Annotated in this window: 100 protein-coding genes and 2 tRNA genes (2 of these 102 only partly in view); 63 read left to right on the forward strand and 39 right to left on the reverse strand. The window is 59.5% G+C overall.

All coding sequences use genetic code 11. The features are described 5' to 3' along the window. From E1573_RS17885 to E1573_RS17945, 14 genes are all read left to right on the forward strand, one after another. Positions 1–624, forward strand: the 3' portion of a protein-coding gene (locus E1573_RS17885; RefSeq protein WP_133215911.1) for a cobyrinate a,c-diamide synthase. It extends 672 nt beyond the left edge of the window; only the last 624 of its 1,296 coding nucleotides appear in the window; its start codon lies beyond the left edge, outside the window; its stop codon occupies positions 622–624. Then, complete coding sequence (gene bluB, locus E1573_RS17890) at positions 621–1,268, forward strand: 5,6-dimethylbenzimidazole synthase (RefSeq protein ID WP_133215912.1); 648 nt, start codon at positions 621–623, stop codon at positions 1,266–1,268. Before E1573_RS17885 ends, bluB begins: the two co-directional genes overlap by 4 nt. Continuing rightward, positions 1,268–2,176 carry an adenosylcobinamide-phosphate synthase CbiB gene (gene cbiB, locus E1573_RS17895; RefSeq protein WP_133215913.1) on the forward strand — a complete coding sequence of 303 codons (909 nt, stop codon included), beginning with the start codon at positions 1,268–1,270 and terminating at the stop codon, positions 2,174–2,176. Before bluB ends, cbiB begins: the two co-directional genes overlap by 1 nt. Continuing rightward, positions 2,169–3,161, forward strand: coding sequence for a threonine-phosphate decarboxylase CobD (gene cobD, locus E1573_RS17900; RefSeq protein ID WP_133215914.1), 993 nt, complete (start codon positions 2,169–2,171; stop codon positions 3,159–3,161). The genes cbiB and cobD overlap by 8 nt, the downstream gene beginning before the upstream one ends. Next, the gene (locus E1573_RS17905; protein ID WP_133215915.1) at positions 3,158–4,621 is read left to right on the forward strand and encodes a cobyric acid synthase; all 1,464 of its coding nucleotides are present in this window, start codon (positions 3,158–3,160) and stop codon (positions 4,619–4,621) included. The genes cobD and E1573_RS17905 overlap by 4 nt, the downstream gene beginning before the upstream one ends. Beyond that, a complete protein-coding gene (gene cobU / locus E1573_RS17910; RefSeq protein WP_133215916.1) occupies positions 4,614–5,135 on the forward strand; it encodes a bifunctional adenosylcobinamide kinase/adenosylcobinamide-phosphate guanylyltransferase in 522 nt (173 codons plus the stop codon). The genes E1573_RS17905 and cobU overlap by 8 nt, the downstream gene beginning before the upstream one ends. Beyond that, positions 5,132–6,187 carry a nicotinate-nucleotide--dimethylbenzimidazole phosphoribosyltransferase gene (gene cobT, locus E1573_RS17915; RefSeq protein ID WP_133215917.1) on the forward strand — a complete coding sequence of 352 codons (1,056 nt, stop codon included), beginning with the start codon at positions 5,132–5,134 and terminating at the stop codon, positions 6,185–6,187. The genes cobU and cobT overlap by 4 nt, the downstream gene beginning before the upstream one ends. Beyond that, positions 6,184–6,753 (forward strand): alpha-ribazole phosphatase family protein, encoded by a 570-nt coding sequence (gene cobC, locus E1573_RS17920; protein ID WP_133215918.1) that lies wholly within the window; start codon positions 6,184–6,186, stop codon positions 6,751–6,753. Before cobT ends, cobC begins: the two co-directional genes overlap by 4 nt. A gap of 1 nt (position 6,754) precedes the next feature. Continuing rightward, positions 6,755–7,483, forward strand: a complete 729-nt coding sequence (locus E1573_RS17925) for an adenosylcobinamide-GDP ribazoletransferase (RefSeq protein ID WP_133215919.1) — start codon at positions 6,755–6,757, stop codon at positions 7,481–7,483. Between the two features lie 151 nt (positions 7,484–7,634). Then, complete coding sequence (locus tag E1573_RS17930) at positions 7,635–8,747, forward strand: glycoside hydrolase family 5 protein (protein WP_256659572.1); 1,113 nt, start codon at positions 7,635–7,637, stop codon at positions 8,745–8,747. 52 nt (positions 8,748–8,799) lie between these two features. After that, a complete protein-coding gene (locus E1573_RS17935) occupies positions 8,800–9,204 on the forward strand; it encodes a MarR family winged helix-turn-helix transcriptional regulator (RefSeq protein ID WP_133215921.1) in 405 nt (134 codons plus the stop codon). Between the two features lie 64 nt (positions 9,205–9,268). Beyond that, on the forward strand, positions 9,269–10,471 hold the full coding sequence (locus E1573_RS17940) for an MFS transporter (protein WP_133215922.1): 1,203 nt from the start codon (positions 9,269–9,271) through the stop codon (positions 10,469–10,471). Then, positions 10,468–10,590: a hypothetical protein gene (locus E1573_RS27010; RefSeq protein ID WP_256659565.1), complete on the forward strand. Its 123-nt coding sequence runs from the start codon at positions 10,468–10,470 to the stop codon at positions 10,588–10,590. The genes E1573_RS17940 and E1573_RS27010 overlap by 4 nt, the downstream gene beginning before the upstream one ends. A gap of 43 nt (positions 10,591–10,633) precedes the next feature. After that, positions 10,634–11,191 carry a glutathione peroxidase gene (locus E1573_RS17945; protein WP_133216021.1) on the forward strand — a complete coding sequence of 186 codons (558 nt, stop codon included), beginning with the start codon at positions 10,634–10,636 and terminating at the stop codon, positions 11,189–11,191. A 58-nt stretch (positions 11,192–11,249) separates the two neighbouring features. Here E1573_RS17945 and E1573_RS17950 read toward each other — a convergent pair whose 3' ends face one another. The 3 genes from E1573_RS17950 to E1573_RS17960 form a co-directional block, all read right to left on the reverse strand. Then, positions 11,250–12,509 carry an OmpP1/FadL family transporter gene (locus E1573_RS17950; protein ID WP_133215923.1) on the reverse strand — a complete coding sequence of 420 codons (1,260 nt, stop codon included), beginning with the start codon at positions 12,507–12,509 and terminating at the stop codon, positions 11,250–11,252. Positions 12,510–12,655: 146 nt separating this feature from the next. Continuing rightward, complete coding sequence (locus E1573_RS17955; RefSeq protein ID WP_133215924.1) at positions 12,656–13,138, reverse strand: hypothetical protein; 483 nt, start codon at positions 13,136–13,138, stop codon at positions 12,656–12,658. A gap of 351 nt (positions 13,139–13,489) precedes the next feature. Further along, the gene (locus tag E1573_RS17960; RefSeq protein WP_133215925.1) at positions 13,490–13,714 is read right to left on the reverse strand and encodes a hypothetical protein; all 225 of its coding nucleotides are present in this window, start codon (positions 13,712–13,714) and stop codon (positions 13,490–13,492) included. Positions 13,715–14,668: 954 nt separating this feature from the next. Here E1573_RS17960 and E1573_RS17965 point away from each other — a divergent pair. After that, positions 14,669–15,097: a tetratricopeptide repeat protein gene (locus tag E1573_RS17965; RefSeq protein ID WP_133215926.1), complete on the forward strand. Its 429-nt coding sequence runs from the start codon at positions 14,669–14,671 to the stop codon at positions 15,095–15,097. A 179-nt stretch (positions 15,098–15,276) separates the two neighbouring features. Then, the gene (gene rmuC, locus E1573_RS17970; RefSeq protein WP_165957356.1) at positions 15,277–16,665 is read left to right on the forward strand and encodes a DNA recombination protein RmuC; all 1,389 of its coding nucleotides are present in this window, start codon (positions 15,277–15,279) and stop codon (positions 16,663–16,665) included. On the opposite strand, the gene E1573_RS17975 is transcribed toward rmuC, so the two are convergent. After that, positions 16,637–20,110: a NahK/ErcS family hybrid sensor histidine kinase/response regulator gene (locus tag E1573_RS17975; RefSeq protein WP_133215927.1), complete on the reverse strand. Its 3,474-nt coding sequence runs from the start codon at positions 20,108–20,110 to the stop codon at positions 16,637–16,639. The two genes, rmuC and E1573_RS17975, sit on opposite strands and share 29 nt — an antisense overlap. Before the next feature lie 225 nt (positions 20,111–20,335). After that, positions 20,336–21,511, reverse strand: coding sequence for an MFS transporter (locus tag E1573_RS17980; protein WP_133215928.1), 1,176 nt, complete (start codon positions 21,509–21,511; stop codon positions 20,336–20,338). A gap of 188 nt (positions 21,512–21,699) precedes the next feature. Between E1573_RS17980 and E1573_RS17985 the strand changes: the two genes are divergently transcribed. Together E1573_RS17985 and E1573_RS17990 are read left to right on the forward strand one after the other, a co-directional pair. Next, on the forward strand, positions 21,700–22,845 hold the full coding sequence (locus E1573_RS17985) for a TDT family transporter (RefSeq protein WP_133215929.1): 1,146 nt from the start codon (positions 21,700–21,702) through the stop codon (positions 22,843–22,845). An 89-nt stretch (positions 22,846–22,934) separates the two neighbouring features. Then, positions 22,935–24,809 carry an MFS transporter gene (locus tag E1573_RS17990; protein ID WP_133215930.1) on the forward strand — a complete coding sequence of 625 codons (1,875 nt, stop codon included), beginning with the start codon at positions 22,935–22,937 and terminating at the stop codon, positions 24,807–24,809. A gap of 15 nt (positions 24,810–24,824) precedes the next feature. Here E1573_RS17990 and sugE read toward each other — a convergent pair whose 3' ends face one another. After that, the gene (sugE, locus tag E1573_RS17995; protein ID WP_133215931.1) at positions 24,825–25,142 is read right to left on the reverse strand and encodes a quaternary ammonium compound efflux SMR transporter SugE; all 318 of its coding nucleotides are present in this window, start codon (positions 25,140–25,142) and stop codon (positions 24,825–24,827) included. 183 nt (positions 25,143–25,325) lie between these two features. Continuing rightward, positions 25,326–26,246 carry a recombination-associated protein RdgC gene (gene rdgC / locus E1573_RS18000; RefSeq protein WP_133215932.1) on the reverse strand — a complete coding sequence of 307 codons (921 nt, stop codon included), beginning with the start codon at positions 26,244–26,246 and terminating at the stop codon, positions 25,326–25,328. A 159-nt stretch (positions 26,247–26,405) separates the two neighbouring features. Between rdgC and E1573_RS18005 the strand changes: the two genes are divergently transcribed. From E1573_RS18005 to E1573_RS18015, 3 genes are all read left to right on the forward strand, one after another. Continuing rightward, positions 26,406–26,481, forward strand: a tRNA-Val gene (locus E1573_RS18005). 13 nt (positions 26,482–26,494) lie between these two features. Further along, positions 26,495–26,571: transfer RNA gene (locus E1573_RS18010), tRNA-Asp, on the forward strand. Positions 26,572–26,726: 155 nt separating this feature from the next. Beyond that, positions 26,727–28,418, forward strand: a complete 1,692-nt coding sequence (locus E1573_RS18015; RefSeq protein ID WP_133215933.1) for a molecular chaperone HscC — start codon at positions 26,727–26,729, stop codon at positions 28,416–28,418. Here E1573_RS18015 and E1573_RS18020 read toward each other — a convergent pair. Together E1573_RS18020 and E1573_RS18025 are read right to left on the reverse strand one after the other, a co-directional pair. After that, positions 28,415–31,096 carry a DUF805 domain-containing protein gene (locus E1573_RS18020; RefSeq protein ID WP_133215934.1) on the reverse strand — a complete coding sequence of 894 codons (2,682 nt, stop codon included), beginning with the start codon at positions 31,094–31,096 and terminating at the stop codon, positions 28,415–28,417. The two genes, E1573_RS18015 and E1573_RS18020, sit on opposite strands and share 4 nt — an antisense overlap. After that, on the reverse strand, positions 31,093–31,791 hold the full coding sequence (locus E1573_RS18025; protein ID WP_133215935.1) for a DUF1266 domain-containing protein: 699 nt from the start codon (positions 31,789–31,791) through the stop codon (positions 31,093–31,095). Before E1573_RS18025 ends, E1573_RS18020 begins: the two co-directional genes overlap by 4 nt. Before the next feature lie 329 nt (positions 31,792–32,120). Here E1573_RS18025 and E1573_RS18030 point away from each other — a divergent pair, with 329 nt between their 5' ends. The 8 genes from E1573_RS18030 (at position 32,121) to E1573_RS18065 (ending at position 42,622) form a co-directional block, all read left to right on the forward strand. Beyond that, positions 32,121–35,915 carry a bifunctional nitrate reductase/sulfite reductase flavoprotein subunit alpha gene (locus tag E1573_RS18030; RefSeq protein WP_133215936.1) on the forward strand — a complete coding sequence of 1,265 codons (3,795 nt, stop codon included), beginning with the start codon at positions 32,121–32,123 and terminating at the stop codon, positions 35,913–35,915. Between the two features lie 274 nt (positions 35,916–36,189). Next, the gene (nirB, locus tag E1573_RS18035) at positions 36,190–38,748 is read left to right on the forward strand and encodes a nitrite reductase large subunit NirB (RefSeq protein ID WP_133215937.1); all 2,559 of its coding nucleotides are present in this window, start codon (positions 36,190–36,192) and stop codon (positions 38,746–38,748) included. Beyond that, positions 38,748–39,110, forward strand: a complete 363-nt coding sequence (gene nirD, locus E1573_RS18040; RefSeq protein WP_133215938.1) for a nitrite reductase small subunit NirD — start codon at positions 38,748–38,750, stop codon at positions 39,108–39,110. The genes nirB and nirD overlap by 1 nt, the downstream gene beginning before the upstream one ends. Before the next feature lie 97 nt (positions 39,111–39,207). Then, on the forward strand, positions 39,208–40,140 hold the full coding sequence (gene pcaQ / locus E1573_RS18045) for a pca operon transcription factor PcaQ (protein ID WP_133215939.1): 933 nt from the start codon (positions 39,208–39,210) through the stop codon (positions 40,138–40,140). Between the two features lie 227 nt (positions 40,141–40,367). Next, positions 40,368–41,090, forward strand: coding sequence for an FKBP-type peptidyl-prolyl cis-trans isomerase (locus E1573_RS18050; RefSeq protein ID WP_133215940.1), 723 nt, complete (start codon positions 40,368–40,370; stop codon positions 41,088–41,090). A 282-nt stretch (positions 41,091–41,372) separates the two neighbouring features. Next, positions 41,373–41,813 carry a YkvA family protein gene (locus tag E1573_RS18055; protein ID WP_133215941.1) on the forward strand — a complete coding sequence of 147 codons (441 nt, stop codon included), beginning with the start codon at positions 41,373–41,375 and terminating at the stop codon, positions 41,811–41,813. Between the two features lie 99 nt (positions 41,814–41,912). Then, positions 41,913–42,251: a helix-turn-helix transcriptional regulator gene (locus E1573_RS18060; RefSeq protein ID WP_133215942.1), complete on the forward strand. Its 339-nt coding sequence runs from the start codon at positions 41,913–41,915 to the stop codon at positions 42,249–42,251. Continuing rightward, positions 42,248–42,622, forward strand: a complete 375-nt coding sequence (locus tag E1573_RS18065; protein ID WP_133215943.1) for a hypothetical protein — start codon at positions 42,248–42,250, stop codon at positions 42,620–42,622. Before E1573_RS18060 ends, E1573_RS18065 begins: the two co-directional genes overlap by 4 nt. On the opposite strand, the gene E1573_RS18070 is transcribed toward E1573_RS18065, so the two are convergent. After that, on the reverse strand, positions 42,598–44,376 hold the full coding sequence (locus E1573_RS18070) for a bifunctional diguanylate cyclase/phosphodiesterase (protein WP_133215944.1): 1,779 nt from the start codon (positions 44,374–44,376) through the stop codon (positions 42,598–42,600). The two genes, E1573_RS18065 and E1573_RS18070, sit on opposite strands and share 25 nt — an antisense overlap. Before the next feature lie 273 nt (positions 44,377–44,649). Then, the gene (locus E1573_RS18075) at positions 44,650–46,737 is read right to left on the reverse strand and encodes a carboxy terminal-processing peptidase (RefSeq protein WP_165957354.1); all 2,088 of its coding nucleotides are present in this window, start codon (positions 46,735–46,737) and stop codon (positions 44,650–44,652) included. A 139-nt stretch (positions 46,738–46,876) separates the two neighbouring features. On the opposite strand from E1573_RS18075, the gene E1573_RS18080 reads away from it, so the two are divergent. Further along, on the forward strand, positions 46,877–47,839 hold the full coding sequence (locus tag E1573_RS18080; protein ID WP_133215946.1) for an NAD(P)H-quinone oxidoreductase: 963 nt from the start codon (positions 46,877–46,879) through the stop codon (positions 47,837–47,839). Between the two features lie 105 nt (positions 47,840–47,944). On the opposite strand, the gene E1573_RS18085 is transcribed toward E1573_RS18080, so the two are convergent. The 6 genes from E1573_RS18085 to E1573_RS18110 form a co-directional block, all read right to left on the reverse strand. Further along, positions 47,945–48,598 (reverse strand): HAD family phosphatase, encoded by a 654-nt coding sequence (locus E1573_RS18085; protein WP_133215947.1) that lies wholly within the window; start codon positions 48,596–48,598, stop codon positions 47,945–47,947. A gap of 25 nt (positions 48,599–48,623) precedes the next feature. Then, the gene (locus E1573_RS18090; protein ID WP_133215948.1) at positions 48,624–49,613 is read right to left on the reverse strand and encodes an ABC transporter ATP-binding protein; all 990 of its coding nucleotides are present in this window, start codon (positions 49,611–49,613) and stop codon (positions 48,624–48,626) included. A gap of 1 nt (position 49,614) precedes the next feature. Continuing rightward, entirely contained in the window at positions 49,615–50,412 is a 798-nt protein-coding gene (locus E1573_RS18095; RefSeq protein WP_133215949.1) for an ABC transporter permease, read from the reverse strand. Next, entirely contained in the window at positions 50,399–51,232 is an 834-nt protein-coding gene (locus E1573_RS18100) for an ABC transporter permease subunit (RefSeq protein ID WP_165957357.1), read from the reverse strand. Before E1573_RS18100 ends, E1573_RS18095 begins: the two co-directional genes overlap by 14 nt. A gap of 5 nt (positions 51,233–51,237) precedes the next feature. Beyond that, entirely contained in the window at positions 51,238–52,044 is an 807-nt protein-coding gene (locus tag E1573_RS18105; protein WP_133215951.1) for an alkaline phosphatase family protein, read from the reverse strand. 81 nt (positions 52,045–52,125) lie between these two features. Beyond that, positions 52,126–53,190, reverse strand: a complete 1,065-nt coding sequence (locus E1573_RS18110; RefSeq protein ID WP_133215952.1) for an ABC transporter substrate-binding protein — start codon at positions 53,188–53,190, stop codon at positions 52,126–52,128. Positions 53,191–53,548: 358 nt separating this feature from the next. Between E1573_RS18110 and phnR the strand changes: the two genes are divergently transcribed. Continuing rightward, on the forward strand, positions 53,549–54,262 hold the full coding sequence (gene phnR, locus E1573_RS18115) for a phosphonate utilization transcriptional regulator PhnR (protein ID WP_133215953.1): 714 nt from the start codon (positions 53,549–53,551) through the stop codon (positions 54,260–54,262). Between the two features lie 69 nt (positions 54,263–54,331). Here the strand turns inward: phnR and E1573_RS18120 are convergent, their stop codons facing one another. The 7 genes from E1573_RS18120 to minC form a co-directional block, all read right to left on the reverse strand. Beyond that, positions 54,332–56,482, reverse strand: a complete 2,151-nt coding sequence (locus E1573_RS18120; protein WP_133215954.1) for a mechanosensitive ion channel family protein — start codon at positions 56,480–56,482, stop codon at positions 54,332–54,334. Positions 56,483–56,530: 48 nt separating this feature from the next. Beyond that, positions 56,531–56,695 carry a hypothetical protein gene (locus E1573_RS26760; RefSeq protein ID WP_165957355.1) on the reverse strand — a complete coding sequence of 55 codons (165 nt, stop codon included), beginning with the start codon at positions 56,693–56,695 and terminating at the stop codon, positions 56,531–56,533. Between the two features lie 146 nt (positions 56,696–56,841). After that, positions 56,842–58,131 carry a M18 family aminopeptidase gene (locus tag E1573_RS18125; protein WP_133215955.1) on the reverse strand — a complete coding sequence of 430 codons (1,290 nt, stop codon included), beginning with the start codon at positions 58,129–58,131 and terminating at the stop codon, positions 56,842–56,844. Between the two features lie 102 nt (positions 58,132–58,233). Then, the gene (locus E1573_RS18130; protein WP_133215956.1) at positions 58,234–58,869 is read right to left on the reverse strand and encodes an RluA family pseudouridine synthase; all 636 of its coding nucleotides are present in this window, start codon (positions 58,867–58,869) and stop codon (positions 58,234–58,236) included. A gap of 158 nt (positions 58,870–59,027) precedes the next feature. Further along, complete coding sequence (gene minE, locus E1573_RS18135; protein ID WP_010224188.1) at positions 59,028–59,282, reverse strand: cell division topological specificity factor MinE; 255 nt, start codon at positions 59,280–59,282, stop codon at positions 59,028–59,030. 3 nt (positions 59,283–59,285) lie between these two features. Continuing rightward, positions 59,286–60,098 carry a septum site-determining protein MinD gene (gene minD, locus E1573_RS18140; RefSeq protein WP_133215957.1) on the reverse strand — a complete coding sequence of 271 codons (813 nt, stop codon included), beginning with the start codon at positions 60,096–60,098 and terminating at the stop codon, positions 59,286–59,288. A 97-nt stretch (positions 60,099–60,195) separates the two neighbouring features. Next, on the reverse strand, positions 60,196–60,954 hold the full coding sequence (minC, locus tag E1573_RS18145) for a septum site-determining protein MinC (RefSeq protein ID WP_371925189.1): 759 nt from the start codon (positions 60,952–60,954) through the stop codon (positions 60,196–60,198). A 111-nt stretch (positions 60,955–61,065) separates the two neighbouring features. Between minC and E1573_RS18150 the strand changes: the two genes are divergently transcribed. Further along, complete coding sequence (locus E1573_RS18150; RefSeq protein ID WP_133215959.1) at positions 61,066–61,998, forward strand: lipid A biosynthesis lauroyl acyltransferase; 933 nt, start codon at positions 61,066–61,068, stop codon at positions 61,996–61,998. Between the two features lie 93 nt (positions 61,999–62,091). Then, entirely contained in the window at positions 62,092–63,237 is a 1,146-nt protein-coding gene (locus tag E1573_RS18155) for a patatin-like phospholipase family protein (protein ID WP_133215960.1), read from the forward strand. A gap of 86 nt (positions 63,238–63,323) precedes the next feature. Here the strand turns inward: E1573_RS18155 and E1573_RS18160 are convergent, their stop codons facing one another. Together E1573_RS18160 and E1573_RS18165 are read right to left on the reverse strand one after the other, a co-directional pair. Further along, positions 63,324–64,109 carry a VacJ family lipoprotein gene (locus tag E1573_RS18160; protein ID WP_133215961.1) on the reverse strand — a complete coding sequence of 262 codons (786 nt, stop codon included), beginning with the start codon at positions 64,107–64,109 and terminating at the stop codon, positions 63,324–63,326. Then, the gene (locus tag E1573_RS18165) at positions 64,102–65,400 is read right to left on the reverse strand and encodes a serine/threonine protein kinase (protein ID WP_133215962.1); all 1,299 of its coding nucleotides are present in this window, start codon (positions 65,398–65,400) and stop codon (positions 64,102–64,104) included. The genes E1573_RS18160 and E1573_RS18165 overlap by 8 nt, the downstream gene beginning before the upstream one ends. 243 nt (positions 65,401–65,643) lie before the next feature. On the opposite strand from E1573_RS18165, the gene E1573_RS18170 reads away from it, so the two are divergent. After that, positions 65,644–65,997: a hypothetical protein gene (locus E1573_RS18170; RefSeq protein ID WP_133215963.1), complete on the forward strand. Its 354-nt coding sequence runs from the start codon at positions 65,644–65,646 to the stop codon at positions 65,995–65,997. A gap of 33 nt (positions 65,998–66,030) precedes the next feature. Here E1573_RS18170 and E1573_RS18175 read toward each other — a convergent pair whose 3' ends face one another. After that, positions 66,031–67,602 carry a beta (1-6) glucans synthase gene (locus tag E1573_RS18175; protein WP_133215964.1) on the reverse strand — a complete coding sequence of 524 codons (1,572 nt, stop codon included), beginning with the start codon at positions 67,600–67,602 and terminating at the stop codon, positions 66,031–66,033. 221 nt (positions 67,603–67,823) lie between these two features. Between E1573_RS18175 and E1573_RS18180 the strand changes: the two genes are divergently transcribed. The 3 genes from E1573_RS18180 to E1573_RS18190 all read left to right on the forward strand — a co-directional run bounded on the left by E1573_RS18180 (position 67,824) and on the right by E1573_RS18190 (position 70,831). Then, positions 67,824–68,672, forward strand: coding sequence for a glycine betaine ABC transporter substrate-binding protein (locus E1573_RS18180; RefSeq protein ID WP_133215965.1), 849 nt, complete (start codon positions 67,824–67,826; stop codon positions 68,670–68,672). Positions 68,673–68,864: 192 nt separating this feature from the next. Next, the gene (locus E1573_RS18185) at positions 68,865–69,176 is read left to right on the forward strand and encodes a DUF485 domain-containing protein (protein ID WP_133215966.1); all 312 of its coding nucleotides are present in this window, start codon (positions 68,865–68,867) and stop codon (positions 69,174–69,176) included. Further along, on the forward strand, positions 69,173–70,831 hold the full coding sequence (locus tag E1573_RS18190; protein WP_133215967.1) for a cation acetate symporter: 1,659 nt from the start codon (positions 69,173–69,175) through the stop codon (positions 70,829–70,831). Before E1573_RS18185 ends, E1573_RS18190 begins: the two co-directional genes overlap by 4 nt. Positions 70,832–70,950: 119 nt before the next feature. Here the strand turns inward: E1573_RS18190 and E1573_RS18195 are convergent, their stop codons facing one another. Further along, on the reverse strand, positions 70,951–71,103 hold the full coding sequence (locus E1573_RS18195; RefSeq protein ID WP_010224169.1) for a DUF3309 family protein: 153 nt from the start codon (positions 71,101–71,103) through the stop codon (positions 70,951–70,953). Positions 71,104–71,334: 231 nt separating this feature from the next. Here E1573_RS18195 and E1573_RS18200 point away from each other — a divergent pair, with 231 nt between their 5' ends. The 3 genes from E1573_RS18200 to csrA all read left to right on the forward strand — a co-directional run bounded on the left by E1573_RS18200 (position 71,335) and on the right by csrA (position 72,926). Next, positions 71,335–72,171, forward strand: coding sequence for an SDR family oxidoreductase (locus tag E1573_RS18200; protein WP_133215968.1), 837 nt, complete (start codon positions 71,335–71,337; stop codon positions 72,169–72,171). Positions 72,172–72,275: 104 nt separating this feature from the next. Beyond that, positions 72,276–72,608 (forward strand): YnfA family protein, encoded by a 333-nt coding sequence (locus E1573_RS18205; RefSeq protein WP_133215969.1) that lies wholly within the window; start codon positions 72,276–72,278, stop codon positions 72,606–72,608. A gap of 135 nt (positions 72,609–72,743) precedes the next feature. Then, positions 72,744–72,926, forward strand: a complete 183-nt coding sequence (csrA, locus tag E1573_RS18210) for a carbon storage regulator CsrA (protein ID WP_133215970.1) — start codon at positions 72,744–72,746, stop codon at positions 72,924–72,926. Here the strand turns inward: csrA and E1573_RS18215 are convergent, their stop codons facing one another. From E1573_RS18215 to mnmC, 6 genes are all read right to left on the reverse strand, one after another. Next, positions 72,927–73,154 carry a YheU family protein gene (locus tag E1573_RS18215; RefSeq protein ID WP_107025990.1) on the reverse strand — a complete coding sequence of 76 codons (228 nt, stop codon included), beginning with the start codon at positions 73,152–73,154 and terminating at the stop codon, positions 72,927–72,929. Between the two features lie 65 nt (positions 73,155–73,219). After that, entirely contained in the window at positions 73,220–74,455 is a 1,236-nt protein-coding gene (locus E1573_RS18220; RefSeq protein ID WP_133215971.1) for a hypothetical protein, read from the reverse strand. A 216-nt stretch (positions 74,456–74,671) separates the two neighbouring features. Further along, complete coding sequence (locus E1573_RS18225) at positions 74,672–75,856, reverse strand: osmoprotectant NAGGN system M42 family peptidase (protein ID WP_133215972.1); 1,185 nt, start codon at positions 75,854–75,856, stop codon at positions 74,672–74,674. Between the two features lie 14 nt (positions 75,857–75,870). Further along, entirely contained in the window at positions 75,871–77,616 is a 1,746-nt protein-coding gene (gene ngg / locus E1573_RS18230; RefSeq protein WP_133215973.1) for an N-acetylglutaminylglutamine synthetase, read from the reverse strand. A 3-nt stretch (positions 77,617–77,619) separates the two neighbouring features. After that, complete coding sequence (locus tag E1573_RS18235) at positions 77,620–79,407, reverse strand: N-acetylglutaminylglutamine amidotransferase (protein WP_133215974.1); 1,788 nt, start codon at positions 79,405–79,407, stop codon at positions 77,620–77,622. Positions 79,408–79,510: 103 nt separating this feature from the next. Beyond that, the gene (mnmC, locus tag E1573_RS18240) at positions 79,511–81,502 is read right to left on the reverse strand and encodes a bifunctional tRNA (5-methylaminomethyl-2-thiouridine)(34)-methyltransferase MnmD/FAD-dependent 5-carboxymethylaminomethyl-2-thiouridine(34) oxidoreductase MnmC (RefSeq protein ID WP_133215975.1); all 1,992 of its coding nucleotides are present in this window, start codon (positions 81,500–81,502) and stop codon (positions 79,511–79,513) included. A 95-nt stretch (positions 81,503–81,597) separates the two neighbouring features. On the opposite strand from mnmC, the gene pap reads away from it, so the two are divergent. Continuing rightward, on the forward strand, positions 81,598–83,091 hold the full coding sequence (gene pap, locus E1573_RS18245; RefSeq protein ID WP_133215976.1) for a polyphosphate:AMP phosphotransferase: 1,494 nt from the start codon (positions 81,598–81,600) through the stop codon (positions 83,089–83,091). Between the two features lie 164 nt (positions 83,092–83,255). Further along, positions 83,256–84,212 carry a DMT family transporter gene (locus E1573_RS18250; protein ID WP_133215977.1) on the forward strand — a complete coding sequence of 319 codons (957 nt, stop codon included), beginning with the start codon at positions 83,256–83,258 and terminating at the stop codon, positions 84,210–84,212. A gap of 1 nt (position 84,213) precedes the next feature. Here the strand turns inward: E1573_RS18250 and E1573_RS18255 are convergent, their stop codons facing one another. Continuing rightward, on the reverse strand, positions 84,214–85,608 hold the full coding sequence (locus E1573_RS18255) for a class II fumarate hydratase (protein WP_133215978.1): 1,395 nt from the start codon (positions 85,606–85,608) through the stop codon (positions 84,214–84,216). Positions 85,609–85,764: 156 nt separating this feature from the next. Between E1573_RS18255 and E1573_RS18260 the strand changes: the two genes are divergently transcribed. From E1573_RS18260 to E1573_RS18290, 7 genes are all read left to right on the forward strand, one after another. Next, entirely contained in the window at positions 85,765–86,286 is a 522-nt protein-coding gene (locus tag E1573_RS18260) for a DUF2059 domain-containing protein (RefSeq protein ID WP_133215979.1), read from the forward strand. A gap of 15 nt (positions 86,287–86,301) precedes the next feature. Beyond that, a complete protein-coding gene (locus E1573_RS18265) occupies positions 86,302–86,601 on the forward strand; it encodes a BolA family transcriptional regulator (RefSeq protein ID WP_038608283.1) in 300 nt (99 codons plus the stop codon). Between the two features lie 107 nt (positions 86,602–86,708). After that, positions 86,709–87,647, forward strand: a complete 939-nt coding sequence (locus tag E1573_RS18270; RefSeq protein ID WP_133215980.1) for a rhodanese-related sulfurtransferase — start codon at positions 86,709–86,711, stop codon at positions 87,645–87,647. 3 nt (positions 87,648–87,650) lie between these two features. Further along, positions 87,651–88,283, forward strand: a complete 633-nt coding sequence (locus tag E1573_RS18275; protein WP_133215981.1) for a DsbA family protein — start codon at positions 87,651–87,653, stop codon at positions 88,281–88,283. Continuing rightward, positions 88,276–90,108, forward strand: coding sequence for an ABC transporter ATP-binding protein (locus E1573_RS18280; RefSeq protein ID WP_133215982.1), 1,833 nt, complete (start codon positions 88,276–88,278; stop codon positions 90,106–90,108). The genes E1573_RS18275 and E1573_RS18280 overlap by 8 nt, the downstream gene beginning before the upstream one ends. Positions 90,109–90,217: 109 nt before the next feature. Then, a complete protein-coding gene (locus E1573_RS18285) occupies positions 90,218–92,674 on the forward strand; it encodes an EAL domain-containing protein (RefSeq protein ID WP_133215983.1) in 2,457 nt (818 codons plus the stop codon). 70 nt (positions 92,675–92,744) lie between these two features. Then, positions 92,745–93,503, forward strand: a complete 759-nt coding sequence (locus E1573_RS18290) for a TenA family transcriptional regulator (protein ID WP_371925191.1) — start codon at positions 92,745–92,747, stop codon at positions 93,501–93,503. A 2-nt stretch (positions 93,504–93,505) separates the two neighbouring features. Here the strand turns inward: E1573_RS18290 and E1573_RS18295 are convergent, their stop codons facing one another. The 4 genes from E1573_RS18295 to E1573_RS18310 form a co-directional block, all read right to left on the reverse strand. Beyond that, positions 93,506–94,246 carry a YciK family oxidoreductase gene (locus E1573_RS18295; protein WP_133215985.1) on the reverse strand — a complete coding sequence of 247 codons (741 nt, stop codon included), beginning with the start codon at positions 94,244–94,246 and terminating at the stop codon, positions 93,506–93,508. A 98-nt stretch (positions 94,247–94,344) separates the two neighbouring features. Further along, positions 94,345–95,016, reverse strand: coding sequence for an N-acetylmuramic acid 6-phosphate phosphatase MupP (gene mupP, locus E1573_RS18300; RefSeq protein WP_133215986.1), 672 nt, complete (start codon positions 95,014–95,016; stop codon positions 94,345–94,347). A gap of 2 nt (positions 95,017–95,018) precedes the next feature. Next, positions 95,019–95,717: a bifunctional 2-polyprenyl-6-hydroxyphenol methylase/3-demethylubiquinol 3-O-methyltransferase UbiG gene (ubiG, locus tag E1573_RS18305; RefSeq protein WP_133215987.1), complete on the reverse strand. Its 699-nt coding sequence runs from the start codon at positions 95,715–95,717 to the stop codon at positions 95,019–95,021. A 66-nt stretch (positions 95,718–95,783) separates the two neighbouring features. Next, positions 95,784–97,115, reverse strand: coding sequence for a TRZ/ATZ family hydrolase (locus E1573_RS18310; protein WP_133215988.1), 1,332 nt, complete (start codon positions 97,113–97,115; stop codon positions 95,784–95,786). A gap of 105 nt (positions 97,116–97,220) precedes the next feature. Here E1573_RS18310 and mtnA point away from each other — a divergent pair, with 105 nt between their 5' ends. From mtnA to E1573_RS18380, 14 genes are all read left to right on the forward strand, one after another. Beyond that, positions 97,221–98,297, forward strand: coding sequence for an S-methyl-5-thioribose-1-phosphate isomerase (gene mtnA / locus E1573_RS18315; protein WP_133215989.1), 1,077 nt, complete (start codon positions 97,221–97,223; stop codon positions 98,295–98,297). A 278-nt stretch (positions 98,298–98,575) separates the two neighbouring features. Then, a complete protein-coding gene (gyrA, locus tag E1573_RS18320; protein WP_133215990.1) occupies positions 98,576–101,203 on the forward strand; it encodes a DNA gyrase subunit A in 2,628 nt (875 codons plus the stop codon). Between the two features lie 96 nt (positions 101,204–101,299). Continuing rightward, entirely contained in the window at positions 101,300–102,385 is a 1,086-nt protein-coding gene (gene serC / locus E1573_RS18325) for a 3-phosphoserine/phosphohydroxythreonine transaminase (protein ID WP_133215991.1), read from the forward strand. Beyond that, a complete protein-coding gene (gene pheA / locus E1573_RS18330) occupies positions 102,385–103,479 on the forward strand; it encodes a prephenate dehydratase (RefSeq protein ID WP_133215992.1) in 1,095 nt (364 codons plus the stop codon). The genes serC and pheA overlap by 1 nt, the downstream gene beginning before the upstream one ends. 77 nt (positions 103,480–103,556) lie before the next feature. Continuing rightward, positions 103,557–105,764 (forward strand): bifunctional prephenate dehydrogenase/3-phosphoshikimate 1-carboxyvinyltransferase, encoded by a 2,208-nt coding sequence (locus E1573_RS18335; protein WP_256659573.1) that lies wholly within the window; start codon positions 103,557–103,559, stop codon positions 105,762–105,764. Further along, positions 105,761–106,447 carry a (d)CMP kinase gene (gene cmk / locus E1573_RS18340; protein WP_133215994.1) on the forward strand — a complete coding sequence of 229 codons (687 nt, stop codon included), beginning with the start codon at positions 105,761–105,763 and terminating at the stop codon, positions 106,445–106,447. The genes E1573_RS18335 and cmk overlap by 4 nt, the downstream gene beginning before the upstream one ends. A 125-nt stretch (positions 106,448–106,572) precedes the next feature. Then, entirely contained in the window at positions 106,573–108,249 is a 1,677-nt protein-coding gene (rpsA, locus tag E1573_RS18345; RefSeq protein ID WP_045180061.1) for a 30S ribosomal protein S1, read from the forward strand. Positions 108,250–108,541: 292 nt separating this feature from the next. Further along, a complete protein-coding gene (gene ihfB, locus E1573_RS18350) occupies positions 108,542–108,841 on the forward strand; it encodes an integration host factor subunit beta (protein ID WP_133215995.1) in 300 nt (99 codons plus the stop codon). A 19-nt stretch (positions 108,842–108,860) separates the two neighbouring features. After that, a complete protein-coding gene (locus E1573_RS18355) occupies positions 108,861–109,100 on the forward strand; it encodes a LapA family protein (RefSeq protein ID WP_133215996.1) in 240 nt (79 codons plus the stop codon). Positions 109,101–109,220: 120 nt separating this feature from the next. Beyond that, positions 109,221–110,684 (forward strand): MBL fold metallo-hydrolase RNA specificity domain-containing protein, encoded by a 1,464-nt coding sequence (locus tag E1573_RS18360; protein ID WP_133215997.1) that lies wholly within the window; start codon positions 109,221–109,223, stop codon positions 110,682–110,684. Positions 110,685–110,947: 263 nt separating this feature from the next. Next, on the forward strand, positions 110,948–112,006 hold the full coding sequence (locus E1573_RS18365; RefSeq protein ID WP_133215998.1) for an LPS O-antigen chain length determinant protein WzzB: 1,059 nt from the start codon (positions 110,948–110,950) through the stop codon (positions 112,004–112,006). A 145-nt stretch (positions 112,007–112,151) separates the two neighbouring features. After that, on the forward strand, positions 112,152–113,537 hold the full coding sequence (locus E1573_RS18370; RefSeq protein WP_256659567.1) for a Wzz/FepE/Etk N-terminal domain-containing protein: 1,386 nt from the start codon (positions 112,152–112,154) through the stop codon (positions 113,535–113,537). A 740-nt stretch (positions 113,538–114,277) separates the two neighbouring features. Continuing rightward, positions 114,278–115,258, forward strand: a complete 981-nt coding sequence (locus E1573_RS18375) for an NAD-dependent 4,6-dehydratase LegB (RefSeq protein WP_133215999.1) — start codon at positions 114,278–114,280, stop codon at positions 115,256–115,258. Positions 115,259–115,265: 7 nt separating this feature from the next. Further along, positions 115,266–115,343, forward strand: partial view of a LegC family aminotransferase gene (locus tag E1573_RS18380; RefSeq protein WP_133216000.1) — the start only. The gene runs 1,074 nt beyond the window's last position; 78 of the gene's 1,152 nt are visible here — the first part of the coding sequence; its start codon is at positions 115,266–115,268; its stop codon lies beyond the right edge, outside the window.

The raw sequence follows: 115,343 nt of genomic DNA on the forward strand, positions 1-115,343 counted from the left end.
GCTGCGCCGACGCCACAGCTGATCGAACCCTTGCTTGAGGGCGTATCCATCGCCGTGGCCCGGGATGAAGCCTTTGCCTTTACCTATGGCGCCAACCTCGACCTGTTGCGTGCCATGGGCGCTGAGCTGAAATTCTTTTCACCGCTGCATGACCGCACGCTGCCGCAGGCCGATAGCCTCTACTTGCCGGGCGGTTATCCAGAGCTGCACCACCAGGTGTTGGCAGCCAATACGTCGATGCTGGCGGCGATTCGCGACCACCATCAGGCAGGCAAACCATTGCTGGCCGAGTGTGGTGGCATGCTCTACCTGTTGGAAGCCTTGACCGATGTCAGCGGAACGCGCGCCGAGTTGCTGGGCTTGCTGGCGGGCGAGGCGGTGATGCAGAAGCGTTTGGCCGCCCTGGCGTTGCAAGCGGTGGAGTTGCCGGAGGGCGTGTTGCGCGGGCACACCTATCACCACTCGCTGACTACCACCTCGCTGGAGCCGATTGCCCGCGGGCATAGCCCCAATGGCGGGCGCGGTGCCGAGGCAGTCTACCGGCAAGGTCGTTTGACCGCGTCTTACGTGCATTTCTACTTCGCCTCAAACCCACACGCGGCGGCGGCGCTGTTAGCCCCATGAGCGATCAGGCCTTCACCGACGCCGAGCGCGCGGCGGTCTACCGCGCGATTGGCGAGCGCCGCGACATGCGTCACTTCACTAAAGGCGAGGTGGCTCCGGAGCTGCTGGCGCGTCTGCTGGCGGCGGCGCACCAGGCGCCCAGCGTCGGGCTGATGCAGCCTTGGCGCTTTATTCGTATTACCGACCCGTCGCTGCGTCAGCAGATTCAAGGACTGGTGGAAACCGAGCGGGTACGTACTGCCGAGGCCTTGGGCGAGCGTTCGGATGCGTTCATGAAGCTCAAGGTGGAAGGCATCAGCGACTGCGCCGAGCTGCTGGTAGCGGCTTTGACGGATGACCGTGAAAAGCACATTTTCGGTCGCCGCACCTTGCCGGAGATGGACCTTGCCTCGCTGTCCTGCGCGATCCAGAACCTGTGGCTGGCGGCCCGCGCGGAAGGCCTGGGCATGGGCTGGGTGTCGCTGTTCGAACCTCAGGCGCTGGCCGAGCTGTTGCGCATGCCCGCAGGCGCCAAGCCGCTGGCGGTGCTCTGCCTGGGGCCGGTTGAAGCGTTTTACCCGGCGCCCATGCTGGTGCTGGAAGGCTGGGCCGCTGAACGGCCGTTGAGCGACATGCTATTTGAAAACCAGTGGGGAGAGTCTTGATGAGTGTGGCGTTGCTGACCGTTGCCGGTGTAGCGCTGGATGCGCTGCTGGGGGAGCCGCAGCGTCGGCATCCACTGGTTGCCTTTGGCCGTTTCGCCAGCCGTTTGGAGCAGCGTTTCAACGCCGGGGGCTGCGGCTGGCGCAGCCACGGTGTTACCGCCTGGTTTCTGGCGGTGATTCCTCTGACCTTGTTGGCTACCTTGCTGTCCTGGCTGCCCTATATCGGTTGGCTGGTGGAAGTGTTGGCACTGTATTGCGCGCTGGGGCTGCGCAGCCTGGGGGAGCACGTGAAGCCGGTGGCCGCAGCCTTGCGTGCAGGTGATCTGGAACTGGCACGCCAGCGCGTGGGCTTTTTGGTCAGCCGCGAGACGCGCGAGCTGGATGACACCGCGGTGGCACGTGCTGCCACTGAATCGGTGCTGGAGAACGGTAGCGATGCGGTATTTGCCGCATTGTTCTGGTTTGTCGTGGCGGGGGCGCCGGGTGTGGTGCTCTATCGCCTGAGCAACACCCTGGACGCCATGTGGGGCTATCGCAACGAGCGCTTCGAACGTTTTGGCTGGGCCGCGGCGCGCATTGACGACCTGCTCAACTACCTGCCTGCGCGCTTGGTGGCCTTGACCTACGCGGTGCTCGGCAAGACCCGTTTGGCCCTGAGTTGCTGGCGACGCCAGGCACCGCTGTGGGACAGCCCCAATGCTGGTCCGGTGATGGCCGCCGGTGCCGGTGCCTTGGCGGTCGAGCTGGGTGGCCCTGCGGTGTATCACGGAGAACTGCACGAGCGCCCGCAGTTGGGTGAAGGCCCGGCGGCGGATGCCAGTGCCATCGAGCGTGGCTGGCGCCTGGTGTGTCAGGGGGTGTGGTTGTGGCTGCTGCTGTTGTGTCTGGGGGCTGAATTCTATGCTTGAACACGGAGGGCGCCTGCAGCGCGCCGTGCAGCACTACGGCATTGCCCGGGAGCACTGGCTGGACTTGTCCAGCGGGATAGCGCCTTGGCCGTACGCCATTCCAGAGATTCCCTTGCAGGCCTGGGCGCGCTTGCCGGAAACCGACGACGGCCTGGAGCAGGCCGCCGCTGCGTATTACGGTGTCACGCATGTTTTACCGGTAGCTGGCTCCCAGGCTGCGATTCAGGCGTTGCCTCATCTGCGCGCACGCGGCACGGTTGGCGTGCTGTCGCCTTGTTATGCCGAGCACGCCGAGGGCTGGCGGCGTGCCGGGCATCAGGTGATCGAGCTGCACAGCGAGCAGGTCGACGATCACCTCGACAGCCTTGATGTGCTGGTGGTGGTTAACCCGAACAACCCTACCGGTTGCCTGCACCACGCTGCACAGTTGTTGGGCTGGCACCAGCGTCTGGCGCGGCGTGGTGGCTGGTTGCTGGTTGACGAAGCGTTTATGGACAACAGCCCGCAGCACAGCATTGGCGCCCATGCCGATCAATCGGGGCTGATCGTGCTGCGCTCGTTCGGCAAGTTCTTTGGTCTGGCAGGCGTGCGTTTGGGCTTTGTGCTGGCAGAACCCACGCTGTTGCAACGGTTGGCCGAGCTGCTCGGGCCCTGGACCATCAGCGGGCCGACGCGAAGGCTTGGCCAGGCTTGTTTGCTCGACACGGCCGCGCACCAGCAGCAGATCGCGCGTTGTGCCGCTGCCAGCCAACGCTTGGCTGGCATGCTGATCCGTGCGGGCTTTGCCCCGAGCGGGGGCTGCGACTTGTTCCAGTACCGGGTGACTGAACAGGCTGAACAGTTGCATGAGTTTATGGCTCAACGCGGAATTTTGCTGCGCCTGTTCGCGCAGCCGGCCAGCCTGCGTTTTGGCCTGCCGGCCACGGATGCTGATTTCCAACGCCTCGAACAGGCGTTCAACGACTACCGAAAGGACAGGCCATGAGTACCTTGATGGTGCAGGGCACCACTTCCGATGCTGGCAAAAGCACGCTGGTGACTGCGCTGTGCCGCTGGTTATTGCGTCAAGGCGTGGCAGTAGTGCCCTTCAAGCCACAGAACATGGCGCTCAACAGTGCGGTAACCGCCGACGGTGGTGAGATCGGCCGGGCGCAGGCCGTTCAGGCTCAGGCGGCAAGGCTTGAGCCCCATACCGACATGAACCCGGTGCTGCTCAAGCCCAACAGCGATACCGGCGCACAGGTGATTGTCCATGGTCGCGCGGTCACCAGCATGAACGCTGTGGCGTATCACGATTACAAAGTGATCGCGATGCAGGCGGTGCTGGAGTCGCACCAGCGATTGACCGCACAGTACCCGGTGGTAATGGTTGAAGGGGCGGGGTCGCCTGCCGAGATCAACCTGCGTGCGGGCGACATCGCCAACATGGGCTTTGCCGAAGCGGTGGACTGCCCGGTGATCCTGGTCGCCGATATCAACCGAGGCGGAGTGTTTGCCCATCTGGTCGGCACGCTGGAGCTGCTGTCGCCCAGCGAGCAAGCGCGGGTCAAAGGTTTTGTCATTAACCGTTTCCGTGGCGACATTGCCTTGCTGCAACCCGGCCTGGACTGGCTTGAAGCACGCACAGGCAAGCCGGTGTTGGGCGTGCTGCCCTATGTGATGGACCTGCACCTGGAGGCCGAAGACGGTATCGACCAGCGCCAGGGCGACAAGGCGGCGCGCGCGCTTAAAGTGATCGTGCCGGTGCTGCCGCGCATCAGTAACCACACCGATTTCGACCCGCTGCGCCTGCACCCACAAGTGGACTTGCAGTTCATTGGCCCTGGCGACTCCATTCCACCCGCCGACCTGATCATTTTGCCGGGCTCAAAAAGCGTGCGCGGCGACCTGGCGCAACTGCGTGCGCGTGGTTGGGACCAGGCCATCGCTCGCCACCTGCGTTACGGCGGCAAGGTGCTGGGCATCTGCGGAGGCCTGCAGATGCTGGGTAAACGCGTCGAAGACCCGCTCGGGCTGGAAGGTGCAGCCGGAAGCAGTGAGGGCCTGGGCTTGCTGGATTTCGTCACGGTACTGGAGGCGGAGAAACAGCTGCGCAACGTTGCGGGTACTTTGCAGTTGGAGCAGGCGCCGATCAGTGGCTATGAAATCCATGCCGGGGTGACCCAGGGCGCGGCGTTGGAGCATCCCGCCGTACTGCTGGCTGATGGCCGCAGCGACGGTGCAATCAGTGCTGATGGGCAGATTCTGGCGACCTACTTGCATGGCCTGTTCGAAAGCCCGTCGTCTTGCGCGGCGTTGCTGCGCTGGGCCGGTCTGCAAGAGGTTGAGCACATCGACTACCAGGCGCTGCGCGAGCGCGACATTGAGCGCCTGGCGGATTTGGTCGAGCAACACTTGGATACCACGCGTTTACGTCAACTGTGCGGGATCAGCGGACATGCTTAATTTGATTCTCGGCGGTGCTCGCTCCGGTAAGAGCCGCCTGGCTGAACAGTTGGCCGAACGCAGCGGCTTGCCCGTCACCTACATTGCCACCAGCGAGCCGTTGGACGCTGAAATGAATGCCAGGGTGCAGTTGCACCGTGAGCGCCGGCCAGCCAGTTGGGGGTTGATCGAGGAGCCGTTGGCCCTGGCTCAGGTGCTGCGCGCCAATGCCAGCGCCGAACGTTGCCTGCTAGTTGATTGCCTGACCCTGTGGCTGACCAACCTGTTGATGCTCGATGACCCCGAGCGCTTGCAAAGCGAACGCACAGCGCTACTGGATTGCCTGGCTGGCTTGCCGGGTGAGGTCATTCTGGTCAGCAACGAAACCGGGCTTGGGGTGGTGCCGCTGGGCGAGCTGACTCGTCGTTATGTCGATGAGGCCGGCTGGTTGCATCAGGCTATTGCCGAGCGGTGTCAGCGGGTGGTGCTCACCGTTGCTGGCTTGCCACTTACTTTGAAAGGAACCGCACCATGAGTCAGACCTGGTGGCTTGATGCCTGCCGTCCCGTTGATCAGGCTACTCGCGAACAGGCCCTGGCGCGTCAGCAGCAATTGACCAAGCCAAGCGGGTCGCTGGGGCGGCTGGAGTCGATTGCCGTGCAGCTTGCCGGTTTGCAAGGGCAGCTCAAGCCGAATCTGGATCAGGTCAGTATCGCGATTTTCGCCGGTGATCATGGGGTGGTTGCCGAAGGTATTTCCGCTTACCCGCAGGCGGTGACCGGGCAGATGCTGCAGAATTTTGTTGGCGGTGGCGCAGCGATCAGCGTGTTGGCGCGGCAGCTCAATGCTCAGTTGGAAGTGGTGGACCTGGGCACCGTCAACCCGGATTTGAATCTGCCGGGTGTGCGTCACCTGCGGGTTGGGGCCGGTACGGCGAACTTCGCCAAGGCCCCGGCCATGACTAATGCACAAGGCTTGCAAGCCTTGCAGGGCGGGCGCGACAGCGCCTTGCGCGCAGCCGCCAATGGTGCTTGCTTGTTCATCGGTGGTGAGATGGGCATCGGCAACACCACGGCCGCCAGTGCTCTGGCATGTGCAATGCTGGGTTGCCCGGCGATTGAACTCAGTGGTCCGGGCACCGGCCTGGATGCCGCAGGTGTTCAGCACAAGGCCGAGGTGATCGAGCGTGCGTTGGCACTGCATCGCGGCCTGGCGGATGAGCCCTTGCAGCAGCTTTTCTGCTTCGGGGGCTTTGAAATCGCTGCCTTGGTGGGTGCTTACCTGGGCTGTGCGCAAGCCGGGATTGTGGTGTTGGTCGACGGCTTTATCTGCACGGTTGCTGCGCTGGTAGCCACGCGGCTCAACCCGAGTAGCCGTGACTGGTTGCTGTTTGGCCACCGCGGCGCCGAGCCTGGGCACCGTCGTGTGCTGGCTGAGTTGGATGCCGAGCCGGTGCTGGAGCTTGGCTTGCGTCTGGGTGAGGGCAGTGGTGCGGCGTTGGCGGTGCCGGTGTTGCGCCTGGCCTGCGACCTGCACGGGCAGATGGCGACCTTCGCCGAAGCGGCCGTGGCGGACCGACCCGCATGATCATCGACCTCTTGCGTCACGGTGAAACCGAGCTGGGAGGCGGTCTGCGCGGCAGCCTGGATGATGCGCTTACGGCCAAAGGCTGGGCACAGATGCAAGCTGCAGTGGATACCGCCGGGCCGTGGCAGGTAGTGGTCAGTTCACCGTTGCAGCGCTGTGCGCGTTTTGCTCAGGCGCTGGGTGAGCGCAGTTGCTTGCCTGTGCAACTGGCTCCCGGGCTGCAAGAACTGCATTTTGGTGAGTGGGAAGGGCGCAGTGCCGCTGACTTGATGCTCACCCACGAGCAGCAACTGGGGCAGTTCTGGGCGGATCCTTACAGCTATACACCGCCTGGCGCAGAAGCGGTAAGCGATTTCTCTGCGCGCGTGCTGGCCGCGATTGCTGCGTTGCATGCTGAACATGCCGGCAAGCGCGTGTTGCTGGTGACGCATGGTGGTGTGATGCGCCTGTTGCTGGCGTGCGCCAGGGGGCTGCCCCGCGAACAGCTCCTGCAAGTGGAGGTAGGCCATGGCGCGCTGTGTCGCCTTGAAGTGCTGGGCGACGGCGGCCTGCGAGAAGTGCACTAGCATGCTGCCGTTCTGGATTGCCCTACAATTTCTCAGCAGCTTGCCCGTGCGTTTGCCGGGCATGCCCGCACCTGAACAAATGGGACGTTCGCTGCTGTTTTACCCGGTGGTGGGGGCCGTATTCGGTGTACTGCTGTGGGGCCTGAACAGCATGCTCGACGGCAGCCCACTGCTATTGCACAGCGCCTTGCTGCTCAGTGCCTGGGTGCTGCTCAGTGGTGGCTTGCACCTGGATGGCCTGGCGGACAGCGCCGATGCCTGGTTGGGTGGCTTCGGCGACCGCGAACGTACCCTGCAAATCATGAAAGACCCACGCAGCGGGCCGATTGCTGTGGTCACGCTGGTGCTGGTGTTGTTGCTCAAATTTTGCGCTCTGCTGGTACTGGTGGAGCGTGGCCAGGGCCTGTTGTTGATCGTCGCGCCAGTGGTGGGGCGTGCGGCCATGCTCGGGCTTTTTCTGACCACGCCTTATGTGCGTGCTGGCGGATTGGGCCAGGCGCTGGCCGAGCATCTGCCGCGACGCAGCGGTTGGTGGGTACTGCTTGCCAGCGGCGTCTTGTGCTTGAGCCTGATAGGTCTGCAAGGGCTGTATGTTGTGGCTGTGGCTGCTGTAGTGTTTTTCTGGTTGCGTCGTTTGATGATGCGTCGTTTGGCTGGCACCACCGGCGATACCGCTGGCGCGCTCCTGGAATTGCTGGAGTTGACGGTTTTACTCAGCCTGGCGCTGTAGTCGCACCCCTTCGGCAAGGGGTAATGCTTCGGCGGATATGCCGCGTATGCTTACCCTCATTTGGTCAGGGCGGTGAGCAATGAGGGTACTGCTGCGAAGCGGGCTATTGGCCCTGTGTTGTGGGCTCGGTAGCGTACAGGCTGCTGACGTGATCACGTTTTGGGACACACCGCGCCACGGCGGCAACAGTTTCAACCGTCTGCCACCTGATCTGGCGTATTTCCAGGCGCTCAAGGCCTATGGCGCCAGTTGGGTGCGCCTGTCTTATGACAAGTGGCAGCCAGCGGGTCGCGACTTCCTGTTGGGCGATGCCGATGGTTACACCGGCCTTGCCAGTAATGACTTGGCGCAACTGCGTCAGGTGCTGGATGCCGCTCATGCGGCGGGGCTCAAAGTGGTGATCGCGCCGCTGTCGTTGCCGGGAATGCGTTGGGCGCAGAACAATCAGAACCGCTTTGATGACCGGCTCTGGCAGGACAAGGACTGGTGGCAGCAGGCGTCTGCGTTCTGGCGGGATCTGGCGGTGGCGCTCAAGGATCATCCGGCGATTGCCGCCTACAACCTGGTCAATGAGCCCGCACCGGAGAAAAGGGCTGGGCTCGCCGAGCATGCAGCCGCCACCGACATGCGTGGCTGGTATCGGCAGCAGCAAGGCGGTACCCGCGACTTGCCGGCTTTTTACACGCAGATCATCGCGGCCATCCGTAAGGTGGACCCTTCAACCCCAATCATGGTTGACGCTGGCTGGTATGCCGCCGCCGACGCATTTGATTATTGGCCGCAGGCGTTGCCTGACGCACGCGTGCTGTACAGCTTTCATATGTATGAGCCGTATGACGCCACCAGTGCGCCGAACCTGAATCGTGCCACTCCTTATGCTTACCCCGGGCCGGTGACATTTGCCGGGCAGTTGCAGACGTGGAACGCTGACCGGGTCAAGGCCTATCTGCAGCGCCCGTTGTTATGGGCACAGGCGAAACAGGTGTCTGCCAACCGCCTGGTAGCCGGGGAGTTCGGCTGTATGCGTCGTTGGTCGGGCTGTCGAACCTACCTTGAGGATGTGTTGAGCACTCTGGATCAGGCAGGTCTGCATTGGGCGTTCTACAGCTTTCGAGAAGACAGTTGGGACGGTATGGATTATGAACTCGGCAGCGCGAAAGTGCCTTGGGCTTACTGGCAGGCAGTGGAAGAGGGGCGCTCAGACCCTTTAGTGCGTAACGCCACGACCGAGTTCGAGCCGATTCGCCAGCGTTTGCAGCCGTAGATTGGTCAGGAAATACTTGCTTACGAATTGATGCGGGTATATACACGTAACCATGTTGACCAGCGAATGCATCTGCACCCATCTGCGTCGAGCGGCCCGTGGGGTTAGCCGACATTACGACGAGGCCCTTGAAGGCTTTGGGATCAATGTCGCGCAGTTTTCCTTGTTGCGTCATTTACGTCGCCTCGATGAGCCCAGTATTTCAACCCTGGCCGAGGCCATGGGGCTGGATCGCAGCACCTTGGGGCGTAACTTGCGGGTGTTGGAAGCTGAAGGGCTGGTGGCATTGGCAGAAGGGCGTGACTTGCGTAATCGCCTGGTGGTGCTGACTGCGCAGGGGCATGAGCGCCTGCGCCTGGCTGAGCCAGCGTGGGAAAAGGCTCAGGCCAGCCTGATCGACACCTTGGGTGAAGGCCAGCGCAATGAACTGGTACGTTTGCTGGAACTGCTTGCGTGAGTGTTTTCCGACTTAAAGCGGGTATATACCCGCATAACCTTGCGGTGCTATGGAGAGAATAACAATGACATCGGTATGGCGAACCAGTGGATGGATTCTCCTGGGGGCTGCGTTGATCCTGGCGCTGTCTCTGGGCGTGCGGCATGGCTTTGGTCTGTTCCTCGCTCCGATGAGTGCGGAGTTTGGCTGGGGGCGCGAGGTGTTCGCCTTCGCGATTGCCTTGCAGAACCTGATCTGGGGCTTGGCGCAACCCTTTGCTGGCGCCCTGGCTGACCGCCTGGGTGCGGCGAAAGTGGTGATGGTCGGCGGCATTCTCTACGCCACCGGGCTGGTGCTGATGGGGATGTCTGATTCGGCAGTCACCTTGTCATTGAGTGCAGGCCTGCTGATTGGTATCGGCCTTTCCGGTACCTCGTTTTCAGTAATCCTTGGCGTGGTCGGTCGTGCTGTTCCGGCGGAAAAACGCAGTATGGCGATGGGTATCGCCAGTGCGGCAGGGTCTTTCGGTCAATTCGCCATGCTACCGGGCACACTCGGTTTGATTGGCTGGCTCGGCTGGTCGGCGGCGTTGCTGGTGCTGGGCTTGCTGGTGGCATTCATTGTGCCGATGGTGGGCTTGTTGAAAGATCGGCCCCTGCCAAGCCACGGCGCTGAACAAAGCCTTGGCCAGGCACTGCGTGAAGCCTGTTCGCATTCCGGCTTCTGGCTATTGGCACTGGGCTTTTTCGTCTGTGGTTTCCAGGTGGTGTTCATCGGCGTGCACCTGCCGGCCTATCTGGTTGATCAGCACCTGCCGGCCACCATTGGCACCACGGTGCTGGCTTTGGTGGGGCTGTTCAACATTGTGGGGACTTACACCGCGGGATGGCTGGGTGGCCGGATGTCGAAGCCACGGCTGTTGACTGCGCTCTACTTGCTGCGTGCGGTGGTCATCGTGCTGTTCCTCTGGGCACCAGTCACGCAGTTCAGTGCTTACTTGTTCGGCATCGCCATGGGCTTGCTGTGGCTGTCGACCGTGCCGCTGACCAACGGTACGGTAGCAACGCTGTTCGGTGTGCGTAACCTGTCGATGCTCGGCGGTATCGTGTTCCTGTTCCATCAGTTGGGTGCATTCCTGGGCGGGTGGCTAGGCGGCGTGGTGTACGACCAAACCGGCAATTACGATCTGGTCTGGCAGATTTCGATCTTGCTCAGCCTGCTGGCTGCCTCCCTCAACTGGCCCGTACGTGAGCGCCCTGTCGCGCGCTTGCAGGCACAAGCGGCATGAGCCGTCTGGCGCTGCGCGGGCTGCTGGCCTTGGTCGCACTTCTGTTGCTTCTGCTGATTTGGTGGGGGTGGCAGGAGGGTGGGCTGGCGTTGATGCAGTTGGGCATGGGCGTGTGCTAGGCGTATTCTGAAAGGCAGATGCCGGTTCAATGGAGAGACAATGATGCGCACACGCTGGATGTTGGTTCCGCTGTTCACCTTGATGGCTGCGGCAACCGCGCAGGCGGCCGGGTGTCCAGCGCTGTATGAGGCGCAAGGCAGCCTGCCGGAGTTGCGTGGCAAAGAGCAGGTTGACCTGTGCGAGCGCTTCGCCGGCAAGCCGCTGGTGGTGGTCAATACTGCCAGCTACTGTGGTTTCGCCCCGCAGTTCGAAGGCCTGGAAGGTGTCTACAAAACCTACCATGGGCAGGGGCTGGAAATGCTCGGTGTACCGTCCAACGACTTCAAGCAAGAAGATGCCGACGCCGAAAAAACCGCCAAGGTCTGTTATGCCAATTACGGCGTTACTTTCACCATGACCAAGGCACAACCGGTGCGTGGCAGTGATGCCATTCCCTTGTTCAAAAAGCTTGCGGACCAGAGCAGCGCGCCGAAGTGGAATTTCTACAAGTATGTGGTCGATCGCCAGGGTAAGGTGGTTGCCAACTTCTCCAGCCTGACCAAGCCGGACGATCCTGAATTTACCGCTGCGATCGAGAAGGCCATCGCTTCGCAGCCCTAACCGCGACAGACAAAAAAACCGCCAATATCGGCGGTTTTTTGTTGTTGCCAGCGTTGAATCAGAAGCGGTAGGTGAGCGACGCACCCAGGCCGTGAGCGCTGTTTTCGTACTTGGCTTTGTAAGTGCCCTTGGTTTGGCTCGCCAGGTCGACCTTGGTGTCTTCTTCCCACAGGTAGGAGTATGCCAGGTCGATGGTCATGTCTTCGTTCGGGCTGTAGCCGGCGCCGAAGCTGATCACCTTGCGGTCGCCAGTCGGGATGCGTGGCGAACGGTCGTGGTTGTTGGTTGGCGACTGGTCGACGGTGAAACCGGTGCGCAGTACCCACTCTTTGTTCAGCTTGTACGAAGCACCGATGGCGTGAGCCCAGGTGTCGTGCCAGTTCTGGTCTTCGCTGATGGTGCCGAAACCAGGCTTGAGCGGTGCAGGTACGTCGTTTTGTACGGTGATGGCTTCCAGTCGGCTCCAGCGAGTCCAGGTGCTGCCTGCGTGGATTGTCCACTGGTCATCCAGCTCATGGGTCACAGAGAAGTCGACCGACTCAGGGGTCTTGATCTTCAGCTCGGCGTCGAACTTGCTGCCGCTGAACGGACCGATCAGCGCGTTGTTGATCTTGGTGTTGCCTTCGAGCTTGTAATCGACCATCGAGTGGTAGGTCAGGCCGACGCGGGTTTTGTCGGTAGCCTGGACCAACACACCGATGTTGTAGCCGACGGCGGTATCGTCACCTTTGATCTTCACCTCACCATCATTGCTGCCTGGGGTGAAGGGGTTGATGGTGTTGGAGCTCAGCTCGCCCTTGATCTTGTTGATGGTCGGGCCGAAACCGATCGACACCTTGTCGTTGAAGGCGTAGCTGATGGTTGGCTGGAAGGTGACCACTTCAACGTAGCTTTTCTTGCCCCAGTAACGGCTGGCAGCAGTACTTTCGTAATCGGTTACCAGGCCGAATGGAACGTAGACACCGAAGCCGACGCTCCAGTTGTCATCCAGTGGCTTGACGTAGTAGCCCATAGGCACGCCGACGAATGGCACCATGTCGCCATCGGTGGTACCGCCTGGGAAGCCGCCGCCCGAGATGTCGGACTTGGCGATCACGGCTGCGCCGCCAACGGTAACTTGCTCACGTTTCAGGCGCGACATACCGGCAGGGTTGCCATAAACAGTGCTGGCATCGTCGGCAGTAGAAGAACGGCCCGCGAAACCTGTGCCCATGCCACTGACGCTCTGTTCGTTGAGGGCGAAGCCGCTGGCGAACAGTTGAGTCGAGGCAAGCGTGATGGCGAGGCCGAGAGACGATTTGAGCATTACTTTTTTCATTATTAGAACTCCTTGGGATCTCCGGGGCGAAAATTACCAACATTTCCGCCTCAGCGCTATAGGCTGAATCGCAGGAGATAGAGCGGTTTTGTAGGACAATCCGACCAGATTGGTAGGAGTTTTCTGAAATTGGATTTCAGTGACTATCAGCAGGCCTGAAGAGTCACAGGAGCGATGCAGGTTTCCCATGCGCAGGTGAAATCGCGCAGGCGTCCCTGGGGTTGGAAAGTCTGGCGCCAAATGCGTGCCAGGCCGAGGAGGTCGTCGGCAGCGGGGAGTTCGGGGGCTTGTTCTTCAATCAGCATCCAGGCGATGGCCGTGGCATAGCGCAGGTTGACGGTCAGTTCCAGATGCGGGCCGCTAAGGAAGGCGTGCTGGCTTGCCAGGCCGCGCACCAGGCTGGCCAGTTCCGGGTCGCGGGCCAGAAACTGGTCCCAGACGCTTTGGTGGCGCAGCTCGCCAATCCGGTACAGGCCGTGACCGCGTCGATCATGCAGGGCAGAGCCCAGTGCTGATTGGCTGGCGGCAACACCGAGCAACAAAGCTTCAGCGCTTGCGCAGTGACGGTCCAGGTAGATCAGCGTCGGCCGGATGACAAACTGGCTCAACTCGCTCGCGGCGATACCCATAACACCCTCGAACTTGAATTTGGCCGGCGGACGCTGGTGCTTGGCAGCTGGAGAGTCGGTCAGGCCCGCCGGAAGCGGTGTTTGCCGCTTGAGTTGAAGTGTAGTGTCATCTTCGCGCTGTAAAGGGCTGTTTTTAAAACATTTGCGGCTTTTAGTTATAAATCATATGCCGCAGAGTGATTAGCAAAAGCGACCTTTGAGGTGGGAGCGGGCTTGCTGTGGGAGCGGGCTTGCCCCGCGATGTGATGCAACTGAAAGACAGCAATCGCGGGGCAAGCCCGCTCCTACTGGAGCTCCCCATAAAAAAGCCCCGTACGATGACGGGGCTTGAGCGTTTGTCGCGAAGCGCAATCAGGCGGTCAGTGCCTGGCGGGTGCGCTCGATGACCGCCTGAAGCGGCTCGGTCTGGCTGTATTGCTCGGGGTACAGCCGCTCGCTGTGACGGGCAATGCCGTGCTCATTGACCAGGGTGAAGCTGAAGCCGCCTTTGCGCGACGCCAGGATCAAGCAGTTCAAGGGGGCAAATGCCTGGGATAGGGTGCGAATCGCAGCCTGAGTTTGGGTAGAGTGAGTCATAGTTATTAGATTTCCTGCAATAGACACGGATTCGATCCGTGCACACTTAAAACGTTCCAGTAACGCTCGGCCAAGCCGCAGCGAAGAACCTGACTGGAACAGGGCAGCCAGTTTTGGGCGCATATATAAGTGGCGCTGGGGCTGACTGGTAGGTACGTCAGAGGACAGGCAACACGCCGGGTCGAGGTTCAATGCCGCGGGGTGAAGATCCTGATCAATCTGCAGGTTGGTTCGGTCAGAGTAAGAAGTGATTTACCTGGGAACCATCGAGTGGGCCGGTCCTGGTTTCAACAGGCGCTGTTCCAAGGTGGAGCAGGGCGCTGTAAGGACTGCTTTGGCCAGAATTGACTTTCAGCTTGGTACTAACGGCGGCAAGACTACAGCACCTACCGGAAGTTGGCAAGGATCGCTGGCTTTCCATTTGAGGAGCCGGCCAGTATCTCGTGTTTTTCGCGCGTTGTGAAGAGCCCCAAGGGCCAGGAAAACGTAGAGAACGTGCCAATTTCGTGCAATGAACTGCCTTTCTTTGGGGCGGTTGTACACACTTGGAGCAATCGTTGTTACACCCCTGCAACACCGCCCTGTGAGGCCGTCAATGACTTGACCGAGGCGTTAAGTCAATGAAAAAAAACACTTATTTTAGCTGGTGAAAAAATCGTCAGTTTGAGCCGGAGCCCCATTCTATGGGGGTTTGCGGGGTCCTGGAGGGGGTTGTCCACCGAGTTATCCACAGCTTCTGTGGATTGTCCCGAGCGCTTGCTCTAGGACGGGCGTGCTAGCTTTTTACGATGTGTCCGACAATCGTTGCACGTACTTCTGGTAGAAGAAATTTCCTTCCTCCACGTCAATAAATAAATGCAGAAATATTTTGAAAAAAGTATTGATTGGGGCCGGGCCATTGATCGAAAAATGGGGTAGAGTGGCGCGCCTTTCGAGTTGCCTTCGCTGTTGGTTATGAAGTTCCGCGCCAAAATTCCTGCAAGTGCTTGTGCACCACTCCCTCCACCCGAGCCAAAACGCTTTTCGTTGAAGGTGGCTTTGTGGCTGCTCGACAGCCCTCGACTGGGCGACAATCCCAACGTTAAACATTTTGCCGGACGCCTGCTCAAGCAGCCTGCGCGTCAGGGTGTTGTGGTTGCGCAAAGCCGTCTTGGGCAGATGCTCTGTCGTGACTGTGGCAATGCCCGCGACCGGCGTATCGGCCACGATCTGCTGCGCCAGGCGGCCCGCGCTGGCGACCGGCGTGCCCAGCTCGAATACGGTCGTCTGTGCGCTCAAGCACAGATCAATGAGCCCGAACAGGCCCGTTACTGGCTGGAGCTGGCCGCCTCGCAGGGCTCTCAAGAAGCGCGGCGCTTGCTCAAGCAACTGCCAGACGCTTGACTGCAGTCAGACCGCAAGGCTGATAAGCTCAGGCGTTGATTTGAGCTGGGGGTATCGGGGTGGCAATAGCGTTTGATCTGACCAGCCTTGTGCTGGGCATGGCGGTGGCTGCAGTACCCACTTTGGGTTGGGTATTGCAGCAGCAACGGCGCCTGGCCGCGCGTGAGGCGCAAGCGGCCTTGATGGAGGAGCGTCTGAGCAGTGCCCAGATGGCTCAGGAAGGTGTACTCGCCCAGCTCGATGCCTGTCGTGACGAGATCAGCGATCTGGGGCAGGCCAACGCGGCGAAGCAGGCAACGCTGGCCGCCCAGGCCCGAGAGCTGGAGCTGCTGCACATCGACCGTGACAATGCCCGCGATGCTGCACACGCCTGGCAGCTTGAGCGCACAGCGAGAGAAGCAGAGTTGCGGCGTCTGGATGCCCATAGTGCAGCCTTGAGTGCCGAGCTGCGCGAGCAGCAAGACAGCCATCAGCAGCGCCTGGATGACTTGCAGGGTTCGCGTGATGAGCTGCGTGCTCAATTCGCCGAGATGGCGACCAAGATCTTCGATGAGCGTGAGCAACGCTTCGCCCAGACCAGCCAGCAGCACCTGGGGCAGCTGCTCGATCCGCTCAAAGAGCGGATCCAGGCCTTTGAAAAGCGTGTTGAAGACAGCTATCAGCAAGAAGCCAGAGAGCGCTTCTCGTTGGCCAAGGAGTTGGAGCGCCTGCAGCAACTCAACCTGCGCTTGAGCGATGAAGCGACCAACTTGACCCAGGCCCTTAAAGGCCAGAAAACCCAGGGCAACTGGGGTGAGTTGATTCTGGAGCGCGTGCTGGAACATGCAGGCCTGGAGAAGGGCCGCGAATACCAGACCCAAGTCAGCCTCAAGAGCGCTGACGGTGAGCGTTACCAGCCAGACGTGCTGATCATGTTGCCGGGCGACAAGCAGGTGGTCGTCGACTCCAAGGTCAGCCTGACGGCTTATCAGCAGTACGTGGCCACCGATGACACCGAAATGGCCCAGGCGGCGCTCAAGCAGCATGTGCTGTCGTTACGCAATCACGTCAAAGGATTGTCGGGTAAGGACTACAACCGTCTGGAAGGTTTGCACAGCCTGGATTTCGTCCTGCTCTTCGTCCCCATCGAGGCGGCGTTCTCGGCGGCTCTGCAGGCTGAGCCCAACCTGTTCCAGGAAGCCTTCGATCGGCAGATTGTGATTGTCAGCCCTACCACCTTGCTGGCTACCCTGCGGGTGATCGACAGCCTGTGGAAACAAGAGCGCCAGAGCCAGAACGCGCGGGAAATCGCCGAGCGTGCAGGCTGGCTGTATGACAAGTTCGTGTTGTTCATCCAGGACCTGGACGAACTGGGCAACCGCCTGCAGCAGGTCGATAAAGCCTACAGTGCAGCGCGTAACAAGCTGTGTGAGGGGCGCGGCAACCTGATCAGTCGCAGTGAGCAACTGAAGTTGCTCGGCGCGCGGGCCAGCAAAAGTCTGCCAGCCGATCTGCTGGAGCGGGCCATGAGCGAAGGCGACCCGCTGGCCGCCAGCGCCCTTACTGGACCAGGCTCAGATGCCGATTGAGCAAGGCGCGCAAAGCGGCTGGCTTGACCGGCTTGGCCAAGTAGTCGAGTCCTGCGGCATGCACCTGGGCCACTGTTTCGCTACGCCCGTCGGCACTGATCACGACACCGGGAACCGGCTCGCCCAGACGCGTGCGTAGCCACGCCATCAATTCGGTACCGGTTTCGCCATCGTCCAGATGGTAGTCAACCAACGCCAAGTGCGGGCGCATGCCTTTGTTCAGCAAGGCATCGCACTCTTCGCGGTTGCGCGCAGTCCAGACCTGGCAGCCCCAGCGGCTGAGCAGGCTGTTCATGCCGATCAGGATGCTGTCTTCGTTATCGATGCACAGTACCTGCATGCCAGCCAGCGGCTGCCCGGCTTGCTCGGCAGGCGATACCACTGTCGCCGCCGGTGCTGTAGCCAGTGGCACGCTGACGCGGAATACACTGCCCTTGCCGGGCCAGGAGCGTACTTCAAGCTGATGACCGAGCACCCGGCACAAGCCGTCAGCGATCGCCAGGCCCAGGCCCAGACCTTTCTCGGCGCGTGTCTGGTGGCTGTCCAGGCGCTTGAATTCTTCGAAGATCACTTGCAGCTTGTCATCGGCAATGCCCGGGCCACGGTCCCAGACTTCCAGCCACAGTTTGCCCTGGGTGCGGCGCACCCCTAGCAGGATCGGGCTCTTGCCATAGCGGAAGGCATTGGTGAGGAAGTTTTGCAGAATGCGGCGCAGCAGCTTCATGTCGCTGTGCACCCGCAAGCGGCTGCCGCGCAGGCGGAAGTCCAGACCTTGCTGTTGGGCCAGTACCTTGAACTCGGCGCCCAGGGTGTCGAACAGCTCGTTAAGGGCAAACGGCTTGGGATCGGGCGTGATCTTGCCGTTTTCCAGGCGTGAGATGTCGAGCAAGTCGCTGATCAGCTCTTCTGCGGAACGAAGCGAACTGTCCATGTGCTGAACCAGTTGCTGGGCCTCGGCGGAAAGCCCGTCGCCCTGGTGCGAAAGGGCGGCGGAGAACAGCCGGGCGGCGTTCAGCGGTTGCATCAGGTCATGGCTGACTGCAGCCAGGAAGCGGGTTTTTGACTGGTTGGCTGCTTCGGCGTGGCTCTTGGCTTCGGTCAGCGCCTGGTTCAGTTGCGACAACTCCTGGGTACGTTCGGCGACGCGTTGTTCAAGGCTCTCGTTGGCGTCTTTGAGCGCTTGTTCGGCTTCGCGGAACGGGGTGATGTCGGTAAAGCTCATAACGAAACCGCCGCCGGGCATGGGGTTGCCGATCAGCTCGATGACCCGCCCATTGGGGAATAGCCGTTCGGAGGTGTGGGCACGGCCCTGGCGCATCCAGTGCAGGCGGCGCGCCACATGCACCTGAGCTTCACCCGGCCCGCACAGGCCGCGCTCGGCGTTGTAGCGGATGATGTCGGCAATCGGACGTCCGACACTGATCAAACCGTCCGGGTAATTGAACAGCTCCAGATAACGGCGGTTCCACGCCACCAGGTGCAGGTTCTGGTCGACCACACTGATGCCTTGGCTGATGTTCTCGATGGCACCTTGCAATAGGGCGCGGTTGAACTGCAGCACTTCCGAGGCTTCGTCGGCGATGCGCACCACGTCTTCCAGTTGCATGTCGCGGCCTTCGATGGCCGCCTTGACCACGGCGCGCGTCGAGGAGGCACCGAGAACACCGGCCAGCAGGCGTTCAGTGTGCTCGATCCAGTCACCGTCAGCGTTCTGGTTGGGGTTGAAGCCCTTGCCCTGACGGTAGGCAAAACGAATGAAACTTTGCCGTGCACGTTCTTCACCGACAAAGCGGGCAGCCAGTTCGAGCAAGTCTTCGATCTGCACCGCCAGCAACGAGCGGCTGTTAGGCCGGGCGCTGGTTTGCTGGCCGATAAAACGCCCAGCCTGCCAGTGTTCCGAGACCCGGGTGCGGGAAAGGATCGAGACCCAGGCGAACAGGGTGAAGTTACCTGCCAGCGACAGCACAACGCCTTGAGTCAGCGGGGTGATGGGCAGGTTCAATGGATTGCCATGCAGCCAGGCCAGGCCGGGGAACAAATCCAGCGACCAGCCCAGGCTATGGGCGGCAATCGGCAATACCAAGGTGTAGAACCACAGGAAGATGCCGGCAGCCAGGCCGGCAAACACGCCGCGGCGGTTGGCCTGTTTCCAATACAGCGCACCGAGCATGGCCGGGGTCAGTTGTGTTACGGCGGCAAAGGCGATTTGGCCGATGGTCGCCAGGCTTGCCGTGGAGCCGAGCAAGCGGTAGCTGACATAGGCCAGCAACAGAATGGCGACAATCGTTACCCGGCGTACAGACAGCATCCAGTGCCGGAACACTTCGAACGGCCGCTCGGCGTTGTTACGGCGCAGCAGCCAGGGCAACAACATATCGTTGGAAACCATGGTCGAGAGTGCCACCGCTTCGACGATAACCATACCGGTGGCCGCCGAGGCACCACCGATAAACGCCAGTAACGCCAGCGCCGGATGGGCTTCGGCCAACGGCAGGCTGATCACGAAGGAGTCAGGCATCACGCCGGGCAGGAGCATCTGCCCGGCCAGAGCAATCGGCACCACAAACAACGCGGCAAGAATCAGGTAAGTAGGGAACACCCAGCGCGCCAGGCGCAGGTCTTGCGGCTCGATGTTCTCGACCACGGTGACGTGGAACTGCCGCGGCAGACAAATGATTGCCATCATCGCCACGCCGGTTTGCACCACCATCGATGGCCAATTGATGGTTTCACTCCAGAAACCTTCCAGGCGCGGGGCCAGCTGCGCCTTGTTGAACAGGTCGTCGAAGCCGTTGAACAGACCGAAGGTAACGAAAGCGCCGACCGCCAGAAAGGCCAGCAGCTTGACCAGCGACTCGAAGGCAATGGCCAGGACCATGCCGCGGTGGTGCTCGGTCACATCCAGGCTGCGGGTACCGAATACGATGGAGAACAAGGCCAGTACCAGCGAAACCACCAGAGCGGTGTCTTGCACGCGGCTGCCAGTGGCGTCGGCACTGGCTCCGATCAACAGGTTGACCCCCAGTACAATGCCTTTGAGCTGCAAGGCGATATAGGGCAACACGCCGACCAGACAGATCAGCGCCACCACCACCGCCAAGGACTGCGACTTGCCGTAGCGGGCGGCAATGAAGTCGGCAATCGAGGTGATGTTTTCCTGCTTGCTGATCAGCACCATCTTTTGCAGTACCCAGGGGGCGAACAGCAACAAGAGCACCGGGCCAAGGTAGATCGGCAGGAATGACCAGAGTTGCTCGGCGGCCTGGCCGACCGCACCGAAGAAAGTCCAGCTGGTGCAATACACCGCCAGCGACAGGCTGTACACCCATGCCCGCAGACGTGGTGGCAGCGGCGTTTTACGGCGGTCACCATAGAATGCGATAGCGAACATGATGGCCATATAGGCCAGGGCGACCACAGCGATCAGCCCACTGGACAGCGACATGACAACTCCGAAACAAAAAATGGAACGACCGTCGACGCTACGGCGCACCTCGATCAATCAGTCTGGCACGGCGCAGGCACTTCGTCAGCGCCGACGATGGTAGCAGTGGCACAGCGTCGCAGGCTGACCTCCGGTAGGAGCGGGCTTGCCCCGCGATGCGATTTAACTGGAGAACCCCAATCGCGGGGCAAGTCCGCTCCCGCAGCAAGCCCGCTCCTACCGGGATTAACGCCGAGCCCCGAGGTAGTAGAACAGTGCCGCCAGCACCACCGAGGCAATCAATAGGTAGAAGGTGGCTACCGGCACCAGGTGCGCAAGGGCAAAGCCGCAGATTACCGGCCCCAGTGCCGCCCCCAGGTTGGACAAGTTCTGCGCGCCGTAATACACCCCACGCAGATGCTCAGGTGCAATACGGTCGATAAACATGTACTCGGCAGGGATGACAATGATTTCGCCGAGGGTGAAAACCAACATTGCCAGGCACCAGACCAGCAGCGACTGCGCCAGGGAGAAGCCCAGCAAGCCGATCAGGAACAGCGCCATGCCGGCCAGCAGCCAAGGCATCAACTGCTGGCTACTGATACGCCGACCGATCACATATTGCAGTGCAATCACAGTAATGGCGTTGGTCGCCACCAGGTAGCTGATGTAATGAGCAGCCTCGCTGGCGCTGCTGGTCACCACCAGGTACTGCGACAGGTACGCGGTGAACTGGCCGAACACCACCGCGCTGAGCGCACCGCCGAGGGTGAAGCAGATCAAGCGGCGATCCTTGAGCAACTGCCCGCCGATGCTGAGAAATCCAGCCTGAGAACCGCTTTCCAGCTGCGCCCGCGCCGAGCGCTCGCCCCAACGCCGGTAGCAGAGGCAGGTGAGCAGGCCTAAAGCGGCTGAAAGCAGAAAGGGCAGGTGGCCATCCAGTGTCACCAGCGCCACCCCGACAAACGGGCCAACGGCATAGGCAACGTTGCTCAGGGTGTACTTGATCGAGAACACTTCGGAGCGTTCCTCCAGCGGCAACAGGGCGCAGAAACCGGCTTTGGCGGCAATGTCGACCACCGCCAGGGTCAGGTTGATCAGCACCAGACTGATGAAGAACAGGCTTAGTTCACGGCTGACGATGGCGGTAATGAACGCCACCGCGAACACCAGGGTCGAGACGATGATCACCGTGTAACTGCGCAGGGTATCGATCAGGTAGCCACCATAAAGGCTCAGCAACGAGGCGACGATCAGCGCGCCGCCAATCATCAAACCGATGCCGCTGATATCCAGAGCGAAGTTTTCTGCGAGGTAAACCACCAGATAGGGCAGGGTAATCGCCCGGGCCACGGTCAGAACAAAAGTGGTGGCCAGCAGCAGGCGCACCTGTGGCGCATAGCGTTTTACGGCATCGAGCATGTCACGTCCTTGTTATGTAGTCGCGTTGGGCCGTCAGCGCTCAAGCATACGCTTGGCTGGGAGGGGTGGAACAGAGGCTGGATCCATATCTATGAAATAGATAACAGATAGAGAAAATACCCGTTATATGGATATTCTTTTTGGGCCTAAGATGGTCTCACGTCACTGGACTACAGGAGACTCCGACCATGCCCTGCCTACAACAGACTGCTTCGCCCCTGCGGCCGCTGAGCCATCTGGCTCACCCGCGGGAAGTCATTCGCCAGTTCACCCCCAATTGGTTTGCTGCCACCATGGGCACCGGGGTATTGGCCCTGGCCCTCATGCAACTAGGCATCGACAGCCTGCACGGCGTGGCCGAAGCGTTGTGGTGGCTGACCATTGCCCTGTTTGTGTTGTTCACCGTGCTCTACACCGCACGCTGGGTAATGTTCTTCCATGAAGCCCGGCAGATTTTTGCCCACTCAACAGTGTCGATGTTCTTCGGCACCATCCCCATGGGCCTGGCGACGATTCTCAACGGCTTTTTGCTGTTTGGTATCAACCGCTGGGGTGAGGGGATTGTGCCCTGGGTTGAAGCGATGTGGTGGTTCGATGTCGGCCTTGCTTTGTTGTGCGGGGTGGCCATTCCTTACCTGATGTTCACTCGCCAGGAGCACAGCATCGACCAGATGACGGCAGTCTGGCTGCTGCCGGTGGTGGCTGCCGAAGTTGCTGCAGCCAGCGGCGGTCAGTTGGCACCGCATCTGGTCGACGCCCACAGCCAGCTGTTGGTGCTGATTACCAGTTATGTGCTGTGGGCTGTCTCGCTGCCGGTGGCGTTCAGCATCCTGACCATCCTCATGCTGCGCATGGCGTTGCACAAATTACCGCACGCCAACATGGCCGCTTCAAGCTGGCTGGCGCTGGGCCCGATCGGCACTGGTGCGCTGGGCATGCTGCTGCTCGGATCCGATGCTCCGGCGATTTTCGCCGCCAACGGCTTCGGCGATCTGGGTGAAATTGCCAAGGGGTTGGGCCTGGTTGCCGGGATCGTGCTGTGGGGCGCTGGCTTGTGGTGGCTGCTCACCGCGATGTTGATCACCTTGCGCTACATTCGCCATGGCATGCCGTTCAACCTGGGTTGGTGGGGTTTCACCTTCCCGCTGGGTGTCTACACCTTGGCGACGTTCAAACTCAGCAACTGGCTGGGGTTGGCCTTCTTCCAGCACATGGGCCTGGTGCTGGTCGTGGCACTGGCCGGCCTGTGGATGATGGTCGGCAGCCTGACCTTGCGCGGTGCCTGGCGCGGAGAGCTGTTTGTTTCTCCGTGCATTGCCGGATTGAAGAAGTAGCAACAAGTAGATTGCATTTACCTGAGTGAATGTGGCTTTGTGCGCCTTGGATGCCTCCAATGACAAAGCCCCACTCAGGTACACGGATGATGAGTCAAACCTCGCAGTTCAGTTTGCTCGGCAAGCAGCGGTTTTTGCCTTTCTTTATTACCCAGTCGCTGGGCGCGTTCAACGACAACCTGTTCAAACAGTCGTTGATCCTGGCCATTCTTTATAAGTTGGCCATCGAGGGTGACCGCTCGATCTGGATCAACCTCTGCGCGTTGCTATTCATTCTGCCGTTTTTTCTGTTTTCTGCGCTGGCCGGGCAGTTCGGTGAGAAGTACCCCAAAGACGCGTTGATCCGCCTGATCAAACTGGCTGAGATCGGCATCATGGCCATCGGGGCGGTTGGCTTTTTGACCAATCATCTGGCCTTGATGCTGCTGGCGCTGTTCGCCATGGGCACTCACTCGGCACTGTTCGGCCCGGTCAAATACTCGATCCTGCCGCAAGCCTTGCATGAGCAGGAGCTGGTCGGGGGTAATGGCCTGGTGGAGATGGGCACCTTCCTGGCGATCCTTGCGGGCACTATTGGTGCCGGGATCATGATGTCCAGCACCCACTATGCGCCAGTGGTTGCCTGCGCCGTGGTGGCAGTGGCGGTGCTGGGCTACCTGTCCAGTCGATGGATTCCACGGGCCAGTGCCGCATCGCCGCAGATGAAGCTGGACTGGAATATCTTCACTCAATCCTGGGCTACTTTGCGTTTGGGCCTTGGCCAGACGCCAGCGGTGTCGCGTTCGATTGTCGGCAATTCCTGGTTCTGGTTTGTCGGGGCGATTTACCTCACCCAGATTCCGGCTTACGCCAAAGACTGGCTACACGGTGATGAAACCGTGGTCACCCTGGTGCTGACCTTGTTCTCCGTGGGCATCGCCCTGGGTTCGTTGCTGTGTGAGCGCCTCAGCGGCCATAAAGTGGAAATCGGCCTGGTGCCGTTCGGTTCCTTCGGCCTGACCTTGTTCGGTTTGCTTTGGTGGTGGCACTCCGGGGATGTCGCGGCGCCAGCAGTTCCGTACGACTGGTTGGCTCTGCTGGGCATGGCGCAAGCCTGGTGGATCTTGCTCTCGATTGTCGGCCTGGGCGTATTTGGCGGTTTCTACATCGTGCCGTTGTATGCGTTGATTCAGTCACGCACACCTGAGCAAGAGCGCTCGCGGGTAATCGCCGCCAACAACATTCTCAATGCGTTGTTCATGGTGGTCTCGGCGATTGTCACCATTGTGCTGTTGAGCGTGGTGGAGCTGAGCATTCCGCAGTTGTTTCTGGTGGTGTCGCTGCTGAACATCGGCGTCAACACGTACATCTTCAGGATTGTTCCTGAGTTCACCATGCGCTTCATGATCTGGCTGCTCAGCCATTCCATGTACCGCGTCGAGCACCGCGACCTTCAGCAGATTCCCGAGGAAGGGGCGGCGTTGCTGGTGTGTAACCACGTGTCGTTCGTTGATGCGTTGTTGATCGGCGGGGCAGTGCGTCGGCCGATTCGCTTTGTCATGTACTACAAGATTTACCAGCTGCCGGTGCTCAACTTCATCTTCCGTACCGCAGGTACCATTCCGATTGCCGGTCGCAATGAAGATGCCGAGATTTACGAACGCGCCTTCAAACAGATCGCTGCATACCTGGCCGACGGTGAGCTGGTGTGCATTTTCCCGGAAGGCAAGCTGACCAGCGATGGCGAAATCGATGAGTTCAAGGGCGGGCTGAGCCGGATTATCGAGCAGACTCCGGTGCCAGTGATTCCCATGGCGTTGCAGGGTTTGTGGGGGAGCTTTTTCAGTCGCGATCCGGCCAAGGGGTTTTTCCGGCGTTTGTGGTCGCGGGTGACGCTGGTTGCCGGGGCCGCTATTCCGGTAGAAACAGCGGCGCCGGCGATGTTGCGCGAACGGGTCAGCCAGTTGCGTGGCGACGTGCGCTAAAAGGGTAGGGCAAGGTCAGCTGGCGCTGACCTTGAGGCCAATCAGGCCGGTCACGATAAAGGCCACGCTGGCCAGGCGCACCAGCGCCATGGATTCGCCAAACAGGATAATGCCGGCGATCACCGTGCCTACTGCACCGACACCGGTCCAGATGGCGTAGGCCGTACCCAGCGGTAGCTCTTTCATCGCCAGGCCCAGCAGGCCAAGGCTGATGACCATGGCGCCGACTGTCAGAATGGTCGGCAGCGGGCGGGTAAACCCATCGGTGTATTTGAGGCCGACAGCCCAGCCTACTTCGAACAGGCCGGCGAAAAACAGGATGATCCAGGACATGCAGAGTCTCCATCAGGGTGATGGGGCCGTCCCCGAAATGGTCACGCAAAGCGTCGTGAGGCCGTCCTCACAGGGAGGGTAGGGTAAAGTTGCGAGCTTCAAGCTGCAAGCTGCAAGTAAAGGCACAGTGCGCAGGCCCTGGCTTTTTCTTGCTGCTTGAAGCTTGTCACTTGCAGCTGCCGCTTAAATCCCTTGCGGAATTTCTTCGCCGCCCAGTGCTTCGAACAGCGCCGGCAGGAACTCGCCGAAGGTCAGCATCATCAGGGTAAAGCTGGCGTCCAGTTGGCCCAGGGCTTCGTCACCGCCGTCTTCTTCTGCCTGATCCTGCAGCAGTTCTTCAAAGCGCAGGCGTTTGATGACCATCTTGTCGTCCAACACGAACGACAGTTTGTCTTGCCAGGCCAGGGACAGTTGCGTCACGACCTTGCCGGTGCCCAGGTGCAGCTGGATCTCGTCGCTGGTCAGGTCCTGGCGTTTGCAACGGACAATACCGCCGTCTTCGTGGGTGTCACGCAGTTCGCACTCGTCCAGTACAAAGAAGTCAGGCGCAGCTTGCTGGGCCTTGACCCAGTCGGTCATGGTCGCGCTCGGGGCGATTTTTACCGTGACCGGGCGCACCGGCAGTGAGCCCATGACTTCACGCAGGGTCGAGAGCAGGTCTTCGGCGCGCTTGGCGCTGGCCGAGTTGACCAGAATCAGGCCTTGCTTGGGGGCGATGGCGGCGAAGATCATCGAGCGGCGAATGAAGGCGCGCGGCAGGAAGGCCTGGATGATCTCGTCTTTGATCTGGTCGCGCTCCTTCTTATAGACCTTGCGCATTTGTTCGGCTTCGATCTCTTCGACCTTCTCCTTGACCGCATCACGCACCACGCTGCCCGGCAGGATGCGCTCTTCTTTACGCGCGGCAATCAGCAGGAAGTCGCCGCTGACATGAACCAGTGGTGCATCTTCACCTTTGCCGAACGGCGCGACGAAACCGTAGGTGGTCAACTCCTGGCTGGCGCAAGGGCGCGCCGGCTTGCTGGCCAGAGCGGTTTCCAGTGCTTCTGGATCGAACGGGACTTCCTGGGTCAGGCGATAGGTCAGCAGGTTTTTGAACCACATGGGGTGAATCTCTCCTTACATATAAGGAGGGCATTATTCTCCGAGCGGGTGCCTGAGGCCAAGTCTGCTAAGTCTTTGGAACGCCTGAAAAAAATTTTTAAAAAAGTGCTTGCCAGAGTGTTCGGTGCTCCGTAGAATGCGCGCCACACCGAGACGAAAGGGTGATTAGCTCAGCCGGGAGAGCATCTGCCTTACAAGCAGAGGGTCGGCGGTTCGATCCCGTCATCACCCACCACTCAGTGTATAGCGCAGCGGTAGTTCAGTCGGTTAGAATACCGGCCTGTCACGCCGGGGGTCGCGGGTTCGAGTCCCGTCCGCTGCGCCATATTTAGCTTCCAGGGCCCACTGAACACCCGGAAGCGACAAAGAAAGCGACCTTAGGGTCGCTTTTTTTGTTTCTGGCCTTCGTCCAGAATTCACCAGCACGCTGGTACGTCACTGCTTTCTCCGTGCCAGCCCCTACTGAGCAAGAGATCAAACATGCAGGATGCAAACACTTCCCCAGCGCCCTTGCTGGGTATTGATCTGGGTACCACCAACAGTTTGGTGGCGGTCTGGCGCGACGGCCAGGCGCAATTAATCCCCAATGCCCTCGGCGATGTTCTCACACCTTCAGTTGTCAGCCTTGATGATGACGGCAGTATTTTGGTCGGCGCGGCAGCGCGGGCACGTCTGACCACTCACCCTGACCGCACCGTTGCCGCCTTCAAGCGCTTCATGGGCAGCGACAAAAAGCTTGAGTTGGGTGAGCAGTCGTTCAGCCCCGAGGAACTCTCGGCATTGGTGCTCGGTGCCTTGAAAGCCGATGCCGAGGCCTTTCTGGGGGGGGCGGTGCATGAAGCCGTGATTTCAGTGCCGGCGTATTTCAGCGATGAGCAGCGAAAACGCACCAGCTTTGCTGCCGAACTGGCCGGGCTCAGCGTGCAACGTTTGATCAACGAGCCGACCGCCGCAGCCATGGCTTACGGCCTGCACGAGAAAAAGTTTGAACGTACGCTGATCTTCGACCTCGGTGGTGGAACCTTCGACGTAACCGTACTGGAGTACGCACTGCCGCTGATCGAGGTGCATGCCTCTACTGGCGACAATTTCCTCGGCGGCGAAGATTTCACCGCAGCGCTGTTGCAAGCCTGCCTGAAAGACTGGCGACTCAAGCCGTCGTCGCTGTCACCGCAAGCTTTGGCCAGCCTTGTAGACGCGATTGAGCAAATCAAGCGCAAGCTGGGCGAGGGTGAGCAACACCTGAGCTGGGATGGTGCCGGGGAAAACCGCCAATGGTCACTGGATGAGGCACGTGCGCAGAAAATCTGGGCGCCACTGTTGGCGCGTATTCGCGCCCCGATCGAACAAGCCATGCGTGATGCCCGGGTCAGCCCCAGAGACCTCGACAGCCTGGTACTGGTTGGCGGCGCCACGCGTATGCCAGCAGTACAGCAAATGGTCGCCACCTTGTTCGGTCGCCTGCCATACCGGCACCTGGACCCGGACACCATCGTTGCGCTCGGCGCTGCCACCCAGGCGGCGTGCAAGGCCCGCGACGAGGCAATCGAAGAGCTGATCCTGACTGATGTGTGCCCTTATACCCTAGGTATCAGTGCCATGCGTGGCGACGAGACCGTTGGTGTGTTTGCCCCTATCATCGAGCGTAATACGGTGATTCCAACGTCCAGGGTCAAACGTTTTTACAGTACCCATCCGAATCAAGAGCAGATCCGAATTGAGGTGTACCAAGGCGAGCGGCCATGGGTACGTGACAATATCTTTGTCGACGCTTTCGATATTACCTTGGTGCCCAATGGCGCGATCCAGAGCCTGGATGTGCGTTTCAGCTACGACATCAACGGTCTGTTGGAAGTGGACGTGACCTTGCTCGCCACTGGCAAGAAACATAGTCACAGCATTGACCGCAGCCCCACAGGGCTTGATCAAAAGGCCCGCAAGGCCAGCCATGCGCGGCTTGCGGAGCTTAAAATCCACCCGCGTGACGCGTTACCCAACCGTACCCTGCTGGCCCGCCTGGAGCGCGCCTGGATGCAGAGCCTGGGTGAAGACCGAGAGCAGATCGGCGCCTGGCTGGACGACTTTTCCACTGCGTTGGCCAGCCAGCAGCCTGAGCAGATCAAACGTCAGCGCCAGCACCTCACTGAGGCGCTGGAGCAGCTGCACTTCTAACCGTTCAAACGCCGCAAAGCTGCTTGCAGGCCCGCCTGCAGGCTGTTTTGCTTGACGTTGGCCGGCGGTAGGCCGTAGCGATTGGGCAGCGGTTCACCCCGCAGGAACAGCAGCGCCAGCGGCAGGAAAGGCAGAAACGGCGTCAGTACTGCGAACACAATCAGCGTCGGGATGCCCCGGCCGATATCGTGCAAGCGGCGCAGGGCGGCGCTACCCAGCAGGCCGACGAACAGCACGCCAAAGAGGATCTGTAACGGCGCGCTCCCGGCAATCAGTGTCAGCACTGGCCCGAGAACGATGCTGGTAACGGCCTGAACGGCATAACCGGTGCGGCTCAAGCGGCTGCCCAGTTTCCAAACGTGTGAGGCCGGCACTGCCTGGCTGCTGGATTTCCCCTGCAGCAAACGTTCAGACCACGACAGCAAGGCCGTCATCGCAGCACGAATGCCGGTGTCCATGCCAGGGAAGTCCTTGGCGCGTTGCAGTTCCATGAGCACTTTGACCTTCGGCACACCGGCCTGACCGTAGCGCGCCAGGCCCTTCAAGGTATCGAGAGCGCTATAGATCAAGGTGCTGTTGAGCAGAAAGTCTTCTTCCAGCATTTTGCTGGGGGGGCGTACTGGTTCGCCTTTGATCAGGCCGTCGCGAAACGGCTCGAACCAGTCACCCGAACAGCTCAGGTTAGCGATGCGTTGCAACACTTCACGGTGCTGTTCGGCGGTGAGGCTCGGGTCGTGATACAGCACGGCGCACAGCAGCATCAGGCCGAGCATGTCGTCTTCGAAGGCTTTGGGGTCGTGCTCAAGGCAGGCAAACAGTTGCTGGTTGCTGGGCAACCGGCGGCTGTCCAGCGCCTGCTGCACATTGAGCAAGCGCTCAGCCGTCATCCGTTGCACCGGGTCGCTGTAGTCCAGCCATCCCAGCAATCCGTCCAGATTGCCTTGCTCGGCCTGTAGCGTCAGCATGACCTGCTGCAGCGCTGCAAACGGGTGATCTGCAGGGTAGGGCATGGCCAGCAAGGCGGGCGAGGTCAGGGCCAACCAGCGTTCCGGCTGATCGATCAGCGCCAGCATGAACAGGTTCTGGCGGTGCCAGTCCCACAAGTCTTGGTTATCAGGTCGTGGCGGTAGTTCAACACCCGCTGCGGCCAGTTCAGCGAGCAGCCCAAGGGCATACGGGGCCGGGAACAGCCGCTGTGGCTTGATCGCTTCGGTCAAATGAAGCAGGCCTTCGGCCGGGTAACCGCGCACGCGGCGCATCCAGTCACGGCAGACTGCCAACGCCTCGCCTTCAAGCAGCGCCTGGGGCAGTTGTGCTTGTGGCGAAGGGTTGTGGCTGAAGTCTGTCAGGGTCAAGGCAATCGGTGACTCGCCCAGCCAGCGCAGCTGTTGCGTGGCCTGATAGTGGAAGCCTTCAATAATCAGGGCGTCGAGCGGGTCATCACCAAGCGCTTCGGCTTTGACTTGGCGCAGCAGCTTGATGTCGCCGCGGTGCAATGCCCAGGCATGGCGGTACAGGCGCTGCAGTTGCGGGTCAGGCTGCTCATCGAGCAACCAGGCCAGCAAGGGCTGTTCATCGTTGGCGTATAAACGCCAGCGGACAAAGGTGCCAGCAATGCCCGGCAGTTCTTCACGCGCGGCTTCGAACCAGCGCGTCAGGGTTTCCGGGCACTGCGACGGGCTGCCCCAGACCTGTTCTGGAGCATCAAGGCTTTCCGGCCAGGCTGCGAACGGCTCCAGTCTGTCGAAAGCCTGGATCAGCAACGGCAAGCGCTGTGGCTGGTGGGTACGGCACAGATCCAGCAGCCAGCGTGCCGCCTGCGGATGCTGGTGCTCACGCCACAGTCGGGTCCAGCACTGGCGCGCCAGTTCTTCCTGACCGCAGGCGCTGCTCTGGCGGGCCAACAGGTACAGCAGGTCGATATCGTCCGGAGCCTGGCGCTGTTGCTCGGCCAGCAGGGTACACAGTGTCGGGCTGGCGATACCTGCCTGACTGAACTGCACCAGCAATCGCTGGATAAAGGCCGGATCGTCAGGCAACGCCAAACAGGTGTGCGCTGACGCGAAGTGCTTGTACTCGAACAGCGGCCGGTAGTGGAACAAGTGCTCAAGGCTGCGGGCGTACCACAAGGTTTCCACCTGAATTTCAGGTGGCCAGTCTTTCATCAACGAAGTATCGAAGGGATCTGCATCGGCGATGCTCTCAAGAAAGGCTTCAACCTGCTCTGGTTGCTCCAGGTGCAACAGTTGACTCGACCAACCCATGCGCGTGGCCAGCAGCTGTGCGCAGTTGTGGGATAACGGGCTGGTGTGCATCAGGTTGTACAGCAGCGCCCAGCTCAGGTTTTCCAGCGTTTCGAGGGACAGGTGATCGAGTTGCTCGATAAACGCCTGCCATGCTGGAAGATAAAAGCGCCGGGCCGGGTCGTTGAGCAATTCCAGGAAGGCTGTTTTGCTGCGCTCGGCAGGGTCGTCGTTGGACGCTGTGCCCTCATAGGCCGTGCTCTGGGTTTTTTGCTCACGTGCTTGTTGCAGCGCCGCTTCATAGGCTTGGCGCAGGGCCTGGAAGCCCTCCGGGTCGGTCTCCGGGTGATGGTGGGGCAGGCGCGCGCGGTAGGCACCACGAATGACATCAGGGTCGTTGGTCGGCTCGATGCCCAGGTGAATCCAACAGCTCATGACCAGGCATCCTCTTCCAATGTGTCAGGGCGTTCAGGCAGGTTCAGCGGCAGGTCCCAGGGAAGGTTGGCAAGCAGTTCGCCGGCACCGTTGTACAAGTTGTTGAGGAGGCAGCGGTTCCAGTGTTCATCACCTTGGCGCATCAGGGCCTGGGCCAGCTCCTGGTCACTGCACTCCGAGCAGTTCCACAACGCCTTGCCGTAGAGATAACCCGCTATGTAGGTGTTCCAGCTGTTGTAGTAATGACGCGCACGCAGCGCCAGACGGCCTTGTAGCCACAGGCTTTCATCCAGGCTGATAAAGCCTTTGCGCAGGCCACTGCGCAGCAAAAAGCCCATGCGCCCCAGGTCCCAGGCGCGGACGCCGCCAGGGCCGCAGTCGGCCTGGGTGCGATAGGCAAATTGGTATTGGATGCGTTGACGCGGCTTCAGTTGCTCCAGTGCGTCCTGCCACTCGCTGGGCAGGCAGCGTCCCGCTTGCCAATAGGCATTGTTCAGCTCGGTGGCATGACCGTTATCAGCCATGGACAGCATGTCGAGCAATTGCCCGCGTTTGGTAATGCCCCACCATTTCTGCAGGTCCGATTGGTCTTCGTCCTCAAGGGCGTAATAGGTGGCAGCGGTATAGCTGGCGCCATTGAGTGCGGCCATGGGCGCGGACAGGGCGAAAAGCCAGTGTTGCTCAATTTCTTCCATGAAAAAAACTCCGGGGCCGGAAAGCGGGGATGCAGGGCCGGCCAAAAGTGGCGTGAATTGTAAAGTCCTACAGGGGTTGCAGCAAATTCGCCGTGGGCCGCCGTGGTGCAGACACACCCAAGACGGTGCATTTCTGATGCGCTCGTGTTCTGCGCATCCTCGTGTTTTCGGGCTTTTGCCCTTCTGGCGCGCCCTTTGCAATCGCTTGAGCAATCGGCAATCAACGCAGATTGCCCCGTTCACGACAAAGGCGCCGTGTTGCCCCCGCTTGTTTCTGCAAGCCGGGGTAGCAGGGCGCCTTTTTGTTTGCGCAAGCAGGAGGTCGGCAGATGAGCAGCACTCAAGTGCGCAGTGTGTGCCCGTATTGTGGAGTGGGCTGCGGCATCGTTATGACGGTCGAAGGTAACCGGGTGACCAAGGTCAGCGGCGACAAGCAGCATCCCAGCAATTTCGGCCGTTTATGCACCAAGGGGCTGACCGCGCATCAACCGCTGCGCGAATCGGGTCGCATGGAGCACGCTTATCTGCGCGAGGAGCGCCAGCGGGATCCTGTGCAGGCCTCAATGGATACGGCCATCGAACAGACAGCTCGGCGCCTGCGTGCAATCCTGGAGCAGCACGGGCCGGATGCCTTGGCGTTCTATGTTTCCGGGCAGATGTCGCTGGAAGCCCAATACCTGATCAACAAGCTGGCCAAGGGTTTTATTCGCAGCCGACACATCGAGTCCAATTCACGTCTGTGCATGGCCAGCGCCAGCAGCGGCTACAAGCTGTCGTTGGGTGCCGACGGCCCGCCAGGCAGCTACCAGGACTTTGAGCATGCCGAGGTGTTTTTCGTCATCGGCGCGAACATGGCTGACTGTCATCCGATCCTCTTCCTGCGCCTACTGGACCGACGCAAAGCCGGGGCCCGAATGATCGTGGTCGATCCACGGCGTAACGCCACCGCTGACAAGGCCGACCTGTTTCTGCAGATCAAGCCGGGCACTGACCTGGCGCTGCTCAATGGCCTGCTGTACCTGCTCAAACACAACGGCCACTGCGACGCTGAGTTCATCGAGCGCTACACCGAAGGCTGGGAGGCCATGGGGGAATTTCTTGATGACTACCCACCTGAGCGAGTCGCGGCCATCACCGGGCTGGCCGAAGCTGATATTCGTCAGGCCGCCGACTGGATCGGCCAGGCGCCGGAATGGATGAGCTGCTGGACCATGGGCCTGAACCAGAGCATCCATGGCACTTGGCAAACCAATGCCTTGTGCAATCTGCACCTGGCCACTGGGGCGATCTGTCGACCTGGCAGCGGGCCGTTTTCCCTGACCGGCCAGCCCAACGCCATGGGAGGGCGCGAGATGGGTTACATGGGCCCTGGCCTGCCGGGGCAGCGTTCGGCATTGGTTGACAGTGACCGGGCGTTCGTTGAACAACTCTGGCAGATTCCGGCGGGCAGCCTGCGCGGTGAAACCGGTGACGGCACCGTAGCGCTATTCGAACAGCTGACCGCTGGACAGATCAAAGCCTGCTGGATTATGTGCAGCAATCCGGTGGCCAGTGTTGCCAATCGCCAACAGGTGATCGACGGCCTGCAACAGGCGGAACTGGTCATTACCCAAGATGCCTTTCTCGACACCGAAACCAATCGCTATGCCGACATCCTTTTGCCTGCTGCACTGTGGGCGGAGGGCGAAGGGGTGATGATCAACTCCGAGCGCAACCTGACGCTGATGGGCAAAGCCATGGAGCCGTGTGGTGAGGCGCTGCCAGACTGGCAGATCATTGCCCGCGTTGCCTGTGCCATGGGTTATGCCGAGGCGTTCAGCTACACCAGCGCCGAGGCAGTGTTTGAAGAAATCCGTCAGGCCTGGAACCCGGCGACCGGTTACGACGTGCGTGGTGTCAGTTATACGGGTTTGCGTCAGGCGCCGCAGCAATGGCCGTGCGAGCCCGGTCGCTCAGACACCCGCAGCCCTGTGCGTTATCTCAATAACGGCATCAGTCAGACGCTGCATTGCGATGCTGAGGGCCAGGCGCCCGCTATCGCCTTCGCCACGCCCACGGGCAAAGCGCGCTTCTTCGCTCGCCCTTGGCTACCCAGTGCGGAGCTGCCGGATGGCACCTTTGACCTGGTGCTCAACACCGGCCGCGTCCAGCACCAATGGCACACCCTGACCAAGACCGGAAAAGTGGCGACGTTGAACAAGCTCGATCCCGGTCCTTTCGTGGAGCTTCATCCTGACGATGCCCAACGCCTAGGCATTGCCGAGCATGACCAGGTCCAAGTGCGCTCGCGGCGTGGCCAGGCACTGTTGCCCGCACGCATTACCACGCGGGTATTGCCGGGCAACTGCTTTGCGCCGTTTCACTGGAACGATGTGTTCGGCGAGCACCTGGCCATCAACGCGGTCACCAGCGATGCGGTCGATCCGCTGTCGTTGCAACCTGCTTTCAAGTACTGCGCGGTGGCCCTGAGCCGGGTCGCCGGCCCTCGTATCCCCACCACATGTAGCAGCCCAGTGTTCGATGAGCCCCAGCAAGCCCGGCACTGGCTGCTCTGGGCCTCGCAAACCGGTAATGGTCAGGCGTTGGCCGAGCACTGCGCCGAGCGCCTGCGCAATGCTGGCGTTGCGGTGAACCTGCGTTGCATGGAGGAGGTTGGCATCGAGCAACTGGAGGGCGCAGCGAGCCTGCTGCTGGTTGCCAGTACCTTCGGAGATGGCGATGCACCTGACAGCGGTGCGGCGTTCTGGCAGGCGTTGCAGGGCCAGCACGCCACTCGCTGCGCCGGGTTGCCCTATGCCGTGTTGGCGCTGGGGGATTCCAGCTATGAGCAGTTCTGTGGTTTTGGCCGCAAGCTGGATCGGCGCTTGGCCGAGTTGGGCGGGCAGCGCTTGCTTGAGCGGGTTGAATGCGAAGGCGACGTCGAAGCGCCGACGGCGCACTGGTTGCAAGCGTTGCTCACCCAGCTGGGAGGCGTCAGCACGGGGGCGCCGCTGCCTGAGCCAGTCGCCATAACAGCGCGCTTCAGCAAGCAGCAACCGCTGCCGGCACGGTTGCTGGAAAACCGCCGACTCAACAGCCCGGGCGCCAGCAAAGAAACCCGGAAGATTGTGTTTGAGCTGACCGACAGTGGCTTCAGCTATCAGGCCGGCGATGCTTTGGGGGTGTGGCCGCGAAACTGCCCGGCACTGGTGGATGAGCTGTTGGCGGCGGCTCATCTGCGAGGCAGCGATGCTATCAGCCTCAAAGGGCACGCCGATATGCCGCTTGCCAAGGCGCTGGGCGAGCACCTGGAAATCGCCCGAATTACACCGGCGATGCTTGAGACCTTCGCTCAGCGTAGCAACGACAGTGTGCTGAGCGACTTGCTCAAGCCGCAGAACAAAACGGCGCTCAAGGGCTGGTTGTGGGGCAAGCAGTTGATAGACCTGGTACACACCCTCAAACCCGAGCTGGACCTGGACACCTGGCTGAGCTTGCTCAAGCCCTTGCAACCGCGGTTGTACTCCATCAGTTCCAGCCCTAAACGACATCCGGATCAGGTGCATCTGACCCTTTCCACCGTCCGTTTCGGCCAGCGCAAAGGGGTTTGCTCAACCTACCTGGCCGACCGTGCGGCGCACGGCGATGTGGCCATTTTCACTCAGCCCAGTGCGCACTTTCGCCTGCCCCAGGACCGCAACGCACCAGTGATCATGGTCGGCCCCGGCACCGGTGTCGCACCGTTCCGGGCATTCTTGCAGGAGCGTCAGGCCGAAGGTGCCAAAGGCCCTAACTGGCTGCTGTTCGGCGAGCAGAAAGCGGCCAGCGATTTCTACTACCGTGACGAGCTGTTGGACTGGCAACGCGATGGCCTTCTGACGCGACTGGATACTGCGTTTTCACGCGATCAGGCAGAAAAAATCTATGTGCAACAGCGCATGCTGGAGCAAGGCGCAGAACTTTGGCGCTGGCTGGAGGAAGGGGGGCATTTCTATGTGTGTGGTGATGCCGAGCGCATGGCCCGCGATGTCGACGCAGCTCTCAAACAGGTTGTCGGTAAGCACGGTGGTTTAAACCCCGATCAGGCCGACGCCTACGTGGCTGAGTTGAGCCGTAGCAAGCGCTACGTGCGAGACGTGTACTGAGCGCCCCATAACGGGGAGGGCCGCACCAGGCTGGGTCGTAAATAACCAGTTGAGGCGTTAAAAAGCCGCTGTTTTACAGGCGTTGGCGGTTGGCACGTTCCCTGCTTTTGTACGATTACAACGTTCCCACAGGTCAATGGCGATCTGTATCAGGAACTACAAAAACGAACCAGGCAAAGGCGCCTGGAGCTTCGGCTCCAGGCGCCTTTTTTGTTTTTCCGGGGCACGCCCCAGCAGCACCGCCACCGTGAATGGCCTTGAGTGAGGATCGGCTATGAATGCAGCAACAAGCATTGCCCCACAGGAAAAACTGATCATCGTCGGTAATGGCATGGTCGGGCATCACTGCGTTGAACAACTGATCGAGCGGGGTGCCTTGAGCCGATACGCATTGCGGGTGTTCGGTGAGGAGCGTCAGCGTGCGTACGACCGTGTTCATCTCTCTGAATATTTCAACGGTAGCGATGCTGAAACCCTGGCGTTGGGCGGTGCCGGGGTGTATGCCGAGCACGGCGTTACCTTGCACCTGAACGAAGCGGTGCTGGAAATCGATCGCGAGCGCCGAGAAGTGCTGACGTCGCAGGGGCGCTACCCGTATGACCATCTGATCCTGGCCACTGGCTCTTATCCCTTTGTGCCGCCGATTGAAGGTTGCGAGGGGGCGTCGCGCCTGGTGTATCGCACCCTTGATGACCTGGACGCCATTCGCGCCGCTGCGGGCAATGCGCGGCGTGGGGTGATTGTCGGCGGTGGATTGCTTGGCCTTGAGGCCGCCAATGCGCTCAAGTCGTTAGGGCTGGAAGCGCATGTGGTCGAATTCGCCCCACGGTTGATGCCGGTGCAGCTGGACGCGGAGGGCGGTGCGGCCTTGCGTGCGCAGATCGAGGCACTGGGTGTGGGTGTACACGTGTCGCGGGCGACCCAGGCGGTTGTGGCTGGTGAAGATTATCGCTACCGCATGAATTTCGACGGCGGCGAGTTCATCGAGACTGACCTGATTGTGTTTTCTGCCGGTATTCGCCCGCAGGATACCCTGGGCCGCAGCAGTGGCCTGGAGGTTGCTGCCCGTGGTGGTGTAGTGATCGACAGCGACTGCCGTAGCAGCGATCCCCGCATCTTTGCTATCGGTGAGTGCGCCTCGTGGAATGGCAGCGTATTCGGTCTGGTCGCCCCGGGCTACAGCATGGCCCGCAACGTTGCTGCCGCGCTGGCTGGGGAGGGCAGCGCCCGCTTTGAAGGCGCAGACATGTCGACCAAGCTCAAGCTGCTGGGCGTCGATGTTGGCTCGATTGGCGATGCCCATGGCGCAACCCCAGGCGCACGTAGCTACCGTTTTATCGATGAAACCAACGCGGCATACCGCCGACTGGTGGTCGATGCCAGTGGTAAACGCGTGCTGGGCGCCGTGTTGGTCGGAGACAACAGCTACTACGACACGCTGCTGCAGTACGTGCAAAACGGTATTGCCCTGCCGGCAGACCCGGCCACGTTGATCCTGCCGCAAACCGCCGGAGCACCGACGCTGGGCGCAGATGCACTACCGGACACAGCCACCATCTGCTCCTGCCATAACGTCAGCAAAGGCGCCATTTGCAGCGCCATCGATAACGGGTGTGGCGAGCTGGCTGAACTCAAACAGCAAACCAAGGCGTGCACGGGTTGTGGTGGCTGCGCGGCGCTGCTCAAGCAAGTCTTTGAGCACGAATTGATTGCCCGTGGCGTCAGCGTCGACAAGAGCCTGTGCGAGCACTTCGCTTACACCCGTCAGGAGCTCTATGCACTGGTACGGGTCGAAGGGATCCTCAGCTTCGACGATATGCTCGCCAAACATGGTCGTGGCTCTGTCGGTTGTGACATCTGCAAACCGACTGTTGGTTCGATCCTCGCGTCGTGCTGGAACCAGCCGATCATGGACCCTTCGTTGGTGCCCCTGCAGGACACCAACGACACCTTCATGGCCAACATGCAGAAAAACGGCACTTATTCGGTGGTGCCGAGGATTCCCGGTGGCGAGATCACCCCGGATAAACTGATCGTCATCGGCCAGGTGGCGAAAAAGTACGATCTGTACACCAAGATTACCGGCGGCCAGCGCATTGACCTGTTTGGTGCACAGCTGCACGAGTTGCCAGCGATCTGGGGCGAGTTGATCGATGCCGGCTTTGAAACCGGCCATGCCTATGGCAAGTCCACACGTACGGTGAAGTCATGCGTGGGCAGCACCTGGTGCCGTTATGGGGTGCAAGACAGCGTGCAGATGGCCCTGACCCTGGAAGACCGCTACAAGGGCTTGCGTTCGCCGCACAAACTCAAGTTCGCGGTCTCCGGCTGTACCCGTGAGTGCGCTGAGGCACAGAGCAAGGACATCGGTGTCATCGCCACCGAGAAGGGCTGGAACCTGTACATCTGCGGCAATGGCGGCATGCGCCCGCGCCACGCCGAGCTGTTCGCCACCGACCTCGACGACGCCGGGCTGATTCGCCTGATTGACCGGCTGCTGATGTTCTACATCCGTACCGCCGACAAACTGCAGCGCACCTCGGTCTGGCGCGAGGGCCTGGAGGGTGGGCTGGACTACCTCAAGCAGGTGATTATCGAAGACAGCCTGGGCCTGGGTGCCGAGCTGGAATCGCAGATGCAGTGGGTTGTCGACCGCTATGAATGCGAATGGGCCAACGCGCTCAAAGACCCAGAGAAGCTCAAGCGCTTTCGCACCTTCGTCAATGATCAGCGGCCAGACCCGGGCGTGCACTTTGTGCGCGAACGCGGGCAACGGCGGCCGATTGCTGCGGCTGAGCTGCATGTGATTCCAACCACTGAAGAGGTGCTGTGATGAGCCTGTCCAACGTTGCTGTAAACCTGCCAACTCACAACTGGCAAGCGGTGTGTGGCCGCGATGATCTGGTGGCGCAATCGGGGGTAGTGGTGTGGTTCGAAGGCCGTCAGGTGGCACTGTTTTACCTGCCGGAACAGGATACGCCGGTGTTTGCGATCGACAACCAGGACCCCAAGTCCGGGGCCAACGTGATTGGCCGCGGCTTGATCGGCCACCTCAAGGGTGAACTGGTGGTGGCTGCACCGTTGTACAAGCAGCATTTCAGCTTGAACGATGGGCGTTGCCTGGAAGATCCGCAGCACGCCTTGCAAGTGTGGCCGGTACGGATCACCGGTGAGCAAGTAGAAATCGCAAGGTAGGCGCGGGCTTGCCCCGCGATGCGGTTTAACTGACAAACCACAATCGCGGGGCAAGCCCGCTCCCACAGAGAGAGCATGCTCCTATAGACTCCGGAGCATGAACCTCGACACCCGCATCAAATTCCGCCATCTGCTGTGCTTTCTCGAAATCGCCCGCCAGGGCAGTTTCGCGAAGGCTGCCGATGCCATGGCGATCAGTCAGCCGGCAATTTCCAAAACCCTCAAGGAACTGGAAGATCTGTTGCAAACCCGGCTGTTCGAACGCAGCAAACAAGGTGTCGAACTGACGGCAGCCGGGACGCGTTTCATGCGCTACGCCGGGCCCAGTGTGCAGGCGCTGCGTGAGGGCGTCAGTAGCTTGCGTGGTGAGCAGCATGCGCCGCCACAGGTGCGTATTGGCGTGTTGTCGACGGTCGAAAGCCTGCTGATGCCAGAGGTGCTGTGTCGCTTGCACCAACGTCATGAACATCTGGTGGTCAGTGTGGCGACCGGGCCGAGCGCGCACCTGCTGGCGCAATTGCACGTCGGTGAGCTGGACCTGGTCATCGGGCGCATGACCGACAGCCCGCAAATTCAGGGCCTGGCATTCGAGCACCTGTACAGCGAGTCAATGTCGCTGGTGGTGCGCCCAGGTCATCCTTTGCTCAACCACAAACCCATCGAACGCAACCAGGTCGGGCGTTATCCGCTGGTGCTGCCGCTGGCTGGCACCACCATTCGCAAGCATGCCGACAGCCTGTTTGTGCAGTGCGCAATCGAGCAACCAGCACAACGCCTGGAAACGCTGTCACCGGCCTTGAGCCGACGCTACGTGCAAAGCAGCGACGCGGTCTGGGTGGCGCCGCGCGATGCCGTACGCATTGATCTGGGCCGTGGCGAGTTGTGCGAACTGGACCTGGGCGTGCAGGAACCCGGCGGCTCGGTGGGCATCTGCAGCAATGCTGCGTTGCCGTTGAGCCTGTCGGCGCGCTGGCTGTGCGAAGTGCTGCGCGAAGTGGCCGGGCAATACCGTGACGGCAGTTACCCCTGAAATCCTGGCACGCTTACAAACAGCTACAAAACATGGGCGATGAAGTTGCTCAAGTGCGCTGTCCCGTCAATACTGGCCACTGGCTGCAGCTTTGTATGAAGAAGGATTTACTTGGCTGAACTTATCCGGCTTTTCTTGCTCTCATGCCGGTAGCCATTGGTCGTGGCCGCCTGATAAGCTCGCGGCTTTACTCGATTGCCCTATTGGCGCATGAACAAGGAAATAGCATGAAACAGCATCGGTTGGCGGCTGCGGTTGCCCTGGTTGGTCTGGTCCTGGCGGGTTGCGATTCGCAGACCAGCGTCGAGCTCAAGACGCCGGCACAGAAAGCCTCCTACGGTATTGGCCTGAACATGGGCAAAAGCCTGGCTCAGGAAGGCATGGACGACCTTGATTCAAAAGCGGTTGCTCAAGGCATCGAAGATGCTGTCGGCAAGAAAGAACAGAAGATCAAGGACGAAGAACTGGTTGAGGCCTTTGCTGCCCTGCAAAAGCGCGCTGAAGAGCGCCTGGCCAAGATGAGCGAAGAGTCGGCGGCAGCTGGCAAGAAGTTCCTTGAAGAAAACGGCAAGAAAGCCGGTGTCGTTACCACCGCTTCGGGCCTGCAGTACGAAGTGATCAAGAAGGCCGATGGCGCTCAGCCGAAGCCGACTGACGTGGTCACCGTTCACTACGAAGGCAAGCTGATCGACGGCAAGGTCTTCGACAGTTCGGTTGAGCGTGGCAGCCCGATTGACCTGCCGGTCAGCGGTGTGATCCCTGGTTGGGTCGAAGGCCTGCAACTGATGCACGTAGGCGAGAAGTACAAGCTGTTCATCCCGTCTGACCTGGCTTACGGTGCCCAGAGCCCGAGCCCGATGATCCCGGCCAATTCGGTCCTGGTTTTCGAACTGGAACTGCTGGGTATCAAGGATCAGGGCAAGCCTGAAGCCGACGCTGCTGCCGAGTAATCTGCTTGCAGTACAGCCAACGCCCCGTCTCGACGGGGCGTTGTCGTTTCTGTAACTGCCTCGAACCCGTTCAGCCGAAGACAGTCAGAACAGCTGCAACCGACACAGAAAAGGTGCAGGATGGGTAAAACGTTTGCGCCATTGAAACAGGTGTGTAAAAAACGCCCGATTTAAGCCCAGCCCTTGCCCGGCGGGCGCCCTGAGCTGGAAAAGTAGCTCTGTTCACAAGGTTATCCACAATTTATGTGGATAACATTTCCCCAAGTTTGCCGTGGAGGCTGTATGAAAGCACCGTGGACGTTCGCCCGTTTTCTGCCGTTGGCCGAGCGATTGCTCAGCCGCGGTCGGCTGCCGGCACTGATTTTTGCCGTGGCGCGCAAAGGACCCCGGCTTGGCAAGTTGCGTGAAGACGTGCGCCTGATGCAGGCGCTGTGCCTAGCGTGGTGGCGTGGCGAGTACCGGGCTATCAGCCCCAAGGCGTTGGTGACGGTGGTCGCCGGGCTGCTGTACTTCGTCAGCCCGATCGATGCCATTCCTGACTGGCTGCTGGGTGCGGGGTTTCTGGATGACATCGCCGTGCTGGCCTGGGTGCTCAAAGCCGTGTCGGATGAGTTGGCCGCCTTCAGTGCCTGGCGCACCCGCCAGGCACCGGAAAAACTGCGGGTCCTGGAGCGCCTGCCAGCAACCCCAGAAGCCCTGCGCCTGGAGCAGCCAAAAAGCTAATTACATCAGGCCCGTGCACACCCTTGCTGGCTGGTAATATAATTGGCATAAGGATTATGCCTACAGATTACATCCAGTAATCCTACAAGAGGGATTGTGATGGGTATTCAGGTTATCAGCCGGGACGGTCAACCCGAGTATGCGGTTGTACCCTGGGAGCAGTACCAGGCACTGCTAAAAGCCGCTGGCCAGGGTGAACCAGCAGTAGTCGCACATACACCGACAACCCCTCCAGACAACGCCAGCTTGCCGAGCTTCAGTGAGCTGGCGCGTTTGCGTGAGGGCAAGGGGCTGACGCCGGAACAACTGGCGCGTAGCGTGGGTATCAGCCCGGTGTATCTGTCTTTGATCGAAAGTGGCGAACGTCAGCCGGATGCCGCGATTCGCCGCAGCCTGGCCTGGGAGCTTGGAGTGGTTGGCTGGAGCGAGTCGTCGTGAGTAGCGTACGGATCAGTCGCCAGCACTGGGAGGGCCTGCTGGGCGAACTGGACTTGGCTCGCCGCCAACGCCACCTTCTGACCTACCGTGCCTTGCTCGAACGCCTGCAGTTGCCCAGCCCCGCCATGCAGACCCTTACCGCCGCGCTGGAGCACCTGGCGGCGCTGGATGCCCGTGCAGAGCAACCGCTGCGCAGCTCGCTGGTGATCAGCCAGGGGGCCAGTCGTTTGCCGCGTACCGGCTTCTTTGAGTGCGTCGAGCGCCTCGGGCGTTTTTCCGGGCCGTCGGACGGTATGGCAGCTGCGTCCTGGCATGCTTCGGAAGTGGTCAGGGTGTTCGAGTACAGTTACCCGGAAAAAGAAGAAGCCTGAGCGGTTGGCGCCGTATCGATCAGGTACAAGCTGAAACCGGAGTGGTCTTTGGCTTGATGCTTGGCCTGTGATGCCAGCTCCGCCAGATGCCCGGCATCGAGGCCGGCGCAGGCCTCTGGGCGCAATTGCACCACGCCGATCGACAACGACAGCAGGGCGAACTCCTGGCGCTGTCCCTGGCGGTTGAGGGCAACAAAACACCCCGCCTGCGCATGCTCGGGGCGGTAGAAGCGGCGGCACTGTTTCTGAAAGTCTTCCAGCAGCAGCTGTAGCCTGCGCTCCCAGTCAGCAGACCCCAACACCAGCATGAAATCATCACCGCCAATATGGCCGACAAAGTCATGATTGGGATCTACCCGTTCGCTCAGGCACTGCGCCAGACACAGCAGCACCTCATCGCCACGGGCGTAGCCGTAGAGGTCATTGAACGGCTTGAAGCTGTCGATATCCACATAACAGATCGCCGCCTCACGTTGCTGCTGCAGCAAGCGGGTCAGACATTGCTGGATCGGGACGTTGCCGGGAAGCAGGGTCAGCGGGTTGGCATAGCGGGCTTGCTGGATCTTCTGTTCGGTGATCAGCTTGAGCACATCGATGACCCGCCCAAGGCCCAGGTAGCGGCCGTTGTGGATAATGATGAAATCTTCTTCGATACGCTGGCGCGCGCGGCTGGTGAGCAGACGGCTGACTTGTTGTAATGACTGCGTCAGCTCCACTGCCAGAAAGTCATCGCTCATCAGGCGGCTGATTGGCTTTCGTGCAAACAGGTCGGTGGCAAACGGCTTGAGCAGCGCATCTGACAGTGAATGGCGGTGCACGATGCCACAGGGCTGGCGGCGCTCGTTGAGCACCGCCATCGAATTCAAGTTGGCCTGGCGTCGGAACAGTTCCAGCACCTGCGCCGTTGGAGTGTCCTGGGTTACTGCAGGTTGTTCGTTGAGCAGCGCCGTCAGGTTGCCACCATCCTCGCTGAGCACCTGTACACCCCGATCCGGGCTACCAAGCATTTGTTGGATGTCCCGTGAGGGATGCTCCAGCGGGCGGCCAAGCAGGTAGCCCTGAACCAGGTCGACACCCATCTCGGTCAGCACTTTAAGCTCTTCAGCCAGTTCGATGCCCTCGGCAATCACCTGGGCACGCGAGGCACGGGCGATTTGCAGAATGGAGCCGACGAACTCACGCTTGACCGCATCCAGGTGAATTCCGTCGATGAAATGGCGGTCAATCTTGACGTAGTCGGGGCGCAGCTCTGACCACAGGCGCAGGCTTGAATAGCCGGCACCCAGGTCATCCAGGGCAATGGAAAAGCCCATGTCGCGGTAGTGGTGCAGCGCATTGAACAGCAGTTGGAAATCGTCAGTGGGGGTTTGTTCGGTCAGCTCGATCACCACCCGGCTTGGCGGTAAGCCCAAGTCATGGAGCATTTGCAAGGTGCGACCGGATTGATACTGGGGCTCAAGCAGCGACTCTGGGGAGACGTTGAGAAACAGCTTGCCCTCCAGTTGTTGCTGGCTGAACCGCCGGCAGGCGCTTTTCCGGCAGGCGGCCTCCAGCTCGGTCAGGCGTCCGGCCTGGCGGGCGACAGTAAACAGATTTAGCGGGGAGTGCAGCGGGCTGTTGGAGGGGCCGCGGCTCAAGGCCTCGTAACCGAGGATGCGCCGCTCCGACAGGCACACAATCGGCTGGAACAGGCTATGCAAGCCGCCCTGAGCAAGAATGGTGCTCAACGCGCTGAGCTGTTCGGTCACGGTCATGGCGGCACTACCTTGAAAAAAGGTTCTTAACGAAGTGTTGGGGCTGTGGGCTTATCCGGCGGTGGGAGCGGGCTTGACCCGCGATTGGGGGCTGTCAGTCACATCGCATCGCGGGTCAAGCCCGCTCCCACTGAGCTGGCGGTAAGCTCTCAATTCCAATCGTCCAAAAAAAAGGACTGAGGCCAGTGGCGCTCAGTCCTTTATTTCACGACAGAATCGTGACTGTTTAATGACTCAATAGAGGCACAGTCACATTATTTTGCCATCACCTTTTTACGGGTTGTTCTTTGCCACGGCCGAATTCAACCCCAAGTAGTCGAGCAAGATCCGCCCGGACTCCGACAGGTAAGCGTCGTCTTCCGGTTTGGTATCGTCCGGCTCGGCTGGCAGGGCGTCTTCGTCTTCCTTCTTCAGTTCCTTGAGCGGTTCTTCGCCCTTGGCTTTGCGTCGGGTGTTTTCCAGCGCCAGTTGTTTGCTCTCGATATCGGCGTGCTGGGCACGGCGCTCGACTTCATTGAGGCTGACGGTTTTTTCGTTCATCAGCTTCTGGGTCAGCGCCAGGCGATCGCGGATGTAGACAAACTCCGGATCTTTGGCGGTGCGGCTGTCGTGACGCGCCTTGAGCTGGGCCAGGAACGGTTTGAACGGATCGACCGCCGGCTTGATCGCCGGGCGGATGGTGTCCCACGGCATGGCTTCAGGCAGGGCGCTTTCGCCGATTTCCTTGGTGTCGATGATCGACGGGTAGTCGATGTCCGGCAATACGCCCTGGTGCTGGGTGCTCTGCCCGGAAACCCGGTAGAACTTGGCCAGGGTCAGCTTCAGTTCGCCATGGTTAAGCGGCTGGATGGTCTGCACGGTGCCTTTGCCGAAGGTCTGGCCACCGAGGATCAACGCGCGGTGGTAGTCCTGCATGGCGCCGGCGAAAATCTCCGAAGCCGAGGCAGACAGGCGGTTGACCACCAAGGCCAGCGGGCCTTTGTAGAAGGCGCCAGGGTTTTCGTCTTCCAGCACATCAACACGGCCATCGCTGTTGCGCACCAGTACGGTCGGGCCCTTGTCGATGAACAGGCTGGTCAGCTCGGTGGCTTCCTGCAGAGAACCGCCGCCGTTGTTGCGCAGGTCAATGACCACGCCGTCGACTTTTTCTTTCTGCAGTTCAGTGAGCAGCTTCTTCACGTCACGGGTAGTGCTCTTGTACTCCGGATCGCCGGCACGGAAGGCCTTGAAATCGAGGTAGAAGGCTGGAATTTCGATGATGCCCAGCTTGTACTCGCGGCCATCCTGCTTGAGTTTGAGCACGGATTTTTTCGCCGCTTGCTCTTCAAGCTTCACCGCCTCACGGGTGATTGGCACGATCTTGCTGGTCTGGTCGTTTGGCGCGTTGCTGGCCGGGATCACTTCCAGGCGTACCACCGAGCCTTTCGGTCCACGGATCAGCTTGACCACTTCATCCAGACGCCAGCCGATGACGTCGACCATCTCTTTGTCGCCTTGGGCGACGCCGATGATTTTGTCGGCCGGAGCCACTTGCTTGGTCTTGGCGGCAGGGCCAGCCGGCACCAGGCGCACGATCTTGACCTGATCGTTGTCACTTTGCAGCACAGCCCCGATACCTTCGAGCGACAGGCTCATATTGATATCGAAGTTTTCCGCGCTGTCGGGCGACAGGTAGTTGGTGTGCGGGTCGTAGGACTGGGCAAAGGTGTTGATGTAGGTCTGGAAGATGTCTTCCGCGCGGGTCTGGTCCAGACGCGAGAGTTGGTTCTTGTAGCGTTTGGTCAGCAGCTCCTGGATCGCCTTGGGCTCTTTGCCGGCGATTTTCAGGCGCAGAACCTCATCTTTGACACGTTTGCGCCACAAGTCGTCAAGCTCGGCCTGGGTCTTGATCCACGGCGCGTCTTTGCGGTCGACCAGCAGGGTTTCTTTGGTGGTGAAGTCGAAATTCTCGACGCCTTTGTTCAACTCGGCCAGGGTGAAGTCCAGACGCGATTTGACCCGGTCCAGGTAGCGCTTGTAGATGGTAAAACCGGGGTCGAGATTGCCGCTTTTGAGGAAATCGTCGAACTGGGTCTTCCACTTGTCGAACTCGGCGATATCGCTGGCCAGGAAATAGCTGCGGGCCGGATCGAGCAGCTTGATATAGCTGTCGTAGATGATCACCGAACGCGCATCGTTGAGCGGCGGCTTGCTGTAATGGTGGCGCTTGAGCAGCTCAACCACGTTGAGGCTGGCGACGACTTCGTCACGATCGGGCTGGAGTTTATCCCAGCTGTTGGCGGCCCATGCATTGCCCGTCAACGGCAGGCTGCCCAGTCCGATCAACAGTGCGAGAGTGGTACTTGGCAAAAAATGCTTCATGCTGATTCGACGTAGGGACAATTGATCACGCATAGTAGGCCGTCTTTGAATTCGCCAGTTCCATAAGAACTGGACGCATAATGCAAAAAGCCCGCGGCTACAGCGTCGGGCTCAGTCATGACTCAACTATGGAGGCACTGTGAAGGCATTGCAAGGCGTTGACGGACATGTGGAGTGGGTTGCGACGACAAGTCCAGCATGCGATATCGGTCAAGTACGAATTCGAGTGGCTGCCGCAGGCCTGAATCGCGCCGATTTGCTGCAGCGCGCCGGGCTCTATCCACCGCCGCCGGGTGCCAGCGAATTTCTTGGCCTGGAGTGCTCCGGGGTGATCACCGAAGTCGGTGCAGGCGCTTCCTGGCAGGTGGGAGACCGGGTCTGTGCGCTGTTGGCCGGCGGCGGTATGGCGGAGGAAGTGGTGGTGGATGCGCGCCATGTACTGCCGGTTCCGGAAGGCCTGAGCTTGCAGGAAGCGGCAGCCATTCCTGAGGTGTATGCGACCGCCTGGCTCAACCTGTTTCAACTGGCCGGGCTCAAGCCGGGCGAGAAAGTGTTGCTGCATGCCGGGGCCAGCGGTGTCGGCTCGGCCGCTATCCAGCTGTGCAAGGCCTTTGGCAGCCCGTGCTGGGTCAGTGTCGGTTCGGCTGAGCGTCTGGCCTACTGCGAAGCGCTGGGGGCCACCGCCGGCGTGGTACGTGGCGATGACCTGAACAGCCTGAGCGATTTCGGACCCTTCGATGTCATCCTCGACCCGGTTGGCGCCAACTATGCCGAGCTCAACCTCAAACTGCTGGCCCGCGATGGTCGTTGGGTGATCATTGGTTTGATGGGGGGGCGCAAGGCCGAATTGGACCTGGCTCAACTGCTGACCAAGCGAGTTCAGGTAACGGGTTCAACTTTGCGAACGCGTGATGACCAGTTCAAGGCCGACCTGCTCAGTGATCTGGGCCAACAAGTCTGGCCGCTGTTCACTGAAGGCAGGTTGCAGCCGCAACTGGCCAAAGCGTTCCCGATCAAAGATGCCGAAGCAGCGTTTGCCGAGCTTGCGAGTAACCAGGTGTCAGGCAAACTGGTGCTGGTGATCGACGAAAGCCTGGTGTAAAGCACCCGGTAGGAGCGGGCTTGCCCCGCGATTGCGGTGTGTCAGGCATACCGTATCGCGGGGCAAGCCCGCTCCCACAACAAGCCCGCTCCTACCAGAACGCTATCAACGCCAGGTGTGAATCGGCCAGCCCTTTGTCTCGGCTTCTTCGCGCAATACTGGGTCCGGGTTGACCACATGCGGGTAATCCACCTTGCGCAACAGCGGCAGATCGTTGCGTGAGTCGGAATAGAAACTCGCTCCTTCGAGGTTTTCTTCTTCCTGATCCAGCCATTCCAGCAAGCGCGTGATCTTGCCTTCCCGGTAGGTCAGTACGCCTTGGGTCTTACCGGTGTACACACCGTTTTCAACCTGCAGCTCGATACCCAGAATTTCATCGATGCCCAAACGCTCGGCAATCGGCCGCACCAGGTGTGTGCCGGACGCCGAGATCACCAGAATGCGATCACCGGCCTTGCGGTGGGCGGCAATGGCGGTGGTCGCGTCACTGAAGATGATCGGTTCGATGAAATCTTCTACCCAGGGCTCGACCAGGTGATCGACTTCATCCGGGGTGCGCCCGATCAGTGGCTCCAGGCTGAAGGCCATGTAGTCTTCCATCGCCAGATGCCCCTTGCCGTAAGCGTCCATCAGTTCTTTGTCACGGCGCAGGAAAGATTCACCATCGACCCAGCCCAAGCGAGCCATTTGTGCGCTCCACAGCGACGCACAATCGCCGTGAATCAGCGTTTCATCCAGATCGAAAATCGCTAGTGCCATGTTCTGAAAAACTCCTGTGCAACCCTCAGGCGACTTCGCAGAGGGCGGTGGGATCGATCGACAAGGATACCCGCTGGCCGTCCGGATGCAGATCGGCAGACGAGCGGTTGAGCACATCGACCAACAATTCTACGCCGCGGGCTTCGACCCGGTAGCGGATCACGTTGCCCAGCAAGCTGTGGCTGCGCACCTGTCCTTCAAGCTCTCCGTTGAGGCTCAGGGCAATGGCTTCCGGGCGAATCGCCAGGCGACTGGTTACCGGGCGCTGCAGCAGGCGGCTGGCGCTGTCGGCATCGAGCAAGTTGTAGTTGCCGATAAAACCGGCGGCGAACACATCTACTGGCGCGGTGTAGAGGGTTTCAGCATCGCCGCTCTGGACGATGCGGCCTTGGTTCATGAGGAAAATACGGTCTGACAGGGTCAGCGCTTCTTCCTGGTCGTGGGTCACGAAAATCGTGGTCAAACCCAACTCGCGCTGGATCTGGCGGATCTGATCGCGCAGGTGCTTGCGAATCCGTGCATCCAGTGCTGACAACGGTTCATCGAGCAGCAGCAGGCGTGGCCGAGTCACCAACGAACGTGCCAGCGCTACCCGTTGGCATTGGCCACCGGAGAGTTGATGCGGATATCGACCGGCGAAGTCCTGCAGTTCGACCAATTGCAGGGCTTCGCGTACGCGGGTGCGGCTTTCATCGGCGTTGACTTTTTGCATGCGCAGGCCGAAGGCAACGTTCTGCTCCACGTTCATATTGGGGAACAGCGCGTAGCTCTGGAACACCATGCCGATGCCACGCTTTTGCGGGCTTAGTGGCACCAGGTCGTTACCGTCGAGGAGGATCTTGCCACTGTCGACCGAGGTCAGGCCGGCGATGCAGCGCAGCAGGGTGGACTTGCCGCAACCGGAGGGGCCGAGCAGGGTGACGAATTCGCCGCGCTGGATCTGGCAGTTGATGTCGTTGAACACCGGGCTGCCACCGTAGCTTTTCTGCAGGTTCTGTACGCTGACAAAGCTCATATCAGGATTTGTCCTTGTTCAGGCGGTTGGCTGCCCAGGTCAGCACCAGCACAAAGAGGAAATAGGAAATCACCAGGGCGCTGTTGAAGTGGCCACTGCTGTTGCGCATGTTGTTGAGGTATACCTGCAGGGTTTCATAGCGGGTGCCCACCAGCAGGTTGGCGAACACGAACTCGCCGAACAGGAACGAGAACGACAGCAGCAAAGCCACCAGCAAGCCCTTGCGCAGGTTCGGCAGCACCACCAGAAATGCGGCCTGGAAGGTGCTGGCACCGAGGAGCTGGGCGGCGTCCATCAGGTCGCGCAGGTTGATGGCCTGCAAGTTATTGGTAATGGCGCGGTACATGAACGGCAGGGCTACGGTGAAGTAGCAGCCGATCAGAATCCACGGGGTGCCGACCATGGCCATGGGGCCGGAGCCGTACAACTGCAACAGGCCCACCGACGACACCACTGGCGGTACGGCGAAGGGCAGCAGGATGAGGATGTTCATCAGGGCGTCGAGGCGTGGAAAGTGGTAATGCACCACAAACAGCAACGGCAGGATCAGCACGACCGACAACAGCAATGCACCGACGCAGACCAGCAGCGACTGACCAAACGCGGCGAGGAAACGTGGATCGCTCCACAGTGCCAGGTACCACTTGAAGGTCAGGCCACTGGGCAACAGGCTCGCCGACCAGCTGGTGGCCAACGAGTAGAGCAGGGTACCGGCCAGCGGTAACAGCAGGATGAGAAACAGCAGGTACACCACCAGGCGATGGTAGAGGTGGGCCGTGCCCGATTCAGCGCGTGACATGGTAGCTCCTCTTCAACAGCCATTGATGAACGACGGTTACCAGGGTCATCAAGCCCACCAGGATCATCGCCAGGGCGCTGGCCAGGTTCGGGTCCAGGGAAATATCGCCGGCTACCAGCGCGGCAATGCGGATCGGCAGCACGTTGAAGTTGCCGGTGGTCAACGCGTAAACCGTGGCGTAGGCGCCCAGGGCATTGGCCAGGAGGATAACGAAGGTGCCCAGCAGGGCGGGTGTCAGCACCGGCAAGCCGATGTGCCGCCAGTATTGCCAGGCGTTGGCACCCAGCAGTGCCGCCGATTCGCGCCAGTCTTCGCGCAGGGCGTCGAACGCCGGGTAGAGCAGCAGCACCCCCAGTGGAATCTGGAAGTAGGTGTAGAGGATGATCAGGCCGGTTTTCGAGTACAGGTTGAAGTCTTCGATGATCCCCGCCTGTTTCAGCAGTAGGGTCAGGGCACCGTTGAAGCCGAGCAGGATAATGAAGGCAAAGGCTAACGGCACTCCGGAGAAGTTACTGGTCATGTTGGCAAACGCGTTGACGAAGTCGCGCAGGCGCGAGTCGACTTTGCGCAACGAATAGCTGCCGAGAATGGCGATAACGATGCCCAAGACACTCGACCAGAAACTGATCTCCAGGCTGTGCTGGATGGCCTGGCGATAGAACCTGGATTCGAACACCTTGCTGAAGTTGGCCAAGCCCCAGCCACTTTCAGCCTGCAGGCTATGGATGGCCACCCAGGCCAGTGGGGCGATCTGGAAAATGATGAAAAACAGCGCGAACGGCAGCAGGCACAGCGACGCCAGCCACTTGGCGCGTTTGATCGAATTCACTTGAGCAGCTCCCGGCATACCGGCTTGTCGTGGGGGACGCCCAGCAGTTCACAGACCGTACCGCACAGTTCGGTTTGCAGCGGTTTGGCCGCAGGATCAAGGCTGAAGGCATCGCCAAACACGAACAACGGTACCTCGCGTTCTTCAGCCAGCAGGCCGTTGTGCGAGCGATCGTTGTTCATGCCATGGTCGGCGGTGACCAGCACCTGATAGCCGTCTTGCAACCATGTGTGCAGGTAATCGGCCAGGAGGATATCGGCGCTGCGTGCGCTGTTACGGTACTGGCTGCTGTCCAGGCCATGGCGGTGGCCGGCGTCGTCAATGTTCATCGGGTGCACCAGAAGGAAATTCGGCGCATGGCGGCGGCGCAGGTATTCGGCATCGGCGAACAGGTGGGAGTCCGGGTAATGGTCGGCGTAATAGAACAATCCGTGCTGGATCGGCAGCTTGGGCGCGTGGGTATGGCGGTCACGCAGAGGGTCGAAGGGTGAGCGGTTGTACAGCTCGCTCATCCAGTGATAGGCCGCCGCCGCAGTGCCCAGGCCAGCCTCTCGGGCGTAGTGGAAGATGCTGCGCTGGTTGGAAAGGCGGGTGACATTGTTGTGCACGATGCCGCTGTCGATCGGCGCGACGCCGGTGAGGATGCATTCGTAGAGCGGGCGCGACAGCGCTGGCAGTTCGCACTCCAGGCGGTACAAGGCTGCGCGGTCGGCCTCGACATAGGCATGCAGATGGCCCATGGCATGGTGCGCGACCTGATGGTTGAGACCATCGAGCAGGACCAGGATGACGTTATGGTTCATGGCTTCTCCGATTTCGCGGTGATCGCGTCGCGGGGCAAGCCCGCTCCTGCGGTAGGAGCGGGCTTGCCCCGCGATTAAGGATCACTCCATCTCGATGATCACTTGCTCCTGCCACATCTGCGGCAGCTTCTTGGAGGTCGCTTCCCAGGCGGCGGCATCTTTGATCGGCTGCACTGCCTTGTATTGCTCATTCGGCAGCAGCTTGGCCTGCACGTCGGCCGGCAGCGTCAGGTGCTCGGCGCGAATCGGGCGGGCATGGCCGTGAGCCAGGTTGATTTGCCCGGCATCGCTGAAGATGTACTCACGGGTCAGCTTGGCGGCATTGGGGTGTTTGGCGTATTTGTTGATGATGGTGGTGTAGCCGGAAATCACCGAGCCGTCAGAGGGAATCAGCACTTCGAAACGCTGCGGATCGATCTGCTGACGATAGCTCAGGCCGTTGAAGTCCCAGACTACCCCCACTTCGATCTCGCCCTTTTCCAGGGTCTGGATGGTCGGGTTGGCGAGGGACAGCCGCTTTTGCTGCGCCAGTTTGGTGAACAACTGCAAGCCTGGCTCGATGTTCTTTTCGTCGCCCTTGTAGGCTAAGGCTGCGGCTAGCACACCGTTGGCGGCCTGAGCTGCAGTGCTGACGTCACCAATGGCGACTTTGTATTTGCCTTTCTCCAGGTCATGCCAGGTTTTAGGCATGTCGGCTTCTTTCACCAACTGCTTGTTGATGATGAATGCAATGGTGCCGGTGTAGGCCAGGGCCCAGTGGCCGTCTTTATCTTTGGCCCAATCCGGGACCTGTTCCCAGGTGCTGGGTTTGTAAGGTTGAGTCACGCCCTTGGCCACGGCAATCGGGCCGAAGGCGGCACCCACGTCACCGATGTCAGCGCTGGCGTTGTCTTTTTCGGCATCGAACTTGGCCACTTCCTGGGCCGAGCTCATGTCGGTGTCCATGTGCTTGAGGCCGTATTTTTTCGCCAGGTCCTCCCAGGTGCCTTTCCAGTTGGCCCAGGCATCGGGCATACCGACGCTGTTGACGACGCCTTCTTTACGGGCAGCCTCTTCGAGGGCTTTGAGGTCGGTGTCGGCGGCCATGGCCGACGTGCACAGGGCAATGGTCGAACCTAACAGTGATGCCAGAAAAAGCTGTTTCATCCGAAGCTCCTTGGTGGGTGCCTTGCAAAACGCGAATGGTGGTGTGGACGTTGTTGCGATTCGGTTGGTCTAGGTCAGCAATACCCGAGCCAAGGTAGGCATGTTGCATGACAGTTTGATGTCGAGAGGGTGGTTTCAGGCTCGTCTGTCAACCTTGGAAATAGAGCTTAGACCAGTTTCAAGTGCTTGATCCGCAAGGTCTTGGCATGTTTGTTGTAGGAAATCTCATCAGTGTTCTTGGCGGCTGTGTCATCTGACGTTCATCTGCTCCGCCTAGGCTTGCACTATTCTCATAGCCTTGATGTCGGGCATTTTTGCGCTCTGTTGGGGCTGGACTAGTCCAGATAGGTAACCTTTGATGCAAGCACTGCCACCGCGAGCAGTAACAGCCATTTGCCATGCTCTGCAGGAGCAGATTGAGCATGGCTTGTTGGCGCCCGGCTGCAAGTTGCCCGCCGAACGAAAGTTGAGCGAGGTGTTCGACACCACGCGTATCACCTTGCGTGAAGCTTTGGTGCAGCTGGAGGCGCGTGGGTTGATTTACCGTGAAGAGCGACGAGGCTGGTTCGTGGCGCCGGAGCGTCTGACCTATGACTTGATCGAGCGCAGCCATTTCCATGCGATGGTGCAGGCGCAAGGCCGCGAGGCCTCTACCGAACTGCTGTCGGCGCGCCTGCAACCCGCGACAGCTGCGGTGTGTGCGCGTTTGCAGTTGCCACCATTGTCGAGCGTGATTCAGATCTGCCGCTTACGGCGAATTAACGGGCGGGCGGTGCTGTATGCCGAGCACTACCTGAACCCTGAGTACTTTGCTGGGATTCTCGATTGTGATCTGAGCCAATCACTGACCGAACTGTATGAGCGGCACTACGGCATTCACTATGGTCGGGTACGCTTCGAAATCCTGCCCACTGCGTTGCCGGTGGCTGCGGCCCAGGCCTTGAAGGTGTCAGCGGGCAGCCCGGGCCTGCACATCACGCGGGTCAACAGCGACCAGCATGGGCGCCTGATCGACTGTGACCTGGAGTATTGGCGACACGATGCGGTCCGCATCCGTGCCGAGGCAGGGTGATCTGTGGGGGCGGGCTAGCCCCGCGATGCAGTCTGACTGACACACCGCGATCGCGGGGCAAGCCCGCTCCTACTGTCCAGCGGAGTCGCCAGTGCTTGTTCCGCCAGCCGTTATCACTTGAACCGACAGGCGCGGGGTTGCCAGGTCCAGGCCGGCTTCGTCGAGCTGGCGCTTGAGGGCCAGGTTGAACGCTCGCGACACTTCCCATTGCTTGATCGGTGCGGTTTTGAAGCGGGCGCGCAGGATTGCCGAACCCGATTCGAAGCTTTCCACCCCTTGTAGCTCCAGCGGCGACCAGATGTTGCGGCGCATCAACGGGTCGTTGCGTAGCTTCTGGCCAACATCGCGGATCAGGCTGATGGCCTGGTCGATGTTCATGCTGTGGGGGATGGCCACCCGGAAGATCGCATAGCCGAATTCGCGGGAGTAGTTCTTGATGCTCTTGATTTCACTGAATGGGATGGTGTGGACGATGCCGTCGATGTCGCGCAGGCGCACGGTGCGAATGGTTAGGCCTTCGACCGTGCCCAGGTGGCCGCCGACATCGACATAGTCGTCAATCGCCAGCGAGTCTTCAATGATGATGAACAAGCCGGTGATCAGGTCGGCAACCAGCGATTGAGCGCCGAAACCGATGGCCAGGCCGATCACACCGGCACCGGCCAGCAGTGGCGTGACGTTCATGCCCATGTTGGCCAGCGCAACGATCACCGCAATGATGAAGATGGTGACGAACAGGACGTTGCGGATCAGCGGCATCATCGTTTGCGCGCGGGTATTGGCCAGGCCTTTACGTGAGCGGGTCAAGGCATGGTGAATGGCGGTGTCGGCGAGAATCCACACCAACCAGGCCGCGATCAGGGTGCCGGCCAGACCGAGCAACCGCACGGCCACTTCATGGCCTTCGCCTTCGGTGAAACCGATCAGGGAGAAGCCCCAGACCCGCAACCCCAGCTCGATGAAGGCTAGCCATATGGCCATGTGCACCAAGGTATAACCAAAGTTGCGCAGCCGTTCGCCATACACGGCGTGACGACGATTGGCGCGTTGCGGTTTAAGGCCATGGCGACGTACCAGGCCGTTGATGACCATGCACAGAATCAGCAGCACCGTACACATCAGCGACTGACGCAGGGCGGTGCTGGTGTCACCGGCAGAGATGAACGTGGCAAACAGCGAGATGGCTACCAGCACCAGGGCTGGCAGGTACCAGAAGGTGCCGAGGATTTCGATGGTGTCGCTCAGGGCGCGTCGGGTCAGGCGTCGGGACAGCGGTTGGTTGCGGATCAGATGAGCAATCGGGCGCCGGAAGCGCAGGATGAACAGCCCGGTGGAGATCGCCGCGAGAATATTGGCCGCGGTCGCCAGCGTATGCGCCAGATGATCACCCAAGGCATTGGCCATGCGTGGATCATTCATCGCTTCACCAAAGGCTGCGAAGCTGCCGATCAGCCACAGCGGACGAAAGGCCTGATGGCGAAGGATATGCAGGGCACGATGGCGATGCGGCCCATCGAGCAATGAAAAGGCGATAACGCAAATTGCGGAGAAACAAGTCCCTACGACCAAGGCATACGCCAGCACCATGGCCATCGACTTGCCCAGCGACGAGGGCAGGGCGAAGCTCAGGTACACGGTGATCACCAGGGCGACCAACCAAGGCCCGAGTTTACGCAGGGCGAAGCGCACCAGGTCCCAGGTGTTTGGATGCTGTGGTAGTTCCTCGGTGAGGCCGAAGCGCAGGCGCACCTGATGACTGACCCAGTTCAGGGCGTAGGCCAGCAGGCTCCAGATGGCAATGATTGCTGCAAAGCCGAACAGGATCGGTGGCAGCTCGTTGAGCGGCACCAGGCGAGCGTCGAACTCGATCTTGGCCAGTTCAAGTTCCCGGCCCCAGCGGGTAAGCGGGCTGGCCTCGCCACTGAACTGCTTTTCCAGCTCCGAGAACGTGGTGCCAATCAGCCCCAGCACACCTTGCTCAGCAGCGGGTTGCGCTTGTTTGGTGCTGTCGCGCAGTTTTTTCAGATCAGCCAGCAGTTTGCTGCGTTGCTGATCGTTTTCCAGGTTCTTGATGACTTCATCGAGGGATTGCGCCAGCGGTTCGGTAGCCTCGGGTTGGGCTTTGCTACCGCCGAGCAGGCCCGGCAACCCTGCGGCGTGGGCCGGGGCCAGGATCAACAGCGCCAGGCATACAGTAAGAACACGGAAAAAAGCGGACACCGGACAATCAACCTCATAACGATCAATCGCCCGAGTGTAGTGTATTTGTCAGTTGAGTTTCTCGAGGATCTTCCAGCACATGATACCGATCATGCCCAGGGTGCCGATCCACATCATGAACACGCCGACGTTGCGATCGCGCATTGTGAAACCTACGGTCAGCAGGATCAGGCCGGCGATGACGGGGAGGAAGAGGGATTGAAAAGCTGACATGCGGCAAGGTCCTTGGATTCGGAATTATGCTGCAAGCATAGCGGGTATCACTGTGGGGGAGGCTGACTGAGGTCAGTAGTGGCCATTATCGCGGGGCAAGCCCGCTCCCACACTTGCTGTAGGAGCGGGCTTGCCCCGCGATGTTGTCAAGGCAAGTCGCGACTGCGATAAAACGCCGTCAGCACTTTGACCAGATGCGCCAGGTCATGGCTGCCGCACAGCTCGCGGATAGAGTGCATGGCAAAGGTCGGCAGGCCGATGTCTACGGTACGCACACCCAGGTGGCTAGCGGTGATCGGGCCGATGGTCGAGCCACAGCCCATGTCGCTGCGCACCACGAAACTCTGCACCGGTACTTCTTCGGCCATGCACAGATGGCGGAAGAAACCAGCCGTTTCACTGTTGGTGGCGTAGCGCTGGTTGTTGTTGACCTTGATCACCGGCCCGGCATTGAGCTTGGGCCCGTGGTTGCCGTCATGTTTGTCGGCATAGTTGGGGTGCACGCCATGAGCGTTGTCGGCCGACACCAGTAGCGAGCGCTGGATCGTGCGGACGAAGTCGTCACCGTCAGGCAGCAGGCGGCGCAAGGTTTGCTCAAGCATTGGGCCATCGGCGCCACAGGCCGAGCAAGAGCCGACTTCTTCGTGGTCGTTGCAGACCAGTACGCAGGTTTCGTCGCTGTCGGCGTTAAGCAACGCCTGTAGGCCGGCGTAGCAGGACAACAGGTTGTCGAGGCGGGCGCCAGCGATGAACTCACCGTTCAGGCCAATCAAGGCGGCGCTTTGGGTGTCGTAGAAACTCAGTTCGTAATCCAGCACCACGTCGGCGTTCAGGTCATGCTCGCGCGCCAGCTGGTCGGTGAGCAAGGCACGGAAGTCGACACGCTCGTCACCGGCGACCTGAGCCAGAATCGGTGGCAGCTCGGTCTGCGGGTTGATCGCCCAACCTTCATTGGCAGTACGGTTGAGGTGAATCGCCAGGTTGGGGATGACGGCGATCGGCAGTTTGAAGTCGACCAGCTGGCTTTCGACCTTACCATCACGGCGGAAGGTCACGCGCCCGGCCAGCGACAGGTCGCGGTCGAACCATGGGGCGAGCAGAGCGCCGCCATAGACTTCCACACCCAGTTGCCAGAAGCCGTGGCGCTGCAGCTCCGGTTGTGGCTTGACCCGCAGGCACGGGCTGTCGGTATGGGCACCAACCAGGCGAATGCCATCGAGCAGCGGTGAATGACGACCGAGCTTGAAGGCGATGATCGAGGAATCGTTGCGGGTCAGGTAGTAACGACCGCCGGGTACCGTGGCCCAGCTATCGCGCTCGTCCAGACGCTGGTAGCCGGCGGCTTCCAGGCGTTGAGCCAGAGCCGCAGTGGCATGGAACGGCGTAGGGGAGGCTTTGAGAAAGTCGATCAGGCCTTGATTCAGTGCATCGCGCATAGGTCACTCCAGACAGCAGTGGCGCGAGTTTAACGCACTTGAGCTGTCGCGGGGCAAGCCCGCTCCCACAGTAGGAGCGGGCTTGCCCCGCGATGCGCTGTATCAGAACGGCGCCGGACACTCAAAGCGCAGCCGCTCCCCGGTCACCGGGTGAGTAAAGCTGAGCATACTTGCGTGAAGGCACAAGCGTTCGTGCGCGGCGAGGGCTTCAGGGTAGGCATACAAGCGGTCGCCGAGCAGCGGGTGCCCAATCGAAAGCATATGCACGCGCAACTGGTGCGAACGGCCAGTGATCGGCGTCAGCTCCACGCGGCAATGGTCGGCGTAGCGCTCGACGATGCGCCAGAAGGTCAGGGCATGCTTGCCGTGCTCATGGTCGACCACATGCCGGGGCTTGGTCGGTGGGTCGTAGCGCAGTGGCAGGTCGATGCTGCCGCTGTCGAGCGACGGCTGGCCCCAGCACAAGGCGGTGTAGGCCTTCTCGGTTTCACGGTCATGGAACTGTCGCGACAGTTCACGGTGACTGTCAGCGTTGCGGGCCAGCAGGATGATCCCCGAGGTTTCCCAGTCCAGGCGATGGACGATCAGGGCATCGGGATAGCCGTTTTCCTGCAGGCGGGTGATCAGGCAGTCCTTGTTGTCTTCGGCCCGTCCGGGCACCGACAACAACAGTGTCGGTTTGTTGATCACCAGGATGGCGTCATCCTCATAGAGGACGTGAACATTGGACAGCGGCATTACGAGCTCTCTGCAAACGCCAACGGCGACAGAAGGCACCAATGTGGGAGCGGGCTTGCCCCGCGATTGCGATGTCATTGAAGAATCGCTATCGCGGGGCAAGCCCGCTCCTACACCGGCACCAGCCGTCGCCGTGGCAGGTTACCCTTGGGTGCCGATCAACGATCAGGCAGGGTGATGTTGAGTTCCAGGATCGAGCAGCTGCCCTGGTTTTCCAGAGCGACCTGCACATCATCGGAGCCGATGTTGACGTACTTGCGGATCACTTCGACCAGCTCTTTCTGCAGGGCTGGCAAGTAGTCCGGAGTACTGCGCTGACCGCGCTCGTGCGCCACGATGATCTGTAGACGCTCTTTCGCGACCGAGGCGGTGCTTACTTTTTTGCTGGCACGAAAGAAGTCAAAAAGGTTCATTGGTTAGTTGCCTCCAAACAGGCGCTCGAAGAATCCCTTCTTCTTCACATCAAGGAACCGATGTTCCACATTTTTGCCCAGCAGGCGTTCGACGGTGTCGCTATAGGCCTGGCCTGCATCGCTCTGGTCGTCGAGGATGACCGGTACGCCCTGGTTGGATGCCTTGAGCACCGCCTGGGATTCCGGGATCACGCCCAGCAGGGCAACCGAGAGGATTTCCTTGACGTCTTCAACGCCCAGCATCTCGCCTTGGCTCACGCGCTCTGGATGGTAGCGGGTGATCAGCAGGTGTTCTTTGATCGGGTCTTCGTTGCGTTCGGCGCGGCGCGACTTGCTGGCCAGCAGGCCGAGCATGCGGTCCGAGTCACGTACCGACGAGACTTCCGGGTTGGTCACGACAATGGCTTCGTCGGCGAAGTACATCGCCAGGTGGGCGCCTTTCTCGATACCGGCCGGGGAGTCGCAGACCACGTATTCGAATTGCTCCTTGAGCTCCATCAGGACCTTTTCAACGCCTTCCTGGGTCAGCGCGTCTTTGTCGCGGGTCTGGCTGGCGGCCAGAACGTAGAGGTTTTCAAGGCGCTTGTCCTTGATCAGGGCCTGCTGCAGGTTGGCTTCGCCATTGACGACGTTGACGAAGTCGTACACCACGCGGCGTTCACAGCCCATGATCAGGTCGAGGTTACGCAGGCCGACGTCGAAGTCGACGATGACTGTCTTGTGGCCGCGCAGCGCGAGGCCAGTACCGATAGCGGCGCTGGTGGTGGTCTTACCCACACCACCCTTGCCGGATGTAACCACGAGAATCTTGGCCAAGGTGTTTCACCCCTAATGAAAAAGGACGTCGAGTCCCAAAAAATACAAAAAACGGCAACATGAAAAAAGTTGCGCTGAAAATGGCGGCAAGTATCCGTTAAAGACGAGTGATGTTCAACACGTCACCAGACAGGCTGATCTGTACACCTGCCCCCCACAAAGGATCACGACGCAAGTCTTCCGAGACCTTGTACTGGCCGGCGATCGAGACCATCTCGGCAGTCAACTGCTGGCAGAAGATGCGTGCCCGGGTATTACCCTTGATACCCGCCAGGGCGCGGCCACGCATTGCACCGTACACATGGATGTTGCCATCGGCGAGAAGTTCCGCGCCCGGGCTGACCGACGACACTACCACCAGGTCGCCGCCAGGGGCGTAGATCTGCTGGCCACCGCGTACCGGTGTGGTGATGATTTTGGTCGGCGTGATAACCGGCTCCGGCGGCGGAGCGGGTATAGGCGCAGGTTCTGGCTTCTTCACCTCAGGCTCAGGCTCGACCGGCCGCTCACGTGCGCCCGACGGTGGCAGTACTGGCAGATCGATGGCAATGGCTGCAGCGATGTCTTCGATGCGGTTGGCGCGAATGGCCAGGGTGCGCAGGCCATGATGGCGGCAGACGCGCATGAGCCCTGGCAGGTCAACCGCGCCTTCGCCGGCCGGCAGTTTGTCCAGGGCCAGCACCAGCGGTGTGTTACTGAAAAAATTCGGTGCCTGGGCAACTTTGGCCGCCAACTGCCGGTCGAGGCCTTCGAGGTTGTTCCGGGCAAGCTCGAGCACGGTGATGGCGAGCATGCTGCCCTTGAGCTGGAACACGGGGTCTTGGTCTGGCGTTTGGGTTTGGCTCATGGTCTGCATAGGGCGACTTGTTGCGAAAAAGTGCACAGACTTATAACGAGAACGTCGGTAAGCCGCAACCCGTGCCGAACCGTTGTAGAATGCCCGGCCATTGTCTTTCCGGAATGTTTAATGGATCGCCCGCGTTTTCGTCGTTATTTTCTGCACCCGCGCTTCTGGCCGCTGTGGCTGGGCCTGGGCCTGCTGTGGCTGATCGTGCAGCTGCCGTACCGGGTATTGCTGGTGATCGGCCGTATTCTGGGCGCCTTGATGTACCGGGTGGCTGGGGAACGCCGCTATATTGCTGCGCGCAACCTGGAACTGTGCTTCCCGGAGTTACCGTCCGTCGAACGGAAGCGTTTGCTGAAAGAAAATTTTGCATCCACCGGTATCGCCTTCTTCGAAATGGCCATGAGTTGGTGGTGGCCAAAGGCCCGCTTGGCACGCCTGGCACATATCGAAGGTCTGGAGCACTTGCAGGCGGCGCAGCGTGATGGCCAGGGGGCGATTCTCATGGCCCTGCATTTCACCACGCTGGAAATCGGTGCAGCACTGCTGGGGCAGGAGCACACCATCGATGGTATGTACCGTGAGCACGGTAACCCGCTGTTCGACTATATCCAGCGCCGTGGGCGTGAGCGGCACAACCTCGACTCGCTGGCGGTCGAGCGTGAAGACGTACGCGGCATGCTCAAGCTGCTGCGTGCCGGGCGTGCGATCTGGTACGCGCCAGACCAGGATTACGGCGCCAAGCAGAGCCTGTTCGTGCCGCTGTTTGGCATCCAGGCCGCGACCGTCACCGCCACCACCAAATTTGCCCGCCTGGGCAAGGCGCGGGTGATCCCGTTCACCCAGCAGCGCCTGGCCGATGGCAGTGGCTACAAGCTGGTGATCCATCCACCGCTGGAGAATTTCCCAGGCGAGACGGAGGAAGCTGACTGCCTGCGCATCAACCAGTGGATTGAACAGGCCTTGCACGAGTGCCCTGAGCAGTACCTGTGGGCGCACCGGCGCTTCAAGTCGCGTCCGCCGGGGGAGCCCAAGCTTTACGCCAAGCGGGGTTGAGCCCATCGCGGGGCAAGCCCGCTCCCACAGCACATCGTCGTGGGAGCGGGCTTGTCCCGCGATACATTCACCACCTATTCCCAGGAAGACGTCATGTCAGCACCGATCACAGGATTGATCCTCTCCGGCGGTGGCGCCCGCGCCGCCTATCAGGTCGGTGTGCTGGCGGGTATTGCCGATCTGTTGCCACCGGGGGCGGCCAATCCCTTCCCGGTGATCGTCGGGACGTCGGCCGGGGCGATCAACGCGGTAACCCTGGCCAGTGGCGCGATGCACTTTGCCGATGCTATCCGCCGTTTGACTGCCTTCTGGCAAGGCTTTCGCAGCCATCAGGTGCTGCGCAGCGACTGGCCGGGGGTGATTCGCCAGGCCAGTCGCTTTGTCGGGCATAGTCTGCTTGGCCTTGGTGCGCCAGTGCCGGTGGCGCTGCTCGACAGCACGCCGCTACGGCACTTGCTCAACGAGCACCTGGACTTGCAGGGCATTGGCTGTGCACTGGAACAACAGCACCTGCATGCGGTGGCGGTAACCGCCTTCGGCTATGAGTCTGGCCAGGCGGTGACCTTCTTTCAGGGCAGGGGAGCGATTGATCCCTGGCTGCGACACCGTCGTATCGGCCTGCCCACTCGTTTGAGTGTCGAGCACTTGCTGGCCAGTTCGGCGATTCCGCTGTTGTTTGCACCGGTCAAACTGGGCGAGGAGTATTTTGGCGATGGCGCGGTACGCCAATCGGCCCCCATCAGCCCGGCTCTGCACCTGGGGGCCAGCCGCGTGTTGGTGGTCGGGGTCAGTGGTAACCCACAGCGCCCGGTCGAGGGCGAGCCACGCTCGCGCATCTTCAGCGGGCAGCAGCCGAGCCTGGCGCAAATCGGCGGGCACATGCTCAACAGCACTTTCATTGACAGCCTGGAAGACGATATCGAGCTGCTGCAGCGCCTCAACCACCTCAGTCACCTGATGCCCGAGCACTTGGAGCGCCGGCGCCTGGGCCTGGCACCAGTGGAGGTACTGGTGGTCGCGCCGAGCCAGCCGCTGGATGAAATCGCCGCACGTCATCGCCGCGAACTGCCGGCTGCTCTGCGTTTGTTCCTGCGCGGCCCGGGTGCAACGAAAACCAGCGGTGCCGGGGTACTCAGCTACTTGCTGTTTGAAGCCGGTTACTGCAGTGAACTGATCGAGTTGGGCAGGCGCGATGCGCTGGCCAAACGCCGCGAGCTGTGCAACTTCCTCGGCCTGTAAATCTCCCCGGTAGGAGCGGGCTTGCCCCGCGATAGCGGTGTAAATGACAAATCGCTATCGCGGGGCAAGCCCGCTCCTACCAGCAGTTATTCGGCGATCTGCAGTTTGCGGGCTTCGGTGTAGACGTAGCGGACCTTCTCGTATTCGAACGGCGAGTTCAGCTGGCCGTAGCGGAAACGGGTCGTGTAGCGCTTGTCGACGGCCCGTAGTACCACCACTTCCGGATGATTGCTGCTGACTTCGGCAACGTTCAGGAAGTTGATTGCGTTCTCGGCACTGAAGTCCACCGCCAACCCACCGGTGTCACGGATGTTCGATGGCCCGAGGATCGGCAGCATCAGGTAAGGGCCGTCGGGTACGCCATAAAAGCCCAGGGTTTGGCCGAAGTCTTCACTCTGATGGGGCAGACCCATTTTGCTCGCCGGGTCCCACAGGCCGGCGACGCCGATGGTGGTGTTGAGGATCAGGCGCGCCGTGATCTCCATCGAGCGTTTGCCTTTGAACTGCAGCAGGCTGTTGAGCAGGTTGGGCACATCGCCCAGATTGCTGAAGAAATTGCTCACGCCACTGCGCACGAAGCCTGGGGTGATGTAGCGGTAACCATCGACCACCGGCAGGAATACCCATTGGTCGAAGCGGTAGTTGAAATGGTAGATCCGCCGGTTCATCGACTCCCACGGGTCATAGACGTTCAACGCTGCCAGCGTCGAGCGTTCGAATTCACGCTGGTCCAGGCCTGGGTTGAACTTGAGTTCTTTGAGTGGCTCGGTGAAGCCGTCGGCTTCAACCACGCTGGCACGTGGAGCGGTTTCTTCGGCCTGGGCCAATCCACTGGCCAGTAGTGCAGTCATGATCAGTAGGCGTTTAACCACGGAAAAACTCCAGCATGGCGTCGCTGTTGACGCGGTAGTTGATGTTGCCGCAATGGCCTCCATGGGGGTAAAGGGTCAAGCGATCACCAAATGTCTTGCGTAAAAAGCCAATGTCGCCGGGGCCGAGAATGACGTCATCGGCGTTGTGCATCACAGCGATCTTGGTGCTCTGTTTCAGGTAGTCCTGAAGGGCGTACAGGCTGACCTGGTCGATCAGTTGCAGCAGGCTGCCGCCATCGGTGCGGGCGCGCCACATGGGAATGACTTGTTCGGTCATGTAGCAGTCGAAGTCGCACTGCAGGGCACGCTTGAAAAACGGTGTAAGGCTGCTGCTTTCGGTGATCGGGTATTTGGGTGGAATGATCAGGCCGCGACGGTTGACCAGGTCGGAGGTGAATGCAATGTCGGCGGCCGAGAAGCGGAACGACGTGCCGATGACCATGGCCATTTGCTCGTTGGTCAGGTGTTGGCGCGACTGTTGGAAATCGTAGAGCAGGGCGTCATTGAGGTCGATGTAGCCTTTTTGCTGGAAGTAACGCGTGAGCTTGCTCAGCACCAGCTCGTAGAACGTCGTGCTGCTGGTAACGCCTTTGACTTCGGTCTGCACCAATTTGTCGAGGTTGGTGATTGAGGTGTAGAGGTTGACCGGTGGGTTGAGCAACAACACGCGCTTGAAGTTGAAGCTGCGCCGGGTTTCGTCGAGATGGCTGACAAACGCTGCATCCAGGGCGCCCAAGCTGTATCCGCTGAGGTAGTACTCGGTGACCGGCAGGCGCGGGTGTTGCGCGCGCACGCCTTGCATTACACGGTACAAGTCTTCGGCGTCATCACTGGTGACGCCTGGGGTGGCATAGCGCGAAGCGGAGGTAATGAAGTCGAAGCTGGTGGGCGACGACAGTTGCACCACGTGGTAGCCGGCCTTGTAGAACAGCTTTTTCAGGTACTCATTGAGGCTGCTGGTGTAGGGGGCCCCGGTGCCGGCAATGAGGAAAATCAGCGGTGCCGGATGATCTTGCCGGGCAATCCGGTATTTGAGCTTTTTCACCGCCCAGAAATTGTCGGGCAGGGTGAAGGCGCGCTCCGGGCGCATGTTCAGGCTGTAATCGGACTGGGTGATCTCATCATCGCTGGGCAACTGCGGGCGCAGGTCGGGTGGCGTCGTGGTGATGGTCGCCTCGAAAGGGTTAGTCAACGGGTAGCCGTAACTGGCGGCGTCGATGTCTTGTGCCGAAGCGGACGCGCTCAGGATGAGGCCGCCCAACACGGCGGCGCGGCGTAGTAATCGAAGCATGCGAGTCCCCAAATAAAAGCAGCAGCAAAGTGTGTTACGCAGGCTAGGACCATCGTGTCCCTGGCAAAGTTGCCTGGCGCTCCGGCATTTATCGCCCAAGATGTTGCCGTTTTCGCATTGGCTACAGCAACAATTGGTTCCATTTATCTTGTGTTCAAAGTAGTCGAGGCTGGCGCTTTTGCCTTGCATAGACGGCTCGGCGCATTATGCTGGGCGCCGATTTCGTAGATTCCGGAGTTTTGCATGTCGCGCCGTTTGCCGCTGATCATTTTGTTGCTGTTTCTGCCTTTGTGGCTGGCGGCCAGTTACGGGGTGCGCTATGGCCTGATGGAAGATGCGCAATGGGTGGGCATTTGTGCCGAGCAGGCGCAAGTGTGGCAATGCCAGGCGCGTTCGACCTTGGGCCTGCTGATTCATTTTCGGGTGATCGCCTGGACCGCGCTGGGCCTGGCATTGTTGGCGCAGGTGGTGCCTGCGCGGGCAGGTTGGCGTTTGGCGGTGCTGGCGCTGGTGTTCGGGATTCCAGCCTTGGTGCTGTACAGCGCCAGCGTTGCAGTGTTCGCCGTAGTATTGGCGGGCTTGCGGTTGGTACGGTAGGAGCGGGCGTGCCCCGCGATTGCGGACCGTCAGCTACATAGTATCGCGGGGCAAGCCCGCTCCTACTCGTAGGCTACGCCACAACGCGCCAACCATCAGCACGCTGACTGCGGCCCAGACCAGTGCCTGCTGGTTGTTCAAGCCTTCACGGTACAGCTGCGGTGCAATGCCAGCGCCAATGATGAAGGCCAGCAGGCCGATCTCGGCGCGCCGCCCGCGTACCGGCCGCAACAGGTACACCACCGCCGGCAGCATCAGCGCCGCACTCGGGAAGCTGCGGTAGCGTGGGTCGAACACCAGCGCCAGCATGCTCACCGCCGCCGCAAACCCAGCCGCCAGCAGCCACCAACCGGCGCGTGCCTCCAGCCAGGCAAAAGCGCGCTCACGCCAGCCCTGGCGTTGCGCCAGAGCCAGCGCCGCGTGGGCCAGTACGATCAGGTTCAATCCAGCCAATAGCGCAGCCCAGATCCACTCACCGACAAAGCGACTGTTGATCCGCACCAACTCACCCCACAAGCCCAGGCAGGCGGCGCCCAAGGCAGCCAGCAGTGGCAACAGCAGCGCTGCACGGGTGCTGCCGACGCGACCGGCCAGCAACAAGGTCGCGGCGAACAGCACGCCGCACGCGATCAACCACTGTGGCCAGAACACCAGGTTGCTGACCGGGCCTTCAAGAATGCCTTTGTCCTGGCGGTCGGCGTCGTACAAGCCCCAATAGCCGCCTACTGCGCCTTCGCTGGCACGTTTCCAGGGTTGGTCAAAGGCTTCAATCAGGTTGTAGTGCCAACCGTGTTGCTCGGCCATGGCGACAAAGCCGCGAATGAAGCGTGCTTCATTGACCCGGCTGGGCACTGCGGTTTCACGTTGACGCCCTTCGCTGGGCCAGCCTGTTTCGCCAATGACGATGTCTTTGGGGGCGAAGCGGTTACCGAACACCTGGCGAATTTCGCCGACATGCGCCAGTGCCTCGTCGATCCCGCTGGGATCGTCTTCCCAATAAGGCAGCAGGTGAATGGTCAGAAAGTCCACAGCCGGAGCAATTTCCGGGTGCTGCAGCCAGAATTCCCAGACATCGGCGTAGGTGACCGGCACGCTGACCTGGCTTTTCACCCGGTTGATCAAGGCCGCCAACTGCGGGCCAGTGACTTCTTTGCGCAGCAGGGTTTCGTTACCGACAATCACCGCTTTGACCACGTCGGGGTTGGCATTGGCTGCAGCGATCAGGGCGGTGACCTCTTTTTCGGTAACCACTTTGTCGGGACCGATCCAGGCGCCGAGCATCACTTTCAATCCATGCTTACGCGCCAGCGCCGGGATGCCTTCGAGCCCGGTCATCGAGTAAGTGCGGATGCATTCGAAGCGTTGGGCCAACAAGGCCAGGTCGGCATCCATGCGCGCCGGGCGCAGCTGGAAAGGCTGGTCGAACGGCGATTGGTCTTTGTCGAACGGTGTGTAGGACGCGCACTGCAGTTTGTGCGAGGCACTGGCCGCATCAGGCAGCACCACTGGTTTGCCCAGCCCATACCAGAGCCCCCCCAAGGCAAACAGGCCAAGCAGGCAGGCAAACAGATAGGGCAGCAGCGGGAAGCGGGCAGTCGGGTGCATGGATCAGACCGTCAGGGAGCAAAGCCGCCAATAGTACCTGTAAATGGCGCGGGCTAAAGCCTTGGCAGGCAAAGTTAGCAGCGGTGGATGTTGCTTGATGTAACGACACGGCTGGCAATGTGATGTCGCTTCTCGATCTGTTGGAGGTCGTTGTCAGAGCAGGTCAGGGCAGGTCAGCGGTTGATGATGCAGCTTCCGTGACGTGACGAGGGGAAGCTTTGATGAACATGCGACGACTCCTGGGAGTAGGCACCGCGCTGGCCTTGGCCATCGGCGCTGCGCAAGCGATGGCCAAGGAAGTAAGCATCGGCTACGTCGATGGTTGGTCTGACAGCGTGGCGACGACCCATGTGGCGGCTGAAGTGATCAAGCAAAAGCTCGGTTACGACGTCAAGTTGATGCCCGTGGCCACCGGCATCATGTGGCAGGGGGTGGCAACCGGTAAGCTCGACGCCATGCTCTCGGCCTGGTTGCCGGTAACCCATGGTGAGTACTGGGCCAAGAACAAGGACAACGTGGTTGACTATGGTCCGAACTTCAAAGACGCCCGGATCGGCTTGATCGTCCCTGAATACGTCAAAGCGCAATCGCTGGCTGACCTGAAGGCCGACGACAGTTTCAAGAAGAAAATCGTCGGTATCGATGCCGGCTCCGGGGTGATGCTCAAAACCGATCAGGCCATCAAAGACTACGACCTGAGCGGCTACAAGCTCCAGGCTAGCTCCGGTGCGGCCATGACCTCGGAACTGGGGCGAGCCTATGCCAAGCACCAATCGATCGCCGTGACTGGTTGGGTGCCGCACTGGATGTTCGCCAAGTGGAAGCTCAAGTTCCTCGATGACCCTAAAGGCGTGTACGGCGCTGCAGAAACCGTCAACAGCATCGGTAGCAAGGAACTGGCAAGTAAGGCACCCGAGGTGGCGGGTTTCCTGAAAAAATTCAACTGGCAGTCCAAGGATGAGATTGGTGAGGTCATGTTGGCCATTCAAGAGGGCGCAAAACCCGAAGCTGCGGCCAAGGACTGGGTAGCCAAACACCCCGAGCGCGTCGCTGAATGGACGACGCAATAATCGCTTGAAGCTTCTAGCTCAAGTCTTTCAGAGCCATCGCACCCTCCAGGGTGCGATGGCTTTGTCTTTTGTTGGCTATTACCGAATCGGTAAAACAGTTTTGCATCTAAGACTAAGGTCGTCTGGAGTGCGTCCAAAGGCAGCATAAAGTGGAGGCGGTACTACCCAATCTGTGCTGCGAGGACAAAAACAATGAACGACAGCATTTATCTCTCGATACAAAACAGCTCGCGGTTTAAAGAGCTGGTGTCAAAACGCGAACGATTCGCCTGGATTCTCTCGGCGATCATGCTCGGCCTCTACTCCGCTTTCATTTTGTTGATCGCCTATGGCCCGCAGGTATTGGGTGCCAAGCTTAGCCCTGAGTCTTCGATTACCTGGGGGATTCCTCTGGGGGTTGGCTTGATTCTCTCGGCATTTGTACTGACCGGCATCTACGTGCGCCGCGCCAACGGTGAGTTCGATGAGATGAACAAAGCGATCCTCAAGGAGGTTCAGCAATGATCCGGCGTCTACTGGCAACCCTGGCCTTCGGCATTTTCGCACCTGCCGTCTGGGCCGCCGACGCCCTCACCGGCGAGGTGCATAAACAACCGTTGAACATTTCGGCGATCCTCATGTTCGTCGCCTTCGTCGGTGGCACGCTGTGCATCACCTATTGGGCTTCCAAGCGCAATAATTCGGCATCCGACTACTATGCCGCTGGCGGTAAAATCACCGGCTTTCAGAACGGCCTGGCGATTGCTGGTGACTACATGTCGGCAGCCTCGTTCCTGGGTATTTCCGCGCTGGTGTTCACCTCCGGCTACGACGGTCTGATCTACTCGATCGGCTTTCTGGTGGGCTGGCCCATCATTCTGTTCCTGATCGCAGAGCGTCTGCGTAACCTCGGTAAGTACACCTTCGCCGACGTTGCCTCGTACCGCCTTGGGCAGAAAGAAATCCGCACCCTGTCGGCCTCTGGCTCGCTGGTGGTGGTGGCGTTCTACCTGATTGCGCAAATGGTCGGTGCAGGCAAGCTGATTCAACTGCTGTTCGGCCTGGACTACCAGGTTGCAGTTATCCTGGTCGGCATCCTGATGTGCCTGTACGTGCTGTTCGGCGGCATGCTGGCGACCACTTGGGTACAGATCATCAAGGCCGTACTGCTGCTCTCCGGTGCCAGCTTCATGGCGCTGATGGTAATGAAACACGTCAACTTCGACTTCAACGCGCTGTTCTCCGAGGCCATCAAGGTTCACCCGAAAGGTGAAGCGATCATGAGCCCGGGTGGTCTGGTGAAAGATCCGATTTCGGCATTCTCTCTGGGCTTGGCGCTGATGTTTGGTACCGCTGGCTTGCCGCATATCCTGATGCGCTTCTTCACCGTTAGCGATGCCAAAGAAGCACGCAAGAGCGTTTTCTATGCAACCGGTTTCATTGGTTACTTCTACATCCTGACCTTCATCATCGGCTTTGGCGCGATCCTGCTGGTCAGCACCAACCCTGACTTCAAAGACGCTGCTGGCGCTCTGATCGGTGGTAACAACATGGCAGCGGTGCACCTGGCCAACGCCGTCGGCGGCAGTGTGTTCCTCGGCTTTATCTCGGCTGTAGCGTTTGCGACCATCCTTGCGGTGGTGGCTGGCCTGACATTGGCGGGTGCTTCGGCGGTGTCTCACGACCTGTACGCCAGCGTGATCAAGAAAGGCAAGGCCAACGAGAAAGACGAGATCCGCGTCTCGAAGATCACCACCATTGCTTTGGCTGTATTGGCGATCGGTCTGGGTATCCTGTTCGAAAGCCAGAACATTGCCTTCATGGTCGGCCTGGCATTCTCGATTGCTGCCAGCTGCAACTTCCCGGTACTGCTGCTCTCGATGTACTGGAAGAAACTCACCACCCGTGGCGCCATGATCGGCGGCTGGATGGGGCTGGTCAGCGCAGTGGCACTGATGATCCTCGGCCCAACCATCTGGGTACAGATCCTCGGTCACGAGAAGGCGATCTACCCGTACGAGTACCCGGCGCTGTTCTCGATGATCATCGCTTTTGCAGGGATCTGGTTCTTCTCGATCACTGACAAGTCCAAAGCGGCTGATGAAGAGCGCGCGCTGTTCTTCCCGCAGTTCGTACGTTCGCAGACTGGCCTGGGTGCCAGCGGTGCGGTGTCGCACTAAGGCGAAAGGCAGCCTTTGGCTGCCTTTCTAGCGGCAAGCTTTGAGCTACAAGCCGCAAGTTGGGGCAGTACGCGTACTGCTTTAGCTTGCGGCTTGTAGCTTTTTGCTTATAGCTGTCTCTAAATCTTACCTAGCAACAACAAGATCAACAGGATGATCAGCACGGTACCGATAATGCCGGAGGGGCCGTAACCCCAGCTTCTGGAGTGCGGGAATACAGGTAAGCCACCGATCAACAGCAGTATCAGGATGATGATGAGAATGGTGCCCATGGCGGTATCCTTGTTTGACTTGTGGGATCAGGCGTATCAGTACAATCCTTCTGTTCGGTCATGGGTTTCACGACCGCCTGTTAATTCCGACTCCTGCCCGCCGCGAAAAGTTTAATTCGCCCGTTTCACCGTCTTTTGCCCGGGGCATTCAGCATCCTGATACAGCGTGGGTGCCCGGCCTGCCTTCGCTACACTGGCGATACTTTCAAGAACCGTAAAAGGCATCGGTCTATGCAAAATCGCATGATGATTACTGGCGCAGGCTCCGGGCTGGGCCGTGAAATAGCACTGCGCTGGGCCCGCGAGGGCTGGCAGTTGGCGCTGGCGGATGTCAACGACGTGGGGTTGAAGGAAACCCTGGAGCTGGTCAAACAGGCCGGTGGCCAAGGTTTTGTGCAGCGTTGTGATGTGCGTGACTACAGCCAGCTGACAGCCTTGGCCCAGGCCTGTGAAGAGAAGCTCGGTGGTATCGATGTCATCGTTAACAATGCCGGCGTTGCGGCGGGTGGCTTTTTCTGTGAATTGTCGCTGGAAGATTGGGAGTGGCAGCTGTCGATCAACCTGATGGGGGTGGTCAAAGGCTGCAAGGCCTTCCTGCCGCTACTGGAACGCAGCAAGGGCCGAATCATTAACATCGCCTCGATGGCAGCGTTGATGCAGGGGCCGGCCATGAGCAACTACAACGTGGCCAAGGCCGGTGTGCTGGCACTCTCGGAGAGCTTGTTGGTCGAGCTTCGCCATCAGCAAGTGGCCGTGCATGTGGTGTGCCCATCGTTCTTCCAGACCAACTTGCTGGATTCGTTCCGTGGGCCGACCCCGGCCATGAAGGCTCAGGTGGGTAAATTGTTGGAAAGCTCACCGATCAGCGCTGCCGATATTGCCGACTATATCTACCGGCAAGTCGCCGATGAGCAGTTCATGATTCTGCCCCATGAGCTGGGGCGCGAAGCCTGGCAGGTCAAGCAGCGTGATCCGCAGCGGATCTACGATGAGATGGCCAGCATGGCCGATAAGATGCGCGCCAAAGCAAAGTCGGTGGGAGCGGGCTTGCCCCGCGATACGATGTGACTGACAAACCGCTATCGGGGGGCAAGCCCGCTCCTACCGAGCAACTTCGCCCTTGAACTAATCGGCTATCCTAGGCGCCTTTTTTATTGACCGGGATACCTGGTGTGATCAATTACCTGTGGTTCTTCCTCGCGGCGGTCTTCGAGATCGCCGGTTGCTATGCCTTCTACATGTGGTTGCGCCTGGGCAAGAGCGCCTGGTGGATTGCCCCGGCATTGCTGAGCCTGACGCTGTTCGCGCTGATCCTGACTCGCGTCGAAGCGGCCTACGCCGGCCGCGCGTATGCCGCCTACGGAGGTATCTATATCGTCACGTCACTGCTATGGCTGGCACTGATCGAGCGCGCGCGACCGCTGGGCAGTGACTGGATCGGTGCACTGTTATGCGTACTGGGTGCCAGCATCATTGTGCTGGGGCCTCGGCTACAAAGTGCGTGAACGAGCAAAAACTACGAAATACTGTAGGTAAATTCGTCAAATAAAGTGGGAATTGTCTATTTGGATGGCGGTGGATTGAAGCCGTCTGACACCGCGTGCAGTCTCAAAGTCCTCAGTCGTGTGGAGGATTTGAACATGTTGGTTATAGGACGCGAAGTCGGCGAAGTCATCGCCATCAACGAACATATCAAGATCAAAGTGATTTCAGTGGAGGGCAACGTGGTGCGCTTTGGTATCAGCGCTCCGCGTCACATCGAAGTGCACCGTGCAGAAATCTACCGGCGCATTACCGAGCAGGCGGCCAAGGATGTGAGCTGATCAGTCGAACAGTTCCTTGGGCACATCGTGCTTGGCCAGCAGTTGGCATTGCTGGCTTTCAAGGTCGAACAGAATGAAGGCCTGCTTCTTCGCCAAAGCCTGGCGCACACGCAGCACACGGGTTTCCAACGGCGTATCGTCGCCATTGTCGGTGCCGTCACGGGTGACAAAGTCTTCGATCAGGCGGGTGAGGGTTTCGGCTTCCAGTTGGTCGTAGGGAATCAGCATAAACAGGACAGGTTTGGCGAAGTGTGCACCTATGCTACGCGAAACCTGTCCTGACTGTGTAGGCGCTAGCCCACCACCCAGAGAACTTCGTTCCAAACTGTGAACAGGATTTCATTGTTTTTCAGCGCGTTAACCAGCGGATAGGGAGGCAAAATCGCGTTGTCATTACGCGTAAATTTAGCTGAACCATTTTCACCGAAAGTGGTGTCTGGAACACCATCAGCCCCCATTCGGTTAATCGAAACTAAGTTATCCGAATATCCGGCATGCACAATTCGGTATGCATCACCTTGGCCTTGAGAGGCAAGCGCAAAAAAGTTCTGCAGGCCATCGTTCGGCCATTTCAACTCAAGCGGTTTGCCATTGTTGAATTCAGGGTCCGGGTCGCCCTGGTGAGTCCATCCGAACAGGTGCCTACCCTCAGGGATGTCCGCGACGACTTTTAGCGTATTCGCGGCATCGAAGAAAGGCCCTTGGGAAATATTGTTTGCGGTGTTCTTAATGACGGGCGATTTAAACTCCGGGTCCAACGCACCCTCAGGCGTCACTCTAATTAACCTCACATTCATTTCAGAGCCATGAGAGGGTACCTCGTAAACAAGAAGTGTCAGATTTGATAGCGTTTTATCAAGGCTCGCCCCTCTAAAGTAATACTCACCCTGACCGGTAGGTCTGTAGACAAAGAATCCTTGATTGCCAAATTCTTCATCCAAATGACCGCTTTCAGTAATTCGGGCCACGAGGGTGCCGTTGTAAACTTCGCTATTAAAGAAAACGGTAGCCACCAAATACAGCTCACCTTGGCCAGTAATTATTTCCACTAGTCCAAAATCAGCTGCTGCTTTGGTTTCGTCATTGTCTTTTGAACGTTTCGAATTTTTCGATGGCGTATCAATATTCCTCAACGTTGCATTAAGATGGCTGATATCGACGATGCAAACTCCCCCTTTGCCGAAATCGTAATCAGGGAGCCCGCTTGAAAGGTAGCGACGGATTTCAATCGAGGCGCCGGTCAAGGCATAGGAGTGCAAGATGCGCCCTTGGTTATCGAATGCGCCTGCGCCCATTCCAAACAGGTTCAGCCTGCCGCTGTCTGCAAAAGAATCATCCAACTTTCCAGCGTGATCGTATTTGACAACAAATTGCTCTGTACCAATGATAAGTGCACTTATGTATACGCTTTTTTCGTCAACCTGCGTTCTCAGGATGTTGGTAAGTTCAGGCGCTTCGCTATTTACTTTCACACGCCCACCATTGAACGCCTGTTTTAAGTCTCCGGGGCGCTTTGTGTTGGTTGTCATTTTATTTTCCTCTCACTCATGGGGTTAGTTTAAAGCCAAGTTGCCTCCTGAATTTATGCCCCGCGGTCTTAGGTGTCACCTGGCAGAACTAACAGTTGACAGAGTTGCAAAAGCAAGTTTTTGGCACTTATGCTGGGTGTGCGACAGCTGCGAATTTGATCTGTTCGCACGCGAAAGTTGCGGGCATGCCACAACGCCAGTCAGCGCTAGCCTGTTTTAATTCTGGTTACCGATAAGGCTATCAACCGCAGGCACCCGAGTGTCACTCCCCATCTGTGTTTCATGTTCCAACTGATGGCTGAAGCTTTCCAGTGAGCTGCCGGTGGCTTGCGAGTCGCTGGCAAACACTGGTGGGCTGAGCAAGTAGGCTGTCAGCAGGCGGCTCAGCGCGGCCAGGCTGTCGATATGGGTACGTTCATAGCCGTGGGTGGCGTCGCAACCAAAGGCCAGCAGGGCAGTGCGAATGTCATGGCCGGCGGTGATGGCGGAGTGGGCGTCGCTGAAGTAATAACGAAACACATCCCGTCGTGCGGGTAGTTCATGCTCGCGTGCCAGTTTGAGCAAGTGCCGCGACAGGTGATAGTCATAAGGGCCCGCTGAGTCTTGCATGGCCACGCTGACGGCATGCTCACTGGAGTGCTGGCCCGGGGCGACGGGGGCAATGTCGATGCCGACGAATTCGCTGACATCCCACGGTAAGGCGGCGGCTGCGCCGGAGCCGGTCTCTTCGGTGATGGTGAACAGCGGGTGACAATCGATCAAGGGCTGCGCGCCGCTGTCGACCACGGCCTTGAGAGAGGCCAACAGGGCGGCAACCCCCGCTTTGTCATCCAGATGGCGGGCACTGATGTGACCGCTCTCGGTGAATTCGGGCAAGGGATCGAAGGCGACGAAGTCACCGATATCCACCCCCAGGGTTTGACAGTCCGCACGGGTGGCGCAGTAAGCATCCAGGCGCAATTCGATGTGCTCCCAACTCACCGGCATTTGGTCGATGGCGGTGTTGAACGCGTGCCCACTGGCCATCAACGGCAGCACGCTGCCGCGTAGCACACCGTTATCGGTGAACACACTGACCCGGCTGCCTTCGGCAAAGCGGCTGGACCAACAGCCGACAGGCGCCAACGAGAGGCGGCCGTTGTCCTGGATAGCGCGGACACTGGCGCCAATGGTGTCCAGATGTGCTGAAACCGCGCGGTCCGGCGAGCTTTGGCGACCCTTGAGGGTGGCGCGAATGGTGCCGCGTCGGGTCAGTTCGAAGGGGATTCCGATTTCGTCCAGGCGTTCGGCGACGTAGCGCACGATGGTGTCGGTAAAGCCGGTGGGACTGGGGATGGCAAGCATCTCCAGCAAGACTTTCTGCAGGTAATTCAGGTCCGGTTCCGGGAGTTGTTCAGACATGCGGCCTCCTGTATTCAAGCGAGCGACCGGCTGTGTGGAAACAGCAGGTCGATAAAGCGTTCGGCGGTGGGTTGCGGGTCGTGGTTGGCCAGCCCGACGCGTTCATTGGCTTCAATGAACACGTGTGCAGGTTGATCAGCGGCGCTCACCATCAGGTCCAGGCCGACCACCGGGATATCCAGCGCGCGAGCCGCGCGAATCGCCGCATCGGCCAAGGCCGGGTGCAAGCGTTCGGTGACATCCTCCAGACAGCCGCCGGTGTGCAGATTGGCAGTACGGCGCACCACCAGGCGCTGGCCCGCCGGCAGTACCGTGTCGTAGTCGACACCTGCGGCGTGCAGGGTACGCTGGGTTTCGTCATCCAGCGGAATACGGCTTTCGCCGCCGGTGGCCGCTTGGCGCCGACGGCTGTGGGCTTCGATCAAGGCACCGATGGCGTGCTGTCCGTCACCAACAATCTGCGCTGGATGGCGGATGGCCGCGGCGACCACTTCAAAGCCGATCACCACGATGCGTAGGTCCAGGCCTTCATGAAAGCTTTCCAGCAACACGCGGCTGTCGAAACGTCGGGCAGTGTCGATGGCCTGGTTGATGTCCTCAAGGTTCGTGAGGTTCACCGCTACCCCCTGACCTTGCTCGCCATCCAGCGGCTTGACTACCACGGCGCCGTGCTCTTCGAGAAAGGCCAGATTGTCATCGGCATTGCCTGCCAGCTGTTGCGCCGGCAGTTGCAGACCGGCGTTTTTCAACACCTTGTGAGTCAGGCTTTTGTCCTGGCACAGGGTCATGCTCAGCGCAGTGGTGAGGTCGGTCAACGATTCGCGGCAGCGTACCCGACGCCCGCCGAGGCTGAGGGTGAATAGCCCGGCCTCGGCGTCATCGACTTGTACGTCGATGCCACGTCGGTAGGCCTCTTCAACAATGATACGGGCATACGGATTGAGCCCGGTTTCCGGGCTTGGGCCAAGAAACAGTGGTTGGTTGATGCCATTCTTGCGCTTGATCGCAAAGGTCGGCAGGGTGCGAAAGCCCAACTTGGCATAGAGCCGCTTGGCCAGGCGGTTGTCGTGCAACACCGACAGGTCTAGGCAGCTCAGGCCGCGGCTCATGAAGTGCTCGATCAGGTGACGCACCAGTACCTCGCCGACACCGGGGCGAGTGCACTGTGGGTCCACCGCCAGGCACCAAAGGCTGCTGCCATGTTCGGGGTCGTCGAAGGCTTTGTGATGATTCAGGCCCATGACGCTGCCGATCACCGCGCTGCTGTCTTCATCTTCAGCCAGCCAGTACACCGGGCCACCCTGATGGCGTGGGGTCAACAGCGCCGGGTCGACCGGCAGCATGCCGCGGGCCAGGTACAGGGCGTTGATCGCTTGCCAGTCGCTGCTGCTTTGCGCGCGGCGAATACGAAAACCGCGGAACACCCGTTGCGCCGGGCGGTAGTCGCTGAACCACAGGCGCAGGGTATCGGAGGGGTCGAGGAACAGTTGCTGCGGGGCTTGAGCCAGGACCTGCTGTGGGGCCGCTACGTACAGAGCGATATCGCGTTCCCCGGGTTGTTCGCTTTGCAGGGCCGTGGCCAGGGTTGCGGCATCGGGGTAGGTGTGGCCGATCAGCAAGCGCCCCCAGCCGCAATGCAACGAGCGCGGCTGGTCGTGAGGGTCGCTGCCATCGCCGGCCAGTTGCGCCTGCAAGCGCTCATACGACGGCACCTGGCCGCGCAACAGGCGCTGGCCATAGGGTGAAGTGTGGGCTTTCATCGGTCAGATTCCTTGTTCGCTGAGCCACAGGTTCAAGGCGGCCAGTTGCCAGAGCTTTGAACCGCGTAGCGGTGTGAGCTGGCCGTCAGGGTCGCTAAGCAGGCGATCCAGCGCGGCCGGTTCGAACAGGCCGCGGTCCTGGCTTGGGTCCAATAACAGTTCACGCACCCAGTCGAGGGTGGCGCCTTGCAAGTGCTTGAGGCCCGGCACTGGGAAGTAGCCCTTCTTGCGATCGATTACCTGAGCGGGAATGACCAGGCGCGCTGCTTCCTTGAGCACCTGCTTGCCGCCGTTCGGCAATTTGAAGCGTGCCGGAATGCGCGCCGACAGCTCCACCAAGCGGTAATCGAGGAACGGTGTGCGCGCCTCCAGGCCCCAGGCCATGGTCATGTTGTCGACGCGTTTGACCGGGTCATCGACCAGCATCACCGTGCTGTCCAGGCGCAGGGCTTTGTCCACGGCAGCGCTGGCGCCGGGTTGGGCGAAGTGCTGGCGGACAAAATCACCTGCCGCATCATGGCCCAACCGCCAGGGCTGCTGGACGGTTGCGCGGTAGTCTTCAAAGCTGCGGTCGAAGAACGCCTCGCGGTAGGCATCAAACGGGTTCTGCGCGCCTTCGACCTGTGGGTACCAGTGGTATCCGGCGAACAGCTCATCGGCGCCCTGGCCGCTTTGCACCACCTTGCAGTGATTGGCCACTTCCCGGGACAGCAGATAGAAGGCGATGCAGTCATGGCTGACCATCGGCTCGCTCATGGCGCGGAACGCGGCCGGCAGTTGTTCGATGATCTCGCGCTCGTCAATGCGCAACTGATGGTGATTGGTGCCGTAGTGGCGAGCGATCAGGTCGGAATACTGGAACTCGTCACCGCGTTCGCCACCGGCATCTTCAAAGCCGATCGAGAAGGTCGATAAGTCTTCGACGCCAACTTCACGTAACAAACCGACCAGCAGGCTGGAGTCGACCCCGCCAGACAACAGCACACCGACATCCACGGCGGCACGTTGACGGATCGCCACGGCTTCACGGGTGCTGTCGAGTACCCGGTCTCGCCAATCCTCCAGACTCAGCTGTTGCTCGTCGCTGCGTGGTCCGTAGTGCAATTGCCACCATTGCTGTTGCTCAACACGGCCTTGGGCATTGATACGCATCCAGGTGGCGGGTGGCAGTTTCTCGATGTTGGCCAGCAGGGTGCGCGGCGCCGGAACCACTGCATGAAAGTTGAGGTAGTGATTCAGTGCTACGGGGTCGAGTACCGGATTGATGTCGCCGCCTTGCAACAGGGCGGGGAGGCTGGACGCGAAGCGCAGGCGTTCGCCGGTGCGTGACAGGTACAGGGGTTTAACGCCGAGACGGTCGCGGGCCAGAAACAGTTGTTGGCTATCGCGTTCCCAGATCGCCAAGGCAAACATGCCGTTCAGGCGAGGCAGCAGCTTGGCGCCCCAGGCGTGATAACCCTTGAGCAGCACCTCGGTATCGCCGCCGGAATAGAAGGCATAGCCCAGGCTTTCCAGCTCGCTGCGCAGTTCCGGGAAGTTGTAGATGGCGCCATTAAAGGCCAGTGACAGGCCGAGTTGACTGTCGACCATAGGCTGCGCCGAGGCGTCGGACAGGTCCATGATTTTCAGGCGGCGGTGGCCCAACGCAATCGGCCCTTGGCTATGGAAGCCCCAGGCGTCGGGGCCACGAGGGGCCAGGTGGTGGGTTATTCGCTCGACGGCAGCGAGGTCTGCCGGGCGTGGTGGATGGTCAATTGGGGTAAAACGAAACTCTCCAGCTAATCCGCACATAAGTCCTTACCGGTTTTGCCGTTGGGGAAGGTGCCCGAACGCGGGCACATGGGTAGTGACCGGTGCGGTTAGCGAGAGTTTTAGATCGATCGGTTATAAGCGCTTAGCCACGTTTGCCCTTGCCGCGGATCAGTTCGCGCAGCATGAAGCGATTGGGATGGCAGGCTTCGGCGACATCGCGTGGTATGGGCAACGGCGCATTATCGACCCAGGCGGCGATTAATTCGCCCGACAACGGCGCAGTGATCAGCCCGCGCGAGCCATGCCCACTGTTGATATACAGGCCTTCGAACCAGGGGCAGGGTGTGTCTGGTATCTGGCGCGCATCCTTGGCGAGCACAGCGTACTGCTGGTTGAAGGTGGCCTGGTCTGCCAAGGGGCCGACGATGGGCAAATAGTCAGGGCTGGTGCAGCGAAACGCAGCCCGGCCCTGCAGGGTGTGAGGATCAACCTGATGGGCGTTGAGGCGTTCGGCCAGGTCGCTGGAGATCTCTTCCAGCAGGCGCAGGTTGCCGATGTGCTCGCCTGCAGTAGGGGTAAGGTCGGTGCTGTGGAAGTCGAAGCTGGCGCCCAAGGTGTGCTCACCGGCGCGTTTGGGCGCCACATAGCCGTCGGCGCAGACCACGGTTTTCAGCACCTGGCTGTGCGCAGTGGCCGGCAGGCGGGTGATCTGGCCGCGAATGCGCTTGAGCGGTAGCGCCGCGCAGGGTTCGAAGCGCTGAATCTCGGCAGCCGTGGCCAGCACCACCACAGGCGCACTGGCCAGACATTTTTCGCTCTCCCAGGCCTGCCAAAGACCATCGACTTTGCGCAGCTCCAGCACCTGATGGTGCGTCAGCAAGGTGATGTTCGGGTGTTGTAGTTGCGCCTGGCACAGTGCTGGCGGATGTACCCAACCCGCTTCGGGGTAGAACAGCCCGCCACTGGTCAATGCCACGCCTGCCACGGATTCTGCCTGTTGACGATCCAGACATTGCAGCAACTGTGAGTCGAAGGCGTTGGCCAGCAGTGCTTGGCGTTGCTCCTCTTTGGCATCGAATGCCAGTTGCAGCACGCCACAGCTGTCCCAGTCATGACCGCGCTGCAGGGTTTCGAGCTGGCGCCGGGTGTAGCCGAAACCACTGAGGATCAGGCGCGACAAAGCGGTGCCATGGGCTGACAGCTTGAGGTAGAGCACCCCTTGAGGATTGCCGGAGGCTTCGGCTGCGACGCTGGCGTGACGCTCCAGCACGCTGACCTTCCAGCCTCGGTTTGCCAGGCTCAGAGCGGTGGCGCAACCGGCCAGGCCGGCGCCGATCACCAGCGCCTGGCGTGGGCCGGTAAGGGGGGCAGGGCGGGCAAACCAGGGCGCCACGGCAGCGGCTGCATTCGCTTCTTGAGGGGTGCCACGGAAAACGCCGCGCAACACTTCCCACTTCTTGCCGATACCGGGAATACGCTTCATTTCAAAGCCCACGGCAATCAGGCCACGGCGCACCCAGCCGGTGCTGGTAAAGGTGCCCAGGGTGGCATTGGCGGCAGACAGGCGGCCGATCTGGGTGAACAGCTCCGGTGTCCACATCTCCGGGTTTTTCGCCGGGGCAAATCCATCGAGGAACCAGGCATCGATCTGTGCATCCAGTTGCGGTAACTGTTGCAGGGCATCACCGATCATCAGGGTCAGGCGCACCCGGCCTTGATCGAAGACGAAGGTCTGGAAGCCGTCGTGGACCGCCACGTACTGCTGCAACAGTTGCGTGCTGAAGGGGGCCAGCTCCGGCCACAGGGCCAGGGCGCGGCTCAGGTCGGCGTGGCTGAGCGGGTATTTTTCGACACTGACGAAATGCAGGCGCGCCTCAGCGCTGGCGCACTCACTGAACAATTGCCAGGCACAGAAGAAGTTCAGCCCCGTACCAAAACCCGTTTCGCCGATCACCAGGCGCTCGCCGGGCAGCATCGTGCTGAAGCGCTGGCGCAGGTCATTCTGGTCGATGAACACGTGACGGGTTTCTTCCAGGCTCTGGTCCTTGGAAAAATAAATGTCATCGAACTGACGGGAATGGGGGCGGCCCTGGTCGTCCCAGTCGATCTGGGCGTAGCGGGATTCTTCGGTCATGGTCGGCTCAGGTCAGGCTAGAGCGGCATTTTAGCCTACCCGGACAAACTCTACCCGGATCCGCTAGTCTTGCTTATCCAAGTAGGGAGCCTGGTATGTTCGAATCCGCTGAAATTGGTCACGCCATCGACAAAGAAACCTACGATGCTGAAGTTCCGGCATTACGAGAAGCCTTGCTCGAGGCGCAGTTCGAGCTCAAACAACAGGCTCGATTTCCGGTCATTGTGCTGATCAATGGCATTGAAGGCGCTGGTAAGGGCGAGACGGTCAAGCTGCTGAACGAGTGGATGGACCCGCGCCTGATCGAAGTACGCACGTTCGATCAGCAGACCGACGAAGAACTCGCTCGCCCGCCGGCCTGGCGCTATTGGCGAGCACTGCCGGCAAAGGGCCGCATCGGTGTGTTTTTCGGCAATTGGTACAGCCAGATGCTTCAGGGCCGGGTTCATGGCCTGTTCAAGGATGCAGTGCTCGACCAAGCCATTCGCGGTGCTGAGCGCCTGGAAGAGATGCTCTGCGACGAAGGCGCGCTGATTTTCAAGTTCTGGTTTCACTTGTCCAAAAAACAGATGAAAGCCCGGCTCAAGGCGCTCAAGGATGATCCGCTGCACAGTTGGCGCATCAGCCCGCTGGACTGGCAGCAATCGGAAACCTACGACCGTTTCGTGCGCTTCGGTGAGCGGGTGTTGCGCCAGACCAGCCGTGACTATGCGCCCTGGCATGTCATCGAAGGTATGGACCCTCATTACCGCAGCCTGGCGGTCGGGCGCATCTTGCTTGAGGGTTTGCAAACGGCGCTCAAGGCGCAGCACGCACCGATCCATCAAGCCAACATTGCCCCCCTAGGCCAGAGCATTGATCAGCGCACCTTGTTGGGTAGCCTGGACTTGACCCTGCGCCTGGACAAAAACGACTACCAGGAGCAGTTGATCACCGAGCAAGCGCGCCTGGCCGGGTTGTTACGCGACAAGCACATGCGTCGCCATGCCCTGGTGGCGGTCTTCGAAGGCAATGACGCTGCCGGCAAGGGCGGCGCTATCCGCCGGGTCGCCGCTGCACTGGACCCCCGCCAGTACCGTATCGTGCCCATTGCTGCCCCCACTGAAGAAGAACGTGCGCAACCCTACCTGTGGCGTTTCTGGCGGCATGTTCCGGCGCGCGGCAAGTTCACTGTGTTCGACCGCTCCTGGTACGGCCGGGTGCTGGTTGAGCGGGTCGAGGGCTTCTGCACCCAAGGTGACTGGATGCGTGCGTATGGAGAGATCAATGACTTCGAAGAACAACTGACCAGCGCTGGTGTGGTACTGGTCAAGTTCTGGTTGTCGATCGATGAGCAGACCCAGCTGGAGCGCTTCAAAGAGCGCGAGCAAATCCCGTTCAAACGTTTCAAGATTACCGAGGAAGACTGGCGCAACCGCGACAAATGGGGGCAGTACGCGGCGGCGGTGGAAGATATGGTCGACCGTACCAGTACCGAAATCGCACCCTGGACGTTGGTGGAAGCCAATGACAAACGCTGGGCTCGGGTCAAGGTACTGCGCACCATTAACGATGCACTGGAAGCGGCGTTCAAGCGTGACAAGAAGTAGGCCTTGATCGCGGGGCAAGCCCACTCCCACTGGTAGGAGCGGGCTTGCCCCGCGATCATCGCTACAACGCAGGTGAAATCTTTTCCAGAATTGTACCTGTCGGCCCCCACCACCCAACCCGTAGAATTCAGCCTCCCCCCCACCACAGGGCTATTGAGGCTGGTATGCACATTACTTCCGGACGTTGGGTCTATGGCCTTTCTCTTTCGCTATTGACCGCGTTCCTCTGGGGCATCCTGCCGATCAAACTCAAGCAAGTGCTGCAAGTGATGGACCCGATCACTGTGACCTGGTTCCGCCTCTCGGTGTCCGGTGGTTTGCTGCTGGCCTGGCTGGCCGCCAGCAAACGATTGCCGTCGTTCCGGCGCCTCGGACGTAAGGGCTGGGGCTTGGTGGCGCTGGCCACCGCTGGACTGGTCGGTAACTACGTGCTGTACCTGATGGGCTTGAACCTGCTCAGCCCCGGCACGGCGCAGCTGGTCGTCCAGTTGGGGCCGGTCATGCTGCTGGTGGCCAGCGTATTCCTGTTCAAGGAACGCTTCAGCCTTGGGCAGGGCATAGGCCTGATGATTCTGCTACTGGGCTTCGGTCTGTTCTTCAATCAGCGCCTGGAAGAGCTGCTGACCTCGCTGAGCGTTTACACCACTGGTGTATTGACCATCATTTTGGCCACTACCATCTGGGTGTTCTATGCCTTGAGCCAGAAGCAGTTGCTGACGGTATGGAACTCGATGCAGGTGATGATGGTGATTTACCTGTGCTGCGCGGTGCTGTTGACACCTTGGGTACATCCGCTTGAAGCACTGCAGCTAAGCCCTGTGCAAGGCTGGCTGCTGCTGGCGTGCTGTCTGAACACCTTGGTGGCCTACGGCGCGTTCGCGGAGGCGCTGGCGCATTGGGAGGCGTCCAAGGTCAGCGCAACGCTGGCGCTGACGCCGTTGGTGACCTTCGTGGCCGTGGCGCTGGCGGCCTGGTTCTGGCCAGACTTTGTGCATGCAGAACAGATCAATACGCTGGGCTACCTCGGTGCGATGGTAGTGGTGCTGGGTTCTGTATTGACCGCCTTGGGGCCTGCGCTGGTGGCCGGCTGGCGGGCCAGGCGTGTGCGCCTGGCCCGGTGATTCAGCCTTTTTTGCCGGGTTCGAGCATGTCTTGCGGGCGGACCCACTGGTCGAACTGTTGGTTGGTCAGGTAGCCCAGAGTCAGAGCTGCCTCGCGTAAGGTAGTGCCTTCGCTGTAGGCTTTCTTGGCGATTTCTGCGGCCTTGTCATAGCCGATGTGCGGGTTCAGCGCGGTGACCAGCATCAGCCCGCGCTCCAGGTGTGCAGCCATTTGCTCGGCGTCCGGCTCAATGCCCGCCACGCAGTGCTGCTGGAAGTTGCGGCAGCCGTCGGCCAGCAGTTCGATCGACTGCAACAGATTGTGGATGATCACCGGTTTGAACACGTTCAACTGCAGGTGGCCCTGGCTGGCGGCAAAGCCAATGGCAGTGTCGTTGCCCAGCACCTGGCAAGCCAGCATCGACAGCGCCTCGCACTGGGTCGGGTTGACCTTGCCGGGCATGATCGAGCTGCCCGGTTCGTTGGCCGGCAAGCGTACTTCAGCCAACCCGGCACGGGGGCCAGAGCCAAGCAGGCGCAAGTCGTTGGCCAGCTTCATCAACGCCACGGCGAGGGTCTTGAGGCCACCGGCGAGGGTGGTCAGCGGTTCATGCCCGGCCAGCGCGGCAAATTTGTTCGGTGCGGTGACGAATGGCAGCCCGGAGAGTGCCGCCAGCTCAGCGGCAATGGCTTCGGCAAAGCCGTGCGGAGCGTTGAGCCCGGTGCCTACGGCCGTCCCGCCCTGTGCCAGTTCGCATACCGCTGGCAAGGCGGCACGAATGGCTCGTTGGGCGTAATCGAGTTGTGCCACATAGGCCGACACTTCCTGGCCAAAGGTGATCGGGGTGGCATCCATCATGTGGGTGCGGCCGGTCTTGACCAGGTGTTGATGACGCGCCGCCAGCTCTGCCAGCCCCGACGACAGCTCGGCGATGGCCGGCAGCAGGTGCTGCTGCACAGCCTGCGCGGCGGCAATGTGCATGGCGGTGGGGAAGCAGTCGTTAGAGCTTTGCGAGCGGTTGACGTGATCATTCGGGTGCACCGGAACCTTGCCGCCACGCCCTTTGCCCGCCAGCTCGTTGGCGCGGCCAGCAATCACTTCATTGACGTTCATGTTGCTCTGGGTGCCGCTGCCGGTTTGCCAGACGACAAGCGGAAACTGGTCGTCGAGCTGGCCGTCGAGTACCTCATCGGCCGCCTGTTCAATCAGTCGGGCAATTTCAGCGGGGAGGTCTCCGTTGCGGCTATTGACCCGTGCGGCGGCTTTTTTGATCATCGCCAAGGCATGCAGGACGGCCAGCGGCATGCGTTCTTTACCAATAGCAAAGTTGATCAGCGAGCGTTGCGTCTGGGCACCCCAGTAGGCCTGCTCAGGAACTTCGACCGGCCCCAGGCTGTCAGTTTCGATACGGCTCATGCTGCACTCACTCCCTTGTGGTCTGAATTCGCAGTTTAGGTCCCTTTTCGTCGCAGCGGTTCCATCGCTCGTCGACCCACTTGAGTGCCGTGCCCGAGTCGGCGCAGAATGCTCTACTCTTCGGTACTACCTCCTCTGTCTAATGAAGGAATTACGATGACCCGTCTTCGCGCCCTTTGCACTGCTGTTGCGCTGGTCTGCGCCAGCGGCCAGGTGCTTGCCGATACTGCCAGCCACAATGCCAGTGCCGAAAAATTCCTCATGATGGCGCACGCCGACAAGCTGGGAACCCCGGTTTACATGCAGGTGCAGCAGATGTTTGCCCAGCGTTTCGAGCAAACCAAGGCCCCGGCTTCGAAAAAGTCCGTGCTCGACAGCTACCAGGCCAAGGCTAACGCTGCCCTGGATCAGGCCATCGGCTGGAACAAGCTCAAGCCTGACATGGTCAAGCTCTACACCACCACCTTCACCGAGCAAGAACTGAAGGACCTGGTTGCCTTCTACCAATCGCCGCTGGGCAAAAAAGTGCTGGAAAAAATGCCGCAGGTAACCCAGCAGTCGGCTCAGCTGACCCAGCAGAAACTGGAAAGCGCCGTGCCTGTAGTCAACAAGCTGTTGGCTGATATGACCAAGGAACTTGACCCTAACGCTGGCAAGGCCGCACCAGCGAAGAAGTAATACGCGGAGTTGTCCATGTCGATGCAGCAAAAGATTGAACAAAGCCTGGCCGCGCTGGCGCCGCAGCACTTGTCGGTGCTCGACGAAAGCCACATGCACAGCCGTGGGCAAGAGACCCACTACAAGGCCGTGCTGGTCAGTGAGCAGTTTGAAGGTTTGAACAGTGTAAAGCGCCATCAGAAGGTCTACGCCACCCTGGGTGAGCTGATGGGGCAGTTCCATGCCCTGGCCTTGCACACCTATACCCCCGAAGAGTGGCAGAAGGTCGGCGCAGCCCCGGCTTCACCCACCTGCGCAGGTGGCAGCAAACACTGATTTCCTCGTCAGGTTTTTGTTAGAATGTGCAACGCGCCGCTCGTCGGCGCGTTTTTTTTGCTATCCGGTCCGCCCTTTACGAGGGTGACCACCTGGAGATTGTTTGCATGACCCACGCTATCGTCGTTGCGGCACTGTACAAATTCGTCACCCTGAAAGATTACGTCGAGCTGCGCGAGCCGCTGCTCGAAACGATGCAGGCCAACGGTGTCAAAGGCACCTTGCTGCTGGCCGAAGAGGGCATCAACGGCACCGTTTCCGGCACCCGTGAAGGTATCGATGGCTTGCTGACCTGGCTGCGCAGCGATGCCCGCCTGGTGGACATCGACCACAAAGAATCCTACTGCGACGAACAGCCGTTCTACCGCACCAAGGTCAAGCTCAAAAAAGAGATCGTCACCCTCGGTGTACCGGGTGTAGACCCGAACCAAAAGGTCGGCACCTACGTCGAGCCGCAGGACTGGAACGCGTTGATCAGCGATCCGGAAGTGCTGCTGATCGATACCCGCAATGACTACGAAGTGTCTATTGGTACCTTCGAAGGTGCAATCGACCCGAAAACCACCACGTTCCGTGAGTTCCCCGAGTACATCAAGGCAAACTTCGACCCGGCACGTCACAAAAAAGTGGCGATGTTCTGCACCGGGGGTATTCGCTGCGAGAAAGCTTCCAGCTACATGCTCGGTGAAGGTTTCGAAGAGGTCTATCATCTTAAGGGCGGGATCCTGAAATACCTTGAAGAGGTGCCTCAGGATGAAAGCCGCTGGCAGGGTGATTGCTTCGTGTTCGACAACCGGGTCACCGTGCGTCACGACCTGAGCGAGGGCGACTACGATCAGTGCCATGCCTGCCGTACCCCGATCAGCGTGGAAGACCGTGCGTCCGAGCACTATTCGCCAGGCATCAGCTGCCCGCATTGCTGGGACAGCCTGAGCGAAAAGACCCGACGCAGTGCCATTGACCGGCAGAAGCAGATCGAGCTGGCCAAGGCCCGTAACCAGCCACACCCGATCGGCCACAACTACCGCAAAGCAGCCGAGGCCTGATAGATGTCTGCACGCCTGCTCTATGTGATGGACCCGATGTGCTCCTGGTGCTGGGGGTTTGCGCCAGTGGCCCAGGCCCTGATCGCCCAGGCGCGCGAGGCCGGGATCGACACCCACCTGGTGCCCGGCGGCTTGCGCACAGGCAGCACTGCGTTGGATGCCTCGACCCGCGGTTACATCCTTGAGCACTGGCAGGCGGTTCACCAGACCACTGGCCAACCCTTCACCCTGGAAGGGGCGATGCCGGACGGTTTTGTCTATGACACCGAGCCGGCCTGTCGGGCGCTGGTGGCGGCCCGCGGGCTTGACCGTCAGCGTACCTGGGCGTTGCTCGCAGCGATCCAGCACGCCTTCTACCAGGGGGGGGATGATGTTACCCGTGCCCCCAAACTGGTCGAGTTGGCCGAGCAGGTCGGTTTCGAGCGCGCGCTGTTCGCCGAGCGTTATGCCAGTGCTGAGGTGCGCGCGCTGACTGCCTCAGATTTTACCTGGGTGCAGGACCTGGGCATTGCCGGTTTCCCCACCTTGTTGGCCGAGCGCAACGGCCAGTTGGCGTTGTTGACCAATGGCTACCAGCCACTCGACGCCTTGAGCCCGCTGCTCGGCCGCTGGCTGCAGCAGGCCGCTTGTGCTTGACCTGCCAGGGTCACCCGACCCTGTGCCGGGGCCTGCCCCGGTTGTTGCCGATCGCCTGAGCTGGGCGGAAATCCGCCGCCTGGCGCTACACCATAAAAAAGCCCTGTGGATTGCCAACGGTGTCGCGGTGTTGGCGGCGCTATGCAGTGTGCCGATCCCTTTACTCCTGCCGTTGCTGGTCGATGAAGTCTTGCTCGGGCACGGCGATGCTGCGCTGCAGTGGATGAATAAACTACTGCCTGGCAGTTGGCAGGTGGCAGCCGGCTACATTGGCTTGATGCTGGTGGTGACGTTGGGCCTGCGCTGCGCGGCGCTGGCCTTCAACGTGGTGCAAGCCAAGCTGTTCGCCGGGCTTGCCAAAGACATTGTCTATCGCCTGCGCATTCGCTTGATCGAACGGCTCAAGCGTATTTCCCTGAAAGAATACGAAAGCCTGGGTAGCGGCACGGTAACCACGCACCTGGTGACCGACCTGGACACGCTGGACAAGTTCGTCGGTGAAACCCTGAGCCGCTTCCTGGTGGCCATGCTGACCCTGACCGGCACTGCGGCCATCCTGATGTGGATGCACTGGAAGCTGGCCCTGCTGATCTTGCTGTTCAACCCGTTGGTGATTTTTGCCACGGTGCAGTTGGGCAAGCGGGTCAAACACCTGAAAAAACTGGAGAACGACAGCACCTCGCGTTTTACCCAGGCGCTGACCGAAACCCTCGACGCCATTCAGGAAATTCGTGCCAGCAACCGCCAGGGCTATTTCCTCGGGCGTTTGGGCTTGCGTGCCCAAGAAGTGCGCAATTATGCAGTAGCCTCGCAGTGGAAGAGCGACGCCAGTGGTCGGGCCAGTGGTCTGCTGTTTCAGTTCGGCATTGATATCTTCCGTGCTGCGGCCATGCTCACGGTTTTGTTCTCTGACCTGTCGATCGGGCAGATGCTGGCCGTGTTCAGCTACCTGTGGTTCATGATCGGGCCGGTAGAGCAGTTGTTGAACCTGCAGTACGCCTATTACGCTGCCGGCGGCGCATTGAGTCGGCTCAATGAGTTGCTGGCGCGTGCCGATGAGCCGCAATTCCCCGGAGGTGTCGACCCGTTCAAGGGGCGTGACACCGTTGGCATTGAAGTGCAGGGACTGCGCTTCGCCTATGCCGACGAGCCGGTGCTCGACCAGTTGCACTTGTCCATCGCCCCAGGCGAGAAGGTGGCCATTGTCGGCGCCAGCGGTGGTGGCAAGAGTACCCTGGTGCAGTTGTTGTTGGGGCTTTACAGCGCTCAGGCTGGCACCATCCGCTTCGGTGGTTCGACCTTGCAGGAGATCGGCCTGGAAACCTTGCGTGAGCATGTCGCTGTTGTGTTGCAGCACCCATCGCTGTTCAACGATACCGTGCGCGCCAACCTCACCATGGGCCGTGACTGCAGCGACGAGGCGTGCTGGCAGGCACTGGGCATTGCCCAGCTTGAGGGCACCATCGCGGCTTTACCGCGCGGGCTTGATACCGTGGTCGGCCGTTCGGGGGTCCGCTTGTCAGGTGGCCAGCGCCAGCGGCTGGCGATTGCGCGCATGGTGTTGGCCGAACCTAAAGTGGTGATTCTCGATGAGGCCACTTCAGCCCTGGATGCGGCCACCGAATACAACCTGCATCAGGCCCTTGCCCGTTTCCTCAGTGCACGGACCACGTTGATCATTGCGCACCGGCTGTCGGCCGTTAAGCAGGCCGATCGCGTGTTGGTGTTCGATGGTGGGCATGTGGCCGAAGATGGCGACCATCAGCAGTTGATTGCTGACGGTGGTTTGTACGCCAAGTTGTACGGTCATTTGCAACAGAGTTAACGGCAACCTGTTGAGCAAATGAGAAAAGCTCTCTCTTGTTGGGCGCAAATAGCCTAGGCTGTGCATCTATAAAATAAAGAATTATTCGGCTCTTTGTGAAAGGGACCTCATGAAGCAAACACGGACTCTCGAAGCCCCGCACCTGTTGGGCATCATCTGGCCATTTGTTGCAGTAGTGCTGTTCCAGGCGCTGTTGGGGGGTATAAGCCTGTACGCCTTGTCTGCCGTGCGCGGATACGTGGCGGGGGAGAGTCTTTGGTCCAAGGGCCAGAAAGACGCAATTTACTACCTCAATCAGTACGCCGACAGCCGCGACGAAGCGGTGTTTCGTGAGTATCAAAAAGCGTTTGCGGTTCCACAGGGTGGGCACGAGTTGCGTGTCGCGTTGGACTTGCCTTCCCCGGATCTGGAGGCCGCGCGCCGTGGCATTCTGCAGGGAGGCAACCATCCGGATGACGTCTCCAGCCTCATCTGGCTGTACCTTAACTTCCGCCATGTCAGCTACCTGAGCAAAGCCATTGAGCTGTGGGCGGTGGGGGATGGCTTTCTCGGTCAATTGGGCGAACTGGCGCAGCGGATGCACGAAGGTTTTCGTTCGGGTACCGCCAGTGCCCAGGACGTGGCTGAGTGGAAATCAAGCATTGCCACTATCAATGACGGTGTGACCCCCGCTGCCCGGGCTTTCAGCGATGCGCTGGGTGAGGGGTCTCGCATGCTGCTGCGGGTGCTGCTGGTGACCAACCTTGCCACGGCACTGTTTCTGATCGCCTTGGCGTGGATGCGCTCAAGTAAGTTGCTGGCACAGCGTCAGGCCTTCGCCAACGCCCTGCAGGTCGAAAAAGAGCGGGCGCAGATCACGCTGGAGTCCATTGGCGATGGGGTGATCACCACCGATGTCGAAGGCTGCATCGCCTACATGAATCCGGCCGCCGAGCAACTGACCCACTGGCATGCGGCGCAAGCTCAGGGCCTGCCATTGGCGTCACTGTTCAGTCTGCTCGATGACAATGCCGAGAAAGACAGCCAGACCCTGGTCGAGCGCATCCTCAGTGGTGGCTTCAAGAGCGGTAGTGAGCACACCCAATTGATCCAGCGGCTTGATGGCAGCACGGTGTCGGTAACGCTGGTGGGCGCGCCGATCATGTCCGAAGGGCAGGTCAGGGGCATCGTGCTGGTGCTGCACGACATGACCCAGGAGCGGCAGTACATCGCCAACCTTTCCTGGCAGGCGACCCATGATGCGCTGACCGGGCTGGCCAACCGCCGTGAGTTCGAGTATCGCCTGGAGCAGGCCCTTAATGCCCTGGCGCGCAAACCGGCGCGGCATGCCTTGATGTTTCTCGATCTTGATCAATTCAAGCTGGTCAACGACACCTGCGGGCACGCGGCCGGCGATGAACTGTTGCGGCACATTTGCGCGGTGTTGCAGGCCGGGCTGCGTGACGGAGACACCCTGGCGCGCCTGGGCGGCGATGAGTTCGGCATCCTGCTGGAGAATTGCCCGCAAGAGCAGGCTGAGCGCATCGCTGAGGGCTTGCGCCAGGCGGTGCAAAGCTTGCACTTCGTCTGGAAAGGTCGGCCGTTCATGACCACGGTGAGCTTGGGGCTGGTGCACATCGCTCAGGCGCCTACTACCTTGGAGGCGTCTTTGCGGGCGGCTGATATGGCCTGTTACATGGCCAAAGAGAAGGGTCGTAACCGGGTGCAGGTGTACCATACTGACGACAGCGAATTGTCCATCCGCTTCGGTGAGATGGCCTGGATACAACGTCTGCACGTAGCGCTGGAGGAAAACCGCTTTTGCCTGTACGCCCAGGAAATTGCCGCTTTGGGGCCGCAAGATGGGCCAGGGCACATTGAGATTCTTCTGCGCCTGCAAGACGAAAACGGGCGCATTATTCTGCCGGACAGTTTTATTCCGGCGGCTGAGCGCTACGGGTTGATGACGGCCCTGGACCGCTGGGTGGTGCGCAGTGTGTTCAAGGTGATTCGTCAGTGCCTGGACGAGCAGCGCGAGGGGCCTCTGGCAATGTGCGCGATCAATTTGTCCGGCAGCAGCATTGGCGATGACAAGTTTCTTGAGTATTTAAAGCGTCTGTTTGGCGAGTATGCGATTCCGCCACACATGATTTGTTTCGAAATCACTGAAACCAGCGCCATCGCCAACCTGGGGAGTGCGATACGCTTCATCAACGAACTCAAAAGCCTGGGGTGCAGGTTCTCCCTGGATGACTTCTGTGCCGGGATGTCGTCGTTCGCTTATTTGAAACATTTGCCTGTAGACTTCCTGAAAATCGACGGAAGTTTTGTCAAAGACATGCTCGATGACCCGGTTAATCGGGCGATGGTTGAAGTCATCAATCACATTGGTCATGTCATGGGCAAACGCACCATTGCTGAGTTCGTTGAAACGCCGTTGATCGAGCAGGCCCTGCAGGACATAGGCGTCGATTATGCCCAGGGGTATCTGATCGAGCGACCGCAAGTGTTCACCTGTGAAAGTCTGCAACGTCAACGGATGGTTGCGAGGCCCTTGTTATTCAAGGCACCAGGGACCTTTCGCTGAAATCCGCACAATAATCACAAGGAATAAGGAGCTGACAGTGATTGACGCGTTTATCCGTACGGGCCCATTGATGGACCCGACCAGTTACCCGCTGTGGGCTCAACAGTTAATCAAGGACTGTTTCGAAAGCAAACGCCGGGTGGTAGAACACGAACTCTATCAACGCATGCGCGATGGCCGCCTCAGTGCTCGTACCATGCGCCAGTACCTGGTAGGTGGCTGGCCGGTGGTTGAGCAGTTTTCCCTGTACATGGCCACCAACCTCACCAAAACCCGCTATGCACGTCACCCTGGCGAAGACATGGCGCGGCGCTGGCTTATGCGCAACATTCGCGTTGAACTCAATCATGCCGATTACTGGCTGTACTGGAGCCAGGCGCACGGTGTGAGCCTGGAAGACCTGCAGGCCCAGGACGTTCCGACCGAGCTCAACGGTCTGAGTGACTGGTGCTGGCATACCTGTGCTGCCGATTCGCTGGTTGTTGCGATTGCGGCGACCAACTATGCGATTGAAGGGGCGACGGGTGAGTGGTCGGCAGTGGTCTGTTCAACCGGCGTGTATGCCCAGGGATTCCCAGAAGAAGGGCGCAAGCGCGCGATGAAGTGGTTGAAGATGCATGCCCAGTACGACGATGCCCACCCTTGGGAAGCATTGGAAATCGTCTGTACCCTGGCAGGCAACAACCCGCCGCAGGCGCTACAGGCCGAATTGCGCCGGGCCATCTGCAAGAGCTACGACTACATGTACCTGTTTCTTGAACGCTGCATGCAGCTGGAAGTGGAGCAACGCCAGCCCGCCCGTGCTCAGGCGGAACTGGTCGAAGGCTGAGGTTACTGGGCGTTGAACGCCTGGCCGTTGACGCCAGTGCTGTCGGGGCCCATCAGGTACAGGTACACCGGCATGATCTGCTCGGGCAGTGGGTTGTTCTCCGGGTTCTCGCCCGGGTAGGCCTGTGCGCGCATGCTGGTGCGGGTAGCGCCCGGGTTGATGCTGTTGGCGCGTACCGGTGCAACGCCTTCCAGTTCGTCAGCGAGGGTTTGCATAAGGCCTTCGGTGGCGAATTTGGAAACGCCGTAAGCGCCCCAGTAGGCCCGGCCTTTGCGCCCGACGCTGCTGGAGGTGAAGATCACCGACGCATCCTGCGACAGCTTGAGCAGTGGCAGCAGGGTGCTGGTGAGCATGAACATGGCATTCACGTTGATTTGCATCACGCGCATGAAGTTATCGCCAGATAGCTGCTCCAGCGGCGTGCGCGGGCCAATGATCGAAGCGTTGTGCAGCAAGCCGTCGATGTGGCCAAACTCGCCTTCAATCATCGCCGCCAATTCGTCGTACTGATGCGGCAAGGCGGTTTCCAGGTTGAACGGGATGACCGCAGGCTTGGGGTGGCCGGCGGCTTCGATCTCGTCATACACCTGGCTCAGATTGGCTTCGGTCTTGCCCAGCAGTAGCACGGTGGCGCCGTGGGCCGCATAGGCCTTGGCAGCTGCAGCGCCAATTCCGCGACCCGCGCCGGTGACCATGATGGTCCGGCCTTTCAGCAGGTCGGGGCGGGCGGAGTAATCGAACATGGGGTTACCTCATGAAAAGAGTGTGACGTTTTCGCGGGGCAAGCCCGCTCCCACAGGTTGGTTGTGGGAGCGGGCTTGCCCCGCGATCCGTGTCAAAATCAGCAGCCGCAAAGCGCGCTATCCAGCACCTTGCGCAGTTCCAGTGGATGGTCGACTACCACATCTGCTCCCCAGTTATTGGGGTTGTCGTCTGGATGAATATAGCCATAGCGAACTGCCGCTGTGCGCGTGCCGGCATCACGGCCCGACTCGATGTCGCGTAGGTCGTCACCGATGAACAGAACGCTGGCAGGGTCCAGGTCCAGGGTTTTGCAGGCAAGAATCAGTGGCTCAGGGTCCGGCTTGCTGTTCTTCACGTGGTCCGGGCAGATCAGCAGTGCCGAGCGCTCGGCCAGACCAAGTTGCTGCATGATCGGCTCGGCAAAGCGCACAGGCTTGTTGGTGACCACGCCCCACAGCAGGTTGGCTTTCTCGATGTCCGCCAGCAGTTCGGCCATACCATCGTAGAGCTTGCTGTGCACCGCGCACCCTTGTTGGTAGCGCTCAAGGAACTCCAGGCGCAGGGCTTCGAACTCTGCCGCTTCCGGGTCGAGGTTGAAGGTGGCCGAGACCATCGCCCTGGCGCCGCCAGACACCACGTCGCGAATACGCTGGTCGTCGATGGCGGGCAGGCCGCGATCAGCGAGCATCGCCTGGCAAATGGCGATGAAGTCCGGCGCCGTGTCGAGCAGGGTGCCGTCCATGTCAAAAAGTACTGCTCTAAGGCGCATGCTTATTCCTCGCGCAAGGTCTGGATCATGTAGTTGACGTCAACATCGTTGGCCAGCTTGTAGTGCTTGGTCAACGGGTTGTAGGTCAGGCCGATGATGTCCTTGACGTCCAGACCAGCCTCGCGGCTCCAGGCACCCAGCTCGGAAGGGCGGATGAATTTCTTGAAGTCATGAGTGCCGCGTGGCAGCAGCTTCATGATGTATTCGGCACCGATGATCGCGAACAGATAAGCCTTGGGGTTGCGGTTGATGGTCGAGAAGAAAACCTGGCCGCCCGGTTTGACCATGCGGTAGCAGGCGCGGATCACCGAAGATGGGTCGGGTACGTGCTCCAGCATTTCCAGGCAGGTGACCACGTCGAACTGCTCAGGCATTTCTTCGGCCAGCGCTTCGGCGGTGATCTGCCGGTATTCGACCTGCACGCCGGATTCGAGCTGGTGCAGTTGGGCTACGGCCAATGGCGCTTCGCCCATGTCGATGCCCATGACCGTGGCGCCGCGCTGGGCCATGGCTTCGCTGAGGATGCCGCCGCCGCAACCGACGTCGAGGACTTTCTTGCCGGCCAGCTTGACCCGCTCATCGATCCAGTTGACCCGCAGCGGATTGATGTCGTGCAGTGGCTTGAACTCGCTCTCGCGGTCCCACCAGCGGTGGGCCAGGGCTTCGAACTTGGCGATTTCGGCGTGGTCGACGTTGCTCATGGAACGGTCCTCTGAAACTTTGATTAAAGGTGTTACGGGCGGGCAGCTACAGCAGCTGCCTGCCGGTTATTCAGTGTGCTCGCCAATGCGCTGGCCCCAAGCGCAGGCAGTGGCGTGCAGTGCCTGTTCGTCCATGCGGGTCAGGCGGCGCTCGTCGAGCAGTTGCTTGCCAGCGACCCAGACGTGCTTCACGCAGTCGCGGCCGCTGGTGTAAATCAGTTGCGAGACCGGCTCATAGATCGGCTGCTGAGCCAGGCCTGACAGGTCGAAGGCCACCAGGTCGGCGGCCTTGCCCACTTCCAGTGTTCCGGTTAATGCCTCCAGGCCCAACGCCCGGGCACCATTGAGTGTGGCCATGCGCAGTGCCCGATGGGCATCCAGGGCGGTGGCAGAGCCTGCCACGGCCTTGGCCAGCAGGGCGGCCGTACGGGTTTCACCGAGCAGATCAAGGTCATTGTTGCTGGCTGCACCGTCGGTGCCGACTGCTACATTGACACCTGCTTGCCACAGGCGTTCGACCGGGCAGAAGCCGCTGGCCAGCTTGAGGTTGGATTCCGGGCAATGCACCACGCTGGTGTTGCTTTCTACCAGCAGGGCCAGGTCGTCGTCGCTGACCTGTGTCATGTGCACCGCTTGCAGTCGCGGCCCGAGCAGGCCCAGACGCGCGAGGCGCGCCAGCGGGCGTTCGCCGCGGGTGGCCAGCGATTGCTCCACTTCGTGCGCGGTTTCATGGATGTGCATGTGGATTGGCGCGTCGAGCTCTTCGGCGATGACCCGGATTTTTTCCAGGTTATCGTCGCTGATCGTATAGGGCGCGTGTGGGCCCATGGCGACGGTGATGCGCGGGTGATGGCGCAAATCACCGAACAGCTCGACTGCCAGGTGCAGGCCCTCTTCGGTGCTGCGTGCGCCTGGTATCGGGAAGTCCAGCAGCGGCACGGCGATCTGAGCGCGTATACCGCTGTTATGAATCCGTTCACTGGCGATCTTGGGAAAGAAGTACATGTCGGCAAAACAGGTGATACCACCTTTGATCTGCTCGGCAATGGCCAGATCGGTACCGTCCCGTACGAAATCTTCATCGACCCAGCGGCCTTCGGCTGGCCATATATGCTGCTCAAGCCAGGTCATCAACGGCAGGTCGTTAGCCAGCCCGCGAAACAGCGTCATGGCCGCATGGCCGTGAGCGTTGATCAGCCCGGGGCTGAGCAGGCAGCCTGGCAACTCCCGGGTTTCGCTGGCCACGAAGCGTTGGGCTTCGGTCTTGGGGCCGACGAACACAATCTGGCCATCGCGAACGCCCAGAGCGTGATCCTTCAATACCACGCCGGCAGGTTCGACAGGCACCAGCCAGGTAGGCAGGAGCAGCAGGTCGAGCGGCGTAGCGGGCTTAGGCATGCAGGATTTCTCTGGGGCTGGGCTGAGGGCGAAGTATACCCGAGCGTCTGCGTCCGGGGCTCGCTATAATCGTACGCTTTTGATGTCTGGACGATGGAGTGGGGCATGCGCGATCAGTTACTGGCAGCAGAGACGGTGAAAGCCATCGATTGGCGTGATGGTGTCCTGTACCTGCTCGATCAGCGCGCGCTGCCATCGCAACAGACCTGGCAAGCCTGTACGGATGCCGCGCAAGTGGCACAGGCCATTCGCTCAATGGTAGTGCGTGGTGCGTCCGCCATTGGTATCAGCGCAGCATACGGCCTGGCCATGGCGGTGGGGCAGCGCCTGGCGCAAGGCGATGACTGGGAAATGGCCTTGGAAGAAGATTTTGACCTGCTGGTGCATTCGCGTCCCACCGGTGCCAATTTGTTCTGGGCGCTCAATCGCATGCGTGAGCGTTTGTTGCGGGTCAAGGAAGGTGAGGATGTGGCGGCGATCATGATCGCCGAAGCGGTTGCCATTCATGACAGTGATCGCGAGGCCAACCTGACCATGGCTCAGTTGGGTGTCGAGTTGATTCGCAAGCATCAGGGCAACGAGCAAGCGATCCTCACGCACGGCAATACCGGTGCGTTGGCGACCGGTGGTGTGGGTACTGCTCTAGGGGTAATCCGGGCGGCGCATCTGGAGGGTATGGTCGAGCGGGTGTATGTCGATGAAACCCGGCCCTGGTTGCAGGGCTCACGCCTGACCGCCTGGGAATTGGCGGGTGCCGGTATTCCGGTGACAGTCACCACCGATGCTGCTGCAGCACATCTGATGAAAACCAAAGGCCTTACCTGGGTCATTGTCGGCGCTGATCGCATCACCGCCAATGGTGATGTGGCCAGCAAGATCGGCACCTATCAGTTGGCGGTCAACGCCATGCACCACGGCGTACGTTTCATGGTGGTGGCGTCTAGTTCAAGCATTGACCTGAACCTGGAAAGTGGCGAAGACATCCTGCTTGAAGAACGCAGCGGCCGTGAGTTGATCGACTTCGGCGATCAGCACCTGGGTGCAAGTGTCGAGGCCTTCAATCCGGTGTTTGACGTGACGCCGGCAGACCTTATCGATGTAATCGTGACCGAGAAAGGTATTGTCGAGCGCCCGGACACTGTGAAAATGGCACAATTGATGTGTCGCAAGCGTTTGCATTGAAGCCTGGTGCCTGTTTGCTGCCTGTTGCGGCGGCTAGCGGGCGATACTGACGAGCAGTAGGGTAGTAGTGCCGCAGCCCACTCCCACCGTCTGGGCGATTGTGGTAACATCCGACGGTTTCCAAGGCAGCTCAGTGAGGCTGTCTTTACTGCGCAGATCCATGGCTTAACTCGTTGATTTGTCGTAAGTCGTTGCAAGGAGTCACTTTGCAGCGGCGAGCTTCGTTCGTCCCATATGGATGTGACGAGGTTTCACCAGAAAAAGGAATCAGGCTTCTCATGGGCGAACTGGCCAAAGAAATCCTCCCGGTCAATATCGAAGACGAACTGAGACAGTCCTACCTCGACTACGCGATGAGCGTCATTGTCGGGCGTGCACTGCCCGATGCGCGTGATGGCTTGAAGCCCGTGCATCGCCGCGTTCTGTATGCGATGAGCGAACTGGGTAACGACTGGAACAAACCGTACAAGAAATCCGCCCGTGTGGTCGGTGACGTGATCGGTAAGTACCACCCGCACGGTGATACCGCGGTCTACGACACCATCGTTCGTATGGCGCAGCCGTTCTCGCTGCGTTACCTGCTGGTCGACGGCCAGGGCAACTTCGGTTCGGTCGACGGCGACAACGCCGCGGCCATGCGATACACCGAAGTACGCATGACCAAGCTGGCCCATGAGCTGCTGGCGGACCTGCACAAGGAAACCGTCGACTGGGTGCCCAACTACGACGGCACCGAGCAGATCCCGGCGGTCATGCCGACCAAGATCCCCAACCTGCTGGTCAACGGTTCCAGCGGTATCGCCGTGGGCATGGCGACCAACATTCCGCCGCACAACCTCGGTGAAGTCATCGATGGTTGCCTGGCGCTGATCGATAACGCCGACATCACGGTTGATGAACTGATGCAGTTCATCCCGGGGCCGGACTTCCCGACTGCGGGCATCATTAACGGTCGCCAAGGCATCATCGAAGCCTACCGCACCGGTCGTGGCCGTATTTACATGCGCGCCCGCTCCACTGTCGAAGACATCGACAAAGTGGGTGGTCGTCAGCAGATCGTCGTTACCGAACTGCCTTACCAGCTGAACAAAGCCCGTTTGATCGAGAAGATCGCCGAGCTGGTCAAGGAGAAGAAGCTCGAAGGCATCACCGAGCTGCGCGATGAGTCCGATAAAGACGGTATGCGTATCGTCATCGAGCTGCGCCGTGGCGAAGTGCCAGAGGTTGTCCTCAACAACCTTTTCGCCCAAACCCAGCTGCAGAGTGTATTCGGCATCAACATCGTGGCGCTGATCGACGGCCGTCCACGGGTGCTGAACCTCAAAGACCTGCTCGAGGCGTTCGTTCGCCATCGTCGCGAAGTGGTTACCCGTCGTACCGTGTTCGAGCTGCGCAAAGCGCGTGAGCGTGGCCATATCCTTGAAGGTCAGGCAGTTGCGCTGTCCAACATCGATCCGGTCATCGCTCTGATCAAGGCCTCGCCGACCCCGTCGGAAGCTAAAGAAGCACTGGTCAGCACGCCTTGGGAATCCAGTGCCGTGCAGGTCATGGTCGAGCGCGCTGGCGCCGACTCCTGCCGTCCGGAGAACCTCGACGAGCAGTACGGCCTGCGTGATGGCAAGTACTTCCTGTCGCCGGAACAGGCCCAGGCCATTCTGGATCTGCGTCTGCACCGTCTGACCGGCCTTGAGCACGAGAAGCTGCTGGCCGAGTACCAGGAGATCCTCAACCAGATCGGCGAGCTGATCCGTATCCTCAGCAGCGCAGAGCGCCTGATGGAAGTGATCCGCGAAGAGCTGGAGCTGATCCGCGCCGAATACGGCGATGTGCGCCGTACCGAAATCCTCGATGCACGTCTGGACCTGACCTTGGGTGACATGATTCCGGAAGAAGACCGGGTTGTGACCATCTCCCATGGCGGCTACGCCAAGACCCAGCCACTGGCGGCCTACCAGGCGCAGCGCCGTGGCGGTAAAGGTAAGTCGGCCACCGGCGTCAAGGACGAGGACTACATCTCGCACTTGCTGGTCGCCAACAGCCACACCACGCTGCTGCTGTTCTCCAGCAAGGGCAAGGTGTACTGGCTCAAGACCTACGAAATCCCTGAAGCCTCGCGTGCGGCGCGCGGTCGACCTTTGGTCAACCTGTTGCCGTTGGACGAGGGCGAGTACATCTCGACCATGTTGCCGGTCGAGGAGTACACCGAAGGTCACTACATCTTCATGGCCACCGCTAACGGTACTGTAAAGAAGACCCCGCTGGAGTCCTTCAGCCGTCAGCGCAGCGTTGGTCTGATTGCACTGGAACTGGATGAAGGCGACGTGCTGATTTCCGCTGCCATTACTGATGGCGAGCGTGAAGTCATGCTGTTCTCCGACGCCGGCAAGGTCACCCGTTTCAAAGAGTCCGACGTGCGTGCCATGGGCCGTACCGCCCGTGGTGTCCGCGGCATGCGTCTGGGCGAAGGGCAGAAGCTGATCTCCATGATCATTCCGGAGGAGGGTAGCCAGATTCTTACCGCCTCCGAGCGTGGCTATGGCAAGCGTACCGAGATTGGTGAGTTCCCAGAGTACAAGCGTGGCGGTCAGGGCGTTATTGCCATGGTCAGCAACGAGCGTAATGGTCGCTTGGTAGGTGCAGTGCAGGTGCAGGATGGTGAGGAAATCATGCTGATTTCCGACCAGGGCACCCTGGTGCGCACCCGTGTCGGCGAAGTGTCCAGCCTGGGTCGTAACACCCAGGGTGTCACCCTGATCAAGCTGGCCAGCGACGAGACTCTGGTAGGCCTGGAGCGTGTCCAGGAGCCATCCGAAGAGGAAGGCGACGAGGACTACGAGGAAAGCGCGGATGCCGTTGAAGCACCAGAGGCCCAGGCCGCTGGCGATGAAGAGGCGCCGCAGGAATAAACAACGCAGTAGCGTAACCCTGGAGGGGTGGTCGTCGCGGTGCACCTGACACCGCCGACTGCCCCCACGGACATCAAGAGCAGAGCGAGAGTGGATGTGAGCAAACGAGCCTTTAACTTCTGCGCAGGCCCTGCTGCGCTCCCTGACGCTGTCCTGCAGCGCGCCCAGGCCGAAATGCTGGACTGGAACGGCAAGGGTTTGTCCGTGATGGAAATGAGCCATCGTAGCGACGACTACGTTGCCATTGCCGAGAAGGCCGAGCAGGATCTGCGCGACCTGATGTCCATTCCCGCCAACTACAAAGTGCTGTTCCTGCAGGGCGGTGCGAGTCAGCAATTCGCTGAAATCCCACTGAACCTGCTGCCTGAAGGTGGCACTGCCGACTATATCGAAACCGGTATCTGGTCGAAAAAAGCTATTGATGAGGCACGTCGCTACGGCAACATCAATATCGCTGCCAGCGCCAAACCTTATGATTACTTGGATATTCCCGCTCAGAGCGAGTGGAAGCTGACCCCGGACGCTGCCTACGTGCACTACGCCACGAACGAGACCATCGGTGGTCTGCAGTTCGATTGGGTGCCGCAGACCGGTGAAGTACCGCTGGTGGCTGACATGTCTTCGGATATTCTCTCTCGCCCGATCAATGTCAGTGACTTCGGCCTGATTTATGCTGGTGCGCAGAAGAACATCGGCCCGAGTGGCCTGGTGGTCGCAATCGTGCGTGAAGACCTGCTGGGTCGCGCCCGCAGCAGCTGCCCGACCATGCTTGACTACAAGGTCGCTGCCGACAACGGCTCCATGTACAACACGCCAGCAACCTACTCCTGGTACCTCTCGGGCCTGGTGTTCGAGTGGCTGAAGGAGCAGGGTGGCGTGGCCGCCATCGAGCAGCGCAACCGCGCCAAGAAAGACCGCCTGTACGGTTTTATCGACAGCAGCGACTTCTATACCAACCCGATCAGTCTCAATGCCCGCTCCTGGATGAACGTACCGTTCCGCCTGGCTGACGAGCGCCTGGATAAAGCCTTCCTCGCCGGCGCTGATGCCCGTGGTCTGCTTAACCTCAAGGGCCACCGTTCGGTGGGCGGCATGCGTGCCTCGATCTACAACGCGCTGGGCCTCGATGCTGTGGAGGCGTTGGTTGCCTACATGGCTGAATTCGAGAAGGAGCACGGTTGATGTCCGAGCAGGAACTCAAGGCGCTGCGGGTGCGCATTGACAGCCTCGATGAGAAGATCCTCGAGCTGATCAGTGATCGTGCTCGCTGTGCCCAGGAAGTAGCGCGGGTCAAGATGTCGTCCTTGCCAGCGGGCGAAGAGCCGATCTTCTATCGCCCGGAGCGTGAGGCTCAGGTGCTCAAGCGCGTCATGGATCGCAATCAGGGTCCGCTGGGCAATGAAGAAATGGCCCGCTTGTTCCGTGAAATCATGTCGTCGTGCCTGGCGCTTGAGCAGCCCCTGAAGGTCGCCTACCTGGGGCCTGAGGGTACCTTTACCCAGGCTGCGGCCATGAAGCACTTCGGGCATGCGGTGATCAGCAAGCCAATGGCGGCCATCGACGAAGTGTTCCGCGAAGTGGCGGCCGGTGCCGTCAACTTTGGCGTGGTGCCGGTGGAAAACTCCACCGAAGGTGCGGTCAACCACACCCTCGACAGCTTCCTCGAACATGACATGGTCATCTGTGGTGAAGTCGAGCTGCGGATTCACCATCATCTGTTGGTCGGCGAAAACACCAAGACCGACAGCATCAGTCGCATCTACTCCCATGCTCAGTCCCTGGCTCAGTGCCGTAAGTGGCTGGATGCTCACTACCCGAACGTCGAGCGCGTGGCGGTATCGAGCAACGCCGAGGCGGCCAAGCGGGTCAAGGGGGAGTGGAACTCGGCAGCTATCGCTGGCGATATGGCGGCAGGTCTCTATGGTTTGACTCGCCTGGCCGAGAAGATCGAAGACCGTCCGGACAACTCCACGCGCTTCCTGATGATCGGTAACCAGGAAGTGCCGCCGACGGGCGATGACAAAACCTCAATCATCGTCTCCATGAGCAACAAGCCGGGTGCCTTGCACGAGCTGCTGGTGCCGTTCCACGAGAACGGAATCGACCTGACGCGTATCGAGACCCGTCCGTCGCGCAGTGGCAAGTGGACCTACGTGTTCTTCATTGACTTCATCGGTCACCATCGCGACCCGCTGATCAAGGCTGTCCTGGAGAAAATCAGCCAGGAAGCCGTGGCCCTCAAAGTATTGGGTTCCTATCCCAAAGCGGTGCTCTGAAGCAATGAGTGGCATGCATGCAGTTTTGAATAGGGTCCTGCTCCGTGGTTGAAGTCGTGGTGAACAAGGTCGAGCCGTTGATTGGGCGGCTGGTGGTGGTCGGTCTGGGTCTGATTGGTGGTTCGTTCGCCAAGGGCCTGCGTGAAAGCGGTTTGTGCCGTGAAGTGGTGGGGGTCGACCTCGATCCGCAGTCGCGCAAGTTAGCGGTGGAGCTGGGTGTAGTCGATCGCTGCGAAGAAGACCTGGCTGCCGCCTGCGTGGGTGCTGATGTCATTCAGTTGGCAGTGCCCATTCTGGCCATGGAAAAAGTCCTGGCTCGCCTGGCGCAACTGGATCTTGGGCATGCAGTGCTGACCGATGTTGGCAGCGCCAAGGGCAACGTGGTGCGAGCTGCGCGCGAGGCTTTTGCCGAACACCTGCCGTACTTCGTGCCCGGTCACCCGATTGCCGGCTCCGAGCAGAGCGGAGTGGAAGCTTCCAATGCTGCGCTGTTCCGCCGGCATAAAGTGATCCTTACGCCGCTGGCTGAGACCGATCCGGCGGCATTGGCCGTGATTGACCAGCTTTGGCGCGCCCTCGGTGCTGATGTCGAGCACATGCAGGTCGAGCGCCATGACGAAGTGTTGGCAGCCACGAGCCATCTTCCGCATCTGCTGGCGTTTGGCCTGGTTGATTCGCTGGCCAAGCGCAATGAAAACCTGGATATCTTCCGTTACGCTGCCGGAGGTTTCCGCGATTTCACAAGAATCGCCGGAAGCGACCCGGTCATGTGGCACGACATTTTTCTCGCCAACCGCGAAGCTGTTCTGCGCACACTCGATACATATCGCAGCGACCTCGACGCCTTGCGCGACGCGGTCGATGCAGGGGATGGGCACCAACTGCTGGGTGTATTCACCCGCGCCCGGGTTGCCCGTGAGCATTTCAGTAAAATCCTGGCCCGCCGGGCCTATGTGGACGCTATGAACTCCAACGACCTGATTTTCCTGGCAAAACCTGGTGGCCAACTGTCTGGCCGAATTCGCGTACCGGGTGACAAATCGATTTCCCATCGCTCGATCATGCTGGGCTCCCTGGCTGAAGGCACCACTGAAGTCGAAGGTTTCCTTGAGGGTGAAGACGCCCTGGCGACCCTGCAAGCGTTCCGCGACATGGGTGTGGTCATCGAAGGCCCGCACCATGGTCGGGTTACCATTCATGGCGTGGGCCTCAATGGCTTGAAGCCGCCGCCGGGCCCGATTTACCTGGGCAACTCCGGTACTTCCATGCGCCTGCTGGCGGGCCTACTGGCCGCGCAACCATTCGATACCGTGCTGACCGGCGACGCTTCGCTGTCCAAGCGCCCGATGAATCGCGTTGCCAACCCGCTGCGGGAAATGGGTGCGGTCATCGAAACCGCCGCTGAGGGCCGTCCGCCGATGACCATTCGTGGCGGTCACGCGCTCAAGGCGCTGACTTACACCCTGCCAATGGCCAGTGCCCAGGTTAAATCCTGCCTGCTGCTGGCGGGTCTGTATGCCGAAGGCAAGACGACTGTCACCGAGCCTGCGCCTACCCGCGACCATACCGAGCGCATGCTGCGTGGTTTTGGCTACAACGTTAACGTTGAAGGCCCGACGGCTTCCTTGGAGTCGGGTGGCAAACTCACCGCGACCCACATCGAAGTGCCTGCAGACATCTCCTCGGCGGCGTTCTTCCTGGTGGCGGCATCCATCGCCGAGGGTTCCGAGCTGGTGCTCGAGCACGTCGGTATCAACCCGACTCGTACCGGTGTCATTGATATCCTCAACCTGATGGGTGGCAACATCACTCTGGAAAACCAGCGTGAAGTAGGTGGCGAGCCCGTTGCCGACCTGCGCGTGCGCGGGGCTAAACTCAAGGGTATCGAGATTCCTGAGCACCTGGTGCCGCTGGCCATTGACGAGTTCCCAGTGTTGTTCGTCGCTGCCGCTTGCGCTGAAGGTCGTACCGTACTGCGTGGCGCAGAAGAGCTGCGGGTCAAGGAGTCTGATCGTATTCAGGTCATGGCTGATGGCCTGCTGACTTTGGGTGTGAAGTGCGAGCCGACCCCGGACGGCATCATCATTGATGGTGGCCCGATTGGTGGTGGTGAAGTGCACGGGCACGGCGATCACCGTATTGCCATGGCCTTCAGCGTTGCGTCGCTGCGCGCCACGGCGCCGATCCGCATCCATGATTGCGCCAACGTCGCGACGTCGTTCCCGAACTTCCTGGCGTTGTGTGCCGAAGTCGGTATTCGTGTTGCAGAAGAGGGCAAGTCGTGAGTGTGAATGCGCCGGTCATTACCATCGACGGTCCAAGCGGCTCGGGCAAGGGCACCGTTGCCGGCCTCCTGGCCCGGGAGCTGGGCTGGAAGTTGCTGGATTCGGGGGCGTTGTATCGCCTGCTGGCCTTCGCCGCGAGTAATCATGGTGTCGATCTGACCAACGAAGAGCTGCTGGTCAAGCTGGCTGCACACCTCGATGTGCAGTTCATTGCTGCGGAACCTGGCAAGCTGCAGCAGATCATTCTCGAAGGTGAGGATGTCAGTAATGTCATCCGCACCGAAACGGTCGGGGCCGGTGCGTCCAAGGTCGCTTCGCTGCCGGCCGTACGCGACGCCTTGCTGCAGCGCCAGCGCGCCTTTCAAGAGGCGCCCGGGCTGATTGCCGACGGTCGTGACATGGGTACCGTGGTGTTCCCGGATGCGCCGTTGAAAGTTTTTCTGACCGCTAGCGCTGAAGAGCGTGCGCGTCGCCGTTACTTGCAGTTGAAGGCAAAAGGCGAAGATGTTAGTCTGTCGAGTCTGCTAGATGAGATTCGTGCGCGTGATGAGCGCGACACCCAGCGCGCAGTGGCCCCGCTCAAACCGGCGGCCGATGCGATACAGCTGGATTCCACGGAGTTGTCCATCGAGCAGGTGTTGGAACGCATCAAGAGCGAGATTGCCCAGCGCGATATCGCCTGATGACCAGGAAGGCATGCAGGGGCACCAGTCAACGTCCTGCAGGCTTTCCTTTATATGAACGAAACCCACATTGTCTGGAATGTGGCTGATGGGCGTATGTTTCGCCCGAATCTACAGGAATTAAAATGAGCGAAAGCTTTGCAGAACTCTTTGAAGAAAGCCTGAAAACCCTCAATCTTCAGCCGGGTGCAATCATCACCGGTATCGTTGTCGACATCGACGGCGACTGGGTTACCGTACACGCTGGCCTGAAGTCCGAGGGCGTCATCCCGCTCGAGCAGTTCTACAACGAAGCTGGCGAGCTGACCATCAAGGTCGGTGACGAAGTTCACGTTGCGCTGGACGCGGTCGAAGACGGCTTTGGCGAAACCAAACTGTCCCGTGAAAAAGCCAAGCGCGCCGAGTGCTGGATTGTTCTGGAAGCAGCTTTCGCCGCCGAAGAAGTGGTCAAGGGCGTTATCAACGGTAAGGTTAAAGGCGGCTTCACTGTCGACGTTAACGGTATCCGTGCGTTCCTGCCGGGCTCCCTGGTTGATGTCCGCCCAGTGCGCGACACCACCCACCTGGAAGGCAAAGAGCTGGAATTCAAGGTCATCAAGCTGGACCAGAAGCGCAACAACGTTGTCGTTTCCCGTCGCAGCGTCCTGGAAGCCGAAAACAGCGCCGAGCGCGAAGCTCTGCTGGAATCGCTGCAGGAAGGCCAGCAAGTCAAAGGTATCGTCAAGAACCTCACCGACTACGGCGCATTCGTTGACCTGGGCGGCGTTGATGGCCTGCTGCACATCACCGACATGGCCTGGAAGCGTATCAAGCACCCATCGGAAATCGTCAACGTTGGCGACGAGATCGATGTCAAGGTTCTGAAGTACGATCGCGAGCGTAACCGTGTATCCCTGGGCCTGAAGCAACTGGGTGAAGACCCATGGGTTGCTATCAAAGCTCGTTACCCAGAAAGCACTCGCGTCATGGCGCGCGTCACCAACCTGACCGACTACGGCTGCTTCGCAGAGCTGGAAGAAGGCGTGGAAGGTCTGGTGCACGTTTCCGAAATGGACTGGACCAACAAAAACATCCACCCATCGAAAGTCGTACAAGTCGGCGACGAAGTGGAAGTTATGGTTCTGGACATCGACGAAGAGCGTCGTCGTATCTCCCTGGGCATCAAACAGTGCAAGTCCAACCCATGGGAAGACTTCTCTGGCCAGTTCAACAAGGGCGACAAGATCTCCGGCACCATCAAGTCGATCACCGATTTCGGTATCTTCATTGGTCTGGACGGCGGCATCGACGGTCTGGTTCACCTGTCCGACATCTCCTGGAACGAAGTAGGCGAAGAAGCCGTACGTCGCTTCAAGAAGGGCGACGAGCTGGACACCGTGATCCTGTCCGTAGATCCAGAGCGTGAGCGTATCTCCCTGGGCATCAAGCAACTGGAAGACGATCCGTTCTCCAACTACGTTGCTGTCAACGACAAAGGCGCTATCGTCAAAGGTACCGTTAAAGAAGTTGACGCCAAGGGCGCTATCATCACCCTGGCCGACGACATCGAAGCCACTCTGAAAGCTTCTGAAATCAGCCGTGACCGCGTTGAAGACGCGCGTAACGTCCTGAAAGAAGGCGAAGAGATCGAAGCTAAGATCATCAGCGTTGACCGTAAGAGCCGTGTCATCAGCCTCTCCATCAAGTCGAAAGACGACGCTGAAGAGAAAGAAGCTATCCAGAGCCTGAAAGAAACTGCTCCGGAAGCTGCTGATACCACCATGGCCGCGCTGCTGCGTCAGGCAATGGCCAAACAGAACTAAGTTCTGCTTGGATCAAAAAAAGGGCGACTTCGGTCGCCCTTTTTTGTGCCTGCAAAAATCTCCCATGGGGTAAAGGCATTGGTCTGTGGGAGCGGGCTTGCCCCGCGATTGCAATCTGGCAATCACATTGCATCGCGGGGCAAGCCCGCTCCCACCAAGGCATTGCGCCCCTGTCGCTAGCAGGCAATGCAAGATTCTTCGATTAAGTCAATAACCACCCTGTTCAAAACCCTCAGGTCATGCTAAAAACAATGAAGCAATGATCTAGCTGCTTGATAAAGAAGGGAAAAATATGACGAAGTCGGAGCTGATCGAACGTATTGTCACCCATCAAGGGCTGCTCTCATCCAAGGATGTCGAGCTGGCCATCAAGACCATGCTTGAACAAATGTCGCAGTGCTTGGCGACCGGAGATCGCATCGAGATCCGTGGTTTTGGCAGTTTCTCTTTGCACTACCGTGCCCCGCGGGTAGGTCGCAATCCCAAGACCGGACAGTCTGTCAGTCTCGATGGCAAATTCGTACCGCATTTCAAGCCTGGTAAAGAACTGCGCGATCGCGTCAACGAAGAAGAGCAGCATGCCAGTCAGTGACTGCCAGGGAGTGTGAGTCATGCGTAATCTGAAGCGCGCCTTGGTGCTGCTATTTGTCTTGGCACTGGCAGCCTTAGTATTGTTTTTCGTATTGGAAAATCAGCAAGCAGTTGCCTTGGTCATGTTTGGCTGGTCGGCACCAGCGATGCCGGTGGCGGTGCCTGTGTTGGCTGCGTTGTTGATTGGCCTGGCGGTCGGCCCATTACTGGGGGCGTACGGAGTACTGCGCAGCAAGCGCCGGATACGGCGAGCGCTTTAAGCGAGCTTCTCGCTATCGCGTGTAGATTTTTCCCATGCTCCAGTGCGATTTGACTGGCTTGGGTGCTTTAGGTGGTGTGGGAGCATAGCGCTTCTTTTCCCAGCTAGGAGCATGCCTCTCATGAGAGGTTATCCTGTTCTTTCGCATCACGGTGCCATCCGAGGTGTCACCGGTTCATGTCACCAGCTCCACCTTGATGCTCATTGCAGCCTTCTGGTTGATTGCGGTTTGGAGCAAGGTTCAGACGCACAGTCTTCAATGGACGAGTTGCGTGTGGGTTTTGACATTCAGGGCATCGAAGCGCTGATCGTTACCCATGTGCACCTTGATCACGTCGGCCGAATTCCGGCCTTGCTGGCTGCAGGGTTTCGTGGCCCGATTCTCTGTAGTGAGCCTTCTGCTCGTTTGCTGCCATTGGTGTTGGAAGACGCTTACAAGTTAAGTGTCAGCAGCGAGCCGACTGAAGTGGCCCGCTATATCGCACTTGTCGAGCGACTCATCGTCCCTCTGGCCTTTGGGCAGTGGCATTTTATTGTGGAGCGCGAAGCGCTTCGCTGCCGTATTCGCTTGCAGCGGGCGGGGCACTTGCTGGGCTCTGCTTACGTTGAGTGCGATGTGCAAAACCTCATCACTGGCGGCGATACCCGTGTCGTGTTCTCCGGAGACTTGGGTGCGTCTAGCAATCCACTGCTCCGTGAAGTACTGCCCCCTGAACGTGCGGATATTCTCGTTCTGGAAAGCACCTACGGTGACCGTTTACATGCTGATCGTAGCCAGCGTCAGCAAAGGCTGGAGGCGGCCATCGATCGAGCGCTTGAGGATCAGGGCACAGTCATGATCCCGGCTTTCAGCTTGGGTCGTACCCAAGAGCTGCTCTACGAAATTGAAGACATCCTTCATCGCAAGGCGTTGCTGCAGCATGAAGACGGCAAGCCCGATGCTGAGCTAGATCCCCTAGAGGCCATAGACTGGTCGCAACTGCCGATCATTCTCGACTCGCCATTGGCTCATCGAATCACCCAAGCCTACCGAGACTTGCACGCCTACTGGAATGACGAAGCGCAAGAGCGCTTGATTCAGGGGCGAGCCCCGCTGAGTTTTCGTCAACTCATCAGCGTCGATAGCCACGCCAAGCACCAGACAGTCGTTAACTACCTCAAAAGCACGGGCCGCCCAGCTATTGTCATTGCGGGTAACGGTATGTGTTCGGGTGGTCGTATCGTCAATTACCTCAAGGCCATGCTCGGTGATCCGCGGCATGAAGTTGTGTTTGTCGGGCATCAGGTAAAAGGGACGCCTGGCGCCGTTATCCAAGCGAGTGAGGGGGCTGAAGGCTTCGTCATGATCGATCTGGATGCGCAGATGTATGAGGTGCGGGCGAAGGTTATTACCCTGGAGGGGTATTCCGGGCATGCGGACCAGGCGGGGTTGGTTCAGTTTGCGGTTGGTATGGAGCAGCCTGCTAAAGAGGTGGTGTTAGTGCATGGAGAGCGCCAGGCGAAGCGGCTGTTGGCTGAAGCGTTGCAGCGGCGGTATGCGCAATTGGGGCGAGAAGTGACCGTCACCATTCCTGGCCTGGATTGACCGTTCAGCGGTGAGAAAATCATTGGTCGGGAATGATGGAACTTATTGTATTTCCAGTGGTTCTATTACAAATTAATGCTTCGAGCCCTGGGTGCCGATGAACCGGATGCAGGGCTCGTGAGCATATTGGCAAAATGACGCTACGCTTCAGGGTTCAGGGGTTGAAAGCCGCCTGGCTCTGGGGTGAAGGGATCGGTCAGGCACGACCATAGCGCACCTTACGTACGAATAAAGTTAGACGGACCCAAGGAAAATTAGAATAAATGCGCAATGAATCTGAGCGCCGTAGTCATGATGAGATTGACTTGTTTGAGTTGCTGGAGGGGTTGTGGAGGCAGAAGCTGCTGATCATTCTCTCAACGGTGATTGTGACCGCTGGGGCGGTAGCTTATGCGTTGCTGGCTACACCGATTTATGAGGCCAAAGTCGTTGTCCAGCCGCCTACGCAGAGCAATATTGCGCAGCTGAACTATGGGCGAGGTGGGGATAGTGGTTTGGCCGTTTTGTCTGTCAAGGATGTTTATGATGTCTATCTTCGTAATCTCCTGTCCGAGTCCTTGAGGCGTGAGTTCTTTCGGAAGGTTTATCTGCCCAGCTTACAGGAAGGTGAGCGGCAAGGGTCGCAGGATGATCTCTATGGGCGCATGAACAGTATTCTTACAGTAGCGGTCACGAGTAAAGAAACGCCAAGTCGTTACTACGTCATGGCTAGCCTCCCTGTTGCTGAGCAGGCGGCTCAGTGGGTGGTGCAGTATGTGCAAATGGCAGGTGAGCATGCTAAGCGGGAAGTGATCAAAGATGTTCGTGGGGACGTCATGGTCAAAGCTAGTAATTTGGAGCAACAGATTACCGCAGGGCGCGAAACGGCGCGCAAGCAAAGGGAAGACCAGATCATACAATTGACAGAAGCTTTAAGGGTTGCGGAGTCGATCGGTTTGGAGAGACCGCCGATTATCTCAAACAGCCTCTCGAGTGAAGTCTCGGCAGGAATGGATGGTACGCTCACCTATATGCGCGGTAGCAAGGCGTTGCGAGCTGAAATTGAAAACCTACGCAACCGAGCCTCGGATGATCCTTTTATTGACAACTTGAGAGCGAGGCAGGAGGCAATAGCGTTTTACCGTACACTAGAGCTTGACCCTGGTGTTATTGAGATGTATAGGCAGGATGGAGCTATTGAGTTGCCGGATAGGCCGGTGAAACCCAAGAAGCAATTTATTGTGGTGTTAGGCGTGATTGCTGGTTTGGTGCTTGGTATTTCCATTGCCCTAATTCGGCATATGTGGCCAACCATATCTCGCCGAGTGCCCCCAATGGCGTGATTGGAAACCATCGGTGGGGTGGGGATTGGAGAATTTACGATTTTGCTGTCACAATGACATCTGTTCGTTTTCTTTGGACAGGGATGGTTCTGCTTCTTGTTGACGCTCAGGACGAGACGATGATGACGAAGATGCTACCCCTGTCATGAGAATGCGTTTCTTTCTGATCAGACAGACAGGCATTGGCGTGACAAGCATTTCCCCTCTTCCCCCCGTTGTACTTCGTGATGAAATAGACGTACTGGCAATACTTCAGGCGCTGTGGCGACAAAAAGTACTGATCTCCGCTGTAGCTTTACTGTTCTCTCTGCTAGCTGCAGTGTATGTCTATTCGGTCACGCCCGAGTACGAGGTCAGCACCATTCTGCGACCTGCTGCTTTGAATGATTTAGATGAGTTAAATCGGTCTAAGGTTTATTCGCTGCCACCAGGGGAGGCCCTAGTCCGTGTTGGGGCTGCTCTCGACTCTTATGAAACTCGACTAGGCTACTTCCGTTCAAATACCGGGCTACAAGCAGCATTCAGTAGGTCTGGGCGCACGCCGGAACAAGCCTTTGAGGCTTTTAATCGCACTGCTTTGAAGCTGGTTCAGCCCGATCCTAAAAAAACGGATTTGTTGAGTTCTTTCATTGGACTTGAAATGCGCTATCCGCAAGAAGTCGATGGGAAAGAGGCGCTTAACGGCTTGGTGCAATATGCAATCGAAAGCGAGCGCCGACAGATAACTGAAGACCTCAAGGTGATCATTGGTAACCGCATCAAAGAGGTGGATGCCAATTTAGTGGCGGCACGTGTTAAACATGACGCGGCAAAGGAGGGGAAAATCGCAGGGTTGCTAGAGGCTGATAATCTAAAGCGAGCCGAGTTGAATGACGAGTTAAGGGCGTTGAGAGTGCAGCTCAATCTGCGCCGTGATGACCGGATCGCGCAACTGAATGAAGCAATCTCAATTGCCCGATCCCTTGGCCTGAAGAAGCCTACAACCCCTTCAGCCATGGGGCGTAGCGAGGCAGAAGTCACTGGTAATGTTATTACCGAGGTCAACAACCAGCAGGTCCCGCTGTATTTTCTAGGTACGGATGCCCTAGAGGCCGAACAGCAAGCCCTTCGAAAGCGTTTGTCAAATGATTTCGTTGATCCGCGTATTGCTCAAATACGCAAAGAACTCCTGTTGTTGAGTAGCAACCGGCAGGTCCAGATACTCCAGCAGCGCCAAAATGAAGAGTTGTTTGTGAAGGGTATCGAGTCTCTGAGGGCTGAACGGACTCGGTTGATGAACATATCCACTGATATGAGTGGATTACGTTTGGTCAGCATTGATCGTCTGGCAGTAGAGCCGACCAGTCCGGTCAAGCCCAATAGATCAATGTACATTGCCCTAGGGTTGATCTTAGGTGGAATCATTGGGTGTATTATCGCATTGCTACGTTATGCGTTCAAAAAGCGACGTCGCGAGCAGGCGCGTATCTCATCGGCTATGGCGAAAAATTTCGATACAGGTATCAATTCGCCATCATTGGTGGTGAGGTGATCGGGATTTCCAGCTGATAACCCATTCAGCTGTGATGGATTGATCAGTTAACTTTTGCATGTAGATGAGCTTCGGTCCTCCGTACTATACGAGTGACTTGCTATGTGCTCCGCACAGGTTGATGCTTAGCGCTTGCGGGTGCCGCATGTGTCTCCTTGGTTGGCAGAGGGCTATACAGCCAACTCGACAAGCTTTCGCCTGGAGGACGGGTCTCGAACCTGAGTCCAAAGTCGCTGGATACTTTTACGCTTGACGCAAGGAAGGCGGAGTTGTTCTTTTGTTGGCAGCCCTCAGTGGTTGCTGATGAGCTATTTGAGCGGCTCAGCTACAGCAAGCGTTGGGCCCAGCTGTGCAGCACTCTCCAGGTTTGAAGGTGAGTCTTGACATTGATGGATTTGCCAAAGCAGATCTCATTTTTTTGGAGAAGGACGGCGAAAGACGCGTTATTCTATTGAAAGATAGGTTCAATCGACAGTAGGTGCCCAGCGTGTCGCTTGTGAGCTTGGCAAAATAAGGTAGTCAGCAACACCTCCGTACTGCCGAAACTGAAGAAAGCTCGCTGGAAATGCAAAAACACAGCGATGCAAGCACTTCACAAGGGAGCTTGCTGCTCGTTGATAGGATTGCCTGTCAGGCAGTGTGCATAGAACTGCGCAGGGCAGGGACCGATTTACAGTTTTTTAGACCTCAGCCAGATGTCGGCTGAGTTAAATAAAATCTACATAGGAACAATTCGGGGCATGAAAAAGGTATTGGTGACAGGAGCTGATGGGTTCATTGGCTCACATTTGACCGAAATGCTGGCGGCTCAAGGCTATCATGTCAAAGCCCTTTCCCAGTACAACTCATTTAATAATTGGGGGTGGCTGGAAGATGTCAACTGCCGAGATTCGATTGAAGTCGTCAGTGGTGATGTCAGAGACCCTCATTTCTGCAAGCATATTACAAAGGATGTCGATGTCGTTTACCATTTGGCAGCTTTGATTGCAATTCCTTACTCTTATGTTGCGCCCGACAGCTACGTCGATACAAATATCAAAGGCACGTTGAACATTTGCCAAGCTGCTCTGGATAATGGAGTGTCGCGCGTCATCCATACCTCAACCAGTGAGGTTTATGGTACGGCCCAATATGTCCCCATCGACGAAAAGCACCCTCTTCAAGCCCAGTCTCCTTACAGTGCTTCCAAAATTGGCGCTGATGCCATGGCGATGAGTTTTTTCAACGCGTTCAATCTGCCTCTTACCATTGCGCGACCCTTCAATACCTACGGTCCCCGACAGTCAGCGCGTGCTGTAATTCCAACGATCATTACCCAGATTGCAAGTGGGATGAAGCAGATTAAGCTAGGTGATGTATCGCCAACTCGAGACTTCAACTATGTGTTGGATACTTGTCGGGGGTTCTTGGCGTTGGCCAATTGTGAAGAAGCTATTGGTCAGACGGTCAATATTGGCTCGAATTATGAAATATCAGTGGGGGATACTTTAAACCTCATTAAGGAAATAATGGGTAGTGACGTAGAGTTTCTCCAAGATGACCAACGTTTACGCCCGGAAAAATCGGAAGTATTTCGTTTGTGGTGCGATAACAGTAAAATTCAGGGGCTGACCGGTTTCAAGCCAGACTACTCCATTCGCCATGGACTGGAAAAAACCATTGAGTGGCTGGTGCGTCCTGAGAATCTCTCCAAGTACAAAGCCGATATCTATAACGTGTGAGGATGGTATGTACGATTCTCTGATTGGTTTCATTCGCGAATATTTCGGGACGACGGAGTTTATTCCTTTGCATGCACCGATTTTT

It is taken from the genome of Pseudomonas sp. H9, from assembly GCF_004353925.1.
Lineage (GTDB): Bacteria > Pseudomonadota > Gammaproteobacteria > Pseudomonadales > Pseudomonadaceae > Aquipseudomonas.

Bases quoted from the DNA above. Each gene is read 5' to 3' on its own strand.
- E1573_RS18070 (WP_133215944.1), bottom strand. From the start codon at position 44,376: ATGACCGTGACCGAACAGCTCAGCGCGTTGAGCACCATTCTTGCTCAG.
- E1573_RS18180 (WP_133215965.1), top strand. From the start codon at position 67,824: ATGAACATGCGACGACTCCTGGGAGTAGGCACCGCGCTGGCCTTGGCC.
- E1573_RS18090 (WP_133215948.1), bottom strand. From the start codon at position 49,613: ATGAGCTTTGTCAGCGTACAGAACCTGCAGAAAAGCTACGGTGGCAGC.
- E1573_RS18365 (WP_133215998.1), top strand. From the start codon at position 110,948: ATGCGCAATGAATCTGAGCGCCGTAGTCATGATGAGATTGACTTGTTT.
- E1573_RS18025 (WP_133215935.1), bottom strand. From the start codon at position 31,791: ATGGAAGAAATTGAGCAACACTGGCTTTTCGCCCTGTCCGCGCCCATG.
- E1573_RS17975 (WP_133215927.1), bottom strand. From the start codon at position 20,110: ATGTCGCTGTCCAGTGGGCTGATCGCTGTGGTCGCCCTGGCCTATATG.
- mupP (WP_133215986.1), bottom strand. From the start codon at position 95,016: ATGCGCCTTAGAGCAGTACTTTTTGACATGGACGGCACCCTGCTCGAC.
- cobD (WP_133215914.1), top strand. From the start codon at position 2,169: ATGCTTGAACACGGAGGGCGCCTGCAGCGCGCCGTGCAGCACTACGGC.
- E1573_RS18225 (WP_133215972.1), bottom strand. From the start codon at position 75,856: ATGTCTGAACAACTCCCGGAACCGGACCTGAATTACCTGCAGAAAGTC.
- E1573_RS17935 (WP_133215921.1), top strand. From the start codon at position 8,800: ATGTTGACCAGCGAATGCATCTGCACCCATCTGCGTCGAGCGGCCCGT.
- nirD (WP_133215938.1), top strand. From the start codon at position 38,748: ATGAGCCTGTCCAACGTTGCTGTAAACCTGCCAACTCACAACTGGCAA.
- E1573_RS18285 (WP_133215983.1), top strand. From the start codon at position 90,218: ATGAAGCAAACACGGACTCTCGAAGCCCCGCACCTGTTGGGCATCATC.
- E1573_RS17985 (WP_133215929.1), top strand. From the start codon at position 21,700: ATGCCCTGCCTACAACAGACTGCTTCGCCCCTGCGGCCGCTGAGCCAT.
- E1573_RS17940 (WP_133215922.1), top strand. From the start codon at position 9,269: ATGACATCGGTATGGCGAACCAGTGGATGGATTCTCCTGGGGGCTGCG.
- ubiG (WP_133215987.1), bottom strand. From the start codon at position 95,717: ATGAGCAACGTCGACCACGCCGAAATCGCCAAGTTCGAAGCCCTGGCC.
- E1573_RS18190 (WP_133215967.1), top strand. From the start codon at position 69,173: ATGATCCGGCGTCTACTGGCAACCCTGGCCTTCGGCATTTTCGCACCT.
- E1573_RS18265 (WP_038608283.1), top strand. From the start codon at position 86,302: ATGTCGATGCAGCAAAAGATTGAACAAAGCCTGGCCGCGCTGGCGCCG.
- E1573_RS18235 (WP_133215974.1), bottom strand. From the start codon at position 79,407: ATGTGCGGATTAGCTGGAGAGTTTCGTTTTACCCCAATTGACCATCCA.
- E1573_RS18020 (WP_133215934.1), bottom strand. From the start codon at position 31,096: ATGAGCTGTTGGATTCACCTGGGCATCGAGCCGACCAACGACCCTGAT.
- ngg (WP_133215973.1), bottom strand. From the start codon at position 77,616: ATGAAAGCCCACACTTCACCCTATGGCCAGCGCCTGTTGCGCGGCCAG.
- E1573_RS18175 (WP_133215964.1), bottom strand. From the start codon at position 67,602: ATGCACCCGACTGCCCGCTTCCCGCTGCTGCCCTATCTGTTTGCCTGC.
- cobU (WP_133215916.1), top strand. From the start codon at position 4,614: ATGCTTAATTTGATTCTCGGCGGTGCTCGCTCCGGTAAGAGCCGCCTG.
- E1573_RS18185 (WP_133215966.1), top strand. From the start codon at position 68,865: ATGAACGACAGCATTTATCTCTCGATACAAAACAGCTCGCGGTTTAAA.
- E1573_RS18015 (WP_133215933.1), top strand. From the start codon at position 26,727: ATGCAGGATGCAAACACTTCCCCAGCGCCCTTGCTGGGTATTGATCTG.
- mtnA (WP_133215989.1), top strand. From the start codon at position 97,221: ATGCGCGATCAGTTACTGGCAGCAGAGACGGTGAAAGCCATCGATTGG.
- bluB (WP_133215912.1), top strand. From the start codon at position 621: ATGAGCGATCAGGCCTTCACCGACGCCGAGCGCGCGGCGGTCTACCGC.
- E1573_RS18105 (WP_133215951.1), bottom strand. From the start codon at position 52,044: ATGAACCATAACGTCATCCTGGTCCTGCTCGATGGTCTCAACCATCAG.
- nirB (WP_133215937.1), top strand. From the start codon at position 36,190: ATGAATGCAGCAACAAGCATTGCCCCACAGGAAAAACTGATCATCGTC.
- E1573_RS18360 (WP_133215997.1), top strand. From the start codon at position 109,221: ATGAGAGGTTATCCTGTTCTTTCGCATCACGGTGCCATCCGAGGTGTC.
- pheA (WP_133215992.1), top strand. From the start codon at position 102,385: ATGTCCGAGCAGGAACTCAAGGCGCTGCGGGTGCGCATTGACAGCCTC.
- E1573_RS18155 (WP_133215960.1), top strand. From the start codon at position 62,092: ATGTCAGCACCGATCACAGGATTGATCCTCTCCGGCGGTGGCGCCCGC.
- rdgC (WP_133215932.1), bottom strand. From the start codon at position 26,246: ATGTGGTTCAAAAACCTGCTGACCTATCGCCTGACCCAGGAAGTCCCG.
- E1573_RS18355 (WP_133215996.1), top strand. From the start codon at position 108,861: ATGCGTAATCTGAAGCGCGCCTTGGTGCTGCTATTTGTCTTGGCACTG.
- E1573_RS18055 (WP_133215941.1), top strand. From the start codon at position 41,373: ATGAAAGCACCGTGGACGTTCGCCCGTTTTCTGCCGTTGGCCGAGCGA.
- cbiB (WP_133215913.1), top strand. From the start codon at position 1,268: ATGAGTGTGGCGTTGCTGACCGTTGCCGGTGTAGCGCTGGATGCGCTG.
- phnR (WP_133215953.1), top strand. From the start codon at position 53,549: ATGCAAGCACTGCCACCGCGAGCAGTAACAGCCATTTGCCATGCTCTG.
- gyrA (WP_133215990.1), top strand. From the start codon at position 98,576: ATGGGCGAACTGGCCAAAGAAATCCTCCCGGTCAATATCGAAGACGAA.
- E1573_RS18290 (WP_371925191.1), top strand. From the start codon at position 92,745: ATGGACCCGACCAGTTACCCGCTGTGGGCTCAACAGTTAATCAAGGAC.
- E1573_RS17950 (WP_133215923.1), bottom strand. From the start codon at position 12,509: ATGAAAAAAGTAATGCTCAAATCGTCTCTCGGCCTCGCCATCACGCTT.
- E1573_RS17960 (WP_133215925.1), bottom strand. From the start codon at position 13,714: ATGACTCACTCTACCCAAACTCAGGCTGCGATTCGCACCCTATCCCAG.
- E1573_RS18260 (WP_133215979.1), top strand. From the start codon at position 85,765: ATGACCCGTCTTCGCGCCCTTTGCACTGCTGTTGCGCTGGTCTGCGCC.
- pcaQ (WP_133215939.1), top strand. From the start codon at position 39,208: ATGAACCTCGACACCCGCATCAAATTCCGCCATCTGCTGTGCTTTCTC.
- csrA (WP_133215970.1), top strand. From the start codon at position 72,744: ATGTTGGTTATAGGACGCGAAGTCGGCGAAGTCATCGCCATCAACGAA.
- E1573_RS18215 (WP_107025990.1), bottom strand. From the start codon at position 73,154: ATGCTGATTCCCTACGACCAACTGGAAGCCGAAACCCTCACCCGCCTG.
- E1573_RS26760 (WP_165957355.1), bottom strand. From the start codon at position 56,695: ATGTCAGCTTTTCAATCCCTCTTCCTCCCCGTCATCGCCGGCCTGATC.
- E1573_RS18200 (WP_133215968.1), top strand. From the start codon at position 71,335: ATGCAAAATCGCATGATGATTACTGGCGCAGGCTCCGGGCTGGGCCGT.
- E1573_RS18130 (WP_133215956.1), bottom strand. From the start codon at position 58,869: ATGCCGCTGTCCAATGTTCACGTCCTCTATGAGGATGACGCCATCCTG.
- E1573_RS18050 (WP_133215940.1), top strand. From the start codon at position 40,368: ATGAAACAGCATCGGTTGGCGGCTGCGGTTGCCCTGGTTGGTCTGGTC.
- E1573_RS17980 (WP_133215928.1), bottom strand. From the start codon at position 21,511: ATGCTCGATGCCGTAAAACGCTATGCGCCACAGGTGCGCCTGCTGCTG.
- E1573_RS18030 (WP_133215936.1), top strand. From the start codon at position 32,121: ATGAGCAGCACTCAAGTGCGCAGTGTGTGCCCGTATTGTGGAGTGGGC.
- E1573_RS18165 (WP_133215962.1), bottom strand. From the start codon at position 65,400: ATGCTTCGATTACTACGCCGCGCCGCCGTGTTGGGCGGCCTCATCCTG.
- E1573_RS18275 (WP_133215981.1), top strand. From the start codon at position 87,651: ATGTCTGCACGCCTGCTCTATGTGATGGACCCGATGTGCTCCTGGTGC.
- ihfB (WP_133215995.1), top strand. From the start codon at position 108,542: ATGACGAAGTCGGAGCTGATCGAACGTATTGTCACCCATCAAGGGCTG.
- minE (WP_010224188.1), bottom strand. From the start codon at position 59,282: ATGAACCTTTTTGACTTCTTTCGTGCCAGCAAAAAAGTAAGCACCGCC.
- E1573_RS18220 (WP_133215971.1), bottom strand. From the start codon at position 74,455: ATGACAACCAACACAAAGCGCCCCGGAGACTTAAAACAGGCGTTCAAT.
- E1573_RS17955 (WP_133215924.1), bottom strand. From the start codon at position 13,138: ATGGGTATCGCCGCGAGCGAGTTGAGCCAGTTTGTCATCCGGCCGACG.
- rpsA (WP_045180061.1), top strand. From the start codon at position 106,573: ATGAGCGAAAGCTTTGCAGAACTCTTTGAAGAAAGCCTGAAAACCCTC.
- E1573_RS17990 (WP_133215930.1), top strand. From the start codon at position 22,935: ATGAGTCAAACCTCGCAGTTCAGTTTGCTCGGCAAGCAGCGGTTTTTG.
- E1573_RS18255 (WP_133215978.1), bottom strand. From the start codon at position 85,608: ATGAGCCGTATCGAAACTGACAGCCTGGGGCCGGTCGAAGTTCCTGAG.
- cobT (WP_133215917.1), top strand. From the start codon at position 5,132: ATGAGTCAGACCTGGTGGCTTGATGCCTGCCGTCCCGTTGATCAGGCT.
- E1573_RS18125 (WP_133215955.1), bottom strand. From the start codon at position 58,131: ATGCGCGATGCACTGAATCAAGGCCTGATCGACTTTCTCAAAGCCTCC.
- E1573_RS18195 (WP_010224169.1), bottom strand. From the start codon at position 71,103: ATGGGCACCATTCTCATCATCATCCTGATACTGCTGTTGATCGGTGGC.
- cobC (WP_133215918.1), top strand. From the start codon at position 6,184: ATGATCATCGACCTCTTGCGTCACGGTGAAACCGAGCTGGGAGGCGGT.
- E1573_RS18170 (WP_133215963.1), top strand. From the start codon at position 65,644: ATGTCGCGCCGTTTGCCGCTGATCATTTTGTTGCTGTTTCTGCCTTTG.
- E1573_RS18370 (WP_256659567.1), top strand. From the start codon at position 112,152: ATGAGAATGCGTTTCTTTCTGATCAGACAGACAGGCATTGGCGTGACA.
- E1573_RS17925 (WP_133215919.1), top strand. From the start codon at position 6,755: ATGCTGCCGTTCTGGATTGCCCTACAATTTCTCAGCAGCTTGCCCGTG.
- pap (WP_133215976.1), top strand. From the start codon at position 81,598: ATGTTCGAATCCGCTGAAATTGGTCACGCCATCGACAAAGAAACCTAC.
- E1573_RS18375 (WP_133215999.1), top strand. From the start codon at position 114,278: ATGAAAAAGGTATTGGTGACAGGAGCTGATGGGTTCATTGGCTCACAT.
- E1573_RS18250 (WP_133215977.1), top strand. From the start codon at position 83,256: ATGCACATTACTTCCGGACGTTGGGTCTATGGCCTTTCTCTTTCGCTA.
- E1573_RS18295 (WP_133215985.1), bottom strand. From the start codon at position 94,246: ATGTTCGATTACTCCGCCCGCCCCGACCTGCTGAAAGGCCGGACCATC.
- E1573_RS18075 (WP_165957354.1), bottom strand. From the start codon at position 46,737: ATGAAGCATTTTTTGCCAAGTACCACTCTCGCACTGTTGATCGGACTG.
- E1573_RS18110 (WP_133215952.1), bottom strand. From the start codon at position 53,190: ATGAAACAGCTTTTTCTGGCATCACTGTTAGGTTCGACCATTGCCCTG.
- E1573_RS18060 (WP_133215942.1), top strand. From the start codon at position 41,913: ATGGGTATTCAGGTTATCAGCCGGGACGGTCAACCCGAGTATGCGGTT.
- E1573_RS18270 (WP_133215980.1), top strand. From the start codon at position 86,709: ATGACCCACGCTATCGTCGTTGCGGCACTGTACAAATTCGTCACCCTG.
- E1573_RS18150 (WP_133215959.1), top strand. From the start codon at position 61,066: ATGGATCGCCCGCGTTTTCGTCGTTATTTTCTGCACCCGCGCTTCTGG.
- sugE (WP_133215931.1), bottom strand. From the start codon at position 25,142: ATGTCCTGGATCATCCTGTTTTTCGCCGGCCTGTTCGAAGTAGGCTGG.
- mnmC (WP_133215975.1), bottom strand. From the start codon at position 81,502: ATGACCGAAGAATCCCGCTACGCCCAGATCGACTGGGACGACCAGGGC.
- E1573_RS17965 (WP_133215926.1), top strand. From the start codon at position 14,669: ATGAAGTTCCGCGCCAAAATTCCTGCAAGTGCTTGTGCACCACTCCCT.
- E1573_RS17945 (WP_133216021.1), top strand. From the start codon at position 10,634: ATGCGCACACGCTGGATGTTGGTTCCGCTGTTCACCTTGATGGCTGCG.
- E1573_RS18310 (WP_133215988.1), bottom strand. From the start codon at position 97,115: ATGCCTAAGCCCGCTACGCCGCTCGACCTGCTGCTCCTGCCTACCTGG.
- E1573_RS18095 (WP_133215949.1), bottom strand. From the start codon at position 50,412: ATGTCACGCGCTGAATCGGGCACGGCCCACCTCTACCATCGCCTGGTG.
- E1573_RS17905 (WP_133215915.1), top strand. From the start codon at position 3,158: ATGAGTACCTTGATGGTGCAGGGCACCACTTCCGATGCTGGCAAAAGC.
- E1573_RS27010 (WP_256659565.1), top strand. From the start codon at position 10,468: ATGAGCCGTCTGGCGCTGCGCGGGCTGCTGGCCTTGGTCGCACTTCTG.
- minC (WP_371925189.1), bottom strand. From the start codon at position 60,954: ATGCAGACCATGAGCCAAACCCAAACGCCAGACCAAGACCCCGTGTTC.
- E1573_RS18085 (WP_133215947.1), bottom strand. From the start codon at position 48,598: ATGGCACTAGCGATTTTCGATCTGGATGAAACGCTGATTCACGGCGAT.